General features: G+C 37.9%; 77 protein-coding genes (1 of these 77 running past the window's edge). 19 read left to right on the top strand and 58 right to left on the bottom strand.

Annotation, left to right across the window (positions count from 1 at the left end; translation table 11 throughout):
* Positions 1 to 207 precede the first annotated feature (207 nt).
* On the top strand, positions 208 to 879 hold the full coding sequence (locus AAC073_RS18015; RefSeq protein WP_339925196.1) for a MarC family protein: 672 nt from the start codon (positions 208 to 210) through the stop codon (positions 877 to 879).
* Positions 880 to 901: 22 nt separating this feature from the next.
* Here the strand turns inward: AAC073_RS18015 and AAC073_RS18020 are convergent, their stop codons facing one another.
* The 19 genes from AAC073_RS18020 to AAC073_RS18110 form a co-directional block, all read right to left on the bottom strand.
* Entirely contained in the window at positions 902 to 1330 is a 429-nt protein-coding gene (locus AAC073_RS18020) for a DsrE family protein (protein WP_339925197.1), read from the bottom strand.
* 47 nt (positions 1331 to 1377) lie between these two features.
* Positions 1378 to 4488 carry an efflux RND transporter permease subunit gene (locus AAC073_RS18025; protein WP_339925198.1) on the bottom strand — a complete coding sequence of 1037 codons (3111 nt, stop codon included), beginning with the start codon at positions 4486 to 4488 and terminating at the stop codon, positions 1378 to 1380.
* Positions 4489 to 4496: 8 nt separating this feature from the next.
* The gene (locus tag AAC073_RS18030; protein ID WP_339925199.1) at positions 4497 to 5663 is read right to left on the bottom strand and encodes an efflux RND transporter periplasmic adaptor subunit; all 1167 of its coding nucleotides are present in this window, start codon (positions 5661 to 5663) and stop codon (positions 4497 to 4499) included.
* Positions 5660 to 7033, bottom strand: a complete 1374-nt coding sequence (locus AAC073_RS18035; RefSeq protein ID WP_339925200.1) for an efflux transporter outer membrane subunit — start codon at positions 7031 to 7033, stop codon at positions 5660 to 5662. Before AAC073_RS18035 ends, AAC073_RS18030 begins: the two co-directional genes overlap by 4 nt.
* 381 nt (positions 7034 to 7414) lie before the next feature.
* Positions 7415 to 8329, bottom strand: coding sequence for a phospholipase A (locus AAC073_RS18040; protein WP_339925201.1), 915 nt, complete (start codon positions 8327 to 8329; stop codon positions 7415 to 7417).
* Positions 8330 to 8636: 307 nt separating this feature from the next.
* Positions 8637 to 9026, bottom strand: a complete 390-nt coding sequence (locus tag AAC073_RS18045; protein WP_339925202.1) for a hypothetical protein — start codon at positions 9024 to 9026, stop codon at positions 8637 to 8639.
* A gap of 177 nt (positions 9027 to 9203) precedes the next feature.
* The gene (locus AAC073_RS18050) at positions 9204 to 9497 is read right to left on the bottom strand and encodes a hypothetical protein (protein ID WP_339925203.1); all 294 of its coding nucleotides are present in this window, start codon (positions 9495 to 9497) and stop codon (positions 9204 to 9206) included.
* Positions 9498 to 9635: 138 nt separating this feature from the next.
* Entirely contained in the window at positions 9636 to 10268 is a 633-nt protein-coding gene (locus AAC073_RS18055) for a response regulator transcription factor (protein ID WP_339925204.1), read from the bottom strand.
* A complete protein-coding gene (locus AAC073_RS18060; protein ID WP_339925205.1) occupies positions 10261 to 11967 on the bottom strand; it encodes an ATP-binding protein in 1707 nt (568 codons plus the stop codon). The genes AAC073_RS18055 and AAC073_RS18060 overlap by 8 nt, the downstream gene beginning before the upstream one ends.
* Positions 11968 to 11997: 30 nt before the next feature.
* Positions 11998 to 13467: an alpha-L-fucosidase gene (locus tag AAC073_RS18065; RefSeq protein ID WP_339925206.1), complete on the bottom strand. Its 1470-nt coding sequence runs from the start codon at positions 13465 to 13467 to the stop codon at positions 11998 to 12000.
* Between the two features lie 124 nt (positions 13468 to 13591).
* Positions 13592 to 14329, bottom strand: coding sequence for an outer membrane lipoprotein-sorting protein (locus AAC073_RS18070; RefSeq protein WP_339925207.1), 738 nt, complete (start codon positions 14327 to 14329; stop codon positions 13592 to 13594).
* Positions 14330 to 14391: 62 nt separating this feature from the next.
* Positions 14392 to 15666, bottom strand: coding sequence for an FtsX-like permease family protein (locus AAC073_RS18075; RefSeq protein WP_339925208.1), 1275 nt, complete (start codon positions 15664 to 15666; stop codon positions 14392 to 14394).
* Entirely contained in the window at positions 15663 to 16820 is a 1158-nt protein-coding gene (locus AAC073_RS18080) for an FtsX-like permease family protein (RefSeq protein WP_339925209.1), read from the bottom strand. Before AAC073_RS18080 ends, AAC073_RS18075 begins: the two co-directional genes overlap by 4 nt.
* Complete coding sequence (locus tag AAC073_RS18085; protein WP_339925210.1) at positions 16817 to 17524, bottom strand: ABC transporter ATP-binding protein; 708 nt, start codon at positions 17522 to 17524, stop codon at positions 16817 to 16819. Before AAC073_RS18085 ends, AAC073_RS18080 begins: the two co-directional genes overlap by 4 nt.
* Before the next feature lie 10 nt (positions 17525 to 17534).
* Positions 17535 to 18668: a hypothetical protein gene (locus AAC073_RS18090; protein WP_339925211.1), complete on the bottom strand. Its 1134-nt coding sequence runs from the start codon at positions 18666 to 18668 to the stop codon at positions 17535 to 17537.
* The gene (locus tag AAC073_RS18095; protein WP_339925212.1) at positions 18665 to 19252 is read right to left on the bottom strand and encodes a TetR/AcrR family transcriptional regulator; all 588 of its coding nucleotides are present in this window, start codon (positions 19250 to 19252) and stop codon (positions 18665 to 18667) included. The genes AAC073_RS18090 and AAC073_RS18095 overlap by 4 nt, the downstream gene beginning before the upstream one ends.
* A 241-nt stretch (positions 19253 to 19493) precedes the next feature.
* Positions 19494 to 21023 (bottom strand): serine hydrolase, encoded by a 1530-nt coding sequence (locus tag AAC073_RS18100; RefSeq protein WP_339925213.1) that lies wholly within the window; start codon positions 21021 to 21023, stop codon positions 19494 to 19496.
* A gap of 34 nt (positions 21024 to 21057) precedes the next feature.
* Complete coding sequence (locus tag AAC073_RS18105) at positions 21058 to 21543, bottom strand: hypothetical protein (protein ID WP_339925214.1); 486 nt, start codon at positions 21541 to 21543, stop codon at positions 21058 to 21060.
* Positions 21544 to 21634: 91 nt separating this feature from the next.
* Positions 21635 to 22738 carry an AI-2E family transporter gene (locus AAC073_RS18110; protein ID WP_339925215.1) on the bottom strand — a complete coding sequence of 368 codons (1104 nt, stop codon included), beginning with the start codon at positions 22736 to 22738 and terminating at the stop codon, positions 21635 to 21637.
* A gap of 347 nt (positions 22739 to 23085) precedes the next feature.
* On the opposite strand from AAC073_RS18110, the gene AAC073_RS18115 reads away from it, so the two are divergent.
* From AAC073_RS18115 to AAC073_RS18125, 3 genes are all read left to right on the top strand, one after another.
* Positions 23086 to 23313 carry an MbtH family NRPS accessory protein gene (locus tag AAC073_RS18115; RefSeq protein WP_339925216.1) on the top strand — a complete coding sequence of 76 codons (228 nt, stop codon included), beginning with the start codon at positions 23086 to 23088 and terminating at the stop codon, positions 23311 to 23313.
* 27 nt (positions 23314 to 23340) lie between these two features.
* Positions 23341 to 25524: a polysaccharide lyase family 8 super-sandwich domain-containing protein gene (locus AAC073_RS18120; RefSeq protein ID WP_339925217.1), complete on the top strand. Its 2184-nt coding sequence runs from the start codon at positions 23341 to 23343 to the stop codon at positions 25522 to 25524.
* A gap of 71 nt (positions 25525 to 25595) precedes the next feature.
* Positions 25596 to 26897 (top strand): sulfatase-like hydrolase/transferase, encoded by a 1302-nt coding sequence (locus tag AAC073_RS18125; protein WP_339925218.1) that lies wholly within the window; start codon positions 25596 to 25598, stop codon positions 26895 to 26897.
* Positions 26898 to 27075: 178 nt separating this feature from the next.
* Here AAC073_RS18125 and AAC073_RS18130 read toward each other — a convergent pair whose 3' ends face one another.
* The 5 genes from AAC073_RS18130 to AAC073_RS18150 form a co-directional block, all read right to left on the bottom strand.
* Complete coding sequence (locus AAC073_RS18130; RefSeq protein ID WP_339925219.1) at positions 27076 to 27315, bottom strand: hypothetical protein; 240 nt, start codon at positions 27313 to 27315, stop codon at positions 27076 to 27078.
* Between the two features lie 152 nt (positions 27316 to 27467).
* Positions 27468 to 30623, bottom strand: coding sequence for an efflux RND transporter permease subunit (locus AAC073_RS18135; protein WP_339925220.1), 3156 nt, complete (start codon positions 30621 to 30623; stop codon positions 27468 to 27470).
* 7 nt (positions 30624 to 30630) lie between these two features.
* Positions 30631 to 31680 (bottom strand): efflux RND transporter periplasmic adaptor subunit, encoded by a 1050-nt coding sequence (locus tag AAC073_RS18140; protein WP_339925221.1) that lies wholly within the window; start codon positions 31678 to 31680, stop codon positions 30631 to 30633.
* 36 nt (positions 31681 to 31716) lie between these two features.
* Entirely contained in the window at positions 31717 to 33078 is a 1362-nt protein-coding gene (locus tag AAC073_RS18145) for a TolC family protein (protein ID WP_339925222.1), read from the bottom strand.
* Positions 33079 to 33151: 73 nt separating this feature from the next.
* Entirely contained in the window at positions 33152 to 33613 is a 462-nt protein-coding gene (locus AAC073_RS18150) for a hypothetical protein (RefSeq protein WP_339925223.1), read from the bottom strand.
* A gap of 445 nt (positions 33614 to 34058) precedes the next feature.
* Here AAC073_RS18150 and AAC073_RS18155 point away from each other — a divergent pair, with 445 nt between their 5' ends.
* The 3 genes from AAC073_RS18155 to AAC073_RS18165 are packed head-to-tail and all read left to right on the top strand — an operon-like array spanning position 34059 to position 38199.
* Entirely contained in the window at positions 34059 to 36518 is a 2460-nt protein-coding gene (locus tag AAC073_RS18155; protein ID WP_339925224.1) for a TonB-dependent receptor, read from the top strand.
* Positions 36519 to 36574: 56 nt separating this feature from the next.
* On the top strand, positions 36575 to 37888 hold the full coding sequence (locus AAC073_RS18160; protein WP_339925225.1) for a PepSY-associated TM helix domain-containing protein: 1314 nt from the start codon (positions 36575 to 36577) through the stop codon (positions 37886 to 37888).
* Complete coding sequence (locus AAC073_RS18165; protein ID WP_339925226.1) at positions 37885 to 38199, top strand: hypothetical protein; 315 nt, start codon at positions 37885 to 37887, stop codon at positions 38197 to 38199. Before AAC073_RS18160 ends, AAC073_RS18165 begins: the two co-directional genes overlap by 4 nt.
* Positions 38200 to 38227: 28 nt before the next feature.
* On the opposite strand, the gene gndA is transcribed toward AAC073_RS18165, so the two are convergent.
* Entirely contained in the window at positions 38228 to 40126 is a 1899-nt protein-coding gene (gene gndA / locus AAC073_RS18170) for an NADP-dependent phosphogluconate dehydrogenase (RefSeq protein WP_339925227.1), read from the bottom strand.
* 104 nt (positions 40127 to 40230) lie between these two features.
* Here gndA and mnmA point away from each other — a divergent pair, with 104 nt between their 5' ends.
* From mnmA to AAC073_RS18200, 6 genes are all read left to right on the top strand, one after another.
* Positions 40231 to 41460 (top strand): tRNA 2-thiouridine(34) synthase MnmA, encoded by a 1230-nt coding sequence (mnmA, locus tag AAC073_RS18175; RefSeq protein ID WP_339925228.1) that lies wholly within the window; start codon positions 40231 to 40233, stop codon positions 41458 to 41460.
* A gap of 1 nt (position 41461) precedes the next feature.
* Positions 41462 to 42190, top strand: a complete 729-nt coding sequence (locus tag AAC073_RS18180; RefSeq protein ID WP_339925229.1) for a pseudouridine synthase — start codon at positions 41462 to 41464, stop codon at positions 42188 to 42190.
* A gap of 30 nt (positions 42191 to 42220) precedes the next feature.
* Entirely contained in the window at positions 42221 to 43717 is a 1497-nt protein-coding gene (locus tag AAC073_RS18185; protein WP_339925230.1) for a M28 family peptidase, read from the top strand.
* Between the two features lie 1111 nt (positions 43718 to 44828).
* On the top strand, positions 44829 to 48206 hold the full coding sequence (locus AAC073_RS18190; protein ID WP_339925231.1) for a SusC/RagA family TonB-linked outer membrane protein: 3378 nt from the start codon (positions 44829 to 44831) through the stop codon (positions 48204 to 48206).
* 18 nt (positions 48207 to 48224) lie between these two features.
* Positions 48225 to 49901: a SusD/RagB family nutrient-binding outer membrane lipoprotein gene (locus AAC073_RS18195; RefSeq protein ID WP_339925232.1), complete on the top strand. Its 1677-nt coding sequence runs from the start codon at positions 48225 to 48227 to the stop codon at positions 49899 to 49901.
* 169 nt (positions 49902 to 50070) lie between these two features.
* Positions 50071 to 51483, top strand: coding sequence for a VWA domain-containing protein (locus AAC073_RS18200; protein ID WP_339925233.1), 1413 nt, complete (start codon positions 50071 to 50073; stop codon positions 51481 to 51483).
* Between the two features lie 151 nt (positions 51484 to 51634).
* Here AAC073_RS18200 and AAC073_RS18205 read toward each other — a convergent pair whose 3' ends face one another.
* Positions 51635 to 52057: an ABA4-like family protein gene (locus tag AAC073_RS18205; RefSeq protein ID WP_339925234.1), complete on the bottom strand. Its 423-nt coding sequence runs from the start codon at positions 52055 to 52057 to the stop codon at positions 51635 to 51637.
* Between the two features lie 299 nt (positions 52058 to 52356).
* On the opposite strand from AAC073_RS18205, the gene AAC073_RS18210 reads away from it, so the two are divergent.
* Complete coding sequence (locus AAC073_RS18210) at positions 52357 to 54468, top strand: PQQ-binding-like beta-propeller repeat protein (RefSeq protein ID WP_339925235.1); 2112 nt, start codon at positions 52357 to 52359, stop codon at positions 54466 to 54468.
* Positions 54469 to 54851: 383 nt separating this feature from the next.
* Here the strand turns inward: AAC073_RS18210 and AAC073_RS18215 are convergent, their stop codons facing one another.
* From AAC073_RS18215 to AAC073_RS18225, 3 genes are read right to left on the bottom strand one after another with little or no spacing between them, the layout of a single operon-like run.
* The gene (locus AAC073_RS18215; RefSeq protein WP_339925236.1) at positions 54852 to 55925 is read right to left on the bottom strand and encodes a serine hydrolase domain-containing protein; all 1074 of its coding nucleotides are present in this window, start codon (positions 55923 to 55925) and stop codon (positions 54852 to 54854) included.
* Entirely contained in the window at positions 55922 to 57028 is a 1107-nt protein-coding gene (locus AAC073_RS18220) for an acyltransferase family protein (protein ID WP_339925237.1), read from the bottom strand. Before AAC073_RS18220 ends, AAC073_RS18215 begins: the two co-directional genes overlap by 4 nt.
* Before the next feature lie 10 nt (positions 57029 to 57038).
* Positions 57039 to 57623 carry an ankyrin repeat domain-containing protein gene (locus AAC073_RS18225; protein ID WP_339925238.1) on the bottom strand — a complete coding sequence of 195 codons (585 nt, stop codon included), beginning with the start codon at positions 57621 to 57623 and terminating at the stop codon, positions 57039 to 57041.
* 215 nt (positions 57624 to 57838) lie between these two features.
* Here AAC073_RS18225 and AAC073_RS18230 point away from each other — a divergent pair, with 215 nt between their 5' ends.
* On the top strand, positions 57839 to 59917 hold the full coding sequence (locus tag AAC073_RS18230) for a helix-turn-helix domain-containing protein (protein ID WP_339925239.1): 2079 nt from the start codon (positions 57839 to 57841) through the stop codon (positions 59915 to 59917).
* 70 nt (positions 59918 to 59987) lie between these two features.
* On the opposite strand, the gene AAC073_RS18235 is transcribed toward AAC073_RS18230, so the two are convergent.
* The 11 genes from AAC073_RS18235 to AAC073_RS18285 form a co-directional block, all read right to left on the bottom strand.
* Positions 59988 to 60794, bottom strand: a complete 807-nt coding sequence (locus AAC073_RS18235) for an alpha/beta fold hydrolase (protein ID WP_339925240.1) — start codon at positions 60792 to 60794, stop codon at positions 59988 to 59990.
* 323 nt (positions 60795 to 61117) lie between these two features.
* A complete protein-coding gene (locus AAC073_RS18240) occupies positions 61118 to 63112 on the bottom strand; it encodes an LruC domain-containing protein (protein ID WP_339925241.1) in 1995 nt (664 codons plus the stop codon).
* Between the two features lie 632 nt (positions 63113 to 63744).
* On the bottom strand, positions 63745 to 64536 hold the full coding sequence (locus AAC073_RS18245; RefSeq protein WP_339925242.1) for an endonuclease/exonuclease/phosphatase family protein: 792 nt from the start codon (positions 64534 to 64536) through the stop codon (positions 63745 to 63747).
* 733 nt (positions 64537 to 65269) lie between these two features.
* Positions 65270 to 65845, bottom strand: a complete 576-nt coding sequence (locus tag AAC073_RS18250; RefSeq protein WP_339925243.1) for a ferric reductase-like transmembrane domain-containing protein — start codon at positions 65843 to 65845, stop codon at positions 65270 to 65272.
* Positions 65846 to 66017: 172 nt separating this feature from the next.
* Positions 66018 to 66659, bottom strand: coding sequence for a class I SAM-dependent methyltransferase (locus AAC073_RS18255; RefSeq protein ID WP_339925244.1), 642 nt, complete (start codon positions 66657 to 66659; stop codon positions 66018 to 66020).
* Positions 66660 to 66827: 168 nt separating this feature from the next.
* Positions 66828 to 67790 carry an MBL fold metallo-hydrolase gene (locus tag AAC073_RS18260; protein WP_339925245.1) on the bottom strand — a complete coding sequence of 321 codons (963 nt, stop codon included), beginning with the start codon at positions 67788 to 67790 and terminating at the stop codon, positions 66828 to 66830.
* Positions 67791 to 67890: 100 nt separating this feature from the next.
* Entirely contained in the window at positions 67891 to 68754 is an 864-nt protein-coding gene (locus tag AAC073_RS18265) for a helix-turn-helix transcriptional regulator (protein WP_339925246.1), read from the bottom strand.
* Between the two features lie 117 nt (positions 68755 to 68871).
* The gene (locus AAC073_RS18270) at positions 68872 to 69636 is read right to left on the bottom strand and encodes a GDSL-type esterase/lipase family protein (RefSeq protein WP_339925247.1); all 765 of its coding nucleotides are present in this window, start codon (positions 69634 to 69636) and stop codon (positions 68872 to 68874) included.
* A 542-nt stretch (positions 69637 to 70178) separates the two neighbouring features.
* Complete coding sequence (locus AAC073_RS18275) at positions 70179 to 72017, bottom strand: sialidase family protein (protein ID WP_339925248.1); 1839 nt, start codon at positions 72015 to 72017, stop codon at positions 70179 to 70181.
* 250 nt (positions 72018 to 72267) lie between these two features.
* Entirely contained in the window at positions 72268 to 73728 is a 1461-nt protein-coding gene (locus AAC073_RS18280) for a DUF1501 domain-containing protein (protein WP_339925249.1), read from the bottom strand.
* Positions 73729 to 73734: 6 nt separating this feature from the next.
* The gene (locus AAC073_RS18285) at positions 73735 to 76104 is read right to left on the bottom strand and encodes a PSD1 and planctomycete cytochrome C domain-containing protein (protein WP_339925250.1); all 2370 of its coding nucleotides are present in this window, start codon (positions 76102 to 76104) and stop codon (positions 73735 to 73737) included.
* 641 nt (positions 76105 to 76745) lie between these two features.
* On the opposite strand from AAC073_RS18285, the gene AAC073_RS18290 reads away from it, so the two are divergent.
* On the top strand, positions 76746 to 78065 hold the full coding sequence (locus AAC073_RS18290; RefSeq protein ID WP_339925251.1) for an alginate export family protein: 1320 nt from the start codon (positions 76746 to 76748) through the stop codon (positions 78063 to 78065).
* Between the two features lie 337 nt (positions 78066 to 78402).
* A complete protein-coding gene (locus tag AAC073_RS18295) occupies positions 78403 to 79041 on the top strand; it encodes a hypothetical protein (protein WP_339925252.1) in 639 nt (212 codons plus the stop codon).
* 137 nt (positions 79042 to 79178) lie between these two features.
* On the opposite strand, the gene AAC073_RS18300 is transcribed toward AAC073_RS18295, so the two are convergent.
* From AAC073_RS18300 to AAC073_RS18385, 18 genes are all read right to left on the bottom strand, one after another.
* The gene (locus AAC073_RS18300) at positions 79179 to 79829 is read right to left on the bottom strand and encodes a carbonic anhydrase family protein (protein WP_339925253.1); all 651 of its coding nucleotides are present in this window, start codon (positions 79827 to 79829) and stop codon (positions 79179 to 79181) included.
* A gap of 194 nt (positions 79830 to 80023) precedes the next feature.
* Positions 80024 to 81628, bottom strand: a complete 1605-nt coding sequence (locus AAC073_RS18305) for a SulP family inorganic anion transporter (protein ID WP_339925254.1) — start codon at positions 81626 to 81628, stop codon at positions 80024 to 80026.
* Between the two features lie 109 nt (positions 81629 to 81737).
* Positions 81738 to 82058 carry a hypothetical protein gene (locus tag AAC073_RS18310; protein WP_339925255.1) on the bottom strand — a complete coding sequence of 107 codons (321 nt, stop codon included), beginning with the start codon at positions 82056 to 82058 and terminating at the stop codon, positions 81738 to 81740.
* Positions 82059 to 82381: 323 nt separating this feature from the next.
* Positions 82382 to 83050: an ABC transporter ATP-binding protein gene (locus AAC073_RS18315; RefSeq protein WP_339925256.1), complete on the bottom strand. Its 669-nt coding sequence runs from the start codon at positions 83048 to 83050 to the stop codon at positions 82382 to 82384.
* A gap of 36 nt (positions 83051 to 83086) precedes the next feature.
* On the bottom strand, positions 83087 to 85453 hold the full coding sequence (locus AAC073_RS18320; RefSeq protein ID WP_339925257.1) for an FtsX-like permease family protein: 2367 nt from the start codon (positions 85451 to 85453) through the stop codon (positions 83087 to 83089).
* Positions 85454 to 85555: 102 nt separating this feature from the next.
* Positions 85556 to 87973 carry an ABC transporter permease gene (locus tag AAC073_RS18325; RefSeq protein ID WP_339925258.1) on the bottom strand — a complete coding sequence of 806 codons (2418 nt, stop codon included), beginning with the start codon at positions 87971 to 87973 and terminating at the stop codon, positions 85556 to 85558.
* A 188-nt stretch (positions 87974 to 88161) separates the two neighbouring features.
* Complete coding sequence (locus AAC073_RS18330; RefSeq protein WP_339925259.1) at positions 88162 to 90591, bottom strand: ABC transporter permease; 2430 nt, start codon at positions 90589 to 90591, stop codon at positions 88162 to 88164.
* A gap of 11 nt (positions 90592 to 90602) precedes the next feature.
* A complete protein-coding gene (locus tag AAC073_RS18335; RefSeq protein WP_339925260.1) occupies positions 90603 to 93017 on the bottom strand; it encodes an ABC transporter permease in 2415 nt (804 codons plus the stop codon).
* An 11-nt stretch (positions 93018 to 93028) separates the two neighbouring features.
* Positions 93029 to 95398 carry an ABC transporter permease gene (locus AAC073_RS18340; protein WP_339925261.1) on the bottom strand — a complete coding sequence of 790 codons (2370 nt, stop codon included), beginning with the start codon at positions 95396 to 95398 and terminating at the stop codon, positions 93029 to 93031.
* Between the two features lie 107 nt (positions 95399 to 95505).
* The gene (locus AAC073_RS18345; protein ID WP_339925262.1) at positions 95506 to 97902 is read right to left on the bottom strand and encodes an ABC transporter permease; all 2397 of its coding nucleotides are present in this window, start codon (positions 97900 to 97902) and stop codon (positions 95506 to 95508) included.
* 54 nt (positions 97903 to 97956) lie between these two features.
* Positions 97957 to 100368, bottom strand: a complete 2412-nt coding sequence (locus AAC073_RS18350; RefSeq protein ID WP_339925263.1) for an FtsX-like permease family protein — start codon at positions 100366 to 100368, stop codon at positions 97957 to 97959.
* A 53-nt stretch (positions 100369 to 100421) separates the two neighbouring features.
* On the bottom strand, positions 100422 to 102854 hold the full coding sequence (locus AAC073_RS18355) for an ABC transporter permease (RefSeq protein WP_339925264.1): 2433 nt from the start codon (positions 102852 to 102854) through the stop codon (positions 100422 to 100424).
* A gap of 24 nt (positions 102855 to 102878) precedes the next feature.
* The gene (locus tag AAC073_RS18360) at positions 102879 to 105284 is read right to left on the bottom strand and encodes an ABC transporter permease (protein ID WP_339925265.1); all 2406 of its coding nucleotides are present in this window, start codon (positions 105282 to 105284) and stop codon (positions 102879 to 102881) included.
* A gap of 115 nt (positions 105285 to 105399) precedes the next feature.
* Complete coding sequence (locus AAC073_RS18365; RefSeq protein WP_339925266.1) at positions 105400 to 107832, bottom strand: ABC transporter permease; 2433 nt, start codon at positions 107830 to 107832, stop codon at positions 105400 to 105402.
* A gap of 98 nt (positions 107833 to 107930) precedes the next feature.
* A complete protein-coding gene (locus tag AAC073_RS18370; protein ID WP_339925267.1) occupies positions 107931 to 110327 on the bottom strand; it encodes an ABC transporter permease in 2397 nt (798 codons plus the stop codon).
* A gap of 53 nt (positions 110328 to 110380) precedes the next feature.
* Positions 110381 to 111076 (bottom strand): ABC transporter ATP-binding protein, encoded by a 696-nt coding sequence (locus AAC073_RS18375; protein WP_339925268.1) that lies wholly within the window; start codon positions 111074 to 111076, stop codon positions 110381 to 110383.
* 68 nt (positions 111077 to 111144) lie between these two features.
* Entirely contained in the window at positions 111145 to 112395 is a 1251-nt protein-coding gene (locus AAC073_RS18380; protein WP_339925269.1) for an efflux RND transporter periplasmic adaptor subunit, read from the bottom strand.
* Between the two features lie 3 nt (positions 112396 to 112398).
* The gene (locus tag AAC073_RS18385; RefSeq protein ID WP_339925270.1) at positions 112399 to 113745 is read right to left on the bottom strand and encodes a TolC family protein; all 1347 of its coding nucleotides are present in this window, start codon (positions 113743 to 113745) and stop codon (positions 112399 to 112401) included.
* Between the two features lie 204 nt (positions 113746 to 113949).
* Here AAC073_RS18385 and AAC073_RS18390 point away from each other — a divergent pair, with 204 nt between their 5' ends.
* Both AAC073_RS18390 and AAC073_RS18395 read left to right on the top strand, forming a co-directional pair.
* Positions 113950 to 115314, top strand: a complete 1365-nt coding sequence (locus AAC073_RS18390; RefSeq protein WP_339925271.1) for a sigma-54 dependent transcriptional regulator — start codon at positions 113950 to 113952, stop codon at positions 115312 to 115314.
* Positions 115314 to 115343, top strand: the beginning of a protein-coding gene (locus AAC073_RS18395) for an ATP-binding protein (protein WP_339925272.1). The gene runs 1323 nt beyond the window's last position; the window shows 30 of its 1353 coding nt (coding positions 1-30); it begins with the start codon at positions 115314 to 115316; its stop codon lies off the right edge, out of view. The genes AAC073_RS18390 and AAC073_RS18395 overlap by 1 nt, the downstream gene beginning before the upstream one ends.

The raw sequence follows: 115343 nt of genomic DNA on the forward strand, positions 1-115343 counted from the left end.
TTTACTAGCAATATAGCCCTATTTATACCATTTAAAAAGCGCCTTATTCAATTAAATGAATTGGGATAAATTTAAATTTTCCATAATCCTTCTGCTTTATTTCTCTTTTTCCCTGTCCGAGGGGTTCCAATTTTCAGAAAATTCAATGTTAAAATTGGCATGCATTCTGCGGAACAATTCTGATGTTTAATCCCAATAATATTTAATATGGATTGGAATCTAAATCTAAACTTTTTAGCAGCAATGCTGGCCATGGTAAACCCCATTGGGCTTATTCCTATATGGTATGATATGACAGGCGATGCCACGCCAAAAGTTAGGAGAAAAATTGCCCTTATGGTTACAGGCACTTCCTTCTTTACGCTACTTATATTTTTACTTCTGGGGGAATATATTTTAGTGTTTTTTAATATTGATATTGAAGTTTTTAAAATTGCAGGAGGTTTTCTTTTGATGTTCACTGCCTTGTCTATGATCAATGGATCTGCTACTAAATTAGAGGAGATAAAAGAAGAGGCAGATACCAACTTTGAATTGGCAAAACTTAGGTTTGAAAAAGTTTTGGTTCCCCTTGTCATTCCCATTTTGGCCGGGCCCGGGTCAATAACTACAGTATTATTGTACAGTTTTCGAGCAACTGGTTCGGCTACTTATACCGGACTATCTGGCGTTTTGTTGGTCAGCTACTTTTTCCTTTTTATTGTTTTTAGTTTTTCCTATAAGATAGAAAATAAGGTGGATGACATTGTTTTTGTAGGATTTACCCGATTATTTGGTTTAATAGTTGCTGCAATTGCCGTTCAATTTATGGTTGAAGGTTTGGGTGAGGTTTTCCCAAATTGGATGGAAGGAGGATCGGCTGTGAAATCAAAAGATTAAAAAATAAGAGGTACTCAAGTAATTAATTACCTGCTTTGATGTAAGCCCAACCTTGCTCCTGCTTGACTATGATTTCTGCGAGTCCGGAAGGAACTGTAAGGGCTCCGTCAACCAAGTCTTCTTTGCTCGCCTTGGCCCTGCGCATGGTGTTTTCACAAGCGGCAAAAACCACTCCCCTGCTTTGTAGTTTAACTATACCCTCTAATACCTGGCTCTTTTCTTTCAAAACCATTGGCAGCGCAGCACTGTGGCAAACCACTTCTATTTCAGCATTTGGCAATGCTTTTAGGATATTATTGAGCTGAGCAATGGCTTTATTTTGGTCAGCAACTTCCCCTTTGGTGACTTGAAAAACGACCTGATGTACTTCTTGGTCTACCACTTGGGCAGAAAGCAATAATGGACTGCTTATCAACAGCATGAACAGGATTAAAGAACTAATATATTTCATAAATTTGCTTATTTTCTCAAATTTTATCCATTTTTTAAATGGTGAATTTATGCATTCACTTTTTCTTTTGGCTTTAAAGCTTCCACCAAATCTTCAAAAATCATGTAAAGACAAGGAACAATTACCAATATAATGGCCGTTGCGAAAATGATTCCAAATCCCAGTGAAATAGCCATGGGAATCAATTGGAAGGCTTGGCTAGATGTCTCTAAAATAATAGGTGTTAAGCCACCAAAGGTGGTCAAGGTAGTCAATACGATTGGACGAAAACGCCTTACTCCTGCTTCGTGAATGGCTTCATAAGCAGTTAAATCTCCCCTGTTTTTATTGGCATAGTCAATCATAATAAGAGAATCGTTTACCACCACTCCTGACAAAGCAATCACCCCCATTAAACTTACCAATGACAAATCATAGCCAAGTAAAATATGACCAATAACAGCACCTACAAGCCCAAAGGGTATGGCAAGCATAATGATAATGGGCTGAGAATAGCTTCCCAAAGCAATGGTCAAAAGACAAAATATCAGCAGCATGGCAATAATAAATCCTGACCATAAGGCATCGGTGGATTCCCGCATTTCCGCTTGGCTTCCTTCATACGTCCAGGCAATTCCTGGAAAATCTGCCCGCAACTGGGGCAAGACACGCTCATTTAAAGCTTTAAGCACACGGGTTTGCGCAGCAGCAGGTTCCACGTCCATTCCAACATTGACCACCCTCTTGCCATCTCTTCGGTTGATGTTTGTAAAGGTCTCACCCTCCTTTATACGTACCACATCCAATAAAGGTACAGCAGTGCCATCCGGTGCCTGAACAATGAAATCCTCCAGGTAATTAATGTCTTTTCGTTCTTCTAAGGGAAGTTTTACCCGAACCTCAAATTCGTTGATACCTCGCAGCTGGCGCATGGCCAAGGCACCGAAAAAGGCGTCTCGAACTTGTTGTCCCACCATATTGGGTGTCAGTCCTAGGTTCCTGCCTTCAGGAAGCAATTCAAAACCCAACTGAAGTTTACCTTTGTTATAATTATCACTCACATCTCTGGTTTCGGTGAAGGTCGCCACTCGTTCCAGAAAAGCTTGACTTGCTCGCTCTAAAACGTTGATATCAGGATGGCTCAAATCTACACTGATGTCTTGTCGGGCACCTCCTGGACCTCGCTCCGCCTCAAAATTGATTTGGTCTACTCCCTTGATGTCTCCAATGTTTTCGCGCCAAAGTGCGATCAGTTCTTTTGGACTCATATCCCGCTGATCCGGTGGTTTCATGACGATTTCCACATCTATAAAATCTTTTCCCCGAACATTGGTTTTGACACCATAAGCCACCTCATAAAGGTTGTAGGTCTCAAACATTTTATGGGTATTGTTAGTGATTTCTACGGCCACTTTTGCTGCCTGGTCATTGGTGGTCCCTACAGGAAGTCGCACTGCAGCTTCAATCTCATCTGCAGCCACTTCAGGCATTAGCACCATGCCCATGTGATCGCTGTACCCAAAGCCTCCTACTAGAATCAATAGTGAGATGGCTGCAGAAAAAGTGAGGTAACGATTGCGCAGACAAAGGTCAAGAAAGGGCTTGTAGTAAGTATTGATAAAGCGATTGAACCCTGATGCAATGGCTCCCTGCCAGGTCTCCAACTTTTTTACCCAAGGATGCTTCTTTTCTTTAGGTGGCTTGGTTACATGAGATGGTAAAATGAATAGGGCTTCAAATAGGGAAACAAAGAGTACAACTATTACCACTACAGGTAATGGCCACCAATATTTCCCCGTTTCACCGGGAATAAATAATAAGGGCACAAATGCCATGATGGTAGTCAGTACACTTACAATAACTGGTTTAGAAACATCTTTGGCACCTAAAATTGCTGCATCCATGTGGGAATAGCCTTTTTGCCGGTACTCGTAAATGTTTTCGCCAACGACAATGGCATCATCTACCACAATTCCCATAACAATTAAAAAACCAAACATAGAAATCATGTTGACACTGATTCCTACCGCTGGAAGAAAAATCATGGCCCCTACAAATGAAATGGTCATGCCCATCATTACCCAGAAAGCCAATCGGTATTCAAGGAACAAGCCTAAAATGACGAGCACAATAATGATGGCCATAAGGCCATTTTCGGTAAGCAAAGAGAGCCTTTCGCGAAAATCTTCTGCTCTGTTGCTTTCAATTCGCACTTTTACGCCTGGAGGTAAACTAGGCCTAAACTCCTCTAGGATTTCTTTTACGGTGGCTTCTATATCCAAAGGAGATTGATTTCCAATTCGGAAGACTTCCAGGTCCACCGTGTTTTGCTGTTCAAACTGGCCGTTAAAACCCACTTCTTCAAAGCCATCTCGTATACTGGCAATATCTCCTAATGTAACCGTAGAGCCAGATTCAGAAGATATTATATCTATGGTAGCAAATTCTTCCGCCACCAGTTTGCGTTCTTCCATCCTTAGGAGAATCTCCCCGGAGAGGGTTTCTATGGATCCAGCAGGAATGTCTCGGCTTGAATTTTCAATCAAATCGGCCACCTGACCCAAGGTAAGGTTATATTTTAACAGGGTATTTCTAGGAATTTCTACATGCGTTACAAAATCTGGCACATTTCCAATTTCAACCTGAGTGATCTGATCGTCGCTTAGTAATCTTGTTCGCAATCTTTCTGCTAAAATTCTAAGGGTCCAGACATCTACATTGCCATAAATCCCCACCTGCATCACATCCATCTGTTGATTTTGGAGGACAATCTGAGGCCTTTCAATGTCATCGGGAAAGGTTTGTATCCGGCTTACTGCTTGGTTGATGTCCTGCAGGGCCTTCATCCGGTCAGTTCCAGGAATCAACCAGATTTCTATGGTTCCTGAACCTTCATCCGCTTGAGAAATTATTTCCTTAATGCCTTGAACTTCCCGAACTTTTTCCTCTACAGGCAAGACAATTCCTTGCTCTACCTCCTCTGGGGCAGCTCCCGGGTATTGGACAGATACTTCTACTATGTCCAATTGAAACTGTGGGAAAACCTCTTTTTGTATGGAATACATGGTGTACACGCCACCAAACAGTAAAATTACCATCAGCAGATTGGTGATGATTGGTCTTCTGGCCATAAAGGCAATCGCCCCTTTTTCAGTTTCTAGGTTTGTTGGTTCCTGCATGGTTTTAACTATTTATCTGCATCCAAACGAAGGGGTGAACCATCGACCACCGTGGCAAGATCTGTTGCCACCACTTGTTCGTTGGCAGACAAGCCCTCATTAATATAGGCAAAATCCTGGTCCTCAAATAGGATATTGACTTTACGTATGTTTAATTTACCCTCTTGAATCACCCAAACGGTGTTTCCAGGTCGAATGTATTGTCGCTCCAAGCGGGTTACATTCTCTAATTTACTTGCTTCAATTTGAACTTCCACAAAGGTACCGATGATCAAGGGTGGTTTATCTGGATTGGGTTTTCTCCTTAATAAAGGGTCCGCAATGCGGATAATAACCCTGGCCAAACGGGTTTGGTTGTCCAAGGCTCCTACCAGTCTTGAGACATTGCCTTCACGAAATTGACCTTGTTCCCAAGCTGCTGGATGGACAATTTTTACTGGTGAACCTGTTCCATCCGCATCTTCTCCAATGGAAAGCCAATTGACTTTAGAAAGGGGTATATTGGCCATTACCCAATATTCATCAATACCCACCAAACGTCCCAAGTCGGATCCTGGAGTAATTTGAGATCCTAGATTTACATTTCTTGACAAAATATGCGCATCAAAAGGTGCACGGATGCTTGCCCTATTCAAATTTAAAGTGGCTTGGCTAACTGCAGCTTCGGCGGCCTCTACATTGGCCTTTGCCGCTAATAGCTGTGGCTTTCTAAGCACCAGGTTCTGATTTTCTGAAGTAAGCTCATCTCCTATCAATTCATAATCTTTAAGGGCTACATCCTGACGACCCAGCTCAACCTCGTAGTCCGATTGAGCCAGGGACAAATCACTTTTCCTCAACAAAAGCGTATTTTCAAAATCTGCAGGATTAATTTGTAAGAGCAGATCACCTTTTTTCACATAGGCCCCGGGAAGAAATTGGTTAGCAATTCGAGTGATTTCCCCTCCTACCTGATTGCTTAGAGAAATGTCAGTAGCTGGTTGAACTATGCCTGTCGCCACAATAGTGGGCGTAAAATCACCTTGCTTTGCTTGTACAACATCTACTAGCATGGCAGTGGTTTTGGAGGCGCCTTCCATTTCAGCTTCAGGTGCTGTCCAAAAGAAGAGCACGGCGATTAGGATACTGCCAATCAATAATCCCATGCTTATAAATATGGTTTTCTTTTTAGTCATTTTGTCGGGATTGTGTTTTCATTTATGCTGAATTCTCCCTCGTTTTCGATGGGCGTTTGGAAGCCTCCTGCAAGGGCTCGATAAAGTGAAACCCTGTACAAAAGCAAATTCAGTTTTTCTGTGACCAATTCTCTTTTTAATTGTTGCATCTGATCCAGGGTGACCAGTACATCAAGATAAGCAATGGAGCCGTTTAGGTATTCAACCCGCAATTGCTGAAAAGCTCGCTCTGCAAGGTTCAATTGATTTTCTAGGTTTTGTATTATTTCTTGTTGGAGACTTTCTCTCACCATCGCATCCTCTACCTCCTGAAGTGCCTGTAAAATGGTTTGACCATATTCTTGAACCTGCTGATTTCTAAAGGCTTCTGCTTGTTTCTTTTCGGCATTTAATCGCCCACCGTAAAAGAGTGGCATCAATAAGCTGCCCGTTAAAGATGCTGCCTGGGACTCTACAAGATTGGTGAGTGTATTGGATCTCAACGCTCCAGTGAGGTTAAATGATAGTCTAGGATACTTATTGCTAATGGCTACTGCCACTTCCCTGTCTGCAGCCTGCATGCGGTTGAAGCTGCTTTGGATGTCGGGGCGTCTATTGATCAATTCCATGGGCAAGCCTGCATCAGGTAAGGAACTCAGGCGTGGCAATTTGCCCTCCTGAGAGATAGAAAGCATGCCTGGAGCAATCCCCAATAAAACTGAAAGTCTATTGTTCAATGTTTTAAGCTCCATCTGTACAGAAAGCGCTTCTTCTTTTGTGTTTTCAATCAATTGTTCCTGGCGAAGGATGTCCACCCCTCTCACCTGCCCACTTGCAAACCTTGCTCGAATCAATGCCAGAACTTGTTGGTTGTATTCCGTTTGTTCTTGGATCAATTCCAGTTGTTCCTGGAAAGCCTGGATAGAAAACCAAGTCAATGATACCTCTCCGGCTATGGTAATGGCAAGAGTTTGATAATCTAAGTAACTTGCTACTAACCTGTTTTCTGCTGCCAGTTTACTTTGCTTTACCCTGCCCCAGAGATCTACTTCGTAGCTGGTTCGCAGGGACAATTGTGTGTTTTCTCCACCTACAAAATCAGGGGCAGGCCTACTTGCACCACCTTGTAGTTCTAAAAATACTTGTGGAACTCTCTGAGAGGCAATTATAGCCACATTACTGGCTTCTTGTGCCACCTGAAACCAAGAACTTTTCAACTCTAAATTGTGCTTGATAGCAGAATCTACCAAAGCATTTAGTTGTGAATCTTGAAAAAATGTCCACCAGTCAGTATCAAGTTCGGAAGCGCCTGTCGGAAGGGAAAAACTTTCCGGAAGCGCTACTGGAACGTCTCTTGTTGTGACCTTATTTCCACACCCAAAGGTTAGCAAGATTGCGACGCTGCACTTAATGAGTGGAAAGAAGGACTTTCTTAAGGCTCGAATTGTGCAATTGGAGAGCAAGCTTAATAATTGGTTATAATACAATAGTCATTGGGTTTTTTTTGAAGATAACAAAAAACAGTTGGTATCCAAAGGCAACTATTTCATTTAACTGTCTAACTATTAAAAGTAAGATATGTTTAAGGGTAAATTGATAACCATATTGTCCTACTTTATAACGGATGGAAATAATTAGATCCTATAGATTTGCTAAAAACTGAAGTCTTTATTCTAATCAGTTGGTTATTATTGAATTTAAACCTTCCACTCCAATGTTCTAAAATAAGGGAGCTTGTCACACTTACTAAAAGGTTAGAGGATTTATATTATTCAATAAAAATTTCGCATGGCTGGTTTGATGCAGAGTCCAAATCTAACCATCGTGGTATATTGGTTGTAGTCATAAAGGTTTTCGCCGTAACCATTGTACCATTGAATAAATAGGTATTGGTTGGAAGAAGATATTGGTTTGAAATTTAATTCTACAATGGTGTTGACAGCGTTAAATTTTTTACTTGGATTCAGCACCAGGCTTGCCCAAAAATTATCATTGTAACTGCGGTAATTCATAGCCAATAATCCATATCCCCGGTATCTGAAAAGGTCCTTGTTTTCATCTCCTAAAACCCCAGCCCACATTTTGCCCTGAAGGGAAATATTGGCATTGTAGAAATACACTCCTGAGAGGGTAATGAAATTCCAACTTCTGGAATAAATGGAATCCAGGCCGTTTGATTCATGTTCAAGGGAAAGCGCAACGCCTCCTTTTAACTGCTGATTATTTAATACTGGCCTAATCAGGGTTATTCCCGGATTGTAATTGTTATCAGCAAAAGGGGAAGAATTTTCGTAAATGTCCCAAAATGATTTCTGGGTATAAGTGAGTAATAGTGAAGTTCGAAAGGGCAGCCTAGACTTGGTCAACCGCTGACTAACACTTATCTGGTATTTGACATCAGCTGTTTGTTTGTTAATATCCTTGTTTGTGGGTACCCCTGTAATAAAATAATTGTCACGAAACATACCGAAGCTAGGTTGTGCATCATAAAGGTCCAAAAATTCCTCCTCTGATATTTGAAGGTAGTTCTGGGTTCTAAAGCTGAAGGCACTTGTATCAATCTGGTCTTCCCACATTGATTGCAATTCCCTGATTTGGGCGTTGGCAAGTGTGAAGAATGAGAATAGAAAATATAGTAAAACCAATCCATTTTTGGATGACCTACTACAGTTTTTTAATTTATTCAAATTTAAAAATGATTTTGTTAAGACAGGAGTTGTAAATGGGTGCACATCGAATGCTTAACAGCTATATATCAAACTTAAGCAAAACTTGGCATCAAAATCAAATAAATAGGCCTTAAATGGTACTATTCTATCTAAAAACCTGATTTCGACCCCCTATCAAGAAAAAATCTTTGTGGGGAGGCGTAGGAGTGCTTTTAGTAGAGAACGCTGAGTGATATGGGGATTCTAAAGTATAATTATACTTGAATCTTTAAAAATAGTTAAGTTTAGAACGGTGGCAAAAATTATAATAGTTGTGGTTCCCTATCTACTCATCAATAAAATTTTGCCTATTGCTATTTATTCTTTCCTTTAAAATTGAATTGATTCGTTTATTTAATCCACGCTGCATGGTGGCATACAAAAGAAATTCATCAGTAGAAAAATGACCTATAACCAAGCCTCGAATTTCACTTCTAAATGTCAAGTCTTTGTTGAAGGAACTTTCAATGAAATTGGTTTTTTCTTTTTCAGATAATTGACTAAACGCAATTTTCTTTGTTGTCAAATACTGCTTAAAATGTACCATTAATAAATCATGCAATAATTTGACAACCGGTCGAATTACCAAATTTTGAAATAATTCTTCTTTGCCTATCCCTTTAGGGAATGATAGATTTTGGATTGTTGGTCTTGAAGATTCCAGTTTTTCTTTCATAGATAAACAAAACATCGAACCAGGATACATGTTCAAAAAAGTGTATAAATAACCAACCTTATAATGAATTCATAATAGGAGTAATAAAAATATATTTCTGGTAATAAGGGAATATAGGCAAAAAAAAAGCCTTGCCGTTTTAAAGGCAAGGCTTCTGCACTAAATATTTTTAGGCGATTAGTTTTTCCAAACTTTTGCGTTTTTTGCTTTTGGACCTGTAAGCCTGGTTTTATTTGAAACCAACGTTACTTGTTGGTAATTTTTGGCTTTAGATTTCCAAGATTTTTTATTCTTTGCAGATGGACCTTGGGCTTTAGAAGAAGTTTCTAAAGTGTAAATCTTATTGGCTTTTTCAGTATTCTGCCAAGGTTTTTGGTTTTTTGCAGCAGGACCTTTTAAGTCATTATTACTCTGTGCATAACTGAAAGTAGCAACAGTCATAAAAGCGAAGGCTATTAATAAACTTTTCATAGGAGTACCGTTTTTCAATTTATATCTTTTGTCTAGTAAATTTAACGCTAAACAATGGGTATGGATACTCTAAGAAAATCGGTAAATTATAGTAGGTTTAATTACGTTAAAAAGTATCCGTATTTATACGGATGTTCTTTACAATAAACTCAGTTGGGAAGCCTTATTGATCAATTCAGGGGTGTTTTTGACCTCCAGCTTCTTCATCATGTTATTTCGATGGGTCTCTACTGTACGTGTACTGATGAAGAGTTTTTGTGCAATTTCCTTAGTGGTTTGGCCATCGGCTATTAATTTTAATATTTCCATTTCTTTTGGCGACAGCTTTTTAGGACTGACTCCTTCAAGGGACATAATATTGATCATTCTTTGGGAGATTTCCTGGTTAAAGTATTTCTTTCCATTGAGTACGGTATCAATTGCCAGTAGTAATTCTTCTTCATCAGCATTTTTAAGCAGATAGCCATAGGCGCCACCCCTGATGGACTGCATGATATAATTGCCATCATCATGCATGGAAATAGCAATTGCCTTGATTTGAGGATACTTTTTTTTCAACCTTAAAAGTACTTCAAAACCATTCATTTCTGGCATGGTAAGGTCCAGTAATAGGAGCTCAGGCTCAATACCAGTTTTGAGTTTATTAAAGAAATCTTTACCATTTTCTGCACTGATCACTACGTCTATGTTTTCCTGCTTAGACAACAAGGAATGGATTCCATCTCTAAATAACTGGTGATCATCTACAATTGCAATTTTGAATTTATCCATCTTTTAAGGGTATTTCTACTTCTACTTCAGTACCATTCGCATCAGATTTAATGCTTAGGTATCCATTAAAAATCTCTATTCGCTCTCTAATGTTTCTCAAGCCTGCCCCATATTTTATAGTAGTGAGGTCAAAGCCAGTTCCATTGTCCAGGTAATACAGGGAGAGCTTGTCACTAAATTCTGTTAATGAAATGGTTATCTTTTTTGCTCCAGAGTGCTTCAGTGAATTGTTAATCAATTCCTGACAAACCCTAAAAATACAAATATCTAAATCTATGGTTAATTCTCCATCCTTTCCTTTTGTTACATCTTCATAAAAAATTTCTACTCCACTGGTTTTATTCATTCTTTCAATAAAACTTGACAATGCTTTGCCAACACCAAAATCCACCAGTACTGTAGGCATTAAATTATAAGTCATTCTCCGGATTTCATCTATGGTGCCATCCACTACTAAATTGATTTTCTTTTTGTCATTTACAGATAAATCTGAAGTTTGCACCATCAACTTCAGGCTAGTAAGCAAAGGACCAAGTCCATCATGCAAATCCTTGGATAATCGTTTTCGTTCATTTTCTTGTCCTTCAATCAAAGATTTTTTTGCCAACAAGCGACTTACGTTTTCAGCATTTTCATATTCTTTTAATTTTTCCTGCATGAGGACCAATGATTTTCCAAGCAAATCCCCTTCTCCAGACAATTGATACTTTGCCTTCATGTTCATATTACCTATCTCTGAGGAGAATTGAATGGCTTCATTTATGGATTTCTGTAGTTTTTCCAAAGCCACAAACATTTCATTGATTTCTTTGGTAGGATAAGTATTGACGATTTTGAAATCATAATTTCCCCGCGTCATATTATTGAGGAAAAATCTCATTTTCAAAAGAGGCTTTGTTAATACAACTGTAATAAAAAAGGAAAAGGTAAGAGCGAAGAGTAAGACTAGTGTTGATATTAAGATAAGCTTGTTTCTCATCTTTAAAAGCGGGGTAGTCACCTCCTCTACATCCATTTCAGATAAAATAGCCCAGTTAAGGTAAGGAATATCCAATGTGTGGTAGGAACTGTAAACGGGGACTCCTCTGTAATCTTCAAAAATTCCAATTCCATCAACACCTAACAGTGCTTGCTCCGCTCCTTTTGTTTTGGCCAGAATTTGGCCCGGAGCCTGGTCTGGAAAGAACCTTGACAAAGATCTCAACCGATAATCAGTTCCTACCAGATAGGTCTCACCACTTTCACCCATCCCAGTGCGTTCCATCAATATTTCCTGAATGCCATCATTTTCTATTAATTGGATTTGCCTGATATTATTTTCCACTTTCTTCACCATTGCGATAATTACTTCACCATCTGTAGAACAGGAAGTTAGGTCCACCAGTATTTGCTCACTAGGGAATAAATACAACTTGTTTTTCAAACACTCTATATCAACATTATCAGAAAATTGAAGATAAGGATCTTTTAAGCTAGCGCCTTCTAATTTATCCTTGTCGTTAATAAAAGTACCAATCTCACTGTTTAAAAAAGCTTCCAACTGTATTCTTTTTAGCCTTTTAATAGAAGTAAGTTGTAACAGTACCCTTTCGTCGAGGGCTCTCTTAAATTCCTTATAAGAAAAAATAGAGAGAATCACCACTACAAGGATTACCAGAGAATTAATTAATAAGATTATCCATGACCTTATACTTTTCATTTTATTCTTATTTCTTTTACCCTAATAGCCTTACTCGTTAGTATTGTAAACGCTAAAACTCAAAATTTTTGCTTGTTCTACTGAGGCATTGATTTTAAGTCTGAAAGCGGAAAATTCCTGCTCATCGAATCGATGAATAAACTTATGACCAATTACACTACCCTGAAAGATAATTTCCCAATTACCACCTGTTTTCCCCTCTACAGTAAACTCCCTAACTCTTTCCCCAAAAGTAATGTCCTCCATCAAAACTAGGTGGTTAATGGTTTGTTTTGAGGGTAAGGCTATTTTAAAAGTTTCACCCGTGCCGGATGTCTCTGCGATAGGGTTAGAAAACCTTTGCTTGATTTCATCTCCCCATTCCTTTAACCTTTTCACATCTGGCTCAGGAAGGAACCCATCAGGGTTTGGCGTCAAGCCTATAATCAAAGTGGAATTTCTTCCAACAGATTTATAATACATGTTCATAAAGTCAGCCAAAGGGTAAATATGGGCATCATCCCCTGGTTCCCAAAACCATTCATGCCTTCCGTTATAACCCCTCAGGGGGGCATCACTCATTGCCGGAATATAATATTTACCATCAGGATACCCATACTTTAGTGGATTGAAATTATCTTCGTCTCCCCTATTATTAAACCAAGAGGGAGTGATATAGGTCCCCCAGCAAGGATAGGGCACTGTTCCGGTTTCACTTCCTCCCCAGCGAATATCAGCCCTTTGTAAGTTATGATAAAAAAGCCCATTAGGTTGGTGTTTTTCAAAAATGGACAGCACATCTGGACCACCTTGTTCAGGTCCATGGGCTCCACCATCAAACCAAACAATGGCCAACTCTCCATACCGGGACATCAATTCTTCAACCATTCCTTCAGAAATCCTATTGTAATGGGCTTGCCTTTCCTTGGCAAAATCATTGTCTCCATTTACCTTAAAATCGTGAACACCATAAAAGGAATTCCAACGAATCCCTATATAAATTCCAGGTGAAACACCATATTTTCTGCATGAAGCTACAAAGTCCCTGACTATGTCCCCCTTTCCATCTTGCCATTTGACTGCTTTTAGTGAATAAGGATTGACATCACTTTGGTACAAGGCAAAACCAGTTTCATGGGTAGCTGTAAGGATGGCAATTTTACATCCTGCATCCTTGGCCGCTTTTATCCACTGGTCGGTATCGAGTTTTTCCGGATTGAATATATTGTAATCTTCAATAGGTGTAATTCTATTCTTTGCCTGATTGTATTTAACCCCATCAAAAACATGCAGGTCATAATGAAAAACAGCTACCTGTTCTGCATTTTGCCAAGCCAATTGTGCTTCTGTGGGCAAGGGAATTTGTGCGAGAAGGGCCTTTGAGCTAAAAATTAAAAATAGAGCAAGTGATCGAAATTGAATTGATTTAATCATCTGTTGTATTGACAATAAACTAAAATTTAAACCTGATTGTGGACTTGGTTCACTGTAGTTTTCTTTTAAAGGTGCTACTTTATCCATAGTAACAATCTTGTGGGCAGAAATAAAGCTAACTATTGTTACAGATAATTCCGCTATCCTGGCGGAAGAAATTAAAAGTCATGGGCTACAAGAAAGGATAAGTGGTAATTGCTTAATCAATTCATTATTTCTTTAATGAGGCCTTGGTGAAAATATAAGCCGGAATGGGGGGATTAAACTGCACCTTTTTAAGGATAAAATCTGTCCCTTCTCCAGCTTTTAAAACATCCTTAAAATTAATTTTTTTTGGGTACCAGCGACCGTCAATTTGTTCGATTTCAGACATTACCGTTTTTTTCAATAATTGCCCGCTTTTTGCAAACAACTCTTCTTGAAGAGGAATGTATCGCTCCTGATCAATCCATAATTTTCGTTTATAGTAACTAATATCCTCTACAGAGGCAATTAATTCTAAAACATAGACTTTTCTTCCTTCTAGGACTTCTTCTCCCAGAACAGTACCAGAGTAGATTTCAGATAGTTTCCGATCTTCCATCATGTCTTCATAAGACAAGTCTGAACCCATTACCGATTGACGTAACATGTGCCCTGAGAGTTGAATGGTACGTTCTGTAGAGGGAGAATAAATCCACAATCGGTCGCCAAGTTTCAGCATTTTAGTACCTCTTTCTCTTTCTGGATAGAGGTATTCGGTAAAGGATTTTTGATTGCCCTCAGTATAAGATTTTGAACCAATGGTTTGAACATTTCTTTTGCCTCTGATAACCATCTCTGATTCGGTGATTTCTGTTTTAGAGACCATGTTTTTGTCCACTTTTTCTAGGATGGCATTGGCATCCTGGGCCTTGGCCTGAAGGATCCAGATGGACAAAAGGCAAGCTATAATCAATCGGTTTTTCATGATTTTATTTATTTATAATCAATGGAAAATCATATTTAGATAGGTAATTTGATCCTAATAATTTATACCTCTAATTCCTTGAACAGACTGGCAGTTTCTCTTTTATAAATTCCGATTCCTGAGAGCATATTGCCAAAAACCATAGCGAAAACACCAGGGATAAAACCTATATAGTAAAGCGCTGGCGTTACCTTAGCTCGCATTACTGTAGGCATCATCATGGATGAATTATCCACCATTCCTTCTATGTTGATGCCATAGTTTTGCAGGTAAAAAGCTCCAAGGAGTCCTAAGCTTGTACCTACAAGGGAGCCTATAATTCCAATAAAGGTAGCTTCTAAAACCAAGGAACGGTAAATTTTACCTTTGGACTCTCCTAGTGCCAAACGAATACCAAATTCCTGGTAACGCCTTAGTCCTCCAATTAGCCCTGTATTCCACAATACCACCGACATGGCCCCCACAAAGATGATCACAAAGATAGCTGACATATTATTGGCATAATCCAGAAGATCACCCAAATTATTCTGTGCACGAAGCGTAAACATTTCCGGAGCATATTCATCTGGATTGTCTTCAAACCTTTTATTAAAGGCTGTTTCCAATGCTATAGCACTTTTATCGTCGTAAACCCCATTCTTGTAAAAACCTAGTATTTCTCCTGTTCCATCTTTCATGTCCAACATCTCTTGGGCGGAGGTAATGTCCAGAAGAATAGCACCTCTATCCATTGCAGCAATACCGAAGCGAATGGTCCCACTTATTATAAAGTTTTGGAAAGTCATACTGCCATTCATAGTTGTGCCAAAGTAGGTCACTTCATCTCCAACATTAAGCTTCAATTTGCTGGCAAATTCATCTCCAATAAGTGCTTCTTTGGCATTTTTAGGGAGACTTCCAGATACAATAGAATTGGAGAGATTCATTCGTGCCACTTCACCACTTGATGCATTCAAAAGATTTATGGCTATACCAGCTGCAGGTCCTTGTCCTTTGGATTCTCCGTTGCCATCCGGAGCATCAAGAATTCCGCCAAAACGAATTCTTTTGACCCATTGTAAATCAGGATAATTTACCTTAAGATCAGCTATCAGACTGTCTACACCAAGTAAAGCGAGGTCATTGGGGAGCTGGTCTTTGTTCTCAGCATAGGCTCTGGCCATGATTTTCACATGACCAGTTTCAAATTTGGCATTTTGATCCACCATATCTGTCATGGCACCATTAAGAAATCCACTCAAAACTATCGTGAGTGTTACTCCAAGGGATATTACAATGATAGGGAGCATGCTCCTATTTTTGTCTCTCAGAATTCCTTTAAATAAAAATCTAATCATTGTAGCTTTCCTTTTAATGCTTCAACGGGATTCATGTAAGCAATTTTTTTAGCTGGTAAAAAACTTACAATTGTGGCGGAGACAATCACCAATACCATGGTCCCTAAAATAAGCTGTATTCCGAATACAGGAAATATTCTTGAAGCCATGGTTACGCCCATGTCTTGTGTCACATCAGGAAAAGAAATTCCTTTCATGGCCAAATAAGTAAAAATAGGTAACCCAACGAGTCCTCCTACCAACATGGCTAAAAAACTATACATGCTTCCTTCCATGGTAAATAAAACCACCACCTGACTTGGGGTCATTCCCATGGCGACATAGGTTCCAATTTCTTTTTGCCTGCGGAAAACGGACAAGACTTGCGTATCAAAAATGGCCAATAAAGCGATGGCCAACAGCATAAGATACATTATGGATCCTGAGATTTTCTTAGAGGCTATAATTTCGTTTATATTTTGAAGCAATTCTTCCTGGTTAACAAAAGTCCAATTATTTAATCTTTGGTGAGAATATTCTTCGTTTGCAACGAAATAGGTGGCTTCCTCCTTGAGGCCTGTTAGGGACTGTAACTGCTCGAGGCTTATCCATATCTGGCCTGAATCAATGCTGCCAACATCCGAGTCAAAAATTTTAACTATGGTTATGCTCCTGGCATCAAATGTTCCATTCTTGTCTCTCCAACGCAATAGTACTTCCTCCCCTTCTTTTAATTTCGCGCCATCTGCCATGCGCTTCCCTATAATTGCAGGTATGACATCCATTTCCGTGCTTAGATAAGAGGTAGGAAGTCGCAGCTGGGTTTGATCTGAAGGTATACCTTTTAGGGCAATTGAAAGCATCCTACCATGTGGGTAAATGGTTGCCTGCCGGATCAAAATAGGTGTCAGCTGAGGAAATTTCTCTGCCTTATAAACCCTATGGGCATCCTGAATGGAGAATGGATCCAGGGGATCGTAATTTTCGGTCCTCAATTCCCCATATCCAATTTCCCAATTGATGGTATCCAGCCGGGCCTGTTGATTCCACCCATCCAACAGGCCATTATAGAAGATGATGAGTATAAAAGCAAAGGCAAGTATACCGACATTCAACCAGGTTCTCAATCCAGCTCCTATGAGGTTTTTGTAGGCTAGTGTAAAGGCCAATTTCATGCTTCTACCTTCTGGTTTATATTCTCAAGATCAGAAACTACTTTTCCATCCTTCAAAGAAATGGTCCGGTTCAAATAAGCCATAACTTTTTCGTCATGGGTGGAAAATAGGAAAGTTGTTCCCAATTCCTTGTTCAAGGTTTTCATGGTTTTTAAAATCGCATGCGCATTGGCAGAGTCCAGGTTGGCGGTTGGTTCATCGGCCAACAATATCTTTGGGCGTTTAACCATTGCCCTTGCTATGGCTACCCTTTGGCCTTCTCCACCGGACAATTTATCGGGCCTTTTATTGGCCATACTTTCTAATCCTACCCATTCCAAAGCATCCATAACTGCCTTCTTTCTTTCCTCTTTGCCAACATCCTGGAGAAGTAGAGCAAATTCTACATTTTCAAACACCGTATATACTGGTAAAAGGTTAAAAACCTGAAATATAAAGCCAATATGCAAATTCCTTAATTGTGCAGAATCCTTATGGCTGAGTTTTGCGATATCCTTCCCCATAACCCTCGCTTCACCTGCAGTGGGACTGTCCAAAGACCCTATTATGTTTAACAGGGTGGTCTTCCCGGAGCCGCTAGGTCCGACAAATCCGGCAAACTCACTAGCATTAAAAGACAAGGAAACATCATTCAGTGCAGTAAAATAGCCGTCTCCTACTTCAAATTTTTTGGTTACATGTGTCAGTGAAATTATTTTTTCCATAATCATTTTATTAGTGGTTATAGACCAACATTAGCCTTAAACCCGGGCCTTTAAACTGGTTGACAAATTCATTTTGTTGAACACCCTGCTGTATAGATTCAGGATTATAATACCCCATAAGGTATCCTGTTAATCTTTTGAATTGATGAGAATAGTTTAGAAAAAAGCTTGTATTGTTGGTGCGCCAATCATAATACATGACAGTAGTAAGATTGTCGAAAAAGCTTAAAGGATACGTTAGCGAAGCAGCAGTAACATGTAAGGCGTTGTTTAAGGCCAAATCCTCCTCGTCAAAATTAATTTGCATGTGTTCCAAAACAGCATTTAGTCCTGTACCCAAGGGTAAGGTATAATCAATACCTAAATTGAACAAGGTTTGGTTGGTCAGGTTTCCCAAATCTTTGTTACGATGAACATAAACCGATTCAAACCAGATGCCTACGCCCAAATCCCATTTTCCGTCTAAGGCAAATCTATTTTCAGGAATATTGTTCAAAGTATTGACTTGACTGAGGGTCATTGAATTGGCAGACCGGTGGTGATAGGAAAAAGCCAATTCACCTTTGGGAACCGGATTTTGAATTCTACCACCAAACTCCGGAATGGCTTTATTGGTAGGAACCACATCAAATCCCCTTGCCTTCTCATTGCCATAAAGCCCCCAAAGTCTAATATTAGCGTTGTTTAAAAAGGTATAGCGGCCCATAATGCCATAAACCCCATTGGTCAGTTGAAGTGGATCTCTAGGGTCTATCTGGTTGAACCATTGTAAGGGACGTAAAATAGCGGCTGAACCAAAGTCAATCTTTTGCAAGCCAAGCCTAAGCTCAAACTGACTGGAACTGTACCTTATCCAAATTCGGTAAGGGTTGATATTTAAATTGGATTCAGCCGAATTAAGGTCAGCAAAAAGAACAGTACTAGAAATATTCGCTGAGGCAACCAGGTCAATGCTTTTTATTGAGTCTATACCATTGTTAATCCTTAATTCAGGAATATACCTGGCTCCAAAAAAAATTGGCAGCTCATTTTTAGGGCTATAACTGCTTACTAAGGAAGCTTGACCATGGAAAACATCCTTTTGAGCCATGGCTTGTTGAATGAAATAGCAGCTTAAAAGCAATATGAGGACATTGGTTTTCATTTGAGTTTCTCAGGAGATACAATGCCGTAAAAGAAGAAATTGATCATTTCCATTATCAAATCCTCAGTGGTTTCATACATGGCGGTTAAATTTTCATCCATAAGTTTATGGTTGATGTCTTTCATCATGTAAATTAAGAAAGGAAAATGCAGGTCTTTTCTGACCCATCCTTCTTTCTGTGCAGCCTTTATATGGGTAATTAATTTTTCCTGACCTCTTTGGTTGGCATTTGCCATAAGGAGTTTTAACTCCTTGTCTTCATTGTTTATGATATCAGAAATAAAATCCTGACTTATTCCTTTTGAATATTCATGCTCCAGTAAAACGACACCTTTAATCTTTTGTGGAAAATCAATGTTTCTCTCCATGATCTCATCAAATGCATCTTCACCGGTTTTTATAATGTCTGTAAGCACGGTTTCAGCGATTTCCATTTTGTTGGCAAAACTTCGATAATAAGTCATCTTGCTAACACCGGCAGTATCACATATTTCTTCTACAGTTACCTTTTTGATTCCATATTTCCAGAAACAATCCTTGGCTGCTTTTATTAGGGCCTGTTGGCTTTTCGTTCGCTTTTTCAAGTTATTATGTTACTTATTCATATAAATATACGAAAATAGTAACATTAATATACTTTAGTAACAAAAATAAAAATTAATCAGGTTAAGATTTTGTCAGTATTGTTGCAAAAAAATGGCAACAATGCTAACAAAATCGTGGTGTATGGGTTGTTTTCACCAGGACCTTAACGCTCGTGGCTACAAAAATTTCACCCCATCTGGGGCACTCTTTTTTTGTTAAATACATGGGTTTTAATACCTGTTACTCCTCCAAAGCTCCTTTGAATACCTTACTCCCACCTCTATTGCCAAGACTGCTTGTTGTAAAAGTTACCTTATCTTCATTAAAGAAAAATTTAAGCATTTCGGTATGAGGACTTTCAATGTATTTAATCTCAATTACGAGTGTTTGAAAATCTTCCCAAAAATAACTTGAATAGACCTTAAATGGAGCAAGTCCGTTTAATGCCTTTTTCGCATGGGCCACTAAATAAGGTTGCTTTCTATTAGTAGTTCCGGAAACCCAATGCGCTTTGCCAGCCGTTAATTTATAATTCTTTTGCTCCTCATCCACATGTAATACCAAATTTTCGGATTGGAAATCAATGTAAAAATTTATATTTTCCTCTTCAGCTGTAAGGGCTACCTTTTTTTCGTCCCATATTCTTTCTAACCATTCATTTTCAACTCCTATAGTAGGATTATGAGCAAGTTTTTCTAGTTTTTCCTTCAATAGAAAATCTTTCCTACTGTTGCTTTCCCTATCAAATGCAGGTAGAATATGGTCCCAAACTTCACTTAAAAGGCCTTGAAGATTGGAAGTTTCAGAGGTAATAATGATTACCGCTTCTTGTTTGGGTAAAACTAAGATGTATTGTCCGTAAGCACCATCTGCACGGTAAGAATCGTGGCGGCTTCGCCACATTTGATAACCATATCCTTGAAGCCAGTCACTTTTGGCCTTTTCTTCCGTGCTGGCATTTGGATTTTGTGGAATTTTTAAGTTACTGGCTTCATCAATCCAACTTTCAGGTAGAATTTGTTTACCATTCCAGTTGCCATTTTGTAAGAAGAGTTGGCCTAGTTTGGCCATATCAGCAGTTTTAACCCTGAGCCCATAGCCTCCGGTATTGATCCCCTGTGGACTTTTCTCCCAATCTACTCCTACTATACCTAACGGTTGAAAAAGTCGCGGAGTGAGGTAATCCATAAGCGTTTGCCCTGTTACTTTTTGTACAATGGCAGATAACATATAAGTAGCAACGGTGTTGTATACAAATTTGCTTCCAGGTTCATTTACAATGGGCACAGCCAAAAATGATTTTACCCAGTCCGCTGTTCTTACTATAGAAAAAGTATAATCTTTTGCGTGTCCCACACTCATGGTGAGCAGGTGTTTAATCTTTAACTGTTTCAAGTTTTCGCTAACCTCAGTAGGAAGGGATTCAGGAAAAAATTTAATCACCTGGTCTTCCACAGAAATAAGTCCTTCACTTACTGCAAAACCAACCCCTGAAGCAGTATAGGTTTTGCTTACTGAATACATGGTATGCTTTAATTGGGGTCCATAAGGATCCCACCAGCCCTCAGCGATTACTTTCCCTCTCCTCAAAACCATAAGGCTATGTAGTTCGTGTTCACTTTCACCTACTTCATCTAGGAAAGATAAAATTCCTTGGGCATCAAAATTTTCTTCAGATGGTGTGCTGTAGACAAAATCCGTTGCTCTTTCCTGACCTATTGCCTGAAATGAAAGGACAAAAAATAAAAATAATTTTAAAGCTGACTTCATGGGGTTGGTTATTTATTGGGTGGGAAATGGGTTCTTAGCTTATGTGTTTTTTAAAATTATCCAATGTTTCTTGATAATCAAATTGAAGGTCTTCGTGAAGCCCCGCTATTAATTTTTCAATTTTTTTTATTTGTGAGGCATATAAATTATCGATTACAGGATGACGGAATTTAAGGTATCCGTATTCAATGATTTTCTCACAAAAAAAGAAAAGTAACTCAATGATAGTTACTTTGTCTTTTGTCAGTTTCAGGCTTTTATTCATCATTCTCCTTATGGACTGTGCAGATTTTTTGGCCGTATAATAACTTTTTAAATTTGCGTTTTCGAAAGCTTCTTCTAAATCTTCTTTGACCATTGCCAAATACAAATCGTTGTTATCGGCTTCAAAAAGTTTGAAGTACACAAATGCTTTATTGTCACGGCTCAATTTGCTTAGTTGCAATACCAATTCAATCAATTCGGATTCATTCCTTTGTTTGAGTTCCTTTTTGATATTCGCTAGGCTTGGAATCTTCATTTTGGAAAATATTTATAGAATCATTTTGTAAAAAATTTAATCACTTAAATAGCATTAACAGAAGCCATTTACCTGACATACTATTAATCACCTATTTATTTTGACTATTACTTACATCGCCATTACTGAGTAGGTAAGCAAATGCCGTCGCACCGGGCGTTTCTCGAAGGATCACGGTTATTATGGCAATTATTGGTATAGATAAAACCATTCCGATAATACCCCAAATCGCGTTGCCGATAATAACCGCTAAAATAATAAAAAAGGGATGTACATCTACTTTATTGCCAAGTATAATGGGTTGAAAAATATAGGAATCAAGAAACTGGACAATAAGAAATGTAGCTGAAATACCCACCAAAGTTTCGAATTCCCCTCCTGATAATAAGCCAATGAATAAGGCCAAAACATACCCAGCCATATTTCCTATGAAAGGAATCAAAGAAAGAAAGGCAGCAATAAAACTGATAAGTAAAAAGTCTTCTGCACCTGAAATCCACATTCCTAAACTGTAGAGCACTACTAAAATAACCATTAAAATCAAACGTCCATTTAGATAATGTCTAACCACCTGAGCAGAATCATGGGTAACTCTCTTCACCTTCATTTTGCTATCATCAGGAAATAGCTTTAAAATAAAGGTGTAAAACATATGCCTAAAATGAATGAGAAAAAAGAGGTAAACAAATATCAGTAGAAAGTCAGCAGCGGTACCCATCACTTTTCCCAACATCAAAAATGCTTCTTCCTGTTTTAATTCCGACGATTCTTCCTCTTCATTTAGTTCTTTGCCATTTAAACCATAACTAGTTTTGTAAGCTTCCAACTTGTCTTGTTCTAAAGGGGTATGGGCCAGTACAAATAGTTCCACTTTCTTTGCAACTGGACTCAAACGCTCTTTCATAACGTCAGCATCCTCTAAAAAAGACCTTACCTGCAAGGAGATAACAGCTGAAACTCCTATAAATCCTACAAAGACCATCCCTACTACAAAAGAAGTACTTAATATTCTATGTAGTCCCCGTTTTTCCAAAACTTGTGCGATGGGATAAACCAATAGAGCCAAAACTAAGGCCAGTATCAATGGGGCCAACACTTTCTGTGAGGCCACTAGTCCCACAATTAAAAAATACAAAGCGATGATTATCAAAGCCCCTAGAACTATTGGGCTGGATCGGGAAAAGAATTTCTTCATACGTATGTTATAAATCTAAATGCTTATTGGCAAAATGCAATAAATGTGCTAAGTTTCTATTCAATTGCATTATTTAATTCTTCGAACTTTTTCAGGCCAGGTTTAGCCAGATAAATTTCCCTGTCTTTCATCTGTACTACCTTAAAATTTTCAGGGCTAAAAATGCCATTTAAGCATTCCACAAAAATTAGCTAATCAGGCTGATTATCTTTCGTTTACCTATGCTTACAAATACTAATTCCTGGAAAATCATAAAGAAGTTAATGCGAACATCCCTATTAAAGCTATTGTAGGGAAAAAGATATTACCTAAATTGAAATTCTGTAGATCACAATGATATCCAATTTATGTCGGAAGAAGAGGAAAAGAATTTGTTTTTAGTGGTAATCAATCATGAAGAACAGTATAGTATTTGGCCCCACGAAAAAGTTATACCCAATGGATGGAGGGCTGAAGGACAAGAAGGGACCAAGGAAAAATGTCTAGAATATATAGAAAAGGTATGGACAAACATGCAGCCCCTAAGTGTAAGAAAAGTGTTGGAAAGTGCTGAAAAAAATATAGGTACTGATTAGAAATAGCCGCTTTAATTCTACAAAATAATGTCAATAAACAATTTACCCAAAAAAACCCTACTAATATTATTTTTATCCCTAGGTGCCTTCTTAAGCAGTACTTTGCTGGCACAGGTGAATGAGATAAGATTGATCCGTGATAGAGTTGTAGAAGAATTGAAAACAAGTCAAATTGATACTGGTGAAATCACAAGGCTTTTGAAGGAGATTCAGTCAGATGGAAGTTTTATCAATATCAATTATTCTGACTTGAGCAGAACAGCAAGTTTTCCACACAGAAAACATACTTATGGATTGGTCACTTTGGCTAAAGCATATGAAACCAAAGGTAGTCCCTTCTTTCAAAACCAAAGCCTGCTCGACAAAATCAAATTGTCCACTAAATTTTGGGTAGCGCGGGATTTTATTGGTGAAAACTGGCATAACAATCAAATTACAACTCCGGGAAATCTTGTCAACCTAATGCTTTTAATTGGCGATAAGCTTCCTTCAGAATTGGTAGAGCAAGCACAACCTATTATAGGTAGGGCAAATATGAATGCCTCGGGGGCGAGACCGAGTGGAGACAGAATAGTTATCGCAGGCATCCTAGCAAAAAACCTGCTGTTCAACGAGAATAGAGATGGTTTTGATGAAGTGATTGATATTATTGCCAATGAAATTAAGTTTAGTAATGGAGAGCGGGGGATGCAGCAAGATTACAGTTTTCATCATAGAAAGGATAGGGTAAACAATACCACTTCCTATGGTTATGGTAAATACGCCAATGCTTTTGGAGAATGGTCTGATTATGTTGCAGGTACTTCATATGCTTTTGAGAAAGATAAAATCAACCAATTGGTTGATTACTATCTAGATGGAGTTTATAAACAATTGGTGTATGGGATCTATGAAGACATTAGCGTGAAAAACAGGTCAATCGCTAACCGTTCTACCTTTTACCCAAAAGGTACACTAGAAATAGAGCGATTGCTCCGTAGTACAGATTACAGAAAGAAGGAACTGGAAGAGATTATTAGTTTAAGAAAAGGGGAATCCTCTCCTTCCCTATCCTTTTCAAAGTTTTTCTGGCAAACAGAGCATTTCGTGGTACAAAGACCTAATTATTACACCACTGTACGTATGTTTTCCAGCCGGAACGAAAACATGGAAGAACCTTATAATGGACCAGGGATAACCACTCACCACCGAGCTGACGGCACCAACTATCTTATGCTCAAAGGAGATGAATACCATGACATTTGGCCCGTCTATGATTGGCAAAAAATATCTGGAACTACCATCTTGCAGAAGCCTGAATTATTGGGAGGGGACCTCATCCAAAAGGCAGGTAAAATGGAATTTGTCGGAGCTGTGGAAAATGGCCAAAATGGGGCAGTTGGTTTTGATTTTATCAGCCCTCACGATGGCACAAAAGCTAAAAAGGCTTGGTTTTTCTTCGATCAAAGTTATGTTTGTCTTGGTACTGGCATTCAAGGAAGTCAAGAATTACCCATTGTAACCACGGTTGATCAGGTCCTATTAAGGTCTCCGGTAAGTATTTTACAAGCAAATAAAACGCCTTTGAACCTTAGCCAAGGAGACCATACTATTGACCACCTCAAATGGCTTTATCACGGCAATATTGGTTATATTTTCCCGAATGAAGGAAGGGTACATGTCTCTAATAAAACAGCAACCGGACGTTGGTCTGATATAACAGATCAAAAAAACATATCCAACAAAGTAGTTTCAGAAGAAGTGTTGGAAATATGGTTCGATCATGGCGTAAAACCTGAAAATGGTAAGTATGCTTACATGGTTTTTCCTTCCATTTCTGTAAGCGAACTAAAAAGTATTTATAAAGCAGGAACACCCTATAAAGTCCTTTCCAATACCGAAGAGCTCCAGGCGGTAATGAATAAAAATGAAAATGAATTACAAGCTGTGTTCTACCAATCTGGAAATTTATTAATTGAAAATGACTTGAATTTACAAATGGAAAATGCTGGTATCATAATGCTGAATGTGAAGAAAGGTAAAGTCCAATCTTTTTCAATATCAGACCCCACCAGAAAATTGACAGCCCTCAAATTTACATTAGACGGGCTTTACAGTACCAAAGAAGCTGGAATCCAAGTCATAAAGGACAAGAAAACAAAAACATCACAGTTCATTGTTCAAATGCCAAAAGGTGCATTTGCTGGAAAAAGCATTAATTTTGAACTTTAAATTTTTATAGCTAACCAACTATAAAACAACTTTATAACATTCCATAAAGCTATTAAAACTTTTGATTTACCATGAGATATACTTTCTTAATTTTAAGCTTTTTCTTCCTGAATTTTCAAGGAGTCTTTTCTCAGGAACAGCCTAATATCATCTTGATAATGGCAGATGATTTGGGTTATGAAGCATTGGCAGCTTATGGGAATGACTATAACCAAACGCCGCACCTTGATAGGATGATTTCAGGGGGGATGAAATTTGAAAACACGCATTCCATGCCCTTGTGTACACCTTCAAGGGTACAGTTAATGACGGGGAAATACAATTTTAGAAATTATCTTGGTTTTGGAATCCTGGATCCTAATGAAACTACTTTTGGTCATCTTTTGAAAGCGCAAGGATATACTACTTGTATCGTAGGAAAATGGCAACTTTATGGGAATGAGATGCAAAGAAAATTAGTTGGAGGACAAGTGGGTACTTTACCACATGATGCTGGATTTGATCATTACCGCTTATGGCAAGTGGCTGATCGTGGGTCCAGATACAAAGACCCATTATTAGATACCAAAGAGACGGGCGTAGAATTGTTTGATGGGAAATATGGTCCGGATCTCTTCGTAGATTACCTGGATACATTTTTTGAAAAAAATACTGACAAACCCTTCTTTGCTTATTTCCCTATGGTTTTGACGCATGACCCATTTGAACCCACCCCAGGTTCGACAGCCTTCTCTTCTTATGATCCTGAAACAAGGTTAAATGATCCTGAGTTATTTCCTGATATGTTAAAGCATATGGACCATCTGGTTGGTCGAATAATGGACAAAATAACAGACCTCGGAATAGCTGAAAATACATTGATCCTTTTTATTGGCGACAATGGTACAGATAGAGATGTGACCTCAAGTGTAAAGGGTGTATTGCTGCAAGGAAACAAAGGCTATACCAATGATTTGGGTACGCATGTTCCAATGATCGCTTATTGGCCTGGGAAAATTAAGGCAGGAAGTATCAATCAAAACCTCATCGATTTCACTGATTTCGTACCCACCTTAATGGAAGCCTCAGGGGCGGATTCAAAAAATGATTCATTCTTTTCGGATGGAATCAGCTTTTATCCCCAACTTATTGGAAATGAAAACCCTAAAAATAAAAGGGAATGGATTTTTTGCCATTATGCTCCTAATTGGGGGAAATTCGAACCAAGAACATTTGTTCACAATACTGATTTGAAGCTTTATAAAAATGGAGAAATTTACCAATTGAAGGAGGATCTGTATGAAAAGAAACCTGTGAATAAATCTGACTTGGATAAAAAATCACAAAAAGTTATTAAGGGTTTTGAAAAGGTATTAAAGAATATGGACAGTTGATCTCTTTTCTATAAGCTGCGGTTTTATAATCGAACCATATACAGATTCAGCATTAAACAGGCAATAGCCATTCTTGTGCTTAACAGGATGACTATTGCCTGTATTTTTAGAAGCTTCCGAGAACAATTAGAAAAAGCATTTAGGTACCGAACGGGTAGCTAGTCTCAAAATAGAAGCATTAATTTTGGTGCTGAAGAAAATACTGGATCAAATCCTCAGGTTTTCTTAATGATTGGACGATTTCATCTTCCAATTCCATGTGTAACACATTCTCCACGTCAAAGATCAACCCATTTAAAAACACCTTGTCAAATCCAAGGTCTTTCACGAAATCAGCCTGCATAACTTTCGCTACTGGAGCAATGCCATATTGGCCAAATACTTCAACAATCGCTTTTAATCTTGTATAATTATTCATTTCTAAGGATTTAAATTTCCGATTCACGAAAGTCACAAGACACTCATGCTTAAACGGTTAAAACTAAATATTATTTTATTACATTTAAGAAATAGTCGTAGGAAGTAGTTGGTATACAATACTGCCTACGACTAATTCTAATAAAGCATCGACTAAATGTATGCTGCCACTTCCGATTCAGTTTCAGACAATTCCGTTTCTTCTATTACGATATCTTTCTTTTTATCCTTACCAAATTTTGCCAGTAGCCGATCAAAGACGTAATATATTACAGGTACTATAACCATCGTTAGGAACATGGAAGAAATCAGGCCACCAATAAGGGCCCAAGCCAAACCATTTTTCCATTCAGCTCCTGCTCCTGAGGCAAGCGCAATCGGCATCATACCAAAAACCATGGCAAGTGTAGTCATAAGAATAGGCCTAAACCTAATCTCCACTGCTTTAATAAGCGCAGCCTTCACTTCCACCCCTGCATCTTTAAGTTGGTTGGCAAAATCCACCAACAAAATCGCATTTTTGGCAACCAATCCCATTAGCATAATCAATCCAAGTATACTGAAAATACTTAGAGAAGATCCTGACATGGCCAAGGCCAATAAAGCACCTATGAAGGCCAATGGTAAGGAAAACATTACTACCAATGGATATACGTAATTGTCATACAAAGCGACCATAATCAAATAAATCAACAGAATTGAAGCCAATAAGGCAATTCCTAAACTCCCAAAGCCTTCTTCCTGCATCTTAAGGTCTCCCTCATAGGAAATCGTTACTTCACTTGGCAAATCAATTTTTGCTATTCTTTCTTGAATCTCCGCTCCGACAGTACCTGTAGGGCGACCAGAAACCTGAGAATTTACAGACACTGAAGTAATCCTGTTTTGACGTTGAAGCTGACTAGGTCCTTCTGATGGTTTTGCTGTTGCGAATTGCTTTAGTAAAATTATTTCTCCTCTTTTATTTACAAAGGTGAGGTTCTCAATGTCAGGTACAGATTTCCTATCAAACTCGTCCAGCTTGATGTTAATATCGTACTCAAAATCCCCGTCCCTGTATTTTGTGTCTGTATTCCCATTAAATGCGATCTGCATCGTGCCTCCAACAAGAGACATATCCAATCCCAAGTCAGCCATTTTTGCTCTATCCACTTGAACGCTTATTTCAGGGTTACCTTCTTCGAGTGAAGTTTCCACTTTTCTAGTACCAGGTACTTGCACGACTTCTGCCATCACCTCTTTAGAAAAGGCTGCTAAAGTAGGCAAATCTGGACCTGACAGTAATATTTGAATCGGCGCATCACTTGCTGTACCTGTGATCGCTATAGGCACTGCTGTAAATTCAGCGCCGACGATACTTTCTTCCAAGGCGATTTCCATCTCCCTTGCAAATTCAGGAGCAGTCATATTCCTCTGCTCTGAAGGAACCATTTTAACAGTTAGTTCTGCAGCATAAGGTGTAGAGGTGGCACCTGAAAAGCCTCCTGTAATTTGTCCAACTGAAGTAAAAATTCCTGTAATTTCAGGATATTGTCTTAAGAAATGTTCCACTTCCATTGTAGTGAAATTGGTCTCTTCTATGGTTGAAGATTTTGGAAGCTCTATTCTCATTATGAACTCCCCTTTATCTCCTTGCCCAACAAATTCACTTCCTATAAAACCATTACTTACGAGTAGAAAAGAGGAAACAAACAATCCCAAGGTCACTACTAATGTGATAGCTTTATGGTTAAATGCCCATTTAAGAATACCCGTTAACCAATCAACAAATTTATCCAACATCCTTTCAAACCCATTGATGATTTTTCCGAAGAAACTTTTAGGGTTAATGTGTTCCAGTTTTGAAAACCTGGAGGTTAAAAGAGGAATCAGTGTAAAAGCAACCAATAAACTGATCAGGGTAGCCACTGCTACAGTAATACTGAATTGGGTTAATATACCAGCAATTAAACCTCCTGTCATTGACAATGGGACGAAAACAACCATAATCACAAGCGTAATTGAAACCACGGTACCTCCTATTTCACGAATCCCATCATAGGATGCTTGTATGGCTGTTTTGCCTTTCTCCATGTGACGATAGATGTTTTCAATCACCACAATGGCATCATCCACCAAAATACCTACTACCAATGATAGTGCAAGTAAGCTCATCAGGTTTAGCGTGAAACCAGCCAAATACATAACGGTAAATGTTGCCACAATTGATGCAGGTACCGCTATCATTACAATCACCGCATTTCTGATACTATGCAAAAACAAAAGCATTATAATGGCCACCAAAACTACTGCAATAATCAGATCATGAATAACAGCATTAGCAGCTTCCAAGGTAAAAGTTGAACTGTCTTGAGAGACTTCAAAATTCAGTTTGTTTTCTTTGTAAGTGTCTTCCAACCCCGCCAAGGCCAGGGTTACATTTTTGGCGACATCCACGGCATTGGCATCTGATTGCTTTTGAATGGATATACCAATTGCGGCATTTCCATTTAACCTACTTAGGACTTCTTCGTCCTTTTTGGAATCTACCACCTCAGCCAAGTCTTTTATTCTAATTGTAGAGGAACCATTTTGCGCCACAACAAGATTCCTAATTTCATCGACAGAGCTAAATTTTCCAGCCAAACGAATCAATATCTGTTCGTTGTCACTTTTTAATTTGCCTGTAGGGAAATCCAGGTTTTCTGAAGCGATTACCTGGTTGATCTGAAGTGGGGAAATCCCCAATGCTTCAAGCTTATTTTGGTTAAGGTTAACTTTTATCTCTCTTTCAGTTCCACCCAATAAGTTGACTTGAGCTACTCCATCTATTTGCGCCAAAGTAGGTTGAATACGTTGATCCATCAGGTCATAAAACTCGGTGGCATTCATTGTAGAATAGACACCTAATTGCATGATGGGCATATCGTCTAGGCTAAACTTACCCAAAGATGGAGGGTCAACATCCTCTGGAAGGTCACCCAAAATGGCATCAATTTTACGTTGTGCGTCTTGTAAAATGATGTCTACATCTACCTCATCTTTAAGTTCAATCGTGATAATAGAGAAGCTTTCTAGGGAAGTGGATTTCATGACATCAATCCCCTCTAAGGAGGCCAGGGCATCTTCTAATTTCCTGGTAACTGAGCTTTCCACTTCTGTGGGAGCTGACCCTGGGTAAAGGGTAGAAACGGTGACTACATTAGGACTGAACTTAGGTAAAAGCTCATAAGACATTTGGCTATAGGAAAATATTCCCAAGGCTGTCAATATGGTAAAAAGCACCACCACTATGGTGGACCTTTGAATCGATATTTTTGTAATTTGCATCGCTTTTCTATTGTAGTTCGGTTACAGCCACTCCATCCTTAAGGTTGATCAAACCAGAAGTAATCACCTTGTCTCCAATATTTAAGCCCTCCAGAAGCATCAATTTGCTATCTCCTAACTGGGCTATTTGGATCTTTTTCAAAACAGCTTTTCCATCCTCCAAAATAAAGACTTCAGGGTTTTTTATACCTCGGATAAGAGAAGTTCTTTCGATCAATACAGCTTCCATTGAAGGGTATTCAAAGGTGGCATAAGCAAACATGCCTGGCTTGATTTTATCTGAAGTTTCTTTTAGTTCTATATCTACCTGATATTTAAAGGAGGCATCCCCTTTACTGCTTGTGAAGGATACTTTTCCGTTAAATTGTTGGTCAGGGATCACTCCCACTTTTACCTGAACTTCATCACCAACCTTAATATTAGCAATTTCCATCTCGGCTACCTGTACCACCAATTTTAAAGGCATGACATTTACAATCTCCACTACATCCATTCCAGGATTCAATAAGCTTCCTATTTCAATATAGTCTTCATTGATGTAACCTGAGATGGGTGCTGTTATTACAGTATTGGACAATCTTCTTTTGATCATTTTGATCTCTGAAGCTCCCATTTTATGTGCATTCTGAATTTCTTCAAGTTGCTTTTCTGTAATCGCCTCTGTTCCTGCCAGGTTTTCATACCTGCCCAAGTCTCGGGTAAATTGATTGAATTTTGTTTCAGCAATTGAAAGTTCTACTTGCAAAAGTTCATCATCCAATCTGGCAATAACATCTCCTTTATTTACATAATCGCCTTTGTCCTTCAAAATCTTAATAACCTTACCATTCCCTTCGGATTTAAGTTTTAGCTCTTGGCTTGGAATAAAAGAGCCATTGGTCATAAACGAAATGGAATTGGACGTTTTAGTGATCAATTGTGTTCTCACTGGAATATATTCACTGGTTTTCATCGCTTGCTCGGCTTTGACTCCCATTTCTTGCTTGTTTTTATAAAGTGTAAAGCCTATTACGCCAGCGATGAACACTATTACTAAAGGTGTGATTAATTTTTTCATGTTTATTTAAGACTATATCTCCGAATTCTTTTAAGTTTATAGGGCAATCTTTTCTATTTGACCTGTTGATTGATAAAGGTCCGCTTCCGCTGTTTTAACATTGATTATCTGATTAAAATAGGCCGCTCGCGCTTCTCTTAAAGCAGTTTCTGAGTCCAAGACATCTGTTAATGGCGACAGTCCTTCTCGGTAGAGTTGATTGGTTTCATCAAACACTGTTTCAGACAGCAGCAAATTTGATTGCTGCGCTTCCAAACTTTTCAGGCTATTCTTCATTTTTTTGAAAGCATTTAAGTAAGCCGTTTGTGCGTTTTGTTCTGCCAGATACTGATCGTGTCTTAATTTTTCACTTTGGATCTTTGCTTGAGCCACTTTATACTTTCTCTGGTTTCCATCGAAAATTGGAATGTTTAATTGTATGCCAACCAAAGACCCCCTATACCATTGGTGACTACTAGATAAAAAATCAAAAGAATTTGAAAAGGCATTGTAATTCAAATCAGCAAAGGCAGCGATTGTGGGGTAATAACCTGATTTAATATTCTTTATATTGAGTGATTGTAATTCTTGTTGTTTGTCTAAAACTTGGAGATCGTAGCGACCGCTTAAGTCTGGGTCTGAGGCCAAAATTTGTGGGGAACTGGTTATTTCGTCAAAATCGTAAGCTTTAAGCTTCAGATCAGAAATTACTGGAATTCCCATAACTAACTTTAGGTAATTACTTCTTTGCTCAATTAAGGTCTCTAGATTAGCTATCTCAGTCTCTAAACTAGTTAGGTTCACTTTTACGCGATTAAAATCTACTTTCCTAGCTAGATCATTTTCATATTGAGACTTAATAATGCTTTCTAATTTAACAAGTTTATCGTGATTGGCTTCCAGATTTATCATTTGAAGTTCCGTGGCAATCACTCCGTAATAATTTAGCGCAATGTCATATATGATGTCTTCAGTGGTCATGTTGGTCACCAATTGGTAAAACTCTTCTGAAGTTTTGGCAGCCTTTAAGCCAATTAAATAGGACTGACTAAAAACCAACTGGTTTAGCTTAAACCCACCTTTTAAACTTTGTGGTACACCAAAAGCAATTACATCCACTCCATTGGGATCAGAATTGGGATCCAAAATTCCTCCAGGAATCGCTTGTGGGTAAACATCTATAAAATTGTTATAATTACCATAAGCCTCTAACTGTGGCAATCCCGAACCTATAATCTCTTTTCTTAAAAATTTAGCTTCTTGTTCTTCTAAAATAGATTTCTTTATTTCTGCATTGTTCTTTAATCCCAGTTCAATACATTCCTTCAAAGTAAATCCATCTCCCCCTGTTCCTTGAGCACGCACCATCCCCCCAAGTAAGAGCATAAATAGTAATGGTATACAAATTTGTTTTTTCATTTTATTTAATTGTATTATATGTAGTAATATATAGTATGTTCAGAATTTTGTGAACTAAATAAACCAAAAAAAATTATTCGATTTGTTTTTGGTATTTTTCAATCAATTTTGGCAACTCAGCTTCCATGAATTGCATAAATTTTGATACTTCTTTTAAATAAGAGTTAAACTCTTCATTTTTATTTCCTCTTAATGAAATAATCTCTTCAATGATTTCATTGAATTTAAAGACTTTCCTTAGGTCATCATGGATGTCCACTTTCCAGTTTCTAATTTTTAACCGGAAATAACGCTTGCGTTCACCTGGCTTGGTTATGTATTCCACTTTATTTTGACTTTGTAATAAAGTTAGGGCTTGACTTACTGCACTTTTACTTACAAACAAACAATTTTGAATGTCTTCAAAGGTTGCTTCAGCATCATCAACAACCATTAATAAACCTATAATTCTACCTAAAATTGGTTGATTTCCTTTGGTTTCAAAGAAAACACCAATCCTTTCAATAATCTGCTGTTGGTCTGGGGTTAGTGTCATAATCTATTTGGAATTTTAGTCTATTAACGCTACAAAGATACAAAAGGTTTTTTTGGTTCATAATTTTATGAACCAATTATTGAAAATTTTTCTATTTTTTTTAATTGTCCCTCCTGTAACAGTAAAAATCTACTTTTAAGCTCACAAATAACAATTCAGTTATTTTTATTTCAATGGTTTTTTAGCCCTTAGTTGATTAGCAACCTGTCTTGATTACAAAGGCTTCCTTTCCTAAGCAGAATGGCTCACAAAAAGCCTACTTACAATTTTCTTTGTATCTGCATATTTAAGTTTATCAGCATACTCTTCAATACGCTACTCCTATACCGAATTCTTTTAGTCATTTTTAAATGGAATTAATCTAAATAAAATTAATAATTTCTTTGCGTCCTAATTATTAGCCTTTACATTTGCGTCTATTAAGACCAATTCCATATAAACAATTATGAAACAAACACTACTCGCATTATTAATGTTCTTTACATCCTTCTCTTTAATAGCTCAGAAAAGTGAGATAAAGGGTACTGTAAAGGGTCAAAATGGAAAAGCACTTGCATTTATTAATATTATTATAAAAGATACCCAATTGGGTACAATTACCGATTTTGAAGGAAATTTCATCTTTAAAGAAGTCTCTCCTGGAAGCAAAACTATCCTTTTCAATTTGCTTGGCTACAAAGCGCATGAAAAATTAGTAAACCTCTTGCCAGGAAAAACACTCACAGTTAATGTCATAATGCAAGAAAGTGAAGTGACATTACAGACGGTAGAAATCCTTGGACGGTCAGAGACCTCCTATAAAAACAAATCTTCTTATATTGGTACAAAATCAGCTACCGCACTTAAGGATGTGCCACAATCAATTGGCTATGTAACCAAGGAACTGGCACTCGACCAAGGTGCTTTCCGTGTAAATGATGTGGTAAAAAACATCAGTGGAGTCAATCAATTTACCTTTTACAATGACATTACCATTCGTGGACACAGAATTCAAGGCCAAAAGACTTCTGGAAATCTAGTAAACGGAATGCGTGCCATGACAAGTTTTTGGAAGCAACAACTTATACCCCATATAGAACGAGTGGAGGTAATAAAAGGACCAGCTTCTGCCCTTTTTGGAAATGCTTCTGCGGGTGGAACCATCAATAGGGTTACTAAGAAACCTCTAAAAGAATCAAGACAATCTGTAAGTTCTACGCTTGGCAGTTTCAATACTTTTAGAGTTGTAGGGGATTTTACTGGTCCGATGACAGAAGACGAAACCTTATTGTACCGTCTTAACCTGGGATACGAAAATTCAGGAAATTTTAGGGATTTGCAATATGACAAAAATTTGGTTGTTGCCCCCTCCTTCTCTTTTTTGCCCTCCGACAAAACAAGGTTAAACCTTGACATTGTTTACCAACAATCTGATGGTAGATTGGACAGAGGGCAAGCTGTATTTGGTAATGGGGATCTCTTTTCAGTACCTATCACAAGGTCTTTGAATGCCGTCAACGATTATTTGAAAGAAGAAAGCGTCAATGCTACCATCTCCCTTAACCACCAATTCACCTCTAATATAAGTTTCAATTCAGTTTACATGCGATCTAACTACGCCGAAGACCTATTGGAACACCGGACAGACAATGCATTTGCTATATTAGGAGATGGAAATATTGACCCTGAAAAAGTAGGAATGAGGGTTGGTATAAGAAAGCGAAATTGGAGCAATAATAATTTCAGCAACTATTTCAATATTGATTTCGAGACCAGTAAAATTGAACACCAATTGTTGGTAGGGTATGATTACTTTCAGCAAGTTTTGCTACCAGGTGGTTCTCAACTAGCTGCCAGGGGTTATTATAGTGCAGATGGCCAGCGTTCCATCAATTCTTACAACCCAGACAATAAGACCAATTACCTATTGGATGGCCAAGGAAATCCAGTTCCAATTGTAACCCATTTTGACCTTACCGATCCCTTTGCGAATCAAATGAGGGACATGAGTAAATACATCTATAGCACCAGTAATTTTGCACCTTCAAAACTGAATTCTCATGGCTTTTATATTCAGGAACAAGCCACCATTGGAAATTTCCAAATTCTTTTGGGATTAAGGCAAGAATACTACCAGGACGTCTTGGAATATAAAATAGGGGCCGAAGACAATGTTACTCAAAATGCGCTGCTTCCAAGAATTGGATTGGTATATACCATAAATCCCCATATCAATGTTTATGGAACTTATGTGCAAGGATATCAACCGCAAACCGCAACTGTAATAAATGACCCGAATGCAGGAGGCCCATTTGACCCTTTAACAAGTGAATTAGGTGAAATAGGTGCTAAAACAGAATGGTTTGATGGCAAATTAAGTGGTAGCCTGGCCATTTATACCTTAACTGAATGGGGCTCCTTGTACAATGCAAATGAACCTGGTCAGCCAGATTTACTTGTTCAGAACGGAGAGGAAGTGTCAAAAGGTTTTGAAATTGATATTGCTGGTAATATTACCCCCAATTGGAGTTTAACGGCAAGTTATGCATTCAATGATGCTGTGATCACCCAAAATGATGATGAAAATCTTATCGGCAGACAAAAGCCAAATGCGCCCAGAAACATGGGTAACGTTTGGACCAAATACCTGATTAAAGAAGGAAAATTTAAAGGGCTTGGTTTTGGATTTGGAGCCAATTTTGTAACTGAGCGATTTGGTTCTTTGGGAGCAACAGATAACCCACCCATATTCCCAGGATATGAATTATTTGATGCTGCTATCTATTACAAAATGAATAGATTCCAGATCCAGATGAATGTTAATAATCTATTTGATAAAACCCATTGGGTGGGCGGATACGATTACCTGAGGGCCTTCCCCGGATCCCCAAGAAGTGCGATGACAACCATCTCTTATATATTTTAGAACATTTATGGAAACCTTTCCTGATTCGTTTCAGGAAAGGTTTTTACGCTTTAGGAATGAAAAACAACCTTCTTTGGAAAATTCACAATTGGCTGGGCTTGTACACTGGTGTCGTCATTGTATTTCTAAGTATTACTGGGGCTGCTGCCTTGTTCAGACCAGAAATTGACCATTTACTTAACCCCGTACTCACCCAAGTAAGTTCAAATGCTGATAAAGCCTCTTTGACTGCTGCCGTGAGAAAAGTATTGCCTTCACATCCTGACAAATATCTTTTTGAAGTAGAAATGCCAAAGGCCAATCTGGATACCTGGATAATCCGCTTGATGCCAAAGGAAAAAAGCAAATTAAACCCAATGATTTGGGAGGTCTTTGTCAATCCACATACAGGTGAAATTCTTGGAGAACGCAATTACTTTAAATCTTTCAGTTACTTTTTGAGAAACATTCATGTTCGGTTTTATGAAGCCTATTTTGGTAGGCAAATTGTGGGCTTGGCCGGCATAGCGCTGTTTTTATCTACCATTACTGGCTTGTTGATCTATGGGAAGTTTATGAAAAAACAAACCTTTGGTAAGATTAGGAAAAGCAAGCTTAGAATCACCCAGGCAGATATTCATAAATTGGTGGGCATAAGTTCTGTTGCTTTCAATCTGATGATAGGCATTACCGGGGCCTGGTTAGGTCTTCAGGTCTATTTGATGGGGGGACTAAAAATAGAGCAACCCAATAGCTTTACCCGTTCTGAAAAAGTATTAACTGCCGAGGATGACCTTAGTTACAATCTGGACTTTGATGCCATTTATGAAAAATCCAGAATAGCATTTCCAAATATGATCCCTTGGTTTATCCGTCCCACAACCAATGGAGAAGGAATTGTTCAAGTTTTGGGGAACGTCCCTGGCCAGGCTTATGAACGGCGATCCAATAAATTGGTATTTGATAAGCAAGACCATAGTCTTTTGTTCAAGTACAATATTGATGATCAGGATTATGGTGCAAAATTCTATTTCGTGCAAGAATCCTTTCATTTTGGGGATTTTGCAGGGCTACCTTTAAAAATAATTTATTGCCTTCTGGCTTTAAGTTCTGGTTTTCTCTCCTTAAGTGGATTCATTATTTACCTGGAAAGGGCCAAAAAATCAAAATCTCAATTGGCCGAGTTGCAGCCTTTAAAATCACTGTTGCTAAAATGGACCCTAGGGATTTTAGGAGTTATATTCCTTATTGGCTTAATGAGTACACAAATTGGCTTAGGCATTCCATCTGTGCTTGTGGGTTTGGCATTCTATGGCTTTACCATCGGTTACATAATAAAAAAAATTTACACATTCTTCATGAAAAGCCAAACGCGAAATCCATTAATATGAGTAAAAGAATAGATAAAGCAACCGAACATTACCTTATACCATTGCTTTTGGCTTTTGGTTCTATCTTCCTTATTGTCAGCGTATTTTATTGGAACGAGTGGAGAAATGTAGCTAATCAAAACTTTTTATATCCTTACTACCCCATCAACGGCACTGATGGGGTAAAAGCTTTTCTTTTCTCAACAAGCATAAGTGGCTTTGTTTATTTTTCGATTACCATTTGCTGTTTTGTAGCAGTACTAATAAAAAGAAGGATATTTTGCCTATTGAGTACATTTTTGTCCGTAATAGGGTTCTTTTTTTTGTTTTAACCTTACTTAAATTCACTCAAATATAACTTTATTCTTTCCACTGAGTATGGTGGGCTTTATCCGGATCCCCGTCATTTCTTCTATAGGTATGGGCACCAAAATAATCCCTTTGTGCCTGAATCAGGCTAGCAGCTGAATTGGCGGTAGTTACGCCTAAGAAATAATTAATCGCATTGGATAAAACGGGCACAGGATATCCATTCTGCAAGGCCTGCCCTACTACATAGGATAAATCCCCCTGGTAACTTTTTAAAGCCGTGATGGCTTCATGATTGAGTAAAATATGGTTACTCTCTTTAAAAATCTCAACCAACTCTTCCATCAGCTTAGACCTGATTATACAACCGTTTGTCCAAATTCTAGCAATTTCAGAAAAGTTAAGTGCCCAATTATTTTTTTCAGAAACTTCCAGCATTAGGGAAAAACCAACTTCATGGTTAATGATCCTTGTTGCTTGGTAAGCTGCCTGGAGTTTATTTAGAAAATTATCCAAATCTTCGACATCTGAAAATCTTTCGAGGTTATACAAGCCTGAAGCAATCATTCGAAGCCCTTTTCTGGCCGAAAGATTTCTGGCCATTACTGCTTCAGAAAGCACCCCATAAGGCACACCATATTCTAAAGCGGTATTTACAGACCAGCCTCCTGTTCCTTTTTGGGCTGCTTGGTCGAGTATTTTATCTATCAAAGGTTCACCTTCCTCGTATTTCCTAAGAATGTCAATGGTGATTTCCAATAAATAACTGGAAAGGTCGCTGTCCATCCATTTCTCAAATATGGCTGCAATTTCAAGTGTAGAAAGTTCCAAATAGTTGCGCATAAGATAATACACTTCAGATATGGCCTGCATTTCACCATATTCTATACTATTATGCACCATTTTCACAAAGTGCCCTGCTCCTCCTGGTCCTGTATAAGTTACACATGGTTTGCCTTGAAAGTCTTTGGCAGCTATCACTTCTAGGTAAGGTGCAATTTTAGAAAAACCATCCTTGTCTCCACCGGGCATAATAGATGGGCCTCTTCTTGCTCCTTCTTCCCCACCAGATACGCCTGTACCTACAAATAAAATTCCTTTGGATTTCAATAATGCTGCTCTGGCATTGGTTTCTTTATAAAATGAATTGCCTCCATCTACAAGGATATCTCCTGGGTTCAATAGTGGTATAAGTTCATTGATCTGAAGGTCTACCGCATTGCCAGCTGGAATCATTAATAAGATTGATTTAGGTGAAGAAAGGGAAACTACAAAGGACTGTATGTTCTCAAACGGTTGCACATTGTTATAGCCTGGGTTTTCCTCCAGCACTTTTTCCGCAACACGTTCTTCCTTTCCTTCGACATACCTATTGTAGATGGATAAGTTTACTCCTTTATCGGCTAAGTTTAGGGCGAGACTTTTCCCCATTACCCCCATACCAATTACGCCAAAATCAGCCTGATTTTTCATTTTTTTTATGTTTTGTATAATGTTTTCCACAATTATTTCAGGAGAGGCATCAATGCTTACTTTCCACCCATATTCAGGGATTTCCAAAGCTTCCATTTGAGAGGCCAATAAGGCTGGATTCATAAAATGCCCTACCCTTGCATCCAGTCGTTCCTCTACCAAGGATTTAATTCCTTTCAAAAGTACCCATTCTATATTTGGCACTACTTTTAGAATGTTTCGGTATTTTTCATTCAAGGCAGAACAGGCCAAAACTGCACCTTTTTCTTTGGAGCAAACTTTCAACTTTTCTGCCACATTGTTCAGCCATGGAATTCTATCTTCATCTACTAGAGGCGTCCCCGCATTCATTTTGGTTTTATTGGCTTTAGGATGGAAATCATCTGCATCTAAAAAGGGAACTCCCATTTTATTTGCTAATAATTGACCAATAGTACTCTTTCCGCAACCCGTAACGCCGTAAACAATTATAATCATAGACGAAAATATGAAATTCAGCCGGACCAAACCATTTTAAATAGCTAATTTTGTTAATTGAACCATATCAATATTGTTGGATGTTATAGACGGAATTTGCATTCATGGAAAAACAGAATATGACTCAACGTAAGAAAAGAGTAGTAGTGGGTCTCTCCGGAGGGGTAGATAGCTCTGTAACCGCCTACTTATTGAAAGAGCAGGGGTATGAGGTGATCGGCATGTTTATGAAAAATTGGCATGACGAATCGGTTACTATATCCAATGAATGCCCTTGGGTAGAAGACAGTACGGATGCCATGTTGGTGGCCCAAAAATTGGGTATACCCTTTCAGGCCATTGACCTAAGCGAAGACTATAAAACAAGAATTGTTGAATACATGTTTGCTGAATACAAGGCCGGAAGGACTCCAAATCCAGACATACTATGTAATAGAGAAATAAAATTTGATATTTTCTTAAAGGCTGCAATGAAGCTTAAAGCTGATTTTGTGGCCACAGGACATTACTGTCAAAAAGACGAGCTCATTGTTGACGGAAAACCCATGTACAGGCTACTTGCCGGTGCGGATGTCAATAAAGACCAGAGTTATTTTTTATGTCAGCTAAACCAAGAACAATTGGGCAAAGCTTTGTTTCCTATTGGCCATCTGCAAAAAGCCGAGGTCAGGGCCATTGCCAAAGAACAGGAATTGATCACGGCAGAAAAAAAAGACAGCCAAGGATTGTGTTTTATTGGAAAAGTAAAGCTTCCGGATTTCTTACAACAACAGCTTAAGCCTAAAAAAGGCGATATACTGTCCGTGCCTGCCGATGCACCAATTTTTGCTAACCATGGTATTCCTGCTGGAATTGAGTTGGAAGATCTCGACAAGGAACAATTGGAAGATATTTGTTGGCCGTTAAGCTTTAGTAAAGACTTAGGAGAAAAGGTAGGTGAGCACAACGGCGCACATTACTTTACTATTGGACAGAGAAAAGGCTTGAATGTTGGGGGAACCGGTAAACCCTTGTTTATAATTGCCACTGACACTAGCGAAAACATTATATATACAGGTTTGGGTGAAGACCATCCTGGGCTATTGCGCTATGGTCTCCATGTGAAAAATGAAGACATCCATTGGCTAAGACCTGATAAAACCTTAAAAGTAGGTGAATCAGCCAAGTATTTGGCCAGAATAAGGTACCGACAACCCTTGTCAACAGCTACTTTACTTATGAGAGAAGATGGTTTATACGTGTTGTTTGACGATGCCCAGAAAGGCATTGCCTCTGGACAGTTTGTGGCTTGGTATGAAGACGAGGAAAGCATAGGTTCTGGAGTGATTTTTTGATATGATTGAACTCCCGATTGTTTTCGAAGACGAAGAATACATCGCCATTAATAAACCGGCTGGGGTATTGGTTCATAAGACACCTCTGGAGAAAGATCCAGAGGCCTTATTTGCAGTGCAATTACTGGAAGAACAAGTTGGCTATAAGGTTTATCCTATGCATAGAATTGACCGGCCAACCACTGGCGTTCTATTATTTGGGAAGCGTTCTAAGGCTGCTTCCATGCTACAACCTCAATTTATTGACAACTCCATTAAAAAATATTACCTGTCCATCGTTAGGGGTTACCTTCCAGAGACACATGGCACAATTGACCATCCACTGGCAAAGGACATGAAATTCTCAATGCAAGAGGCCCGTACGGAATACTGGTCTCTTGAGCAAAGCGAGGTTCCGTATGTTTCCTCGGACAGGTATAAAACCAGTAGGTATTCTTTGGTAAAAGTATATCCTCATACCGGTAGAATGCACCAAATAAGGAGGCATTTTGCTCATTTAAGACATTATATTATTGGTGACAAGACACATGGTGACAACAAGCAGAACAACTTTTTTGCTTCCCAGTTTCATCTTGGTAATATGCTCTTACATGCCTGGGAGATGAATTTTATTCAACCCTTTTCCAATCAGGCCTTGACAATTAATGCGGACATTCCTATGCATTTTAAGAAAACAATGAGCGATTTAAATTTGTCAGGAGCAGAGATAGTAGCTCAATCAATCAAATAGTAAATAATCCAAATAAAGCAATAAGATCACATGATAAACCTAAAACATTTACCTTCTGTTGTTGTCTTAATGGTGATTACGCTTATCAGTACACCTGGAATTGCACAAAAAGAGAACATCGATAAGTTCTTGGGAAGAGCCGAGGCCCTTTCTCATTTTAAATTTTTAGCCTCCGATGAGTTGAAAGGTAGAGATCCTGTCCGTCCAGAAATTGACATTGCTGCCTTTTATATCGCCAATGAATTTGAGCAATATGGGGCGACACCCGTAAAGAATTTAAATGGCTATTACCAATATGTTCCCTTTGTAAATTCAACACCACCTAGTGTTGGCACGGTAAAGTGGAAAGGTAGCAAGCTAATCCATGGAGAAGATTTGTTGGTCTTAGGAGGAGCTAATATTTCAGGTGAATATGACATGGAAGTGGTTGGTTATGGATTTGAGGAAGATTATAAGGGTAAAAATGTAAAAGACAAGTGGGTGGTAGCCAGGGTTGGAGCACCTAACAGGTTGACTCCATCAGCACTTTTTGAAGCTGGAAGGGAAAAACTAGCCATTGCTCAATCCAAAGGTGCAATTGGTTTGATTGAAATGTACAATGTCCCTACCACGCCATGGCGAATGCTGGTGAATTACCTAAATAAGTCTCAATTAAGCATAGACATTTCCCCTGAAAGTAACGATTCTTTTCCCTACTTATGGGTAAAGGATTTGAATGGTTCCATGATCAAATCCATTGCCAATGGCAAAAATGCTATGGAAGTGGAGATCAAGGGAAAGACAAATAGAAAGATTCAAGGCAGAAATGTGGTAGCCATCATAGAAGGAACAGACCCTAAGTTAAAGGATGAATATGTAATGCTTTCTGCACATTACGATCATTTGGGAATAGGCCAACCTAACGCCGAAGGAGACTCTATATACAACGGGGCAAGAGACAATGCTGTAGGTACTGCGGCTTTGATTCAAGCGGCCAATTACTTTGGTGAAAACCCTCCCAAAAGATCAATTTTATTGTGCGCCTGGACTGCTGAAGAAAAAGGATTGCTTGGATCCTCCTATTTTTCAGATAACGCTCCTATACCTTTAAACCAAATTGTATTTAATCTGAACATTGACAATGGGGGCTACAATGACACAAGTTTGGTAACGATAATTGGAATGGGCAGGTCCTCTGTAGACCATCATATTTCAGCCGCTGCTATGGATTTTGGATTAAAGGCCATTGCAGACCCTTCTCCTGAACAGGGATTATACGATCGGTCTGACAATGTTAGTTTTGCTAAAAAAGGCATTCCAGCACCTACTTTTAGTTTGGGCTTTACTGCATTTGATGCAGAAATAGGAAAGTATTACCACCAGGTTACTGATCAGGTAGATAACTTTGATTTGGATTATGCAATGAAGTATTGGAAATCCTATATTCTATCCGCTGAAAAAATTGCAAATGACCCCCAAAGGCCGCTTTGGGTAAAAGGTGATAAATATGAAAGTGCAGCCAATGCTTTATATGGAACTGGCAATTGAACATTTGTAAAATATTATTTCAGAGTTGAGCTATAAGTACCTTTCTTTTCCCAGTTCTTGTAACCCAGAAAAGGTAATAGGATTTGTACAGTCAGTCCTCGTTTGTACGGGAAAAGTTGTAATCGCAATTAAATTTCCAAACAGCAACGAAGTGGCTGATTTTGTCTGTCGCGTAGGATCAGCACAAAATAAATTGCCTATTTTGGATTTATTAATCTAAACGCAAATTAAATCAGGAGTTTTATTGATTTTGCCTTGCTAGGGCTTCTTTAAGTTGTATGTATTGTGCCCAATAAAGTAATTTTTTGAAGGTTGATACGAATGTAAAGTAGAAACTAATTTTCAGCCAGATTTTGGGATATTTTTTGTCCAACCCTATATTTTAAACTACCTATACAGCTTTAATTAAGCTTTATATTTTTAATCCAGCTTTTTTAATATTTTTCCAAAGAAGCTCCACCTCTCTTCTAAGTCTAAGCAGTTACAACAATTGTTTATTTCCACACGCTGACCTGCTTTATTAAAAAAAAGAATCCTATAGGCAGCATAGGCTTCACCTATACCTCTTAAGTCTTAAATATTTTACAAAATCGAGTCTAAATACTTTCATAAATATAAGTATTGACAACGGTAATGTAAAAAATTACCAATAACGCTGAAAAATTAATGCTATCATTTTATTACTAAATCATCTGTATTTTTTCACATAACAAACCATATTTATAGCCATATTAACCTAAAATATCACTATATTATTTGTGTAATTAACCTAAATGCCTGAGTTTACCATTAAAAAATAGGTATTCACCAATAATTCGCTTTTATTTATAACAAAATTATCTGTACATTATCATTTAATTATGATTGCAGATATTTTGAAATTTAGACTTGGTTGTATATTTAATATTGCAATCTTGCTTTAAGGTTTGGAACAGCAATTTTTTTTTCGCCTTCTAATACCTAGAATACTAGATTAAAACAAATTTTAATAAACCCTAAAACCAAGAAAATATGCCTATGAAATAGAAACAAACGAACTGATATTATTAAACCCGTGAGGCTCAAAAAATAGCCTTCGGTTTCAAATGAATTTATTTTAAAATTACAAGAAATGAAAAAAAAACAAATTAGTGGAGATCTTGAGGGTCTTCCCCGTAAAACAATACGGACCATACAGATAAGTCTGTTTTTGTTAGTATTAAATGCCGGAATGTTGTTTAGTACAGTTACCTATTCACAGAATACCAATTCACAAAAAACAATAACTGGATTAGTTACAGATGCAGATGGAACACCATTGATTGGTGTTGCCGTTTTAGTTAAAGGGTCTACCAGCGGTACCGTAACCAACCTAGATGGTGATTATTCCATTTCTGTCCCATCTAATACTGAATCCTTGCAGTTTTCATATATTGGATATCAACGACAGGAAGTGGCGATAGGTAGTCAGTCAATCTTAAACATCACCATGGTTGATGCTGCAGTTGGGCTGAATGAAATAGTGGTTACTGCTCTAGGTATTTCTCGTGAGAAAGAATCATTGGGTTATTCAGTAGGGACAGTCAATGGGGAGGAGTTGAATAGAACGCCACAGGCTAGTGTACTTAGTTCAATGCAAGGTAAAATAGCCGGTGTACAGATTTCCCAAACATACGGAGTTAAAGGTTCTTCTATGAATATGGTTATAAGAGGAGCGTCATCTTTAAATTCTGACAATCAACCTTTGTTCGTTATTGATGGTGTGCCGGTTTATAACACTACGGATAACCTGTTTAATCAGGCTGACCTTGGAAATGCTATTTCAGACATTAATCCAGAAGATATTGAATCAATGTCAGTATTAAAAGGACCTAGTGCTGCGGCCCTTTACGGATCACGTGCAGCGAATGGAGTAGTACTAATTACGACGAAATCTGGTGCGGGTGAGAAAAAAGGTTTAGGAGTGGATTTCAATTCATCCTTTATTGTTGACAATCCTTATCAATACCTTCCAGTACAAAATGAGTTTGCTTCAGGGCAAGAAGGTGCATTTGTATTTGAAAACGATGCCTATGAATTTTGGGGACCAAAGTTAGACAATGGTTTTATTGCCCAACAAAGAAACCAGGACAGTCCAAGCGAATTGGTTTCCTATCAAAACAATATCAATCGACAGGAAAATTTTTATCAAAACGGCTGGACACAGGTAAACAATGTGGGTGTTAGCGGTAACTATGATAAAGCCAATTTCCGCGTTTCTTTGGGTAACTACCTCAACAAAGGCATTATGCCGAATGTAGATTTGAAAAAGAATAATATCAGCATTAATGGTACCATGAACCTGACTGATAATTTGGAGGTGACAGTGATGACGTCCTTGAATGAGTCAAGGTCAGATAATAGACCAAATACGTATAGAAGTTTTCTTACGCCAACAAGAGCCATTTTAACGGTTGGGCCACAAGTAGACATGTCCCTTTACAGTAATCCAGAAACATGGTGGATGCCTAATCAAGAAGGTATTGTTCAAACCCGCTGGAAAGAAAGGTGGAACAATCCTTACCTGATGCAAGAGTTAGCCACAACTAGTTTTGATCGTGTACAGGCAATGACTAAAATCCAAGTGGCTTATGAGTTTGCTAAAGACCTGCGGTTTACAGCAAGATATTTACGGAGCCAGTTAAACCAAAGAGCAGTTAATCAAAGGCCATGGGATACAGTTGATTCAAAAAAAGGAAATTTTGACATTCAAAATTCTGGTTTTAGGGAACAAAACTGGGAGGGCCTATTTTCTTATAACAAAACTTTTGGGGATTTTGACATACAAGCTAATGCTGGTGGGAATCTTAGATACAACTACCAAGAAAATATTCAAAATTCGACAACAAACTTGGTTATTCCTGGCTTGTATACCATTAGTAATGGAGGTCCAGGCTCCGTCATTTACAACAACTTCTTGAGTAAGAAGAAAGTGAACAGCCTTTTTGGCCAAACTTCGATAGGCTATAAAAACACGGTTTATCTTGACCTAACTGCTAGGAATGATTGGTCTAGTACATTGCCCAAAGAAAACCGCTCCTACTTTTACCCTTCAGCTTCTATAAGTGTGCTGGTAAATGAAATGTTTGAAATGCCAGCTTGGATTAGCCTTGCCAAGGTTCGTGCAGGTTATGCTCAGGTAGGTAATGATGTAGATCCGTATCAGCTTCAAAGATATTATAATTTTGGTGCAGATTGGGGTGATACCAAAAGAGCCAGTATTGACAAGGTTGCTAAAAATTCGCAACTGAAACCTGAAATAGCTACATCCAAAGAAATTGGTGTTGACTTGTCATTGTTTAATAACAGGTTAACATTAGATGCCACCTATTATACCATGGATAATAAAAATCAGGTACTTGGCATTAGTACCCCTATTACCTCAGGAGCGAACAGCAAACTTATTAATGCAGGACTGGTTAGGAGTAATGGCTGGGATGTCACCCTAGGAACCTCAATTGTGAGGCAAAAGGATTTTTCATTTGATTTAGGATTAAATTTCACAAGGAACAGAACTACAATTGTGGAGCTAGCAGATGGAGTTGAATACTTTGGGTATAGCCAAGGCTACGCTTATTTCTATACCTATCCTGGAGATCAGGTAGGCGATATTTATCAAGCCCCCTACTTTAAAGTAGAAGATCCAAACTCTGAGTACTATGGACATGCCATCATATATAGTAATGGTAAGCCTGAAAGGGATCAAAATCCTGAGAACTTTGAAAAAATTGGAAACTACAACCCTGATTTTGTATTGGGAATAAACCCCAATGTGCAATATAAGAACTTTAGCCTTTCTGCAGTAATTGATTGGAGATCAGGAGGAGAATTCTATTCAGAGACTTTAAGGCAAGGAAAAAATGATGGCAGATTTCCAGAATATATCAATGGAAGTGTGGATTATGACCCTAATGTAGACATCGTACAGCAAATTAAAGACAACCCTGAAAAATATTCACATGAATGGGTTGGAGGACGAGATGCTGAATATGGTGGTTTTGAATGGCAAGATGAGGCTCAACGAGAAGCCAGAAGCTATATCAATGCTTCAGGAGAAAAAGTTTATGTAGATGATGCCAGTTTTGATGTAGGCGTTAGAGAAGATGGCCAAGGAGGATATATCGAGAATTTTGGAGGCCCGGGTACAATATGGCTCAGTCCGTATAATGCACAAAAAGGCGCAGACAGGTACTTGGCATCTGCTAATTTGTACAGTGCCACTTATGTGAAGTTAAGAGAGGTGTCCATTACCTATAGGTTTCCTAAGGCTGTAGTAAATAAATTCAACCTGCAAAATATGTCTTTATCGCTGCTAGGTCAAAATTTATTTATGTGGACAAAACACAATGTATTCATCGATCCTGAAACTGCTTATACCGCCAGAGGGACTAGGAATGAACCAGGCTATGAGTTTTACTCTGTGATTCCACGTACCCGAAGTTTAGGTATGAAATTAAATGTTGGGTTTTAATTATAATAAATATTGATCATGAAGAAAATTATAATAATAATATTATCCATTGCATTCATTCCGATTTTAAACTCATGTAGTGATTTTGACAAATTGAGTATAAGTCCCAATGATGTTAACGAAGTTGACCCAAACTTTCTATTAACTACCAACACCTTCAATTTGGCTAGTACCTATAGCGAGTTTGGTTATTGGGGTTCAAGAATTCCTTCCTTATTGCAATATTATCAAGTTGGCGATGGTTATAAATCGGAGGAATTAAATGCGCTGTATTGGACACCAGGACAAAGCAGTCCTTGGGAATCTATCTATTCAAATTTAGTAGATGTAAAAGCCATGTCTGACCTCAGTATTGAGCAAGGAAATGTTTTCACTGAGGCTGTAGCATTGGTATATCAGGCTGGACTTATAGATTTAGCTACGAAGATTTATGGCGATGTTCCCTTTACAGAAACCAATCAGCTGGAAGAAGGAGTTGTTTTTCCAAAATATGATCAGCAAAAAGAGATTTATGAAACCCTATTGGTCAATTTGAAAAAAGCAAAAAATATGATCGAAGGGATTCCCGGATCTCAAGTTCCTGTATTAGATGGGTATGACTTGTTGTACAATGGAGATAAAGACAAATGGGTAAAGTTTATCAATTCACTCAGAATCAGGATGTGCTTGTTACTAAATAATAAAAGAAATGAATTAAGTATCGATTTAGATGCTGAGTTCCAGGATGCTGCTCAAAATGTTTTCACAAGTAGTGATGACAATGCTGTGCTGGATTATCTAGGTAATTCCGCAGCTACTTCTTTTCGTGGGGGACAATTTAGGTCTTCTGAACTGACTTATGCTAGGAGAATGGGCTTAGGTTTTCTTAATTCATTAAGAGATCAAAATGATCCGAGATTGTATAGATGGTTGCGTCCTGTTGAAAAGAAATGGGATAAGGATGTAGCCACAGCAACAACGATTCAATACACAGACCCGCTAGGACAGACTTTCCCTGTAGAAGTACTGCCCTACCCGAGCGGTTATGATGACCTGGATACAAATCTGTACGTTGGATTACCTGTCGGTAGTCAAGCTTCGTGGACTGCCTATAACGCTGGTCCTCAAGCAACATCAGTTGAGCCTAAAACCACTCCGTTTAATAGTCGTCTTAGCGATATTTATTTTCAAAATGCAAATGAATATGTAGGGATGGATATTATCACCTATTCTGAAGTTGAATTTATACTGGCTGAAGCAGCAGAAATTGGTGCATTCGGCGTAACTAATTCAGAAGCCCACTATAAAAAGGCAATTGAAGCTTCTATGGGTGAATGGGGAATATTTGGTGACTATGTAGGAGGCTTTGATTTTGAAGCATTTTATAATCAGGAAGAAGTTGACCTGAGTCAAGCAACCAATAAGCATGAGCGCATCATGACTCAAAAATACATATCCATGTTTTTCAGGCCCGAGCCATGGTTTGATTGGCGTAGAACAGGTTATCCGGATTTTGTACCTCCATATGATGCTGCACAGCCTTCAATTCCAATTAGGTATCATTACGACTCACCTAATCCACCAGATCCGCAGTATGTTGATAAATACAATGAAGCTGTTGAGAGATTGGAAAAATCTGAATTTGTACAGGTACCAACGAATGATGATACCCGCTCAAAAATGTGGTTATTGCAAGGTACAAACATGCCCTATTAATCATTTTAAACCACCAATTAATAACAGAGGGTTTGCTGAAAGAGATTTCAGCAAACCTTTTTTTTCCCTTACCAAGATCCTACACTATACTAAGAGGTTTTATAAATTTGATAAAATTTTATTTCCTAACAATTTTACACTAACTTAATGTTGTCCAAATTAATTGATTATGAAACAGTTAGTGATTATAATAGCTACTTTTCTTTTTTATTTTCAAGCCAATTCCCAATCCAAACAAGCTTCGGAGGTTCCGTCTCCAATTGTTTTTATATATGATGCAAGTGGCTCTATGTGGGGACAAATTCAAGGCAAAACTAAGACGGAAATAGCAGCTACCGTGCTTTCAAATTCAATTAATAATTTTGCTGAGAATCAAAGGATCGGTTTAGTAGCTTATGGACATAGAAAAAAGGGAGATTGTGACGATGTAGAAACATTGCTGTCCCAAACCAACACTTCAAAAAGCGAGGTAGCCAAGGCAGTGAAAAGTATTAAACCTTTGGGAATGACACCTCTCGCCCATTCGGCATCTACGGTTTTTGATCAGATAAGGATAAGTAAGGAAAAAGCGACCATAGTTTTAATTACGGACGGTATAGAATCCTGTGACGGAAATATCTGCGATGTGGTATTGGCAGCAAAAAAAGAAGGAATTGACTTTAAATTGCACATTGTGGGCTTCGGCTTAAAACCTGGCGAAACCGAACAACTTGAGTGTGCTGCCAAAGCCGGCGATGGCAATTATTACGATGCCGCCGATGCGAGTGGCTTAGGAGATGCATTGACAGAAGTAGCTACACAAACGGTAGATAAACCCAAAGGAAACCTGGGCGTATACGTAAGTAAGAATGGAAAACCGCTGGATGCTCAGGTGCAAGCCTATATGGCTGGTACTAATAATCAAGCAGATCAGGGACGAACCTACACAGACACGACCTATTTGTATCTGCCTCAAGGTACCTATTACTTAAAAGTATGGCAGCACTCCATAAGCTCCATTACGCCAATTTCTGTTAATAATGTAAAAACCTATAATGATAAAATGACCTACCAAACCGTAAGTTTGGATGGGGCAAAGCTAACTTTTAATGTAACCAATAACGGCAAAATGTGGGATAGCCAGATTAGGATTACAACCCCAACAGGCCAAAATGTAATGGGAAGCCGCACCTATGCCAAATCAAAAACGCTTGAAGTTGATGCGGGTACTTACAATGTAACCTTTATTGCAAGAGATGTAAGTGGTCTAGCATCTAGCCATACGCTAGAAAATGTTTCGGTAGGGAGCGGCGAAATAACCGAAATTAGCCATGATTTTAAAACTGCAGAGGTTAATCTTGGAGCCAATCACCAGGGCAAAATCTTTGATGTATTAATAAGGATTAAGGATTTCACCACAGGAAAAGATATTGCCGGAATTCGCACCTATACAGAAGAGACCCGAAAATTGATCCTTAACCCTGGTAAATACACGGTGAGTATGACTGAAGTCGGCGTTTATAACAGTTCTGCCAAAGGTGCTGAATTCACTATTGAAGTGAATGAGGGAGAAACTTTGACTACAATAAAGGAAGTAAAGTGATGGATTAAAAGAATTCTGTTATAGTTTTCATAATTACGCCTTATTAATTGAATTGTAGAAATTTCTTTAGGTTAAAACGCTGGCTATACAGGATATGGCAATCATTTTTGCATTATCGAAAAACCTTGGAAATTTATTTGGCTCGAGTATTCTATTGACTAACCTTATTTCTTCTCCATTTGATAAACAGAAAAATAAGAAGACCGAGGGGGCCAAACATAAAGGTGAATGGCAGGCATAAGGTGTATTGCCACCTGGGAAATCCCAATTCTTTTCCTTTATTTACGATGTAAAGGCCCACAAATAAGTCAAAAGCCAGGTAATGTATCCACCCTGCTGTTAAGGCCATATCACTTTGGAATAATGCTTTCACATGCTGCAGCGTACTAAATGAATTTACATCAAAATCCTGAATTGTGGCCAGGATCATCGTGCTGTAAATCAGCGATAAGAGGAGAATTACGCCATTTAATACAAGGGTAGCTGTGTATTTCCAATTTGGAATTATTATTAGCAAGATCCATCCGATAAGGACAAATGAGTTGCTAAAAGAAAAAATAATTGACGGTTCCATAAAAAGAATTTTTAAAATCTACTTGAGCCTAACAATATCACGAAGATTAACCCTTTTTGCAAAAGATAGTTGACACAATTGTGTTAAAATTTATCGGTTGGCTTTCATCACCTCATCACCCGATCACCAAATCACTTCTTCACCTCCTCACCCATCACTCCATCACGCTACAACCATTTAAATCCCAATTTTTATCGTTTGGTATTTTATAAGATTCCCCATTTATAGACATGACCAATAATTTTTATATTTTGCATTCTCAATAAAGCAACATCCCCAAAATTATAATCTGGTAGAACATGGACTATGGTCGCTATATTTCAAAATACAAGTTTATTGCCATTTCTTCCCTGTTTTTATACCTAACTGCCTGCACGCAAAATAAGCCTGAAGGAGCCGGGGATGATTGGCCAACCTACCTGGGTCACCCTACAAGCAACCAATACTCCACACTGGATCAAATAAATACAGCCAATGTGTCTCAATTGGAATTGGCTTGGACTTATCAGACTGGTGATAGTGCCAATTACCAAACAAATAACCTTATTGTAGATGGTTGGCTATACACTGCTACTCCACACAGTCGGATTGTTGCTTTGGATGGTGCGACAGGGAAAGAAAACTGGACTTTTGATCCTTCCGAGGTTCATGAAGCCCTCGCTGATGGGGATCAACGGGGGCTGATGTACTGGGATGATGGTGAAAATGGTCGCATCCTTACTTCGAAAGGTAATCGGTTTTACGCCTTGAATGCAAAAAGTGGAGAACTAATCACTTCTTTTGGAGAAAATGGGTCAATCCACCTTGGTGAGGGCATGGACGTTGAGGGCAAACCGAATGTGATGCTCAATACGCCCGGACATATTTACAAGGATATGTTTATCATTGGCGGCAATGTAGGGGAAGATGTCCCAGGTGCTGTACGTGCTTTTGACATTCGTACCGGAAAACGAAAATGGATTTTCCACACCTTACCGCGACCTGGTGAATTTGGATCAGAGACTTGGCCGGAAAACTATTTGGAAAGAACAGGCGGAGCATCCGACTGGTCAGGTCTGGCAATAGATATTCCACGGGGAATCGTCTATTTGTCAACGGAGACGGCTGGACCTGATTTTTATGGGGGTAACCGATTTGGAGAGAATTTATTTGCCAACTCGCTGATTGCACTTGATGCGAATACGGGAGAAAGACTTTGGCACCACCAACTCGTGCATCATGATCTTTGGGATTTAGATATTCCTCAAGCACCGACTTTAATGACGGTAAAGCACGAGGGAGAAAAGGTAGATATTGTAGCTGTAGGTACCAAAATGGGGCTGTTGTTTGTATATAACAGGGTTACGGGAGAACCACTTTGGCCCATTGAAGAACGACCCCAAGCCGCATCAAAAGTTGATGAAATTCAAACCTGGCCAACACAACCTTTCCCAACGAAGCCAGCACCATTGATGCGACAGGAATATACTTTGGACGATTTTTCTAATATTTCTCCAAGGGCGCAGCAAATGAGCAAGGAGGTATTCAGCCAATCAAAAAATTATGGGGCCTATCCACCACCAAGTGTTGACCAAGCAATCATGTTTCCCGGATTCGATGGAGGCATGGAATGGGGTGGCGCTGCAGCTGATCCCGAAGGAATACTGTATGCGAATGTAAATGAGATTCCCTGGTTTTATCAATTGGTTCCCACAAAAAAGGCTGATGGCAGTACATTGCCTTTTGGCGAAAAGCAATACCTGATCCATTGTGCCTCCTGTCATGGGACGGATCGTAAAGGAAATCCTGCTGGAGGCTTTCCTTCCCTTGAAAACATCTCCAAGCGATTAGACAAGAATGTCGTAATGCAAATCTTAAAAAAGGGAGGAGGGCGAATGCCTGCCTTTGATCAGGTATCGCAAGCGCGTCGTGAAGCCATTATAACCTACCTTTTTAATGAAGAGGTAGCTAATGGCTCAAAAAACGACAGGGACGAAAATGCACCACCCTATGTCTTTCGCGGCTTTCAACGCTGGCAGGATGATGAAGGATACCCGGCCATTAAGCCACCCTGGGGCACACTAAACGCCGTCGACCTGAATACTGGCACTATCAAATGGAAAGTTCCGCTGGGTGAATACGAAGAGTTGACCAAACGTGGAGTCCCGGTAACAGGGACAGAAAATTATGGTGGCCCGGTCGTAACAGCCGGAGGGCTATTGTTTATTGCTGCTACTTCAGATGCCAAATTCAGGGCTTTTAACAAAGAAAATGGAGAAATTCTCTGGGAATATGAACTGCCTTTTGACGGCCACGCTACTCCAAGTGTATACGCTGTAAACGGCAAGCAATACATCGCCATCTCTGCAGGGGGCTCTAAATTGAAACCCCACCCAGGAGGAACTGTGTTGGTATTTAGCCTTCCGGATTGAATCAATTCTGACTATTTCTCTGGTATCTTCTCCTTCTGAGCGTATTTCTCCTTCCGATGATACCCCTTTGTATTTCCAAACCCATTTTTCGCCAACTTGATAATCAGCTAATATTGGTTGCTGGGTGATACCAGATTTCCTTGGACTGTAGCAAGCATAAAGCATTACTATTCCAAAAAATATTATCATTTGACTTTTCATATTAAAATAAATTTAAAATGTACTTAATGCATTTATTAGCCAGATCGGGCATTCACATTTCAATAAGAAAGTGTAATGGTTTGAATTTGCTTATTTAAACTACTTCAAAAGCTAAGATTTATTTATAATCTTTAACATCTTTTACTCCTTACCCGTAAAAAAACTTTCTGGCTTCAGATAACTCACCTGATGTTATGTTTAGGTATTGTTTCATCGTTATTAATGTTTAATTGATTCCTTTCCACAACGCTTACAATTCTGTTGTACACGCTTTCTAATTTCAACCAAAATATTTCTTTGCCGCTTGTATTTACGAATTGAACAACTACCGCGTCAATATCACTGTGGTAACGAGCAATACTGGTATATCCCGGAAGCCAACCTGTATGTTCATATGCATACACAGATGAATAAATAGCCTGTTCCTTATCGTTGAAAAAGCTGCTATCAATTAATGTCCTAAGGAAGGTCCCAACGTCTTCAGCTGTTGCAATCATTGAGCCTCCCGGTCTGGTATGATCCCATGATTTTAGGTCAGGTTCCCAGTCCATCAAGTAACCGCTCATTACCTTGTTGGAATCTACCTCGCTGTAAAGGCTATAGGTCTCATCTAGTCCGAGCGGAATTAGAAGCTTATTCCGAATGAATTCGTGGTGAGAATAACCAAGCGTTCTGTCTAGAATTTCTCCGAGCAACAGATAATTGGTATTGGAGTAGGCATATTTTTTATTGGGTTTAAAATCTGCAGGTTTACCAAAGACCAATTGGGCTGTGGCCATATAACTTTCACTTGTACCACTTTCGTATTCCGCTTCGTATATGAATTCCGGAATTCCGCTACGGTGTGAAAGCATCATCCTTAGCGTAATTTGATCTGCGTAGGCTATGCGGTTGCCTACTTCGGGAATGAGTTCAACCAATGTTTGTTCGAGTTCTAATTCTCCGGAAGCGACAAGTTTAGTGGTGGCTGCAGCCATATATAGTTTGCTGATACTGGCTATTTTGAACAAATCATGTGGATGAGCTGGTATTTGTTTTTCTCTATTATTGAATCCGGCACTATAAAATGAAGATTTTCCCGATTGATTCACAAATACTATCATGCCGTCAAACTTCCCTTCAACGGCTTTTTGCATTTCCTCCTCAATAGATCCCGGTATGTAAAACAGGTCCGTTATACAGCCGCTTAAAAAAGCAGCTGCTAACGTGACGCTTAAAAGGAGATGGACTAATGATCTTAGGGATGGCCAGTTCATAACTTTCCTAATTTTAACTCTTTCTCTACAGCAATTGAATTTTCACTAAAGCTTGATTTTTCTTTCAAGCCAAAAAGTGGTCTTATCCAATTGATCCTCCTGATCAGGAACTCATAACTTATCAAACAGCCTGCAAAGGTGAGTAGGACAACTACAGCCAATTTTGCCAAAGGAGGAATGCCCATAGGGAATACAAACAAAGAGGTAAGGTATAGGAAGAACATATGTACAATGTAAACTGGGTAAGCTGCAGTACTTAAATAGGATAGCATTTTGCTAGGCCGATTTAAGTATTTATGTCCAAACCCAAAAACCGTATATATCCATAAATTAGACTCTACAGGAATTAAATAGTGGGATAAATCAGTTGTGATTTGCTGCAAACGCAAAAGATATAGGGTAAATGCAAACAGTAATAATACCCATCTAAATTTTGTTACATTTTCCCAAAAAGGTAGCCCTGCATACACACACAAGAAGCCAGTGAGAAAGGCTATCATTCCTAGCCAAAAACCATGTGGAGTCATCGCATACAGTTCGTAGTTTTCAGGTTGAACTAATTTTGTTTCTCCTATAAAAGGAATCATAAGCACTAAGAGTGCAAATGGACTTGCCATGAACCTATTCAATACTGCATTTAGCCTACCCTCTTGTTTACTTTTTAGGTAGAAGAACAATGGTGTAAAAATCACCACATAAATAAAAATATTACCTAAAAACCATAGATGTGCCGGATTAAGCATAAAGGCCAAATCTTGATTGTAATAGTATTGCCACAGCCAAATATGCAATGGAACTATCACTAACACGCCAAAAATAAATGGAAGTAAAATTCGCTTTGTTCTTTCCAACAATAGTTCTTTCCAAGAACGTCTCTGAATGGCAAAATAAACCCCCATTCCGGAAACGAAGAACAACAAGGGGATACGCCATACGTTTAGCATAGACATGGGTGTCCAAATCCATTCTAAAGCTTCATTACTCTGGATAAACCCAATGAACACACCCCAAGGCTGAAAACCTATGGCTATATGGTAGATGAGTAGTAATCCTATGGCAATTACCCTCAACCAATCGATATCATATCTTCTATTATTTAACATGGTATAAAGATTATTGGTGATTATTAATCAAGTCAGCAATTACTTTTCGGTCTTTTTTCAATTGATCGTAGTCTAACTTTAGCCCCAATGGACCAAGGTTTTTACTGATTTCATCATATATGGGTCTTACTGCTTCAAAGGGAGCTGAAACTGATTCCAATGCAGTTGCATCATAGGAATTCCTTACTGCTATAGCTGCATTTTTCTCCAGCAAAGCCCGCACAATCTCCACTCTGCCATAAAATGCAGCTGTATGTAAAGGGGTGGAGCCATCCGAACTTTTTGCGTTTAGATCAGCTCCACTTTTTATTAGAAGCTCGGCTGCGGCTGTTTTTCCAAAAGTAGCGGCAATGTGCAAGGGGGTTGAGCCATAATCATCTTTTTCATTGAGATTTGATTTGGCTGATACATGTTCTTTAATAGCGCTTATATTGCCAAAAAATGCGGCTTCCTGAATAGGTATGCCAGGAGCTTCTACCCTATCAGACGTTGACTTCGATTCTTTTGCTTCCTGACATGCTACAGTTGATAGTAATGTAGCTATTAATACTACTGTACTTAGAACTTTTGTTGTTTTTAAATGAATGGTTTTCATGATCTTTAGTTTTAATTGTTGATGTTTTTTTGATTTAAACAAAGGTCAGAAGGAAACAGGAGCGCGACTTAACAAGCATGCTTCATTAAATATAAGCCATGCATTTAGGCTAGCAATTATGGCGAATGACTATAAACTATGACGCAGAAGGCCTAAAACGAGCTTTGTATATAGTGTTTTTATTTCCAATTATTTCGTATCTTCAATTCATCAAAATGATAGACTACCTGAACCACAAAAGCCCGTTTTTACAAAAAATTGTAGCCATTATTCAAGACAACCTGGAGGATGAGCACTTTGGCGTAACTGAATTAGCGGAAGCAATATTCATGAGTCGGTCCAACTTGCTTCGCAAAGTAAAACAGGAAACAGGGGAATCAGTAAGCATATTTATTAGGAATGTTCGCCTACAAAATGCTTATCAATTATTGAGAGAGCAAGAACTCACTGTTTCTGAAATATCATTTAAAGTGGGCTTCGGCAGTACCTCCTATTTCACCAAATGCTTCAGAGAATTGTATGGGCATACCCCTGGAGATTTATCAAAGATTAGTATAGAAAACGACCAATTTGAAGAGGTAAGTCCAATAGCTGGTAAAGATTTAAATTCCAAAAAGCTTATACTGATTGGTGTCTTCGTGATTTTGGCAATAGCAACCGCAGTCATTTATACGTTCTTCAAAAAGGATATCCAAACAAATGAAAAATTAAGAAAATCGGTAGCTGTATTGCCTTTTAAAAATGATAGTGGCGACAGCAGCAATGTCTATTTCATGAATGGACTGATGGAAGCTATATTGGATAATTTTCAGAAAATAGAAGACCTGAAAGTGACCAGCCGAACCACTTCTGAAAAATACCGCAACAACTTAAAGTCCATACCTGAGCTATCAAAGGAGCTAAATGTCAATTATTTTGTGGAAGGTAGCGGTCAAAAAATTGGTAATGAAATCGTACTAACCATTCAATTGATTGAAGCACCCAGCGATAAACACCTTTGGTCAAAGCGTTATAAGCGAGAATTAAAAGATGTTTTTAAATTGCAAGCTGATGTTGCCAAAAGTATAGCTTCAGAAATCAATGCTGTTATTACCCCAAAAGAGCAAGAACGAATAGAAAAGATCCCGACCAATAATTTGGTGGCCTATGATTATTATTTGAAAGGACTTACTTTAATAAATGATGATTCCGGGGATGGTTTGGAAGAAGGGATAACGCAGTTTAAGAAAGCGATTCAAGAAGACGGGCAATTTGCCAATGCCTATGCCTATGTCGCCATATCTTATTACTATCTGGACCTATTTCAAGCCAACAAACAGTTTACGGAAGAACTGAAGAACTATGCTGATAAAGCCATGCTCCTCGATCCGGATATTGGCGAGAGCTTAATCGCCAGGTCGCTGTATTTTATGCAAATGCAAGATTATGAACAGGCCGTGAACTCTTTTGAAGAAGTTTTAGACTACTATCCCAATATCGCATGGATTCATAATTTCCTGTCAGATATCTATGCATACATGCTTCCCAATACTGAAAAATATCTATTGCATGCTTTACAGGGTATAGAGGTTGCGGTTTCCGATAAGGATTCTGTATCCGCAAGCATTAGCTATTTGCATTTAAGCAATGCACTTGCCCAGTCGGGTTTTCTAACCGAGGCAGCTAAATACATAAAAAAATCCAAAGCTTTCAATCCGCAAAACCACTATTCAAAATACCTTCATGAATACATAAAATTGGGGCAACACAATGACTTAAAAAAAACTAAAGCTGCATTGATCAAAATCTTTAAGCATGACACTACCAAAATTGATGTCATCCAGGAGGTAGCTAAAGTTTGCTACACGTTAAAAGAATACAATGAAGCTTGGCTTTATTATAAAAAGCTTATTTCCATAAAGTCAGACCTACAATTGGATATTTACCAAAGTGAAGATATCAAAATAGCCTTTGTATTGGAACAACTCGGTCGTGAAGAGGAGGCCGATTCATATTATGACAGTTATTTCGCTTTCGCAGAAAATGATCAATCTATTTATAAAGATTTGAATTTTTCAGCCTATTACGCAGCTAAAGGAGAGGTGGAAAAAGGAATGAGCTATTTGAAATCATTTACAAAGCAGGAAAACTATCAGTATTGGTTTGTGCTTTTTCTACTAGAAGATCCTATTCTATTAAAAATGAAAGATCATCCCGATTTTAAAAACACGACTCAGAAAATCCGATCAAAATTTTGGGAGGCACATGAGGCTATGAAAACAATCCTGCTAGAAAGAGCTATTTTGGAACAGTAGGTGGATACTGTATATTGCAGCGATTATTTTGTTAATTTAATAGTAGGTTGCCAAATTGATTCCTCATTTTTTAGATTCCATTATGAGTATAAAATGTTCTCATTGCATTGTACACTTCTTCCGGTTTTTCAACCGCTGCAGAATGTCCTGCGTCAGGTATGGTATAGTATTCAGCATTGGGAATCTTATCTGCTATCATTTTATTTAATGCTGGAGGAGTGGCTACATCCCTTTCACCTACAATCACTGCAGTAGGAATGCTAATTGCAGAAAGCTCTTCAAGCACACTATCTCGCTCAAAAATCATTTTTGCAAAAGGAATTATACCTTTCTTATTTTGACTCATAATATTTTTTCGCCACATTTTAACTTCCGATTGACGTGATTTGTCCTTAAGATATGATTTATAAAATAATTTAGCCATTGCTTTACCAATTACTGGATACCAACCTATATTTTTTAATATCCATACAAGTAAATTGTTTTTCTTTATTGCATCTCTGTCTTCTTTTTCGGCAGATGTATCCATTAAAATTAAGGATTTCAATAAATCAGGTCTTCGTATAGCCAATCGCATACCCACAAACCCACCTGTCGACATCCCAATGAAATGAACAGCACCTAAATTCATTGCTTCAATTAGGCAGATTGTATCCATTACAAGATTGTCTAATTCATACCCACTGTTGGTAACCTCACTTTTACCATGACCTCGATGATCAAACGAAATGCATCTAAAATTAGCTTTGAATTTATCAATTTGACCTTCAAACATGGTTCTGTTCATTAGAAAGCCATGGGAGAATAGCAGGGTTTCTTTACCATTTCCATATTCTTCATAATGTATCTCAACCTCATTTACTTTAACTGCTGGCATAGGCGTGATTTATTTCATGGCGGCAAAGACAGGTAGATATTTCACTCATATCCATGAATTAATCTGAATTAGAAATAAATGAACTTTAAACTACGGTATTTCTTTAGATAAATAAATTATTCTTCTAAGATAAAAAATATTACAGTCATTAGTTTGAATTTATAAAAGAAACACTAAATCTTCTAAATAATTAACTAGCTCCAACCATGCATAGCTTATTGTCGAAAAAGTAAGCAAAATAACATTAGCCATTAAATTTTTAAATAAAAAAACCCTGAAGCAAAACCTCAGGGTAGTAATTATCATTTATTTATAAAATGCTTTTAATCATCTAACAAATCTTCATTTCTATTTCCTGGATTATCTTTGTACCAATCTTCATCAGTTGCACCACCGGATTCAGCCCAAGAGCTAAAATAATTATAGGCTGTAGTTATATCAACTTTCTCTTTGGGTACTTTAAAATCATGAATAATGCTAATGGCCCATGGGTAACCATTTTCAGATATAAAATTACCATCAAGATCTTTATTGTCTCCGGGAAAAACATTGCTTTGATCTCCTAGACTAGTAATGTGCCTATAAGGTAAATGTACTTCTTTTTCTCTCTCTTTATTTATTATAATAAAAGGGTTGAAAGGGGCCACTCCCAATTCAGAAGTACTTATTGGTTCAACAAATTTGATAGAAACGGTTGTTTCATTTAATATATTATCCACATCATCTGCCAATATTATTACCGCACTTTCTTGGCCAGCCTCTGTGCCATTGTCATTTACGCTGATATAACCTTGGTTTAACAATGGACCTGTTACGCTCTCAATTTTGGACGGAGAAAGGCCTTCAATTTCTAATCCGATACCATTGGTATACCCTGCACCATTTGCCTTTATGTTACAAATAAAATCCAAACGAACAGCTAAATTGTCAGCATTTAAAATGGCTATTGCTTGGTAACTTAAAGCCGCGTCATTGAAATCATAGTCACCATTTGAAGGCCACAAATCTTCAAATGCAATCGTTCCTTTTCCATATTTACTAGGAGTAAAGGACTCAAAAGCCGCATCTGCATCGTCAGGAAAAGCATCGTCTTGGTCCAAAATTCCGTCTCCATCTGAGTCAGTTTCATCAATAATATCAGAATATACCCTGAAAGTTGTCAAGTCATTTATTTTCCTACCAAAAGCTGTATTATTATTGGCACTAGCGCCATACTTATATTCCCACCCCCCTGTTTGAGTATCCATAATAATTAAATCTGCACTGTTTGAAGCCTCAGCTAAATACAACTCTTGATTAGAGTCAAAAGTCATAGATATTGGGGTAAATGGCAAATTATCTGCACTTAACCTGGTGCTTTGATAATCTCCATCATCATTTAACTCCAATTCATACAAACCTGAAAATGTACATATAAAAAGTGTCCCATCATCAGCAAAAGCCAAATCACCTCCAGTAGTATTGTGCAAACCTAAAATGTTCTTTTTATCGATATTTGCTCCTGTAGTAGGGTTAAAGGTAAAAAGTTTTGCTTTATTATCTGCGAAATATAACAAACCGTCTTCCGAATTATAATCCAATCTCGGGCCACCCATTCCAAGATTTGCAACCGTTTCCCAACTGTCATCAACAATTGAATACTTCATCAATGGAAAAGGATTCTTCTTACCAATAGAATACAAAACTTTGTTTTCCTGATCGATGGCACAAGTATAACTTCCCATTGGCATGGTTGATAAATCAGTTAGTTCACCTGTCAATGGATCAATTTGAAACAATTGCCCATTACCATTAACACAATATAAATAATCTGTCACACTTCCTGCTAAAATTCTTGCACTTGAAGTGGTTTTTGAAAAGGTATAATTTACTTCTTGCCCTACAATATCTGCAACAGATGAAGAATAACTTAAATTTTCATTTCTACGGATGTAAACCTGATCATAAAATTTAGGCAGGTTAATGGTTTGTTTCAATACACCATCAGTTGGTACACCACTAAAAATTAGTTTTTCTAAAACATCGGATTTGAAAATTGTTTCTGTTACAATTTCACCCGATTCATCTTCAAAAGTTTCAGTTCCTGCGTCATATAATTCATCAGTATAGGCATATACATCGTATTTAGCATAGCCTTCGTTATCTGTGATATTTATGGTAACATCATGATAGGTACTAAAATCAAAGCCATCTGGAATGGACAAAGATATGGAATCAATATCTGTGTCTACCTTATCTTCTGGAGAAAAAAGGTTGCAGCCGTTAAGTAATAGCATACTTAAGCTGATTGTAAATAATTTAAGGGTATTTATCTTCATGGTTTTTGGCTGTTTTATTTAAAATTTAAAAAAATATATATTTAAATATTAGAATAATAGGATATTAATAGGCCTGTAAGATTATAATTTACAATTATATCTTCCCTATATTAAAGGATACAACGGAGTTAATTAAGGTGTAATATCCGCTTATACCTAATAAAACAATAATCGTACCCAAATTCTTAACTCTTTTTGTAGCTGGCTACTATAGTATATTTTTTCTTTATTTAGTTATATACTAAAATTATTATTTTTCAGATATTATATTAAATAATAAAAATTACTTATTAAGTAAAGTTCAATTCAATGCTAATAATAAATTTATTCATGATTTGTAAAAAATTTTAAGTGGTTTCAAAACCAAATATCCTATATGTTAAAAGAAATTCAGATAGTTTTTATTTATTTTTAACTCTGAAGACGAAGAAGATGGGTCTATAATTAAACTTACAGTCAGTCCGTAAAATTAGCAAAAAATAACTACATAAAATACTGGTAACAAGCATTTTATTCAACATGAATAAGGAATAATTTTTGAAAAACATAAATCATTTTATAAACAACAAAAAAATACAAGTGTAAAGTTTTAAAGAAGAAAACTACCAATAATTTTACCTATTGGTAGTTCATTACTCAGGAGATAGAGAAAATTTTGAATAAATTGGAAAATGGTCAGAACCAATATTTGGCATTCTCTCAAGGGCAATTACCCTGAATTCTTTAGTTACTAAAAAATGATCCAAAGGCCAACGCATTAACAAGTTATTGGCATTATAGCTATTGAAAAATCCCCTACCAACCCTAATATCATAAAGCAGGTTTTCAGTATGGGTCAATTCATCAGTAGCACCCCAACTTACATCATTAATGTCACCAGCAACTATAGCAGGTAAATTGCTCATTTTTACTTTCTCCCCTATTTTCATCAAGGTTACTTCTTTTTCACCTTCATTATCAGGTAAGTCCTCAAATAAGGTTGGTGGAACGGGATGAATGGAATGCAAAATAAAACGATTACCATTTTCCAGCTGAATAGTATTTTCAAATGAAGGAACTCTTTTATTTTGCAGATAATTGACCTTGCTATTTTCCAAAGGAAACTTGCTATACAGACACATCCCATAAGCTACATTATTGGGCATTTTTTGTGTGAATTTATATTCCCCTTCAATAGCTTTCAATTGATTCACCCACCAATCATCAATTTCCATTGTTATAATTAAGTCAGGATCCTTTAATTCAATGGTATTTAATAGCAATTGGGCAGTTCTATTCTTCATTTTTACATTAACAAGCAAAACACTGATTTGGTCATCAGTAGCAGAATCTTGCTCTTTTGCAGTAGACACCGTTTTGGTAATAAATGTTGTATATTGAATTAGATAAATACCTTGAATTATTATACCAACTGCTAATCCCATGATTAGCAGATAATCATACCATTTCCATTTCCTAGTGTATACTGTGAATAGTATTATACTTGATAAAAGGACAATAAAAAATTGGATTCTTGGAAAATCGAGCATTTTTAAAAATCGATTATCCGTATTTCTTAAAATTGAAAGAAAAGTGAAGGACACCGCAATTATGGCTATTATACAAATTATTATGTAAATCGTCTTTCTAAGTTTTTCCATCGGTTGACTTAATTATACGTTATACAATTAGCATAAAGGAATTGAAGCTTTTTGAGGCTTTAATAGCTATGGATAATCACAATCTATTTGAATTTTCCTTTTTTAATGTGGGAGCCAGTCTTTATTTTTTTCGTTCCTGGTCTATTGGATCAATTTTAGGTACTCTTTTTCCCTATCCTCAATCCAAACTTTCAGTAATTTAGTATTCAATTTAGAAAATTAGCTATAGTGCGTTAAGATTTTTTAAAAATAACTGATGGATGCCAGTTTCTTTAGGTTTAAGTTGAGTCATCTTAAAGCATTCTAATTAATTTCAGATGGTCTATTTCTTCTTTGATACAATTTAAAAAGCTTTACAAATGATAACAGTTCGACCTACTAATGGTGATTCCTAAAGCCTTTACCGCATCATGGTCTAGAAAGAACTTATACACTTGACTAATTATGATCAAGATTAATCGTGCTTGAACAATATTATCCATAATGGAATTTTCATATCCTATGGGATGTGTATATGCTAACTGTTTTTATTTTTTAGCCGATAGGAAAGAATTGTTGCTTTCACCGTTGGTATCCTGACAATAAAGCCTAAACCTACCACAACAGCATATATAATCCAGGTTTTCTCCAAAATAGCCACATGCAATAAACTTAGAATAATAGCAACGTAAGCCATGCTTTGCAGCTTTTTCCAGCTTGATTTTAGCCGCTTCATCGCTTTTCGATTGGATGTAAAGAGTAACGGAATTAATATCAATACGGCTACAAAGCCCAAGACATAATTTACTTGGGTAAAAGTTTCAGAAAATCCCTCAGCAGCTATAAATATGGCAAAGTGCAAAATACTCCAAATGGCAGTGGCTATACCCATAGCCTGGCGTACAAAAAGATTGGTTACCCCAAAAAGGATAAAAATTGGCGTTAGTGTTAATACAGCGGTCATCCATCTAATGGCAAACTCACCCGAAATATGGTACAGCATTTCAATATTCTCTTTGCTGTTCTCCATTGCCATATTGTCTAATGGGATTAGTGGCAATAGGGCTAAAGCCGCCACAATTATCCAACCATAATTTTTATTCAAAAACTGCATATTTCTTTTAATTTTGGGGTTTTAAATGCTTCTTTCAGCGTATTAGCTTGGGTTTTAAACTTTTCCATAACCTTTTTAAGTTGGACTATTTTCATTAATGCATCCTTATATTGGGCTTTCCTCTCCTTTTCTTTATGTTTGATTTGCTGCCACAAGTTGGGAATAGCCAATATTACTCATTATTATCTTTTTTGATCGTTATCAAAACAACTCTGCCATTACCTTCTGAGCTTAATTTGTATTTACTATTCTGTTTCACCACCTGTAAAAATTGATTGGTTTCTGCCATTTCAGCGTTATCGACATAAATAACCGTGTTGGTATGAAAGTTAGCTTCCAACATGCTAAAGAGAGGCAGGTAAAGGTTTTTCCATCCGTCAAGTAGCAAGAGGTCTATAGGTTCGACATGCCCTTTAAGCGTCTCCATTGCATCCCCAATTCTGGTTTCAATAATATGGTTTACACCTGCTTCCTTGAAACTGTTGATGGCACGTTCTGCTTTAGACTGAATCAGTTCGGTTGTAATAATATGACCTCTTGTTTCCAATGCTCCTTGAGCCAAAAAAAGAGTAGATATTCCAAATGATGTTCCGAATTCTACAATGTTCTTATGTCCATCTTTTATGATCAATTCTTTAAGGTGCTCACCTTGTTCTTTTGATATGGATAGTGCTACATCTTTAAAATCTAAGGGTTGCATAGGTCTAAATGCACTTTTGGCTACCCCTTTAAAGGCTTTGACCTTATCAAACCTCGTTTTTTCATAGAGCTGGTGGATGATCTGCTCTATCTGAATTTGTTCTTGACTAATCACGATTCCTTCCGTTTAAATAGGGGCCGCCTGATAGTCGCAACCCCCTATTCCTTCTATTTTAATTACAGTTAGCTTTTGCCTTTCTGGTCCTTTTAATCTGACTCAATCAATTTATAAGTATCACATCTCAATATGCTACTCTCTTTCCTATTAGCTTTGGAAATTGGATTAAAACCAATCTGCTCCTGGATCCCCTGGGAAGAAGGCCTCTGGTAAAGAAAGCATTAAACCACCTACCTTATAATTGGGGTAAAGCAATTGCAATTCATCTACTACTTCTTGTTGGCTGGTTGCATATCCTCCATTGGTAAGTTGCTGACTACCTTTTATAAGGGCTTGCGCGTTCATTAAATAATCGATATTTTCTTCAAGTACTTTGGCAACATCTGAACGAGAATCGTTATGTCCAACAAATAAGTGATTGTAGTTTGAAAATTCAGCTTTTAGCAAATTTAAACCTGTTACCCAGTTGTCTATTTCATCATCGGCATCGTTCGGAGTGTATTCCCTGAGATAAATGTGGGTAAGGTTATAAACCAAATCTCCAGGAAATAAGATTTTGTGTTCTTCATTGAAAAAGTATCCATTCTCTCCTGTTTCAGCATTTGATACCTTATTAAAAGTAAATTCTAGTTCGCCAATGGTTTGGTTGCCTGAAATGCCGATTACATTTTTTGAATATACATTGGTAAAATCTTCAGTATTGTTTAGCTGATTAGCTACGGCCGTTTCGGCGTAAAAATCCCAATCAGTAAAGCTTCCTGCACCTCCATAGTGGTCTCCATGATTGTGAGTGATAATCACAGCTCCTGGTTTGTTGATTTCATCTACATAAGTTTTCAGCTCGTCTGCAAAAACTGGTGCAGGTCCTAAATCTACAATTACTATGTTATTTTTAGTCTCTACTAGTGTTACGGTGTAAGGAGCAACATCAAAGTTAAAGGTATGATAACGTACCGTATTTTCAGTGATAACATTTACTTCACCAGTGCTAATCAATGCACTGGAAGGTGATGCGCCAAAATCTACCATTTCAATGCCTGGACTTTTGTCATCATCATTGTCACAAGCGGTAAACAGGGCCAAAGCAATCAATGCCATTCCCCAAAGGTTTAATCTTAAATACTTCATTTTTTATTTGCTTTAAATTGATGAAGCAAAGGTGAGAAATACAGAAGTATTGGTTTTTATCAAAATGGAAGTAAAAATGGTAAATGTGTAACCGAGAGCTTTAGCTATGGGTTTTGAATTCCTTTGGAGAAAGGTGGGTATGTTTTTTAAAGAACTTTGTAAAATTGGTCACTTCTTCAAATCCAGTGCTGAATGCCACTTCTTTTAAACTTTTATCGGTGCTAAGAATACTTCGTTTAATTTCCAAAATCACATATTGGTCAATAAAGGTTTTGGCCGTATCCAATGTCACTTCCCTTATAACTTGGTTTAAGTGCTTAGGAGATATGTTTAACCAACCCGCATAATCCTTTACATTACGGGTCTCCGTGTAACTTTTTTCTACTAAATTTTTGAAGTGGGTAAAAATCTGATGAAAATCATTTTTAATATTACGCCTAAATGCTCCTTGACTTTGTTGGTCTAATCGCAGCAAATAAAGCTCCAATAGCTTGGCAACAATGTTCATTTTCGCGTAATGATTTTCTGAGTTAAGCGCTTCTAAAGCATCAAAAAGAAAAGATTCATTGTATGAACTTTCCTCTACCAAGGGCTCTGAAACATGATAATTGTAGAGATGAGAAAGAAAATCGATCGATGACCTGGAAAAGTACTTAAGAACAAATTCTTCGGTAAACACAACCATATAACCCTGATAATTCAAGTCTTCTTCAAAAGCATGCACTTGATTCTTTGCGATCTTCACAACCGATCCTTTTTGAAGTGGGTACTTTTTTAAATCCACCTGATGGGTTCCTGTACCTTCGGTAACAATTAACAAGGCGAAAAAATCCAATCGATGTGGTCTTTTAGGATCGTGGTTTGGGTCTTCTTGAATCCTGCTAAAAAGTTCTGAAAGTTTAAGAAACTCGATATTGGTAGCACCTGCTGAGCTTTGAAATGATATGTTGGGAATATTTTTCAAAAGCAATAAATATCGTAATAGGTAGCATCCATGAAAGTTCAGAAGGAAATTCCAATGGGCTGTTTTTCAGTTAAAATAGATTCAAAGAAACTAAACCATTATAAGTAGCTTACCTTTTTATTTCGCCATCAACTCCTTCACTTTGCCATCAAGGGCCTCAAACATTAACATATGGCCTTCAGCATTAGGATGTAAATAGTCCGGCATCAGATCCTTAATCACTTTACCGTTTTCGTCGTAATAAACAGAACTTATGTCTATATAATGAACATTAGGTAGCTCCTCAGGGAATTTAGAAACGATATTGTTTGTCGCTTTATTGATATTATCTCTATGGTTGGGTTTGTAGCCATAGGGTAAAATGCCCATAATAAGGATTTGAGTATGGGGCAGTTTTTCGTTTAGTATGGTACAGATTTTCTTAATCCCTCCAGCCAATTCTTCAGCAGTACTCACACTTAGAAAATGGTTGCCATCGGTATTGTTCGTTCCAATCAAGAGCAGGGCTACTTTGGGGTTTATATTTTCCAGTGAACCATTCTCAAGTCTCCAAATCACATTTTCCGTTCTGTCTGCGGAAATACCCATGTTTATTGCCTTGTAGGTATTAAGGTACTTTTCCCAAACAGCATTTCGGTCCTCATTGTCCAATGAATGAAAAATAGAATTGCCAACAAGAATCAATTCAGCATACTGATTAAGACGACCTAATATTGTTTCGTGCCGTTTCACCCAGCCTTCGTCCTCCTTTTTTACAGCCATTGCAGCAGGGTTTTCTACTGTTTCAGTGAGCTTTATAATTTCAACTTCGGTGCTTTTCTCTTTGGTTTCACAGCCGAATACGATAAAGACAGTTACCAGGTAAAGTAAAAATTTATTCATTGTTTTTTAAAGGTTAGTATGATCCGTTTATCGTTTGCTGGACATTTATTGATTTAAAACCTGGTATCGCTTTTATTTATACAATTGGCTTTGTTGTTCTTGCTTACCATCATTAAACCTAAGTTAAAACATGTTTCCTTTTGGTGCAACCATTACTTGCAACAGAGGGATAATTATTATTTATCAGGATATAATGTCATTTTGGGCTCCAAGTATTTTAGGCTACATAAAGCTAATACAGTACACGGAACGCTATTGTAATATTTTTTGACTCCAGCTAAAATTGTGGATAATCAAAAAGAGAGAACCTTTTCTACTAGAAAGGCTTCTACCCTACTTTCGATGAGTGGCTTTTTCCTAAAAAAGTGATGGCGCCTATCAACTTCTCCAATCTTATAAAATTCTAAGGAAAAGATCCATTTTGCTACCTTCAACCCAGCTCAGCCACCCATTCGATCACAACATCACCCAATCCCACAATCACCCTTCTCACTCAATCACCACATCACTTCCTCACCCCCATCACCAAATCACCCCATCACCTATTCCTCCTTAAACCTTTGACTAGAAATGGCTTCCGAAACCATCAAAGCCCGATCGAAGCATCTGAAATAATTCAATTCTCCATTAATATTTAATCCTAGCAGTAAAGTACTGGAACCTGCGGCAGACTGGAAAAAAGGACTAAACCGACCCCAGCCAAATTGCCTGTGCTCTCCCCCGTCATTGAAACGGCCATCTGTTACAAATTCTATGACATTTGGACCTCCATCTATAAGGGTACTAACTTGGTGTTGGGTATTTGGTTGTATGGTATTCGGATCACTGCTCCAAACAACATGCGTTTGTCCATCGTTCATCTTAAAAGCAAGGTTGTTTTTGTCCGAAATGCTTACCCACCAACCTTTGCCAGAAGCATCTCTTGTATCGGCCAACACCTGCCCTTCTTTTATTTCATGAAGTAAAAATCCCAGTTCTATGGTAAAGCCAGCATTGGTGCTTTTCCCTCTGTAATCAGCGGTATTGGTATCCCTAACTCTAAAGGTTGGCGTAGCTGGTGCCGGAAGTTTTTGCGGTAAGCTTTTACCCTGGCCTGACCAATTGATCAGCAAGCCATCCCTCACCCGTACAGGTGATTCAAATTGGCCCCATAGGCGCTCCAGAAAGGCATTGTCAATTTGGTGGACACGTGCAATGTCTTTCTGCGTTTCGGTAATAAAATAGTTACCACCCTCTTCCATCAGGTCAGGATAACTCATTCGCACCAATGGATCATCATCGTATAGTAAAATCTCCGGTTGGCTCCATTGAATCACTTTCCCACCTTCGCCATCTACTTCCACGCCTCCTGCCATCCAAACCGGATTTCGGTCATTGTAGCCGATTGATCCTGGATTGGGATGTTCTCTGATAAACTTGCCCCCATGGTTGTGAAACCAGTAGAGGTATTTACCATTTTCACATTTCCAGGCAAAATTGGCTGCCCTTGGATTTTTCATCAAGCGGCCATCTGCAAACTTCATGTATTGCGGTTTGTCCCAGGTTTTCCCCTGATCCCTACTGTAACTGTACACCGGATGCCCATCCAATGAGCGGTAAACCACAAAAAAAGAACCATCACTTAACACGGAATAGCTATGCTCTGCTGCTATTGGCCCGCCATTCTCTGGCGTTCTCAGGCCTATGTCTCCTTCAGGTAAGGTATTCCAATTGGCATTAGCTGGATCAGACACGGTTAAAAGGTTGTCACTTTTTAATAAGACACCTTCATTTGAGGTAAAAAAACCATTTCCAAATCCACCTACTTTAGTCAAGGGAACAAAAGCACTTCCTTCGTGAGCAAAAGCCTTCCCTACATTCCAAAAAAATCTTATATCTCCTTTGTAAGGGTTGTTTCTGTCGATTTCAAATTCCCTAACGGGTATTGTATACCTTTTCTGGGACCAGGATTTTCCATCGTCATCCGAATATTTAAAAACATAATAGCCCTGACTATCTACTCTCTTTACAATCCCATCTTTATAAGGTGGGTCATCTCCTTTGACTTCTCTGATGTTATCGGTATTGTGGTTGTAGAACACATATATTCGTCCAGAAGGAGCTTTTAAAAGTACGGCATAGGAAGCCTCTGGCCCATTATCCGGTTCTACTTCAACTATTTCTTCCCAGGTTTTACCCTGATCAAAACTGCGTTGACTAATAATCTGTTGCCCAGCCGCTCCTTCATGGCCAGATCCGGTGGTCATCACGCACAACCATGCTCCATCCTCCGTTTTTACGATATAAGGCTGATCACTATAGCTTTTGTCAGGTATGATGGTACCATTTTTAATATTTCTCCAATCGTTCGACTGGGCATTCACCGTCATTAAACTTCCCATCAAAACACAAATTAAAACCATCGACCCCAAGGGGAAACTATGGCTTATATAAGAAAATCTATAGATCGAAGAGTTGAAAAAATTGTAAAACCTATGCATAAATTTTTGGCTGTTTGTTAAGGTTTGAAATTGAATATTTGTTGGTTTATGCGTAAAATAATTTGTCACGGAAGTAAATCGAGGGTTCTTTTTAAAGCGATCAATTATAACCAGAAATGGAAGTTAAACTTTCCTAGTTGTCATTCATAGACTAGGTCAATATATCCTTAACCACATGCCCTGAAACATCGGTTAACCTAAACCTTCTGCCCAGGTGTTTGTAGACCAACTTCTCATGATCCAGTCCAAGTTGGTGTAAAAGCGTTGCTTGAAAGTCATGCACGTGGACAGGATTCTTCGTTATGTTGTAGCCAAACTCATCCGTTTCGCCATAAACGATTCCAGGTTTAACACCCCCTCCTGCCATCCATATGCTAAAACACCTTGGATGGTGGTCTCTTCCGTAATTGTCTTTGGTTATTTCTCCCTGACTGAAGTTGGTCCGCCCAAATTCTCCTCCCCAAACAACCAATGTTTCATCCAATAAACCCCTTTGCTTAAGGTCTTTTACCAAGGCAGCAGAAGCCTGATCCACATCCATCGCTTGGCCGGTGATCTCTTTTGGTAAATTCACATGCTGATCCCAACCCTGGTGATAGAGTTGAACAAAACGCACCCCATTTTCTGATAATTTTCTAGCCAGCAAACAATTGGCAGCAAAAGTTCCAGGCTTTTTACAGTCTTCCCCATACATGTCTATGATGCTTTGGGGTTCTTTGGAAATATCCAATGTTTCAGGCACCGTAGTTTGCATGCGGTAGGCCATTTCATATTGCTGAATTTTGGTGTTGATCTCGGGATCATGGATGTCTTCATAAGACCACTGGTTCAATTGAGCCAATTTATCCAACATTTGACGCCTGTCGGATCGGTTTAGTCCTTTTGGGTCTTTAAGGTACAATACTGGGTCTTCCCCACTACTGAATTGTACCCCTTGGTGTATTGAATCAAGAAATCCATTGGACCACAATTTTGAATAAACCCCCTGACTATTGCCTTCACCTCTTGAAATCAATACCGTAAAAGAAGGCAGGTTTTGGTTTTCACTTCCCAGGCCATAACTCAACCATGAACCCATACTTGGTCGGTTTCCTTGCTGGGCCCCAGTTTGAAAAAAGGTCAGGGCAGGGTCGTGATTGATGGCCTCAGTATGCATGGATTTGAGTATGCAAATGTCATCGACAATTTCAGCCGTTTTGGGGAATAGGTCGCTTACCCAAGCCCTGGATTCCCCGTATTGTTTGAAGTCCACAAAAGAGCCTACCAGAGGCAACGAATCCTGGTTAGCGGTAAAGCCAGTAAGTCTTTGGTCCCCACGGATAGAGGCAGGTAAATCCTGACCCTGCATGTCCCTAAGTTTGGGTTTGTAATCAAAAGACTCCAATTGGGAAGGGGCACCATTTTGGAACAGGTAAATCACCCGCTTTGCTTTTGGTGCAAAGTCAGGTAAACCCGGAATGGCCATTTCCAAGTCATTGTCCCCTCTGACTCGGTCGAACAGGTCGGGCATAAGCAATGAGCCTAAGGCTACACTTCCAATACCCAAACTCAATTTTGACAAAAACCTTCTTCTGTTTCTATTCAACCCATATTCTAAAATCTCCTTCTCCATATTTTTTTAAGATCTGCTTATGGATTCCTCCATATTGTACATAGTAGAGATTACTTGCATAAGGGCAGCTACAGGTACCCGATTCACATTTTCATCCTGTGGATATTCACCTATCGATGCCAATTCAAGGGCATCCTCCTCCGAAGTAGAATTCAGCTTGTTTTTATAGTAGGTTTCCAACAGTGCCAACTCTTTGGCTTTGGGTTTTCTACAAAGAATTAATCGAAATGCTTGGCTTATTTTCTCCTTATCGGTTGATTTTTCGCTGAGCAGTTTGGAAGCCAGAACTCTGGAAGCCTCAAGCACTGTAGGGTCATTCAGCATTACCAATGCCTGCAATGGAGTATTGGTAAAGGATCGTTCGGTTTCACATTGATCCCTGTTGCTCGCATCAAAGATCAACATAGAAGGTGCCGGTACTGTCCTTTTCATAAAAGTATACAAGCCCCTTCTGTAAAGATCTTCGCCATGGTCCTGGGTATATTCAGCTAAAGTAGAGCCTCCAGCAGTCGCAGCCTCCCAAAGGCCGTCCGGTTGGTAAGGTTTTACACTACGTCCACCAATTTCCGGCACCAAAAGTCCACTGGAGGCCAATACCATGTTTCTAATAAACTCAGCTTTCAAATGATTGCGGGAAGCATAGGTATAGTATTTATTTTCCGAATCACGGTTCCTCTTTTGCTGACTTATAGTAACAGATTGCCTATAGGTCGCAGACATCACGATTTGCTTTATCAGCCGTTTCATGTTCCAGCCATTTTCCACAAAATCAATGGCCAGCCAGTCCAACAGTTCTGGATGACTGGGTAATTCTCCTTGCATGCCAAAATCACCAGTGGTGTTGACTATTCCTCTTCCAAAAAACTCTTTCCAAACTTTGTTCACAAAAACCCTGGATGTAAGTGGGTTCTTTTCATCAAATAACCACCTGGCCAGGCCTAGTCTGCTTTTGGGGTATTTGGCATCGAAGCTTAAAATGGATTCTGGGGTCGAAGGATATACGGCTTCTCCAAAAGCATTGAAAACGCCTCTTTCTAATATATAATTGTTCCGGATTGTATCCAATTCACCCATTACTGAAACAATTAAAGTGCTGGTATCCTTTTTATTCACAAAGGATAAGATGCCTTCTGCATCTTCATCTGTAATTTCTATAAAAGGCTTTTTGGCATAGGAATTAGGTGTACCAGCCAGTGGATCAATCGGGCTTGTAGAGGTCCTCAACTCATCGATATTATTGAAAAAAGAAAACATTTCATAATAATTCTTCTGGGAGATAGGATCAAATTTATGGTCATGGCAGGCTGCGCATTCATAAGTAATGCCCAGCAACGCTTTGCCTACAGTATTGGTTCTATCGGTCACGTAGGTTATTCGGTATTCCTCCTCATCCACAGCTCCCTCCTCAGTTATTTTATGGTTCCTATTGAAACCGGTAGCTAAAATTTGTTCTTTGGTAGGATTTTCTAATAGGTCACCAGCCAGTTGCCAAGTAATAAAATCTTTAAAGGATAAATTTTTATTGAAAGCATGGATTACCCAATCTCTCCATGCCCATTGGGTTCTAAAATTATCCAATTGATAGCCATAAGAATCTGCATACCTGGCGATATCCATCCAATAAACGGCCATCCGCTCACCAAACGAATTTTGGGCCAACAAATAATCCACCATGGCTTCATAGGCTTTAGGATCTTCATTGTTATTAAACTCATCCATCATTTCCAACGTTGGTGGCAAGCCTGTTAGGTCAAAACTCAATCTTTTGAGTATATTTTCTTTGGTTGCGGGAATATTGGGATGCAATCCTAAACCTTCCTGCTTTTTAAGGATGAAATAGTCAATCTCATTGACCACCCAATTCTTTTCTTTTACCTTAGGAAGCTCAATGTATTTGGGAGGTTCAAAAGCCCAGTGTTTCTCATAAACTGCCCCATCTTTTATCCATTTTTTTATTAGTTCCACCTCTCTATTGGTCAATTTGAGGTTTGAATCAGCAGGAGGCATAATTTGGCTCTCATCGTCTGAATTGATACGAAGGTAAACCTCTGATTGGTGCGGTTTACCCGGAACAAAAGCATAGGCATCTGGGTTTTCTGCCAAAGCCATGTAGGCTTCACTTTCCAAGTCCAACCTTAATCCTGCTTCTCTCGCATTGGCATCAGGTCCATGACAAGCATAGCAATTGTCGGAAAGAATGGGGCGTATGTGAAAATTATAACTTACCACATCTGGAAACGGCTCCAGACCTGCTTCTCCCGCCTCTTTACTGGCACATCCAACGATTGAAAGGAAGATAAACCCAAACGATAGGTTAATAATTAAGTTGGTTTGTTTATTCTTTTTCATTGGTATAAGTTCTCTCTTCTTTTTCATTTTTTTTCATACCAGTTCAAACACAGAAGAGAACATGTTGAATATAATAAGAACAGCAGGCATCTCAAAATTAACTTTTTTAAAAGGTTTTATTTATAGTACATATGCACCTAGCATCTTTAAAATTCCAAACAATTATCCATAGGCTAAAGTAAAGTGAGCTATGTTGCAATCTTTTATAATTTTGGATATTATTTTACCCTATCAGCTCACGCATCCCTACTTCAATAACAAAATAATTTTTATTAAAAATTTAAATTATAAATTTTTAATAGTACTAAATTTTGATAAATTTTGTTTTTATCCATATATTATTTTGTCACCTTGTTTATTCGACCTGAAGGATAGAGAAAAATCAGTTTCAAGACTGAATTTTATCAGGTTTCTATAAGTAATGATGGCTTATTTTCGATGACCAATTATAGCGATGGCTATGAAGGTAAATAGCAAGTATTGATTATTTCAGTATAGAATTTTATGGTCTCGATAACGGGGAAATTTAGTGAAATGGCTCCCCTATGAGTAAAAAGTCTCTACGAGTCAAGTAAAAAAAGGTCCGAACTAAAAACAATCAGGCAAATGCGCAAATAATCAATTCAGACAATCAGTATTCCATAGACAGCTCATTAAATCCAATTATTATGAAAAGATTTATTTTTAAGATTGTAGCAACAATTTTATTGTTCTTCTTCCAGCAATACAGCTTTGCTCAATTTTCATTTGATGGGCAGATGCTTGTCCGTAGCGAATACCGTCATGGATACAATAAGTTGCTAAATGAAAATGCAGATCCCGCAGGTTTTATAGCGCACAGGGCAAGAATTCAAGCGAATTATAAGATCGATCGACTTAATTTTTTCATGAGCATACAGGATGTCCGTACATGGGGAAGTAGTTCTACGGCCAATACTTCGGACAATTATTTGTCTGTACATGAGGCCTGGGCTGAGGTTAATTTTGGTAAAAACTGGAAGCTAAAACTGGGAAGACAAGAGTTAAATTATGACAATGCAAGGTTTTTAGGCAACTTGGATTGGGCCCTTCAAGCAAGGTCCCACGAATTTGCTTTGATGAAGTACGAAAACCAAAATGCCAAATTCCATTTTGGTTTTGGTTTTAATCAGGACAGCCAAAAAATTAGTGACCATCTTTTTACTACACCCAATCAATACAAAGCTGCACAATTTGCCCGATATGAAAACAATGCAGGTAAATTTACCTACGCCCTACTCTTTTGGAATGATGGTAGGCAGTACCAGGAAACAAATAATATTAACTACACGAGTCAAGGAATCCGCTATTTACAAACATTGGCCTTACCAACCCTAAAATACACTCTTTCAGCAACACAGCTTTCTGGCTATTTCTATTACCAAATTGGAAAAGACGTCTTCAATAGGTCAACTTCTGCTTACGATTTAAGTGCACATATCACCCAAAAATTAACTGAAAATAAGGAATCGGGAACAAAATATACTGTTACTGCAGGCTTTGAACTGTTAAGTGGAACACCAACAAATGACCAACAGAAAAACAAGTCATTCGCACCTCTTTATGGGACCAACCATGCCTTTAACGGTTTTATGGATTTGTTCTACGTGGGTAATCATATTAATTTTGTAGGTTTGAGGGACATTTATCTCAGGTCGCGGTACAATTTTGATGCGAACTTTTGGATACAAGGGGATTACCATCATTTAGCCAGTTCTGCAACCATACTCGAAGAGCTTTATAGTGGTCCAGCGTTGGACAAGGGTTTTGGTTCGGAGATTGACCTTTCTTTCGGTAAGGTGATCAGTGAATCCATTTCCATTCAAGCAGGTTATAGTCAATTCATTGCATCTGATACTTTTAAACATGTTCAGAACAATGGTAGCCTCAAAAACAATCAGAATTGGGCTTATATAATGTTTGTATTCAGGCCAAATAATAAAGTCAAATTTATAGGAGTTCCACTATAAATAAGTTATCCATAGACCCAATGGCATGTGTTCATTTCAAATTTCTTTCTAGGTTAAATTCATCGAGAGCCAATATTGCTTACTAGAGCGATTGAATAGAATGCTAAATTTTGGTTTTGTATAATAAAATTAATTCCCAATAGAATAAAACTGGGCAAGACCATGGATGCCAGGAAATATATAAAAGCTTTGCAAGTGAAAAAAAATTGAAGTCCTTACAAAGGTGATAGAAAATATGAAGCAGGTTGAACGACCATTATCCCTCCTATTTTGCTACTATAAAAGCGTTTCTCTTTAGAACGAAGAATATTTAGACTTGAACCTATACCCTACTCTAATGAAACTACCGATTGTTCTTGCATTACTTTTCTTAAACACTTTTTCTTTTGGACAGGAAATTAGCATTCCAAATGGTTATGAATTGCTTGCTGAAATTGAGGGAGATTTGGACAAGGATAAGGTAAACGAAAAAGTCCGCGTATTTGAAACTTCCCAACCTTCTGAATATGGAAATGTCAGGGAAATTCAAGTGCTAAAATGTTATGCCGGAAAATGGACGGTCTGGCAAAAATCGAGCAAAGCCATTTTAAAAAGTCAGGAGGGCGGCATTATGGGTGATCCTTTCGAAGAAATAGCAATTGATAATGGAATTTTGACAATAAGTTTTTCAGGTGGTAGTAGTTGGAAATGGTTTTATAAAGACAAATACCGGTTTCAAAACAATCAGTTTGAACTTATAGGCCATACTAGTGTTTATGGCAAACTTTGTGAATATTGGGCAAATTTTGATTTCAATATCTCCACGGGAAAAATTAACTACAAAAAAGAATACGAAGATTGTGAGAAAGATCAGGAAATCTATAAAACGGAAGCAGAATCATTCTATTACAAAGGGGTAAAGATAAACCTAAGCAATAGGAACCTAAAAAAAGTAAAAATTAAATCACCAAAATACAAAGAAGAGTTTTATCTCTAAAGATTTTTGTGAAGATGAGTTCAAAATGAACTTAAAATCTCGTTTTAAAGGATACTATAAAAAAGAAATGAAAAAGCAGTTTTTAACTGAATAACGATTGGTCATTCTTCAGATTATAAAAACTGCTTTTCCCATATTTATTTATTTTTAGGTTCACCAATAACGGTTTTCATAAATGCTACCTCTCCGGTATCCACATCATAATAACCACCCGTCATTCCAATTTCGCCATTTTCATAAAGCTCTCTTAAAACAGGGCTTTCTTGTAATATCAAATCCATGGTAGAAATTACGTTCTGCTTTTCAACAGCTCTAATAAAAGCCGCGTCGGTTTTTTCAGTACCAGGCATTTTGCTTGTAACGTCATCAATAGCAGGATTAACCTTATCCAATAAACCTGTTAGGTTTCCTATTTTTACGCCTGCACATGCACCTTTTATTGCACCGCATTTACTATGACCTAGCACTACTATTTGCTTTGATCCAGCAAGCTTACAGGCAAATTCCATGCTTCCCAAAATGTCCTTATTTATAACATTCCCAGCAATTCTAACACTAAAAATGTCGCCCAAGCCTTGGTCAAAAACCAATTCGGCTGATGTCCGACTATCAATACAACTCAAGACAACTGCAAAAGGAAACTGCCCATCTTTGGTGTCATTTACTTGCTCTAGTAGGTTTCTATTAATTTTAAGATTACTTACAAATCTTTGGTTGCCTTCTTTTAAAATGGTCAGAGCCTTGGCTGGTGTCATTGTGGCCTGGGTTTCTGCGGTATGTGCTTTCATTGTTTAGTTTCTTTTATAATATGGGTCTCAATACATCCAAAAAAGGAAAATAATAATTGAATTATTGGTGAAATTAATATAAATCTTGACGCTTTGTTGCTTTCCATCCAAATTATAAGACTAATTTTTAAGTTCACGACAGTCAAATTTCCTTATAGAATTCAGCAAACATCCAATTACTATTCCTAGTAAAATTAATTGTTAAATAACTGGCTGATTTTTTCTTCTGACAAAAGATTCTTGTCTATGTAAACTTTATTATTCGTATCAATATCGTTGTCAAGGCGATAGGCATCTTTAAAACCTACTAAAATAACCTTTATACCTTTTTCCTCAGCATTCACCATCTTAAATTCATAAATTAAATCCAAAACATCTTGGGCGATGTATACTGTATCGGAGGCATTTATGATAACATTGGAATTATTAGGGAGCTTATTTAAGGTAAGTTTAATTGCCGCCTTGTTAAGAAAAGAAACTTCTTGCGCCAAATCAACATGAATAACATCACCACTTGAATATTCCTCTTTTCTAAAAAAGTAAGCTTTTTTAATATTACCCCTAAGAATGAAAATCACACTAATTATCATTCCCAAAGCTACCCCATTTAACAAACCAAGGAAAACTACGGCCAATAAGGTCAATATAAATGGAATGAACTGATATTTTCCCCGCTCCCAAAAATGTTTAAAAGTAGCAGGATTTGCCAATTTATACCCGATCGTTAATAAAATGGCTGCAAGTGTTGCCATAGGAATCATATTAAGAAAAGCAGGTATACTCAACACGCAAATAAGCAGAAGAAAACCATGTATAATAGCTGACATCTTGGTTTTCGCCCCAGAATTTGCGTTGGCGGAAGACCTTACAACAACAGAAGTCATGGGCAAACCTCCTAAAATCCCACTTATGATATTCCCTACACCCTGTGCTTTTAATTCGACATTTGTATTGACAAATCTTTTTAATGGATCCAATCTTTCAGTCGCTTCTATGCATAGAAGGGTTTCTATAGAGGCAACTATGGTGATGGTTATGGCAACAATCCATACGCCAGGATTAAAAATGGCCTCATAGGATGGAGAAACAAATATTCCTTTAAATTCTTCTATACTCTTAGGAACAGGAAGGCTAACCAAATATTCAGAGGTGACTGCAAAGGTACTATCAGTTAAAATAAATATTCCGTTTATGACTATCCCCGTTATAACAGCCACCAATGCCCCAGGAACTAATTTTAGCTTTTTCAAAGCAGGCGTTTTTTGCCATGTGATAAGTACGGCCAAAGAAGCAACTGTTATAATTAGAATTCCAGGCTGTATGTCCTGAAAGGCCGCAAATATATCTGCAAAAATCCCTAGTCCAGAACTGATTTCAACGTCAGAACCCAAGGCAAGGGGGATTTGCTGGATAAATATAATTACTCCTATCCCTGCAAGCATTCCTTCGATTACATTTGAAGGGAAATAATTTGAAATAGTTCCTGCTTTCAATAAGCCTAAAAGCAATTGCATAGCGCCGGCTAAAATAACAGCAATTAGAAAGGATTCATAGCCAAGATCAGCTATGGCAACAAATACTATTGCCGTCAAGCCAGCTGCAGGACCTGAGACACTAATGTGAGACTGACTTAAGAATCCAACAACGATACCACCAATGATTCCAGTAATGATTCCTGAAAATAATGGTGCACCAGATGCCAATGCTATTCCCAAACACAATGGCAGTGCCACTAAGAATACTACCAAACCTGATGCAACATCTGATTTTAGATGTGCAAATAGATTATTACTTTTCATGTAAAATTATTATGAGTTTAAAATTCTTACCTTAACAAAATTAATATTTGATTAGGCAGATAGATAAAAAACCAATGACAATGAGAATCGCCATGGACTAACGGAAGAATTATGAAAACTCAGGAGGTGGGACAATTATGCCCGGACTATGGAGACTTGATAATATCGTTTGAAAATTAATGCTAGATGAAAATTTGCTAATGAAAGAATGTTCAGGTAGGAAATTATCGGACGTAAAAAAATCGTCAATGTCCAATTCACTTTTTACTTCATTCTCTTTTGTTTCCTCTTCAGCAAATGAAAAAATCATAGAAATATTTACATCTTCATCTATTGCAGTGACTATAATGGTAGGCACAAACAACAAGGATAGGAAAATTCCTAAAAATGCAAAAGCAATGTTTCTATATGTTCTTTTATCGAATATCAATCTTAAAATTTGAGAACGCAATATAGTGAATAACACAAAATTTAACGAATCCTATTTAAAAATGTTTAGATTTTTTCTACTTTTTTGCTCTTTTAGTTTAAAAAGGGCTGTTATTTTAAAATAATGAAAAAGGTTTTTAGTTAAGAATCAAATCTTTAACAATAGGCATTTCTAAAGCAGAATCTTAACAATCGATCAAAATCAAACCATGCCATCACCAATTTAGGCTAGCTCTACTTTGGGGAAGTTTGATTGTTTTTTCAAACTTCCCTGTCTTACCTTAGATTTCCAGCTACTAGCAGCATTGGTTTCAAAAGGGAATGTTATTCTTTCTCCCTCCTTCCATCCAAAAGATGAATTACTTTATTGCCATAAGCAGCATTCTTTTCTGAATGGGTTACTTGAATGATGGTGACCCCCTCCTTGTTTAATTGCTTAAAAAGCTCCATAATTTCCTCACCTTGTTTGGAATTTAAGTTTCCTGTTGGTTCATCAGCCAAAATTAACTTTGGCTTTCCAATCAATGCCCTTGCGACTCCTACTAATTGCTGTTGCCCACCGCTTAGTTGAGCCGGAAACAAGTCTTTTTTTCCTACAATATTAAACCGATCCAACATATCTGCAACAAGGGCTTTACGTTCGGATCCAGTATGCTTTTTATAGAGCAATGGCATTTCCAGGTTTTCATAAACTGTCAATTCATCAATCAAATGGTAGGCCTGAAAAACAAAGCCAATGTATTGTTTGTAAAGTGCGGCACGGTGCTTTTCCTTTAACTGATGAACAGGTTCATCCATAAAATTGTATTTACCTTCATCAAAAGCATCCAACATGCCGATCACATTGAGTAAAGTTGATTTTCCTGATCCAGAAGGGCCCATGATGGAGATAAAAGCCCCTTCCTCCACCTCAAAATTGATATCTTTTAATAAAAAAACCCTTCGTCCTCCTTGTTGGACCCATTTGAAAATGTTGCTTAATTGTATGAGCATGGTTTCAATTTATAATATAATGTTTGAATGTATAGGTTATTCTTCTTTTAATGCTTCCACAGGATTGGACATTGCAGCTCTAAAGCTTTGCCAACTGACCGTCAAAAATGCAATAGCAATGGCAGCAGTGCCTGCTAAACCAAATACCCACCAACTGATAGTAGTTTTATAGGCAAATCCCTCCAGCCACTTGTCCATGCCGTACCATGCAATTGGTACTGAAATTAAAAATGACAGCAGTACCCATTTCAGAAAATCCTTGTTGAGTAAGAGTAAAATCTCGGATACTTTGGCGCCATTCACTTTGCGGATGCCTATTTCTTTGGTCCTCTTGGCCATGGCATATGTTGCTAAAGCAAACAAGCCCATGCAAGACAATAGGATTGCTAGGATAGAAAACCAAGCCACTAGCTTATTGATTTTAATGTACTCTTTGTATTGCTCATTGAGCTTGTCATTGGCAAAATAAAACTTAGGTGCTAATCCTGAAAAAGCAAGACCCCATTTTTGTTTTAACAGATCAAGCACCTGCATGCTTGCTCCTTTCCGAGCTTTTATAGAAAAGTATCCCCAATTGGTAAAATCTTCTTGTTCAGAAAATATATGGGCCAGAGGTTGGGCCTTGTGTTGGACCCCCTGGTAACTAAAATCATCCACTATCCCAACCAATTTTCTAATTTCACCCGTAACTGAACTTTCATTTAAGACCTGACCACTTGCTACTTTAAAGCCTAGTTCTTGGGTAGCTGTCTTGTTAAGTACAATTGCATTGTCGTAATTTACAGCCCCTTTTTCAAAGCCTTCACCGGACAAAAAATTGATGCCAAAGGTTTTGAAATAATTTTCACCTACATAGGCTTTTCGTAGGTGTATTGACGCTACTAAATGATTCCCTTGAGGATAAAAAACATTGTAGTTTTCGCTATAAAAGCCAGGGATACACTGGGAAAAACTTACCGTTTCCACTAGAGGGCTTGCTTCCATTTCCGCTGCAATCCGCTTGTATCCATTGCTGGTCTTTTTCATATCGGGAAATTGCCAAGGTTGCAATTCTGTAATGATTACATTTTCCGTATCAAAAAGTGGATCTTTTTCCATCATGGCGTTGACTTGCTTTCTAACCAAAAATGTTCCTGAAATCAAGACAATAGCAATGGCAAATTGAATGACGATAAGAGAGTGTCTAGCAGCTGAAGATCTGTTTCCTGAAAAGGAAAAGCCTTTTAAACTTTCTGTTAATTTTCCTTGGGCCCAAAACAAGGAAGGTATTAGTCCTGATAAGCCCCCTACTATCCCCCAGATTGTGATGGGAATCCATAGAAAAACCGGGTTTTGAAATGGGGTAAAATGTAAATCTGTTTCAAAAAGGGAATTGAAGGTGGGTAGAAATAGGGCCATTAAGCTTAAACCCAAAAGCAGGGCAATAAAACTAACGGCAAAAGATTCGGTCATTATTTGTCCAAATAGCTGACTTTTGCTGGCGCCATGTACTTTCTTGATCCCAATTTCCTTCATTCGAGAGAGTACACTGTTTATAGTTAAATTAATAAAGTTTACAATTGCTATACTGATGATGCCAAAAGCGATAATGCTAAGGATCACAATAAGCGTTTGATTGGACTCTTCGGCTTCGTGGTATTCGCCAAAAGGCATCAGGCTAATGACTGTTTCATTTTGACCTACTGGTAGGTAATTTTCTTTGACAATTTGCTGTAATTTTCCATGGATTGATTCCGGAACAATACCCTCTTTTAATTGCACATACGTAATGGAAAAAAGATTGTACCAGTCATGTACATCCTTTATCCAAGGGGAAATTTCTTCCCCAGTATCATAGGAGGCTACAATATCAAATTTCTCGGAAGAATTTGAAGGGATGTCTACTACCCCTTTAACTTCCAAAAACACATCCTCAAATTTTATTTGCAGTTTTTTACCCAAAGCAGGTTCATAACCAAAGTACTTTTTAGCAAAATCTGAGCTGATTACTACCCCATATTTTTCCTTTATAGCATTCTTTGCTGAGCCTTCTAAGAATGGAAAAGTAAATACGGAGAAAAAACCTTCGTCCACGTAATGAATATTCTCCTGAAAAGCCACCTCTCTATAACTCATTCGAAACCCTTCCCAATCAAAGATCCTTGTGCCATTTTCAATTTCAGGCAAGTCTTCCAATAATTTGGGTAATAATGGTCCCTTGGTCTGAAAAGCATTATCATCCCTTACCCTATAGATGTTTTCGAAATTGTCATGAAAGTGATTGTAAGTAAGGTCATTGTGAACATAAAGTGCCAACAGTAAAAATGAGGCAATGCCTATACCCAATCCAAAAGTATTGATCAGAAAAGTCCCTTTATTATTTTTAATATTTCGGAAGAAAATTTTCAAGTTATGTCTTAGCATTATTACTAGATTTATTTTTTAATTCTTGAGCAGCAGTTCGATTATTACAGGGCTTAGCCTTAATAGGTATTGGAAATTTAATTTTAAAATCCGAGTGAAATTTTATTCATCACTCAAGGAGTCAATAGGGTTGGAAATTGCTGCTTGAAAACTTTGCCAACTAACAGTCAGAAGCGCTATCAATAATGCAGTTATTCCAGCCAAAACAAATAGCCACCAGCTAATTTCAGCCCTATAAGCAAAACCTTGTAGCCATTTGTGCATGACAAACCATGAAATAGGCACTGCAGCTAAAAAGGCTACCCCTACCCACTTTATAAAATCCTTGTTCAATAGTTGTAGAATTTGGCCTACGCTTGCACCATTTACTTTCCGTATGCCGATTTCCTTTTTACGTTGCACCACGCTATAAGAGCTTAAACCAAAAAGCCCCATGGAAGCAATCAAAATGGCCAGAATGGTAAAAATTTGAAAAGCCATGGCAAATTGACGGTCTTGCTTGTATTGATTCGCGAAATTCTGATCTAAAAAAGTATAATTATAGGTACTCTCAGGAAATACCTGATGCCAAATATTGTCTAATTGATCCAGTGTTTGGGCAGTACTAGCCATACTTGCTGACCGCTTGTCTAGCTTCACCAAAACATTTGCTGTATTATTATTGTGGGTAATAAGAAAGGGCTCAATTGGAGATTTCAATCCAAAATGGTGGTAATCTTTTAAAATACCATTTATAGTCCATTCCTGATCCCAAAATCTAATCGTCTTACCTGTAGCACTGTTCCTATCGGTTATCCCAATAAAATCTGCCATTTTTTCATTGATTACGATATTGTTGCTTCGTCCCATTGCTGTTTGAGAAAAAGGCTCACCAGCAACAAATTCCATCTGCATCAAATCAAAATATTCAGGTTGGGCGGCATAATTATACCAAACCTGTTTGACATCTTTTCTACCATCTGGAAAAATTACGCCAATATTAGAATTCAAATTTCCAAAATTATCCCCTGGATAAGTCTGTGCCAAAGCCACATTTTCTACAGACGGACTTTTCTTTAGTTCTGAGACAAGCGTATTGAATGCCACGTGCAATAAAGAGTCATTATTGCTGTTCAAAACCCTACCATTTAAACTTACCAAATTATCTAATTTTGCGCCTATGGGTCTATTTTGAAGGTACCTTATTTGCTTTTTTGCCATAAAAGCGCATGTTAATAAAGCAATGGTAGCTAAAAATTGACCTGTTATCAATGCTTTGCGCATATTGAAGCCATTCGTTGAAATATGCAATTTCCATTTGAGAACCTTAACAGGTTTATAACTGCTCAATACAAAAGCTGGGTAGAATGACGAAAGAAACACTCCAACCAGTATAAAACAAAAATAAGGTAAAAATCTCCCCATTTGGGCAATATCCAACTGAAGTTCAAGGTCTACAAACTTGTTAAAAAGGGGAAGCAAAATATAGACGGCTACAATACCCAACAGGATGGCAATAAAATTCAAAAGACCAGATTCTATTAATGATTGAAGGATCAATTGCGGTCTCCTTGCTCCCACAACTTTGCGAACGCCTATTTCTTTGGCCCTTTCAAGGGATTTGCTAGTCGAGAGATTGACATAGTTCATCCAAGATAATAATAGGATAATAAAGGCAATCATGGCCAGTAATTTTACGCTGTCTCCACTCCCATTGGCTTCAGCTTCATAGGGTTTGTTTGAGTACAAATGAATCTCTTCTATAGGTTCAAGATGGTGCCTTTCATTTTGGAGTCCCTCGGGAGTAAAATTCATAACCTTTTGATTGAGCTGATTTACATTGGCATTCTCATCTATAGTTAAGTAGGTAAAATATTCATTTTGGTTCCAGGTATATTTCCAATCATTGCTAAATACCGGCCAGGTATAGAATGTCTTAAAGGAGACCAAAAAATCGTTGTTAATATGTGAATTTGGGACATTGCTATTCATGACACCAGTGATGCTAAATAGAGCATCTCCACCACCTGCTATCTTTAAACTCTGACCAATTGGGTCAACCTCACCAAAGATCTTTTGGGCAAGGAAAGCGGACAGTACTATTGAATACGGCTCATTAAGCGCTGTATTAATGTCCCCTTTCTTTAAACCACGGTCAAAAATTCGAAAATAGCTGGGATCAGTCAAAGCTCCCGTTTGATTGTCAAAAATTTTATTGTCATATAAAAGTACCTGACTTTTCACTCGACGAAGCCGAACATAATCTTTAATTTCAGGAAATTCATTTTTTAAGGTGGGACCACTAACGATATAGGCATTGGCATCTCCGGGCATATATTCATTCCCTTCTAGGTAATCCATATACACGCGGTATACCTGATCAGATCCATCAAATTTGTCATAACTTTCTTCATGATTTACATAAAGCATAATCAAAGTGAAGGAGGCAATCCCTATTGATAATCCAAATATATTTATAAAGGAATACAACTTGTTCTTAAGCAGGTATCGGGTAGCGATTTTTAAGAAAAGTGTATACATGGTTTCATCAAATTATTTAGCGCTAAGCTTTAGGGCTATTCAGGTTCTTGAATAAATAAATACGATCTTCATGCCAAAATCACATATACCTGTATTTCAGCTACTTAAAATATAAATTATCGCAATTTAAGATTTTACTGTAAAACTTTTTGACAGGATATGTACAATATATTTACAAAAGCCACTTTCTATTCAGTGCTCAAACTCTTTACAGGATTGGCATTGGCTGCTAAAAATATTTTTATACTAATTACGATAAGTGCAATTATTGTTGTACTAAGTCCACCTAAAAGAAAAACCCACCAGCTAAGTGCTGTTTTATAGGCAAAGTCCTGCAACCATATATTAATGCCCCAGATCGAAACTGGAACAGCTATAATAAAGGCTATGCCCACCAAAACCATAAACTCTTTCCCTAGCAAAATATTTAATTGGAACAAGGAGGCCCCAAGGACTTTCCTAATGCCGATTTCTTTGGTCCGCTTTTCTGTGGTATGAATAACCAATCCAAGTAGGCCAAGACAACTGATTAATATGGCTAAACCGGTGGCCCATTTTAATAGCGTGGCCATTTTTTCCTCTTGCCTGTAAAATTGCTTGACATCCTCATCAATAAAATTAATTCGAAAAGTTTCTTTAGGGAAGAACTCCTTCCAATACGCTTCGATTTTATTAATTGCCAATGGCCAATTTTCTACATCATTGGCTTGAAATGAAAAATGAATGGTGCTACTTTGAGAATTTTGAATAAAAGCCATTGGCTCTATTTCCTCTCTGAGAGAACTTTGATTAAAGTCTTTCATTACCCCTACAATTGGTATATTTTCATCATTTACCTTGAATTGCTGGCCAATAACTTCGTTGGGCTTTTGAAATCCCAATTGGCGCATCAATGTTTCATTGACAACATATTCGGAGATGGAATCATTAAGCGGTAAACGACCAGCCGAGAGCTCTATACCATATAAGTCAAGGTAATTTTCATCCCCATAGAGCAATTGTATTTGAACATGGGTTTCTTTTCCTCCAGAAAAATAACTAACCCCTCTTCCTGAATAACTTTGGGATGCTGGAGCTGCACCAGCTTTACTTAATTTTTTAATCTCAGGAATGCCTGTAAGCACCTCCCTAAACGCTTCAATTTTTTCGACTGAAGTCGGATTACTTGGTGCCCTAACATAAGCTACCGACTCTTTTTTAAAGCCCATATCTTTGTTAATTAAGTAGTTAATTTGTTTACCTACCAATAGTGTAGCTATAATAAATACCTGGGCAATTACAAATTGAAAGACAGTTAAGTATTTTCTTAAATCCCCTTTTTCCCCATCCAATATGGACTGATTTTTTAGAACGGATACAGGTTTAAATTGCGATAGTACAAGACCGGGATAAAATCCAGACAAAAAGGTAATTAGCACTAATAACAGTATCAAGGATAATATAAGCACAGGACTTTTCATTAAATCTAGACCTAGCCCGGAAGGCATAAATTCAGCGAATTCACGAAGAAGAAAAATAGCGAGGAAAATGGACAGAATAGCTGCAGAGAGGGTCAATATGAAGGTTTCACCTAAAAATTGAATGACCAATTGCTTTTTGGAACTGCCCAATGTTTTACGAATACCTATTTCTTTGGCTCGTTTAGCAGATTGGGCGGTATTCAGGTTGATAAAATTGATGCAACCTAATAATAATAGAAAGACAGCGATAAAACCTAAACCAAACAAAACATCGGAACTCGCCCGGTAATTACTATTGTCAAATACCCCATAATTATCCCCAAGGTGTAGCTCTTTTAAAGGTTGAAGATGGAAGGATCTGAAATAGCCCAAGGCAGCCATTTCTTCATTTCTGCTCTCTTCTTCCAATACATCCAATTGGGCTTGCACAGCCTCTTTACTATTAAATTTATCGGTTTTAATAAACAATTGGGTTGATGAACTGACACTTCCCCAACTTTCATCATAGAAATAACCATATTTATCTAAATTTTGAAAGGACTTCCTAGCTATAAACTCCTTAAAAGTAAAGTCACTACGTTCCTCAAATTCAAGCACTATACCTGTCACTTTTATGCTCAAAGAATCTTCATAAATTAAGGTATTGCCTATTATTTCATCAGGTGATTTGCCAGGAAAATATTTTTCTGCCCTGCCTTTGCTCAATACCACCTCATATGGATTTTCAAGTGCAGTACCTGGTGATCCGGCAAGCCATTGGTATTCAAAAATCTTAAAGTATTCCTGATCAGCTATTACTACATCTCCCGGCCAATTAAATTCCTTTTGACTGGAAGCTACCGTCACTTTAGTAAAACTAGACACAAAAAAAGGAGCTACATTATCAATTCCGGTGCTGTTGTTCTGTAAAGCGTCAATAAGAGGAACCGGAACCCCTCTGGAATGGCCATCCCGATCGGGTCCTTTCGTATCCATTACTATCCTGTAAATCCTTTCCTTATCGGCATGAATTTTATCAAAGGTAAGGTCATAATAAATCATGATCCCGATCACAAAAGCGGCACTCAAACCTATCGATAAACCGATGATATTGATCAATGAGAAAGTTTTGTTTTTCCAGATGCTTCGAAAAGCAATTTTTAGATAATTTCTATACATGGCCTCCTTATTTACTCAGTTCTTAAACTTTTCACTGGATTGACATTGGCTGCTCTGATGGCTTGAAAGCTTACCGTAAATAAAGTGATAAGCATGGCACCAGTAATTGCCCAGACAAAAGTCCACCCAGATATTTCCATTCGATACTCATAATTTTGCAACCACTGGCTCATAAAATAAAAAGCGATTGGGACAGCGAACAAACAGGATATCAATACCAGAATCACAAAGTCTTTAGAGAGCATCTGCCATAAATTTAAAACTGAAGCTCCGAGGACCTTTCTTACCCCTATTTCTTTGGTCCGTTGTTCTGCCACAAATGAAGCCAAGCCAAAAAGGCCCAAACAACTGATAAGAATGGCCAGGATGGTAAAAACCCCAGCCAAATTTCCCAAGCGCTGCTCCGATTCAAATTTTTTGGCGTAAGCCTCGTCAATAAAACCATAATCAAATTTGGCGGAGGGAACTACATTTGCAAATACTTTTTCTATCGACGCTATGGCATCACTAGTGATGGCATCCGCTTTAATTTTGATATTGATATAATCTACCCTATCGTAATCAAGGTAGAAAAAAGCTTGTTTGACTGGCTGATAAGGGGACTGCATCACCATGTCCTTCGTTACGCCAATGATTTCCACACGATCACCATTCCCAAAATTGAAAAAGCTTCCTACCGGATTTTCTATACCCATATATTTGACAGCCGCTTCGTTGATAATTATGGCAGAAGAATCCGAGGCGAAGTCTCTGGAAAAGTCCCTACCTTCCAGAAATTCCCAACCTACTGTTTTGCCATAATCGTGAGTCACCCTGAGGATGCCAAAATCAGGAGACATCTTAGGATCTTTTCCTACCCAAGAAATACTTCCGCCACCATTGCTATAAACGCCCATTAATGGGGAGGATGATTGCGTCATGTTTGCTACTACTCCAGAGTTTATGAGCTCATTTCGAAGTAAATCATATTTTCCATTGTATTCGGGATTGTTCATTTGGATCGAAATAAGATTATTTTGATCATAGCCCATAGGTCTGTCCTTAGAAAATTCTATTTGGTTGAATACAATGACAGTGCCGACTGCCAACATTATAGAAACGGCAAACTGAAACACCACCAATACTTTCCGGGGAACAGCAGAATAAGGCCCAGCCTTGAAAGTACCTTTTAAAACCTTAATGGGGCTAAATGAAGATAGATACAGTGCTGGATAACTACCGGCCAACAGCCCGGTAATCAGGGTGACTGCAATTAATGAGAACCAAAAAACCAAATTAGACCATGGAATCTGCATGTTTTTCCCGGCCAATTCATTGAACCAGGGGATGGAAATTAAAACCAGAAAAAATGCAAATAGAAGGGCAATACCCGAAATTAAAATGGATTCACTTAAAAACTGAAAAATTAATTGCTCCTTATTGGACCCAACAGTTTTTCGAATGCCTACTTCCTTGGAGCGTTTTTGAGATCGTGCTGTGCTTAGATTCATAAAGTTAATACAGGCGAGTAACAATACAAATCCACCTATGGCTATAAATAACCAAACGAAGGTGATCCTGCCTTCAGTAGGTTTGCCTTGCGCGTCAAATTCAGAATATAAATGCCATTTATCCATAGGGTAGACAAATGGATGAAGGCCACGTCTTTCATAACCTTCCAATGATTCTGATGGTCCGTATTGAGAATATAAATTCTTCAAGGCAGCATTGGCTGTCTCAAAATCAATTTCTGGATTTAATTGAACATAAAACTGGAATGACCAATCGTCCCAAACGGTTTTTATCCGTTCAAACCTATCCGGCTCATTTGCTTCCGTCAATTGCCAATTAGCAAAAAACTTGACATTGGCAAAACTGTTATTTTTGGGAAGCTCCTTATAAACCCCATTCACTACAGCATCCATCTGATTGTTGATTTTTATGGATTTTCCTATAGGGTCTTCTTTCCTAAAAATGGCAGCAGCAGCTGTTTCAGATAAAACCACTGCATTCACCTCCTCTAAACTTGAATAAGAACCCTGGACCATTTCCAAAGAAAGCATTTCCAAGGCTTCACTTTCAATAAACTGCCCTGTCTCGGTGTAATTTTCCCCATCATTGGACAATACATAATTTCCCACCCAGGTGGCACGAATGGCATGGGCAAAATAATCTGAATAATTTTCTTTAATTACGCTTCCCATGGTATACAGCGTAGAGGGAAAAGAACCAATTTCACCGGTATCCAAGTTTTTGCCCCTATTGTAAATCTGGGCTATTTTATCATGGTTATCATGGTGGGTATTGAAAGTTAACTCATCCAGAACCCATAGACCAATTATGATTACTACAGCCATTCCTAAAGCCAATCCGCCAATGTTTATGGCAGCATAGCCTTTGTTACGTTTAAGGTTTCTCCAGGCAATTTTTAGATAGTTTTTGTACATGACTTTAAGGGTTATTCTGTTCTTAAGCTTTTAACAGGATTCGCAATTGCTGCTTTATAGCTTTGCCAACTCACCGTCGACAATGAAATAATAAAAGTAAACGCACCTGCCAAGGCAAATATCCACCAACTTATATTAGTTTTATAAGCAAAATTTTGGAGCCAATTTTGCATTAATAAATACGCTATTGGGCTAGCTATAATAAATGCCAATCCAACCCATCTAATAAAACTGATATTCAAAAGGTAAATCACTTCCCAAACCTGGGCCCCATTTACCTTTCGAACTGCTATCTCTTTCACCCTGCGACGGGTTCCATAAATAGCGATAGTAAAAAGTCCGATTATAGATATAATCAGGGCAATTACCGTAAACAATATGTAATTTATACCCAATTGCTTTTCTTTTTGATAGAGTGAAGCAATGTCATCTTCTAAAAAGGTATAGTTAAAGGATGCTTGAGGATTATTGTTTTTATAAAAGTTTTCAAGAAATCCCAACCCACTTTCAATTGATTCATCGTAAAATTCAACAATATAAGGATCATCAACGTTTTCCATATAAATCATAATTAATGGTTGGGTTATGGAAGAAAGATGTTGATATTTAAAATCTTGCACAACACCTATAATATTATAATCTCCCCAGGATTCATGTTCCATTATAGTATTGTTAATTGCACTTATATTCCAATATTTTTTTGCAGCTTCATTAATTACAATCTTATTTTCACGAGAACGATCGATATCATTATCAAAAAAGCGACCTTCTATTAATTTCAAATTAAATAATTCCTCATAATTAGGAGAAACCTGTAACATATTATGGGTTTCAAGGTCATTTTCTTCATTTTTCTTCTTCCAATCCATCGTAAAGGAATCAATTGGTATATTCCCTTTTGTAAAAGATTTGATATTTCCATTCCTTTCTAATTCATTCTTACCAAGGTTAATTTTAGTTAGAAACTTATCATAGTCTTCCCTAGTTTCAATATTTGAAGGAATCGTCCACAATTGAGCGCTCACTATATTTTTTTGGTTAAATCCCAGATCCATATCCAGCATTAAAGACAATTGCTTCGCAACAACCATAGAAGATATCAATAATAAAAAAGCCAATGTATATTGAAAAACAACAATTATCCCCTTCCCTTTTAGGTTTCTATCGTTTATAACCATATTTCTCAACCCATTTACCAAAGGAACTCTGATTCCTATTATAAATGGATAAATCATACCCATAGTGGCTATTAATAATAGTACTAAACAATTAATTTTTATAACTTCCAATAGTGAGGGAGAAAGATAAATTTTTGTTAGACTCGTAAACGTTGGCAAAACTAAAACATAGGCTAACGTTGTGATTAAAGTACATATTAATATTAAAACCAACATTTCAACAAACATTTGTTTGACTGTGTGATTTTTATTTGCACCATTCACTATCTTCAAAGCCGAATCTTTAATTCTGGAATTTGTATTTATTATTTGTAGATTAGAAAAGTTTAATGCAGATATTGTAAGAATAACCAGCATAATAATGATTTGTATATAAAGGTTATTTTCATTCACTATACGACTAAAAATACCATGACTTTGAACATTACTTTTGTTTATTTCTTTATAATCAAAGGGCAAAATATCCAGTGTGGTTTCTTTAAATCGATTGTATTTGTCTTCAAATTGATTTATTCTTTCTTTAAATAAAGTCTCATCGAAGCTTTTATCTACTAAAATAAAACTACCACCCATCCTGCTGAAAAAATTTGGATCATTATATTGTCGAGGCATAATAAAATCTAACTCTATCGAACTATTATAAGGAACTTTGTCTAAAATCCCTCTGACTGTAAATTTTTTCACCTTTCTATCACCTACTTCTATGATTTTACCTATTGGATCTTCATCTCCAAATATAATCTTAGCAAAGTCCTCTGTTAATAAAATGGCGTCTGGTTCATCCAGAACATTGTTGATATCCCCTATCAATAACTTAAAGTCAAAAACTTTAAAAAACAAGCTATCTGTTATCAAACCTCCCGCTGAAACAGTTGTATTGTCGTAAGTAAATAATAATTCTCCATCAGAATATTTACTTACCCTCGTATGACTTCTCAATTCAGGGAAATCTTTGTATTCAATATTAAAATTTAAAGTAGGGTCGAAAACCTCTGGCAAACTCTTGGCTGAAGTCTTTTTGGTAATTACATAAACATTATCTTTATTCTCATGAAATCCATCCATGTTCAATTGGTCCAGTACATAAGAATACAATAAAGATATACACAAGGCACCTAAGGATAAGGTTAGGATACTTCCTCCAAATATGATATTATTATTTCTGAAGTTTCTTAATGCAAATTTGATGTAGTATTTTAGCATTATTTATTATATTTTATTGTATAATTATTTACACTCAATTTACTTATTCAGGACAGAATAAACCATACAGTTCTTATCTCAAAAGACCAAGAGGTATCGTCTCTTTATTATTCTGACCGTAAACTTTTTACGGGGTTTGATAAAGCTGCTTTAAAGGCCTGAAACCCTACTGTCGACATGGCAATTGTAAAAGCAATGGCCCCAGAGGCCAAAAGCATCCACCATTTGATGTCAATATGGTAAGCAAAGTCCTGTAGCCATCTATTCATGCCAAACCAGGCAATGGGAAAGGCGATTAGAGATGCAATGGCAACCAGTTTGCCAAAATCTTTGCTCAACATCAGCGTAACAGAGATAATAGAAGCCCCAAGCACTTTTCTTAAACCAATTTCCTTTCTACGCTGAGCAGTGACAAAGATCACGAGACCCAGCAGACCAAGACCTGAAATGATAAAAGCTAGGATGGTAAATACCAGTGATAATTTTCCCAGTTTTTGTTGGGCCAGGTATTGTTGGTTAAAATTTTCATTGAGAAAATAAACATTTGCTTGATTCTCGGAATCGAATTGTTCCATTGTACTTTTAACAAATGCCATCCCCTCAAGCGCTTTACCTTTTGAAATTTTTATATACAGATTATCTCTTTCCCTATCGTTTGGCGGCATCAACAGTACCATTGGTTCAATTTTATGTTGGAGAGAAGTAGAATGAAAATCTTTAATAACCCCAATAACCTGCCGTTTTACCAGACTGTCATTTCCGGATTTATAATTTATTTTCTTTCCAATGGCATCTTTATAGCCAAGAGATTTCATCAATGTTTCGTTAATGATTACGGTGCCCTCACTATCTGTTGGCCTATCAGGTGAGAAATTTCTACCCTGTAATAATTTCATTCCATTGGTTGGTAGAAAATCCTCATCGATGTAGAGAAAATTTGCCATAGTGGCAGTGGTTTGCATTATTCCATTCACTTCAAAAAAGAAACTAAATTTGCCAAGGTAATTGGTACCTAAAGGATTGCCGGCTGTTGCTACATTTTCTACCAAGGGGCTTTGCAGAAGTGTTGCTTTTAATGCTGGTATTTTGCTACGTACTTTTACATCATCAATATGGCTTATCAACACCTGTGTTTTGTCAAATCCAAGCTCTTTTTGGGAAACAAATTGCATTTGCTTGTAGATAATGTAGGAGCCACTTATCAGGCAAACTGTGATGACAAACTGGACTACAACAAGTGATTTCCGTAGGAAAATACTCCTACTCAAACTGCCCATTTGCCCTTTGAGTGAAGGAATCATTTTAAGTCTTGACAAAAACAAGGCTGGATAACTGCCGCATAAAACCCCTGTCAAAACCGTAAAAAAGGCAATTGCCCCAATGGTTTTGAGTGCTCCGAAATGCAGGAGTGTCAACTCTTTTTCTGCAAATTGATTAAATATGGGAAGGGTTAATTGAACGATAAAACAGGCAAATAGTGAAGCAATAAAGGTGACCAAAATGGCCTCGCTTAAAAACAACCCTACGAGGTGTTTTATTTCAGATCCAACCACCTTCCGGATACCGATTTCCTTCACCCGCATGGTGGCGCGTGCTGTAGATAGGTTCATGTAATTGATTACCGCAATCAACAATACTAGCAGCCCAATTACAATAAATAAGTAGACCAATCCGGCATTTCCATTGGTACTTAATTCATAATCCAGATGAGAATGCAGGTGAATAGCTGTTAGTGCTTGTAATTCTATCTTAAAATCAGAAAAATTCATTCGGCTGGCCAGTTCCTCTTCGAAAGGAAGCAGCTTGTTTGAAAATGATTCTGGGTCAGTCCCTTTTTTTAAAAGAAGGTAAGTATATAGAAATGCTGCATTCCAATTTTCACTTTTCAGGTCTTCCTTTGCAAAAGAACGGATTGCACTGAATTTCATGTGGGAGTTTTGGGGAATATCCCTTATAACCCCAGTTATTTTTATAGGCTGTTTTTGGCTACCCATGGCAATTGTTTTATTAATTGCTTTTGAGGCATCCCCAAAAATTTTAATGGCAAGGCTTTCTGTAAGGACGATGGTTCCCGGATTTACCAAAGCAGTTGCACCATGTCCATAAAGAAATGGATAATCAAAAAGCGCAAAGAAAGCATTTTCAGCAAACCAAATGCCCTCTTGGTTGATACTTTTATTGGCGTAATTAATTAAGTCACCACCTTCAATATTGATTCTTACTGCCTCTTCCACTTCAGGGAATTCATTTTTTAAAGCCACTGCAAAAGGTGGAGAGGTAAGGGCAATGTCCATTTTTCCATTGTCCCAATTCGCATGCTGAGCGACCCTGAAGATTTGCTCCGAATGAGTAAAGGATCGATCATAGCTAAGTTCATCGGCTACATACAATGCTATCAACCAAAAAGCCGCGAGACCTATGGCAATACCGCTAACATTCAGAAAGCTGTAGCCTTTATTGCGTTTTATATTTCGCCAGGCAATTTTTAAGTTGTTCTTAAGCATAAATCATAATTTAAAACGTTCCCAAGCTTTTAAGGCAAGAGAAGACTATCTAATTTATTCTGACCGTAAACTATTTACGGGGTTGATAATGGCAGCTTTAATTACATGGAAACTCACTGTAAGTAGGGCAATCAGTGTTACCATTATCCCGACCCCTATAAAGGTGTCTGGGCTAATAACTATACGGTGCTCATAACCTTCAATCCAACTTTGCATGGCATACCAGGCCAATGGAGTGGCAATAAGTAGGCTAATGAAAATCAATTTCATGAAATGGAAAGAGATCATTTTAACGATTTCCTTAACAGATGCCCCCATTACCTTTCGAATACCAATTTCCTTGGTCCTGATTTCTATGACCATAAGGGAAATAGCAAATAAACCCAAGCAAGAAAGAAAAATCGCTACCCCAGAGGCAAAACCAAAAGTGGTAGTCAATATACTTTCTCCTTCGTACCAGGCTTGAAGGTTTTCATCTAAAAAGGAAGCTTTAAAATCAACATCTGCGGTTATTTCTTCCCAGACAGTTGAAAGTTTATTCATAGTAGCACTGGGAGAATCTGATTGGATTTTAAGGAAGATATAATTGAAAGCTTCTGTGGATGACAGGTGCATAACAATAGGTAAGGACCTATCGGAAGGTGAATGGGCATAAAAGTCAGCTACTACCCCTATGATCCGGTTTCCTGATTGTTCATCCTTTCCACCAAAGTATTTACCTATTGGATCTGTCTCGCCCATGGCTTTAACAAAGCTTTCGGTAACGACTACAGCATCGATAGTATCTGTGGCAAAATCGGCACTAAAATCTCTTCCTTTTAAGAGTGGGATTTGCAGCGTTTTTAGATAATTAAAATCAACCAAAACCCAATCCGTATCGATCCGGTTTTCTTTGTAAATAAAGTCTATATTCTCTCTGGAAGTTATCCGGTCTCTCCCCCTACCCAAATTACCTCCGGCGCCACTTATCGAAACAAATTCCGGATCACTGGCAAGCTCATTTTGCAATCGGGAAAGAACTTTTCTTCCCTCCTCTTGACTCCCTATTGGAATACTGATGACTTGTTCTTTTTCAAAACCGATGGGTTTATCTTTTAGGAAATTCAACTGTTGACCAGCAATTACACTTACAAATATCAACAAACTGGAAATGGCAAACTGACTCACCAATAAAGAATTGCGTAGCGTACCAGGTTTATTCTTTGAGACGTTTCCTTTCAGAATATCTACCAATCCGAAATTGGCCATTTTAAGGGCAGGATAGCCTCCGGCAATCATTGTTACAAGCAAAAAGACTCCAAAAATAATGGCAATAAAAGTAGGTTGAAACAAGCCTTCAATTTGAATTCCTCCACCAAATTGAGCATTGAACACAGGCACCAATTGAATGGCCAAAACTAGCCCTAGCACAAAACCTATCGCATAAAGAATAAAAGCCTCGCCCCACAATTGTAATAGTAATTGACCTTTAAAGGCTCCTAAAGTTTTTCGAACCCCAAGCTCCCTACTCCTTTTGAAGGAGTGGGCCATGTTTAAGTTTACAAAATTGAAACAAGCGATCAACAAAATAAATGATCCTAGTGCTGCAATGGCATATATCAAGGTTTTCGGAGCGCTTCTTTCCCCAGAAAAATGAACCTGGTCCATAGGTGTGAGGTTTAGACTTAAGAGCTCATTGGTTTCTGTAGCTTCTGGCTGTTCGGTTTTAAGCTGGGCCAATTGCTCAGGATAATATTTTTCTACCATTGAAACTAACTTGTCAGCAACCACTTTCTGATTGCTATTCTTAGAAATTTTAACATACAGATTGGGAAAATTAATTTCCCAGTTATTTTTATTGACATTAAAGTCAGGCAGTGATTCAATCCTTGCCACTGCATCAAAGCGGATACTGGAATTCTTTGGAGCATCTGCAATTATAGCTGAGACAGTGTAGGTCTTTTGTTCTCCGGTTTTCCCTATTCTCAACTCTTCTCCAATCGGATTTTTAGCCCCAAATATTGCTTTTGCAGTACTTTCACTCAACGCAATATTATAAATGCCAGCAAGCGCAGTTTTCTTATCTCCTATCAAGATTGGGAAATTAAAATTATCAAAGAAATAAGCATCCGTTCTGGAAATAATCTTTTCAATACCTATATCTTCAAACTGCATGGTTGCTGGCATGCCACTATGAAATGTTATAGCCGCCTCAATTTCCGGAATTTCTTCCTTTAAAACTGGACCTAGGGGCAATGGCATATTGGAACTTATATTCATCCCTTGGGAAGCATTGGTAAAACGGGAAACCTTAAATAACTGGTCTGAATCTTTGTGAAACGAATCAAAACTAAAATGAAAATAGGCAACCAAAAACAGCAATATGCTTACGGAGAAAGCAACGGCCAATCCTATAATATTGATAAAGGAATGGAGTTTATATTTCCGGATATTTCGCAAGGCAATTTTTAAATAATTTCTGTACATGGTTTTTGGTTTTTAGTGGCCATTATTGCATTTCATTTGAAACTTGATTTTCTCTATTCCGTGCTTAAACTTTGAATAGGGTTTTTTATCGCAGCCTTAATACTTTGATAGCTCACGGTTAGGATGGCTATGCCGATCGCCAGAAAGGCAGCATAAACAAATATGCTCCAACCGATTTCTATCCGATAGGTAAAATCCTCAAGCCATTTGGACATGGCATACCATCCTATGGGCATGGCTATCAAAATGGAAATGCCTACCATTTTTAGAAAGTCGGTTGTTAAGCGTAGGGTGATTTGCCCCACACTTGCTCCTAATACTTTTCGGATACCAATTTCCTTCGTACGTTTTTGAGCATTGAAAGCAGCCAGACCGAATAAGCCTAAACAAGCAATCATTATGGATAAAATAGTAAAAACCATAAAGATCTGTCCTAGTTTTTGTTCGGATTCGTAGACCCTATTGAATGAATCCTCCATAAACCTGTAGTTGAAAGGTTGGCCGGGGGCCATTTGGGTCCAAATTGACGCTATGCCTTCAATGGCATTGGGGAAATCACCAGATTTTATCCTAACAGCCATTGTACTTGAGGAACTTCCTAAAGAAAGACTCAATGCGCCAATATTTTCCCTTAAAGATTCAAAATGAAAATTTTTAACTACTCCAATAACTTTATAGAAATCTGGGTTTACTTCCCCTAAATCCTGAGACAGTCTCAAGCCCAAAGCCTCTTCAGGATTTATTCCTAAAATTGCCAAGGCGGATTCATTTATAATCATCCCTGCAGAATCTGAAGGGTATCGCTTGTCAAAATCACGACCGGCTATTAACTCCATATTCAAGGTGGATATATAATCATGATCTACCTGCCAGCTTTGCATTTGCAGGGCGTTTTCCTGTTCGGTTGATCCTTCCTTAAAGAAAGAGTTGTCTTGTCGGAAAGAAGGAGTAGGTAAATACCCACTCAAAGAAACATTTGCCACCTGACCTAATTGCTGAACTTCCTCTTTAAAGGCCTCAATTTGATTACCCGTAACATATACATCATCGATAACAAGGATTTGATTTTTGGTGTAACCAAGGTCTTTATCCTGAATAAAATTCAGTTGTTGAAAAACAACCAAAGTAGCCACGATCAATAAAACCGAAATGGCAAACTGGAAAACCACAAGCGAGTTTCGAACCCCTCCTCCCCCAATGCTGCTTTGCCCACTACCTTTAAGGACTTTCGCAGCTACAAATTTAGACATGAAGAATGCAGGATAACTACCTGAAAAAAGGCTTAACAGTATGGTAGCCGAAAACAAAATGATCCAGAAATAAGGGCCTGAAATTGGTATGGTCATTGATTTCCCCGAAAGTTCATTGAAAAAGGGTAGCACCAAGACTGCAATCCCTACAGCAAGCAGTAAAGAAATAAAAGAGATCATACCTGCTTCTGTCAGGAATTGCCAAACCAGTTGAAACCTGTCAGAACCCAGGGTTTTTCGAATGCCAACTTCTTTGGCTCTTTTTAGCGAATAGGCCGTTGACAAGTTCATAAAATTAACGCTGGCCAACACAATTAGAAATAAACCTATAAAGGAAAGAATGTATACATTTTGAATACTACTATTGGCACTCAGCTCATGGTGGCGATTGGAATGCAGGTGAATAGCTGTCAAAGGAATGGTACTGTACCGTAAATAATTGCCAGATGCAGCAAAGGATTCAGCCGTAATTCCGGGATAAAATTGTTGAACATAAGGAAAAATATATTTTTCCAACATTGAATGCAGATGGACTTGAAAATCTTCAATAGTTGCTCCTGGTATAAGTTTGATGTATGTGAAATAATTGTGGCTGGTCCACAACATTTGTTGAGCATCATCGTATCCAGCCAATGCCATAAATAAAGAATGATCCCTCAATAAACTATTCTTGGGCAGGTCTTCAATCACGCCCGTTACCGTATAGGTATCCTCATTGTTCAACAATAAAGTTTGGCCCAAAGCATTGTTAACTCCGAAGTGTTTTTCCGCAGCTGTTTTGGTCATTACTATCGTATTTGGCTCAGTGAGCGCAGTTCTTGAATCTCCTACCAGCAAGTTTATTCCAAAAAAATCAAATAGTGTAGAATCTGCAAAAGCTACCTGGTCTTCCTTTGTGTTTTCTATAATACCACTTTTTCTGAGCAGTAAACTTCCCCGATTCCTGATCCGGGTAACATTTTCAACCTGGGAAAAATCATTTAGAATTGTTCCGGCCATAGGGGCTCCGGTTTCAGCTAAGTGCATGACTTCTCCACCAAATTTAATGTCTGAATTGATGCGGTAAATGCGGTCAGAATCAAGGAACATTTTGTCGAAACTCAGTTCGTCGTAAACGTAAAGAGATATGAGCATTCCCCCTGCAATACCTATTGTAAGGCTAAAGGTATTTAGTAAGGTAAAGAAAGGCTGTTTCTTCAAACTTCTCCAAGCGATTTTAAAGTGATTTTTAAACATGATCTTAAATTTTTTAAATACCTCTTATTCCGCGCGTAAACTATTTACAGGGTTTTCATTGGCAACCTTAAAAGCCTGAAAGCTTACAGTAGCCGAGGCTATTAACATGGTCATTGTACCACCAATTACAAATACATCCCAAGAAATATTGATGTGATAGGTAAATGCTTCCAGCCATTGGTTCATAAAATACCATGAAAGAGGTGCTGCGATACAAAATGCAATCCCTATTAGAACTATAAATTCCCTTGAGAACAGGTACACTAGATTGGTTTTAGTGGCTCCAAGGATTTTCCTAACACCCGCTTCCTTTATCCGTTGCATTATCATAAAAGATGCAAGCCCGAATAATCCTAAACAACTTAAGAATATGGCAACCCCTGCAGCCAATTGATACAAATGAGACAATCGTTTTTCCTGTTCGTAGTACCCGGCAATTTTGTCATCTAAAAAATTGTATTCAAATACAAAATCTGGAAAGGTTTCATTCCATAGATTTTCTATTTCCTTTATTGTGCCTAATGCTTCAATGGAATGTAATTTTATACCTGCCAGGTTATATCTAGATTTTTGAGGAAACATGAATACTCCAGCGATGTTGTCCTTTAATGATCGTTCTTGAAAATCCTTGACCACACCCACAACTAGTCCTTTGGTATCATCCAACCTAATTTCTTTATTTAGTGCCTCTTGAGGATCATTAATTCCAAGTTTTTTGACCAATGTTTCATTTATCAAAAACTCCAGTGTTTCATCCGCTGGTAAAAAGTTTCGTCCAGCCACCAATTCCAATTGATAGGTAGTCAAAAATTCATGGTCAATTCTTTTCCTTATTGAATAAAATTCATTTTCTTCTACGGCCTTATCGAAAGTGAATTTCCCCCAACTGTTTCCCTCTTCCATAGGCGTACTTGAACTAAAACTCACACTATTGACACCATTTATTGCAGATAGCGCATTTCGTAAATAATCTATTCTTGCATTGGCTGTACTGTCATTGGGAATAGAAACGTTCACTATGGCATCTTTTTCAAAACCCAAAGATTGATTGCTAAAAAAGTCCATTTGATTTACCACGATAATGGTAGCGATGATCAAGGCTTGGGCAATGATAAATTGGAATACAACCAGGCTTCTTCGCAAGGCAATTCCTCCTGAGGCAAATGCCGCTATTTTACTTTTCAATACATTAATTGGATTGAATTTAGCGAGCACAAAAGATGGGTAAAACCCTGCCAAAAGCGTTACGGCCAAAGTAATTGAAACCAAAAAGAAAAGCATTTTGAAAGGTTGAATAATATTGAAGGTCAGGGGTAAGTCAATTAAGAGACCTATTTGCTTTAAGGATAGAGAAACGATTACCAGTGCAAGCAAATCTGCAAGAATAACAATCAAAAAAGTCTCAGTAAGGAATTGTACCCTTAAATGTAACTTACTGCTGCCAACTACTTTTCTAATTCCTATTTCTTTTGCTCTATTTACTGCTAAAGCTGTTGATAAATTAATAAAATTTACACATGCAATCAGCAAAATAAATCCAGCCACAATCCATAATACCTGTATCATTTCTTTGCTGATACTTCTGTTGCTGAAATTTCCTGCGGCGGTATCAAAATGGATTTGATCCAAAGGTTGTAGTACGTGGCTGTCTTCGTTATCAGTCACCTTATTCTCTTTTGATAGTACTTTTAATTGTAAATCTACAGAGGCCGGAGTTACATTATTTGGTAGTAGTACAAAACACCCAAAACTACTGTCAGTACCATCCCAATCACTGGATTGCAGGAAGTTCGAAGTGTACCCGGTTCCATAAGCAATCAATAATTTGACCTGGAGATCTGAATTCTTAGGAATTGTATTTAAAATCCCTGTTACCTTCAATAATTCTTTGTTGTTCCATTTGATGGTTTTCCCCATTGCCTCTTCCCACCTGCCAAAGTATTTAATTGCCGTTTCTCTGCTGAGTACTACGTTGTTAGGATCCTTTAATACGGAAGCATTTCCAGCCAGCCATTCAAAGTCATAGATGTCGAATAAATTAGGTTCTGTAACAAAAACACCACTTTTTTCCTTGAATTTATTCGTTGTTTTTCCACTATCGTCAACAATTAATAGTTGGGTATTTCTTTCAGCATAAAAGGCAGCTACTTTTTCTATTTGGGGAAGGGCACTTTTTATGCCCTCAGGCAAGGCATAAGGAATAGCAGCACCATAAAAAACAGGGGTATTTGCATGATGGTACTCAGTCAAAACCCTATAAATGCGATCCTTCTTTTGATGGTAATCGTCAAAACTAAGTTCAAACTGAACAACGATAAATATTAAAATACATACAGCAATACCGATGGCCAAGCCCCCAATATTAATAAGAGCGTGCCCCTTTCTGCGGGTAAGATTCCTCCAGGCAATTTTCAGATAGTTTCTGTACATAATTTATTTTTTTATTATCCTCACCATAATTCCTCAATCAAAGGAAATCCAGTTTAATTATTTGGTAACATTCAACTTTTTTAAATTTCTATTGTAGTATTTATTTGACAGAAAATTATTCCGTACCTAAGCTATTAATTGGATTAACCATTGCCGCCTTTATACTTTGATAACTTACTGTAAGTATGGCAATGGATACAGCGAGAATGGCTGCAAGTGCCAAAACCCACCAACCGACTTCTATTTTATATGAAAATTCTTCAAGCCATTTGTTCATGGCATACCAGCCCAAGGGCAAAGAAATAAGCACTGCTAACCCCACTAGCTTTAGAAAGTCTACCGAAAGTTTGATGGATATTTGTCCAACACTGGCTCCCAAGACCTTCCTAATCCCGATTTCCTTGGTACGTTTCTCGGCATTAAAAGCAGCCAGCCCAAATAGTCCCAGACAAGCCACCAGAATAGAAAGCACCGTGAAAATGACAAACAGCTTACCCAACCTTTGATCTGCTTGGTAGGTGATGTCAAAGGATGAATCCATAAAATAATAATTGAAAGGAAGGTCAGGAGCCAATTGAGTCCAGATCGATTCTATCTCGGCTACAGCCTGTGAAAAGTCTCCGGATTTTAATTTAATAGCCATACTTCCCGGACTACCTCCTATCACTAGACTTAAAGGACTGATTGTTTCTCTTAGGGACTCATAATGGAAATCGTTGATTACTCCTATAACCGTATAAAATTCATGTTCCGTTTCCACCATATTAGAAGTAAACCTTTTACCTAAAACTTCCTCAGCTGACATTCCCAGCACTTTTAGTGTACTTTGATTAATAAGCATTGCTGAGGAATCAGTGGACCTGGTTTGGTCAAAATCTCTTCCGGCGACTATATTTATATTGAATGTTTTGACATAATCATGGTCAACCTCCCAAGTTTGCATACTTAAAGCCTTCTCTTGATCAGTAATTCCTTCCTCAAAAAAAGAATTATTGCTTCTAAAAGAGGGTGTAGGGAAATAGCCACTTAAAGTCGCATTGCTTGTCTGTGGCAACTCGTTTATCTTACTCTTTAACACCTTGGTTCTTGAACCTAAAGCATAGACATCGTTAAGAATCAGTACCTGTTCTTTTTGATAACCCAAGTCTTTTTGCTGTATGAACTGCAACTGACCGTACACCACCAAAGTAGCGACAATAAGAAAAACAGATATGGCAAATTGAAAAACAACGAGTCCATTTCGCAATTTACCACCACCAACAGCACTGCTTCCATTGCCTGAAAGTGCTTTAATTGGTGCAAAACGTGAAAGGAAAAACGCAGGATAAATCCCTGACAATAATCCTAAAACCATTGTGGCTCCAATAAGTATCATCCAAAAATAAGCCTCCAAATAGGGAATGGACAATTGCTTATCAGACAAGTCATTAAAATACGGCAATAGCAAGATTGTCAACCCTAAAGCAGCAAGTAAGGAAGCAAAACTGATAAGTCCGGATTCAGTCAAAAATTGACCTATTAAAGCAAAACGATTGGATCCCAAAGTTTTACGAATACCTACTTCTTTCGCCCTTTTCAGGGAACTTGCTGTGCTGAGGTTCATGAAATTAACACTGGCCAATACCATCAGAAACAAGGCAATGAACGAGAGTATGTATATGTTCTGAATGCTATTGTTGGCATTCATTTCCCCTTTTCGTTGAGAGTGAAGGTGTATATCAGTCAAAGGCGTAACACTATAGCGAATATAATTACCCGAAGCATCAAACTGCTCTGCAGTCATGCCTGGAAAGACTGTTTGTGCCCAGGTCAATACATAGGTATCAACTATGTATTCAAGTGACGCCTCAAAATCTTCTTCATTGGAAAGCTTGGAAAGTTTTACGAAGGTATTGTAATTGTGAGCGCCCCAGTTGGGTATTTTAGCGTCCGCAAAGCCGGACATGGCAATAAAAAGCGTGTAGTCGTGCAAGATTGAATTTTTGGGTAGGTCTTCGATCACCCCTGTCACAGTGAAGGTATCACCGGATTCCAAAACAAGGGCTTGTCCAACGGCTTCAGTAATAGGAAAAAATTTCTCCGCAGCAGATTTAGTAAGTACCACTGTATTGGGCTCCATTAATACAGTTTCTTTGTCACCAACTAGAAGATCGATCCCAAACAAATCTAAAAAGGAAGGATCAGTATAGGTAGTGCCGTCTAATTTAACATTGCGTAAACTTCCACTTTTCTTTAATAGTGTACTTCCAATCGTTCTAAACCTAGTGGCGGCTTCCACCTGAGGAAAATCTTTTTCTAGCACTTCTGCCATGGAAGCTGGTACCACAGCAGCTATATTTTCTGCCCCGCCAAACTTTATGTCTGCATTGATACGGTAAATATGTTCTGCATCCGGAAACATTTTATCATAACTCAGCTCATCGTAAATGTACAAAGAGATAAGGAGGCCTCCTGCCATCCCAATGGTTAAACCAAAAATATTTAGAAAGGTAAAGAAAGGCTGTTTCTTTAAGCTCCTCCAAGCGATTTTTAGGTAATTTCTAAACATGACTGCATTTTTTATTATTATGTTAACCCTTAAAGCATCAATTCCATACTTATTGGATAGCTCTTTTAGTAAAATTCTGGTTCCTAAACTTCTATTCTCTAATTATCCTTAATTGCTTTTACTGGATCTAGGTTTGCCGCCATAAGGCTTTTATAGCTCATTGTGGAAAAGGCAATAAAAAGAGTAATCAAGGCAGCGAGCCCATATATCCACCAATAAATTTGTATGCGGAAGGCAAATCCCTGTAACCAGTTCTCCATTAAGTAGTATCCAATAGGAAATGCGAAGAAGAAAGAGATCCCCACCAAAAGAATAAAATCCTTGGTAAGCATGGATACAATCTGAAAAACAGTGGCACCTAATACTTTTCTAATACCAATTTCTTTAAATCGTTGTTCAGCAGTATAAGTGACAAGCCCAAATAGCCCCAAACAAGCCACAGCAATGGTTAACAGGGCAAAACCGTTCAGGACCATTCCCATATTTTGTTCGGTTTGATAAGCTCTTTCGTAGGATTCATCCATCAGGGAAAAGCCAAAAGGTGCTTCTGTACCGAAAGAATTCCACAACGATTGCGTCTCAGTAATGAGAGCTGTCATGTTCAAAGGTTTGGCTTTCACGATCAAGCCTCCATACGGCCTGTAATACATTAGTAGGGGCTCTATTTGTTGATGCAAAGGTTTAAAATGAAAGTCTTTTACCACGCCTATTACCGTGCTTGAATGTGCTCCATCAGAGATGATTTTTCCTATTGGATTCTCTTCAAAGCCTAAAATCTTAGCGGCCGTTTGGTTAAGGATCACATTGGACGAATCAGCGCCGAAATCTCTTGAAAAATTTCTTCCTTCAATCATTTCCATGTCCATTGTAGGAATATAGTTTTCGTCAATATTGAAAACTGGCATCCGCCGATTGAATTGACCGTTGATATAAATCTGTGTCACATTATTGTCAGTAAGGCCTGCTGGTACAAAGGAAGACTGGGTCACCATGCTTACTTTGGGATTTTTCATCAACTCATTCTTGAAGGCCTCCTGATTTTTTTCCAATAGATAGGCATCTCTAATGACTAAAATTTGATCTCTATCATAGCCCAAGTCTTTGTTTTGAATATAGTTCATTTGCTGATTGACCACCAAGGTCGCCAAAATTAGCCCTGCCGAAATCACAAATTGAAACACCACCAATGCACTTCGAAAGCTTTTATTTGATCCTCTGGACACACCATTGGTTAAACCCTGAATGGCCCGAAAAGAAGACAAATAAATGGCTGGATAGCTTCCTGCCAACAGACTGATCAGTAAAGTAAATACGGGCAAAGTCAATAGGAGCTTCGGCTGCAAAAAGTAGGAAAGTTCTAGGGCTTTGCCAGAAAACGCTACATAAAAAGGTTGGATAACAATTACGAAAACAACAGCCAAAAGCATGGCTGCCGTACTTGCTATAAAAGATTCGGATATAAACTGATAGAAAAGCATTTTCTTATCGGCGCCCAGTACTTTGCGGATGCCGACCTCCTTTGCTCTCTTGGTAGCAGTTGCTGTTGCCAGGTTGATAAAATTGACACAAGCAATCAAAAGCATAAAGAGGGCTATTGCACTGAAAATATAGACATATTTTATGTCACCACCTTCTTCTAATTCACTATAGGAGGCGTTGTTTGAGTGCAAATGAATGTCACCTAAGGGCTGTAAGATAAAACCAAGTTGGTTTTCTTTGGTAAATTCTGCAAAGGACAGACCCATTTCTTCCTGCATGGAAGGCCCCATGTATTTCCCTATCAAACCCGGAAGTTTGGCCTCCAATTGTTGGTGATCAAATCCCTTTTCAAGCAAGAGGTAGGTAAAAAAGTCACCTTTGAACCAAGAATTACTGTTGGCTTCAGGAAATCCCCTCATAGAGGCAAAAATGTCAAAATGAAAATGGGCATTTTCGGGCACCTTCTCAATGACTCCCGTAATGGTATAGGGCTTTTCCTGACCTTCCAGGTAAAACACCTTCCCAATTGCTTCTATATTTCCAAAATACTTTAAAGCCAATGATGTGGTAATTACGGCAGTATTTGGTTGCTCCAATGGATTTCCAGCATCCCCCTTTATAATTGGCAGGGTAAAAATTTCGAAGAAATTTGGATCTACATAGGCAAATCTCCCCTCTCTGTAAGACAGGTTATCAATCGTGATTTTTGGTGTTCCAAGCCTGCGGATCCTTGTTGCATCCAATACTTCAGGATATTCCGCCTTTAATGTCTTGGCAACAGGGGCCATCACCACTCCTTCTTTTATTTCCTCTCCATTTACCTTAGCTCTAAATGCGATTCTTGAAATTTGATCCGACTTGACATTGAACTGGTCATAACTCAATTCATCCAATACAAAATGAGAAATGATAACACAAGACGCTATTCCCAATGCCAAACCTGTGGTATTGATAACGAACAGCACCTTGTTTTTTAGGAGGCTTCGCCAAGCTATTTTAAGGTAATTTTTGATCATTTTCGCCAGTATCTAAAATATAAAGAGTATAAGGTCAGGGAATTTTAGGGCAGCTATAATTCTGCTCCCATGGCTCTGTTTTGACTTTCTGTTACGATTTGACCATCAAATAAATTAACCACCCGATGTGCGAAATGAGAATCATGCTCCGAGTGGGTCACCATCACGATGGTAGTACCTTCTTGATTAAGTTCTGTCAATAGATTCATCACTTGCAAACCATTTTTCGAATCCAGGTTACCCGTAGGTTCATCCGCCAGGATCAACTTGGGTTTGGTCACCACTGCCCTGGCAATTGCTACCCGTTGTTGTTGTCCACCGGACAATTGATGCGGGAAGTGTTTTTCACGATGGGCAATTTTCATACGCTCCAAAACCGCCATTACCTTTTCTCTGCGTTCTGCTTTGCCCATTTTCAGGTAAATAAGTGGCAGTTCAACATTTTCAAAAACGGTCAATTCATCAATTAAATTAAAGCTTTGAAACACAAAGCCCAGGTTTCCTTTTCGTAGCTGGGTTCTCTGGTTCTCCCTTAGACCAGCTACTTCATTGGAAGCGAAATTGTAACTGCCCTCAGTGGGATTGTCCAACATGCCTATAATATTGAGCAAAGTAGATTTTCCGCAGCCAGATGGACCCATTATGGCTACAAATTCCCCTGATTCTACCTTGAGGTTTACTTTGTTCAGTGCGAGGGTTTCTACTTCCTCTGTTCTGAAGCTTTTTACCAAATCTTTTATCGTTATCATATCTAATTTTTTTCTTCTATTCTACAGGAATACTATCTTTTTTCGCATGTTTTTGCTTAATTAATAGATCAGTTCAAAACTATTCTATCGGCCTCGCCAAAATTGTCATAATTGCTGGTGATTACTTTTTCTCCTGGTTGTAAACCTTCAAGGATTTCATAATACCTGGCGTTTTGTTTCCCTATTCTTATATTTCGTTTTATTGCTACATCCCCATCCTGATTTACTACAAAGACCCATTGACCTCCAGTACTCTGGAAAAAACTACCTTTGGGCAACAACATGGCATCAGAGGACTCCCCTAGTTGCAATTTGATATTATAGCTTTGTCCAGTCCTTATGTTTTCAGGTTTGTCTTCTGAAAAAACCAGGTCAACTTTAAATTTTCCACTTCTAACCTCTGGGTACACTTTCCTGAGTCTCAAGCTGAAATCATTGCCATTCCGCTCCAATAAGGCCATCAAATCCCTTTGAACCCTATCAATATAATGTTCATCTATATCTGCCTCAATTTTATAATCCGTCAAAACATTGATCTGGCCTATGCGTTCTCCCTGAGCGATGCTTTGACCAATTTCCGCATCCAAAAACCCTAATTGCCCGTCTGCCGGTGCGCGCACATTCAAATGATCCAGTCGCTCATATACCATAGACAAGGTCTTTTCCATTCGTTCCAAATCAGTATCTAGACCCGTCAGAGATGTTTCACGCAATTCTTTGTCTTGTTCAGTCTGGAGTTTAACGATTTCATATTGTTTTTCAGAGAGTTCATAATCTTCTTTCGCTATTAAGTATTCTTCTCTGGAAATCAACTCTTCCTCATAGAGCGATTTGTTTTGCTCGTAATTCCTTTTAAACCTTTGAAGGTTGGTACTTGCTGTTGCCAAGGATTTCCTTCCTTCCACCTGTCTTGAATCAAAAGTCAATTTTGTTGACCGCAAGTCATTTTGCTTTAGCGCAAGGTTGCTTTCGCTGGCAAGAATTTGCTCATAAAGGCTTCTGTTTTCCAAAACCAGTATAATGTCGCCCTTTTTAACTATAGCCCCTTCTTCAATTAATTTCTCTGTAACCCGACCCCCTTCATAGGCATCCATATAAATGGTGGCAATGGGGGCGACGCTACCATTGATGGTGATATAGTCATCAAATTTCCCCTCAACTACCTCGGCTATGGATAATTTGCCCTTTTCTGTACGAAAAGTAGAAACAGTATTGGTAAACCACAGCTGATAGCCTGCATAGCTCAACAGCGCTGCCAGAACAATATATCCGTAATGTTTGGGCCTTAGCCCTTTTTTCTTTTCAAGTATAATATCCATAAGTTATTGAATGTTAAATAGGGCCACTCCCCTATAAAAATCGATGGTACTGTTATTTACTTCCTGGCGCAATCCTACTTCCAGATTTTCATTCTGTGCAACAGAAAATAAATTTTTGGCGGTGGTAAGTTCCAAGATACTTATAAGTCCTTTTTCGTATCTTCTTTGTGCAATTAGGAATGTAAGTTCTTGGGCCTTTACCTTCTGATGGCTTTGGGCATATTCATTTTGAAGGGCTTTGTTTTCTACTACCAATTGCTGGATGTCATTGTAGACGGACTGTTTTTGAATTTCCAAGCTATTTTCTGCCCTTTGCAAATTTATTTTACTTTGTTTTATTTGCGATCTTGTAGACCATCCCCTGCTAATTGGAATGTTTAAACTCAGCCCTACCGCGCGGTAGGTATTGTCCCTTATCTGATTCCTGAATTCAATTGTATTCCCTAAAGTATCTCTTGTAGTTTGAAAGTACCCTGTTCCAATATTGGCATAAAGAGATAGGGATGGGTACAGGTAAGCCCTATTCACATCGATCTGTTTTCTCGCTGCATTCACACGGAATTCCTGCGCTTTGAGTAAGGGTAAAAAGCTTTCTGCCTGTTGGTAAATGGAATCAATATGAATGGTTTGAAAAAACAGCTGAAATTCACCCTCATGTTTTTTACTTTCGACCGAAAAACTTTCTCTTTCCTTTAAGTTCATCTCCTGCATCAATTGAAGCTTCGCTAATTCCAATTTGTTTTCACTTTGAGTAAGGTTGAGTTTGTCAGACAGTAAAAGTGATTCAGATTCATACAGGTCAGCACCTGCTTTTAAACCCAATTCTATTTGCCTTTTTACTAAATCATAATTTGCCTGTGAAACCTCCATTTGTCCTTTGGCAACTTCTACCAATTCTTCGAAAAAACGAAGGTCATAAAATGCCCGCATTACCCTAAATGCAAGTAAATACTTTTGTTGTAGGGTTTCCTGAAGGTTTGCCTCATATATAAATCTGGCGGTTTTGATCGAATTCATTTTTAGAAACCCCTGAAACAAATCTATAGAAGAACTTAGGGAATACCCATTGGAGAAGAACTCATTGGTAACCACATCATTGGTAAAAGGGTCAGTACTTCTACCGTAATTAATGTTGTAACCTGTAGAGGCATCTATCCTTGGAAGTAGGTTTCTAATGGATTGCTTATAATTTTCCTTACCTGATTGGGAGACATATTCAAAATCCTTAACTTCTAAGTTGTGTATGATTGCATAGGCCACACACTCTTCCAAAGTCCAGGAGGTTTGTGCTTGTACCTTTAAGGTAAAAAAACTTAATAGAAGTAGAATTGCTTTTAATTTTAGTGCCATACGTTAATGTTTCTGGCAAATACCTATACCAGCCTCATGCCAATAAATTTAATACGTTGATTTACAGTTATTTGTACTATATATTTTATTAAATTAGTAACTAATTGTAAAATAATTGTACGTCTTTTGTCAAAAAATTTGACACTTTATAGCAGTTGGACATTGTGAATAGTAGATTTAAACATTTACCAAGATAAAATACAGATGATCGACGCAAAAATTCTGGTGATAGATGATAACAAAAGCATGTTAAGTGCTTTGGAGATATTATTGCAGTTTGAGTACAAGTATGTAGCAACTCTATCCAATCCCAATCAAATTACCTCCTACCCTGGCTTTGCTGATTTAGACATTGTTTTATTGGATATGAACTTCTCTGCGGGAGTTAATTCCGGCAATGAGGGACTTTTTTGGCTTAACCAGATCAAGGAAAAGGCACCTTACATCTCTGTGATCATGATGACTGCTTATGGGTCCATAGATTTGGCAGTGAAAGCGATAAAAAACGGAGCTGTAGATTTCATTCTGAAACCATGGAGCAATGAACGCATGCTGGCGACCGTTAGGTCTGCGCATCAACTGCGAAAGTCTCAAAAACAAGTAATCGAACTTCAAAAAAAAGAGCACAATCTGAAGCAGGTCATTAACCATCACAATCATGCCATAATTGGACAATCTGATGCGATAAAAGTTGCTTTAAAATTGACAAGAAAAGTGGCTCAAACCGATGTCAATATATTGGTGACAGGGGAAAATGGAACTGGCAAGGAACTGATTGCAAGAGAAATACACCGTTGTTCAAAAAGAAGTGAAGAAATTTTTATTGGAGTGGACATGGGGTCAATCTCAGAAACACTCTTTGAAAGTGAGCTTTTCGGTCATATGAAAGGAGCATTTACGGATGCAAAGGAAGAACGCACTGGGAAAATCGAAGCAGCAGATGGAGGAACCTTATTTCTAGATGAAATAGGCAATCTTTCTTTAAAAATGCAAACCAAGTTGCTTTCTGCTATTCAAAACAGAACCATCGTAAAAGTAGGCTCAAACAAATCTGTATCTGTAGATATCAGGTTGATATGTGCAACCAATTGCGATTTGGAGAAAATGGTGACGGATGGCCTTTTCAGAGAAGATTTAATGTACCGCATCAATACCATACAGGTTGACGTGCCTCCTTTGCGAAATAGAGGTGAGGACATAATCATTTTGTGTCAATATTTTTTAGAAAAGTTTATGCACAAATATGGAAAGCCAGGCTTACGGATGAATCAGTCTTCCGAAGAAAAGCTAATGAAATACAAGTGGCCTGGAAATGTTCGGGAATTACAGCATACCATGGAAAGGGCGGTGATCCTAAGTGAAGGAAACGTGCTTAAACCATCGGACTTCTTTTTAAATTCAGCAGCCATTTCTTCTTTTGATTCTTTTCCAGGTTCTTTGGAAGAAATGGAAGCATTAATGATAGAGAAGACGCTAAAAGAATGTGACGGAAACTATACCTTAGCAGCAGAGCGCCTCGGCATTTCTCGGCAAACATTGTATAATAAAGTTAAAAAATCCAGAGACTGATGGCCAGTAGAAATTTCTATTTTCAAGTG

Source organism: uncultured Cyclobacterium sp. (assembly GCF_963977555.1).
Classification (GTDB): domain Bacteria; phylum Bacteroidota; class Bacteroidia; order Cytophagales; family Cyclobacteriaceae; genus Cyclobacterium.

Coding starts and splice junctions, on each gene's coding strand:
- AAC073_RS18015 (WP_339925196.1), top strand. CDS start 208: ATGGATTGGAATCTAAATCTAAACTTTTTAGCAGCAATGCTGGCCATG.
- AAC073_RS18020 (WP_339925197.1), bottom strand. CDS start 1,330: ATGAAATATATTAGTTCTTTAATCCTGTTCATGCTGTTGATAAGCAGT.
- AAC073_RS18025 (WP_339925198.1), bottom strand. CDS start 4,488: ATGCAGGAACCAACAAACCTAGAAACTGAAAAAGGGGCGATTGCCTTT.
- AAC073_RS18030 (WP_339925199.1), bottom strand. CDS start 5,663: ATGACTAAAAAGAAAACCATATTTATAAGCATGGGATTATTGATTGGC.
- AAC073_RS18045 (WP_339925202.1), bottom strand. CDS start 9,026: ATGAAAGAAAAACTGGAATCTTCAAGACCAACAATCCAAAATCTATCA.
- AAC073_RS18050 (WP_339925203.1), bottom strand. CDS start 9,497: ATGAAAAGTTTATTAATAGCCTTCGCTTTTATGACTGTTGCTACTTTC.
- AAC073_RS18055 (WP_339925204.1), bottom strand. CDS start 10,268: ATGGATAAATTCAAAATTGCAATTGTAGATGATCACCAGTTATTTAGA.
- AAC073_RS18060 (WP_339925205.1), bottom strand. CDS start 11,967: ATGAAAAGTATAAGGTCATGGATAATCTTATTAATTAATTCTCTGGTA.
- AAC073_RS18065 (WP_339925206.1), bottom strand. CDS start 13,467: ATGGATAAAGTAGCACCTTTAAAAGAAAACTACAGTGAACCAAGTCCA.
- AAC073_RS18070 (WP_339925207.1), bottom strand. CDS start 14,329: ATGAAAAACCGATTGATTATAGCTTGCCTTTTGTCCATCTGGATCCTT.
- AAC073_RS18075 (WP_339925208.1), bottom strand. CDS start 15,666: ATGATTAGATTTTTATTTAAAGGAATTCTGAGAGACAAAAATAGGAGC.
- AAC073_RS18080 (WP_339925209.1), bottom strand. CDS start 16,820: ATGAAATTGGCCTTTACACTAGCCTACAAAAACCTCATAGGAGCTGGA.
- AAC073_RS18085 (WP_339925210.1), bottom strand. CDS start 17,524: ATGGAAAAAATAATTTCACTGACACATGTAACCAAAAAATTTGAAGTA.
- AAC073_RS18090 (WP_339925211.1), bottom strand. CDS start 18,668: ATGAAAACCAATGTCCTCATATTGCTTTTAAGCTGCTATTTCATTCAA.
- AAC073_RS18100 (WP_339925213.1), bottom strand. CDS start 21,023: ATGAAGTCAGCTTTAAAATTATTTTTATTTTTTGTCCTTTCATTTCAG.
- AAC073_RS18105 (WP_339925214.1), bottom strand. CDS start 21,543: ATGAAGATTCCAAGCCTAGCGAATATCAAAAAGGAACTCAAACAAAGG.
- AAC073_RS18110 (WP_339925215.1), bottom strand. CDS start 22,738: ATGAAGAAATTCTTTTCCCGATCCAGCCCAATAGTTCTAGGGGCTTTG.
- AAC073_RS18115 (WP_339925216.1), top strand. CDS start 23,086: ATGTCGGAAGAAGAGGAAAAGAATTTGTTTTTAGTGGTAATCAATCAT.
- AAC073_RS18120 (WP_339925217.1), top strand. CDS start 23,341: ATGTCAATAAACAATTTACCCAAAAAAACCCTACTAATATTATTTTTA.
- AAC073_RS18125 (WP_339925218.1), top strand. CDS start 25,596: ATGAGATATACTTTCTTAATTTTAAGCTTTTTCTTCCTGAATTTTCAA.
- AAC073_RS18130 (WP_339925219.1), bottom strand. CDS start 27,315: ATGAATAATTATACAAGATTAAAAGCGATTGTTGAAGTATTTGGCCAA.
- AAC073_RS18135 (WP_339925220.1), bottom strand. CDS start 30,623: ATGCAAATTACAAAAATATCGATTCAAAGGTCCACCATAGTGGTGGTG.
- AAC073_RS18140 (WP_339925221.1), bottom strand. CDS start 31,680: ATGAAAAAATTAATCACACCTTTAGTAATAGTGTTCATCGCTGGCGTA.
- AAC073_RS18145 (WP_339925222.1), bottom strand. CDS start 33,078: ATGAAAAAACAAATTTGTATACCATTACTATTTATGCTCTTACTTGGG.
- AAC073_RS18150 (WP_339925223.1), bottom strand. CDS start 33,613: ATGACACTAACCCCAGACCAACAGCAGATTATTGAAAGGATTGGTGTT.
- AAC073_RS18155 (WP_339925224.1), top strand. CDS start 34,059: ATGAAACAAACACTACTCGCATTATTAATGTTCTTTACATCCTTCTCT.
- AAC073_RS18160 (WP_339925225.1), top strand. CDS start 36,575: ATGAAAAACAACCTTCTTTGGAAAATTCACAATTGGCTGGGCTTGTAC.
- AAC073_RS18165 (WP_339925226.1), top strand. CDS start 37,885: ATGAGTAAAAGAATAGATAAAGCAACCGAACATTACCTTATACCATTG.
- gndA (WP_339925227.1), bottom strand. CDS start 40,126: ATGATTATAATTGTTTACGGCGTTACGGGTTGCGGAAAGAGTACTATT.
- mnmA (WP_339925228.1), top strand. CDS start 40,231: ATGGAAAAACAGAATATGACTCAACGTAAGAAAAGAGTAGTAGTGGGT.
- AAC073_RS18180 (WP_339925229.1), top strand. CDS start 41,462: ATGATTGAACTCCCGATTGTTTTCGAAGACGAAGAATACATCGCCATT.
- AAC073_RS18185 (WP_339925230.1), top strand. CDS start 42,221: ATGATAAACCTAAAACATTTACCTTCTGTTGTTGTCTTAATGGTGATT.
- AAC073_RS18190 (WP_339925231.1), top strand. CDS start 44,829: ATGAAAAAAAAACAAATTAGTGGAGATCTTGAGGGTCTTCCCCGTAAA.
- AAC073_RS18195 (WP_339925232.1), top strand. CDS start 48,225: ATGAAGAAAATTATAATAATAATATTATCCATTGCATTCATTCCGATT.
- AAC073_RS18200 (WP_339925233.1), top strand. CDS start 50,071: ATGAAACAGTTAGTGATTATAATAGCTACTTTTCTTTTTTATTTTCAA.
- AAC073_RS18205 (WP_339925234.1), bottom strand. CDS start 52,057: ATGGAACCGTCAATTATTTTTTCTTTTAGCAACTCATTTGTCCTTATC.
- AAC073_RS18210 (WP_339925235.1), top strand. CDS start 52,357: ATGGACTATGGTCGCTATATTTCAAAATACAAGTTTATTGCCATTTCT.
- AAC073_RS18215 (WP_339925236.1), bottom strand. CDS start 55,925: ATGAACTGGCCATCCCTAAGATCATTAGTCCATCTCCTTTTAAGCGTC.
- AAC073_RS18220 (WP_339925237.1), bottom strand. CDS start 57,028: ATGTTAAATAATAGAAGATATGATATCGATTGGTTGAGGGTAATTGCC.
- AAC073_RS18225 (WP_339925238.1), bottom strand. CDS start 57,623: ATGAAAACCATTCATTTAAAAACAACAAAAGTTCTAAGTACAGTAGTA.
- AAC073_RS18230 (WP_339925239.1), top strand. CDS start 57,839: ATGATAGACTACCTGAACCACAAAAGCCCGTTTTTACAAAAAATTGTA.
- AAC073_RS18235 (WP_339925240.1), bottom strand. CDS start 60,794: ATGCCAGCAGTTAAAGTAAATGAGGTTGAGATACATTATGAAGAATAT.
- AAC073_RS18240 (WP_339925241.1), bottom strand. CDS start 63,112: ATGAAGATAAATACCCTTAAATTATTTACAATCAGCTTAAGTATGCTA.
- AAC073_RS18245 (WP_339925242.1), bottom strand. CDS start 64,536: ATGGGATTAGCAGTTGGTATAATAATTCAAGGTATTTATCTAATTCAA.
- AAC073_RS18250 (WP_339925243.1), bottom strand. CDS start 65,845: ATGCAGTTTTTGAATAAAAATTATGGTTGGATAATTGTGGCGGCTTTA.
- AAC073_RS18260 (WP_339925245.1), bottom strand. CDS start 67,790: ATGAAGTATTTAAGATTAAACCTTTGGGGAATGGCATTGATTGCTTTG.
- AAC073_RS18270 (WP_339925247.1), bottom strand. CDS start 69,636: ATGAATAAATTTTTACTTTACCTGGTAACTGTCTTTATCGTATTCGGC.
- AAC073_RS18275 (WP_339925248.1), bottom strand. CDS start 72,017: ATGGGAAGTTTAATGACGGTGAATGCCCAGTCGAACGATTGGAGAAAT.
- AAC073_RS18280 (WP_339925249.1), bottom strand. CDS start 73,728: ATGGAGAAGGAGATTTTAGAATATGGGTTGAATAGAAACAGAAGAAGG.
- AAC073_RS18285 (WP_339925250.1), bottom strand. CDS start 76,104: ATGAAAAAGAAGAGAGAACTTATACCAATGAAAAAGAATAAACAAACC.
- AAC073_RS18290 (WP_339925251.1), top strand. CDS start 76,746: ATGAAAAGATTTATTTTTAAGATTGTAGCAACAATTTTATTGTTCTTC.
- AAC073_RS18295 (WP_339925252.1), top strand. CDS start 78,403: ATGAAACTACCGATTGTTCTTGCATTACTTTTCTTAAACACTTTTTCT.
- AAC073_RS18300 (WP_339925253.1), bottom strand. CDS start 79,829: ATGAAAGCACATACCGCAGAAACCCAGGCCACAATGACACCAGCCAAG.
- AAC073_RS18305 (WP_339925254.1), bottom strand. CDS start 81,628: ATGAAAAGTAATAATCTATTTGCACATCTAAAATCAGATGTTGCATCA.
- AAC073_RS18315 (WP_339925256.1), bottom strand. CDS start 83,050: ATGCTCATACAATTAAGCAACATTTTCAAATGGGTCCAACAAGGAGGA.
- AAC073_RS18320 (WP_339925257.1), bottom strand. CDS start 85,453: ATGCTAAGACATAACTTGAAAATTTTCTTCCGAAATATTAAAAATAAT.
- AAC073_RS18325 (WP_339925258.1), bottom strand. CDS start 87,973: ATGTATACACTTTTCTTAAAAATCGCTACCCGATACCTGCTTAAGAAC.
- AAC073_RS18330 (WP_339925259.1), bottom strand. CDS start 90,591: ATGTATAGAAATTATCTAAAAATTGCTTTTCGAAGCATCTGGAAAAAC.
- AAC073_RS18335 (WP_339925260.1), bottom strand. CDS start 93,017: ATGTACAAAAACTATCTAAAAATTGCCTGGAGAAACCTTAAACGTAAC.
- AAC073_RS18340 (WP_339925261.1), bottom strand. CDS start 95,398: ATGCTAAAATACTACATCAAATTTGCATTAAGAAACTTCAGAAATAAT.
- AAC073_RS18345 (WP_339925262.1), bottom strand. CDS start 97,902: ATGCTTAAGAACAACTTAAAAATTGCCTGGCGAAATATAAAACGCAAT.
- AAC073_RS18350 (WP_339925263.1), bottom strand. CDS start 100,368: ATGTACAGAAATTATTTAAAAATTGCCTTGCGAAATATCCGGAAATAT.
- AAC073_RS18355 (WP_339925264.1), bottom strand. CDS start 102,854: ATGTTTAAAAATCACTTTAAAATCGCTTGGAGAAGTTTGAAGAAACAG.
- AAC073_RS18360 (WP_339925265.1), bottom strand. CDS start 105,284: ATGTACAGAAACTATCTGAAAATTGCCTGGAGGAATCTTACCCGCAGA.
- AAC073_RS18365 (WP_339925266.1), bottom strand. CDS start 107,832: ATGTTTAGAAATTACCTAAAAATCGCTTGGAGGAGCTTAAAGAAACAG.
- AAC073_RS18370 (WP_339925267.1), bottom strand. CDS start 110,327: ATGATCAAAAATTACCTTAAAATAGCTTGGCGAAGCCTCCTAAAAAAC.
- AAC073_RS18375 (WP_339925268.1), bottom strand. CDS start 111,076: ATGATAACGATAAAAGATTTGGTAAAAAGCTTCAGAACAGAGGAAGTA.
- AAC073_RS18380 (WP_339925269.1), bottom strand. CDS start 112,395: ATGGATATTATACTTGAAAAGAAAAAAGGGCTAAGGCCCAAACATTAC.
- AAC073_RS18385 (WP_339925270.1), bottom strand. CDS start 113,745: ATGGCACTAAAATTAAAAGCAATTCTACTTCTATTAAGTTTTTTTACC.
- AAC073_RS18390 (WP_339925271.1), top strand. CDS start 113,950: ATGATCGACGCAAAAATTCTGGTGATAGATGATAACAAAAGCATGTTA.